Consider the following 115343-nt stretch of genomic DNA (forward strand, 5'->3'; position numbering starts at 1 on the left):
ATTGACCGGATGCGGCGCTTGATGCGCCGATGGTCCTGTTCGCTCCGGTTATTCAGGTATTTACTCTTTTGGATTCGAACCGGGTTCAGCCGACGCCGGGAACGATCCTGCAAGCGATTTGTGATGTCACAGTGCAAATTCCGAGGGATGTCGCCCCCCGGATTCCGAAATGATCTCGCCCCCTCGTTCCGAGGATCGTGTCCCAGGGAGTGGTGTAGCTGACGGCTTGGTCGCCGCGCTCTCCGGCATGGGGCCGGGCTGATCAGCGTGCCACGGCTGGCAGGCTGATCAGAGGATCATCGCTCATTTGGCTGATGGTTTCCAGCGTCATGTATCTGGCGCGCTGCACGGCCCATTCGTCGTTCTGTTCGAGCAGGATCGCGCCAACCAGGCGGACGATGGCGTCATCATTTGGGAAGATGCCGACGACCTCGGTGCGCCGCTTGATCTCGCCGTTGAGGCGCTCGATCGGGTTGGTCGAGTGCAGCGTGGCGCGGTGCTCCTTGGGGAAAGTCATGTAGGCAAGCACGTCGGGCTCGGCGTCGTCCATGATTGTCGCCAGCTTCGGCACCTTCGGCCGGATCTGGTCGGCGACGGCGCGCCATTGCGTGCTTGCGGCCCCGGGCGTTTCCTGGGCGAAGGCGGTGGCGATGAAAGCGGAGACGACGCGGCGCCCGCTCTTGCCGGCATGGGCCAGCACGTTCCTCATGAAGTGGACGCGGCACCTCTGCCATGTCGCGCACAGCACCTTGGTGACGGCCGCTTTGATGCCTTCATGGGCATCGGAGACGACAAGCTTGACGCCGCGCAGGCCACGGCGGGTCAGCTTGCGCAGGAACTCCGTCCAGATCGGCTCGGCCTCAGACGTGCCGACCTCCATGCCCAGCACCTCGCGTCGGCCGTCCGCATTGACGCCGACAGCGATGATGACGGCGACCGAGACGATGCGGCCGCCGCGGCGCACCTTCAGGTAGGTGGCGTCGATCCACAGATATGGCCAGTCGCCCTCGATGGGTCTTTCAAGGAACGCTTTGACCTTGCCGTCGATCTCTTCGCACAGCCGGCTGACCTGGCTTTTGGAGATGCCGCTCATGCCCATGGCCTTGACTAGGTCGTCGACCGAGCGGGTCGAGATACCCTGGACGTAGGCCTCCTGGATGACAGCGGTCAGCGCCTTCTCGGCCATGCGGCGCGGTTCGAGAAAACCGGGGAAGTAGGAGCCCTTCCTGAGCTTGGGGATGCGCAGCTCGACGGTGCCGGCCCGCGTCTCCCAGTCGCGCTCGCGATAGCCGTTGCGCTGGGCCGTGCGCAATGGGTTCTTCTCGCCATAGGCGGCGCCGGTGGCGGCCCCAACCTCCAGCTCCATCAGCCGCTCGGCGGCAAAGCCGATCATCTCGCGCAAGAGATCGGAATCCGGAGTCTTCTCCACGAGCGCGCGCAGGTTCATCATGTCGTCGGTCATCGATGGTTCCTTCGAATCAGGTTGGTGTCAGCAACCCGACCTTACCGGCGAACCGTCGATGACCACCGCAAAGCCACTCGCTCGCTACAGCGCTATCGAGAGCGCGCTCGCGAGCGGCTTCGCTACCGCCGAGCTACACCACCTGTGGGGACGCGACCCGATGGGGACCCGATGGGCGGCATATCGCTGCTCCGTTGAGGCGCGGTGACAAGATCAGAACTCAGCTTCGCGCCACTTTGGATCAACCATGAACGTTGAGCGGATCGTTCATGGAATACTATGCTTGGTAGGGTCGCAGGCGACCGCATTCCGGTCGTCCAATCCCGGGAGATGCAGTTTTCGGTTTCATAGGCATCGGTAGCCTATCACAGCACGCCGGCATGCGCGTTGCTTGGTCTCGATGTCGAACGAGGGCTGGAAATGTGATGGACTTTTCTGGGCCATCGGAGAACGCAGCTGACCTCAAATCAAACACGCCCCATTCAGAATGACTCGTGCAAGCAAATTTCAGCTCAATTACGTGTTGCCGGAGAGAACATGCTGGAAAAGTTCGAACGCTATCCGCTCACCTTTGGACCAACGCCCATCGAGAAGCTCGACCGGCTCAGCAAGCATCTCGGGGGAAAGGTGGAAATCTACGCCAAGCGCGAGGACTGCAACTCCGGTCTCGCGTTTGACGGAAACAAGCTCCGCACAGCTCGAATACATCATCCCCGACGCGATCGCGTCAAATGCCGATACGCTTGTCTCCATCGGTGGCGTGCAGTCCAACCACACGCGGATGGTCGCCGCGGTGGCCGCCAAGATCGGCATGAAATGCCTCCTGGTTCAGGAGAGCTGGGTTCCACATGAGGATGCCGTCTACGACCGGGTCGGCAATATTCTCTTGAGCCGCATCATGGGAGCAGAGGTGCGCCTCATCGACGAGGGCTTCGACATCGGCATCCGCCGCAGTTGGGAAAAAGCGCTCTATGAGCTCAAGGCAAGGGGCGGCAGACCTTAGGCCATACCAGCCGGCGCGTCCGTTCACCCGAATGGAGGCCTCGGCTATGTGGGGTTCGCGGAGGAGGTGCGTGCCCAGGAGAAACAGCTTGGGTTTGCCTTCGACTACATCATTGTTTGCATGGTCACAGGCTCGACGCATGCCGGCATGCTCGTTGGATTTGCCAAGAACGGTCGACAGCGCAACGTCATCGGTATCGATGCCTCCGCCACCCCCCGTCCAAACCAAGGTGCAGGTGCTAAACATTGCCCAACATACAGCGGAGTTCGTCGATCTCGGAATGGAACTCGACGACGATGATATGGTGTTGCCCGAGGAGTACGCGTACCCGTGTTATGGCATTCCGTCCGAGGAAACCAAGGATGCCATCCGTCAGTGCACGCGCCTCGAGAGTATAATTACCGATCCCGTCTATGAGCGCAAATCGATGCAAGCGATGATCAACCTTGTCCAGAAAGGCTTCTTTCAAGAGGGATCGAAGGTCCTCTATGCGCATCTCGGCGGTGCGCCGGCGATCAACGGCTACCGCTACACCTTTCGCAACGGCTGACGCTCGACAGATTTCGCAGTCCCGCCGTGCCGGTGATGCGCTCCAAGTTCGGTCGAGGGCCAGCTCAGCAAATCGAGGCAGTCGGCTGTTGATTGCCGTTCGGCCATCCCAGCCGGGACAACGCGCTCGAATCTCCCAAGTGCCCAGGCTACGCGCAGGTATCGAATCTGGTCCGCCTGAGAAGCGAACGGATGGGGTTGTTTGATCTTATTGCATCGTGTCAGCCCTCGTGCTCAGTCCAGCACATAGGCGTCTCGTAAACTTTAACTGACCTAAGTTGAGGGGAAGAACCGGATTAGGCCATACACCCATAAAGTGGATTGAAGGATTGAACGAAGCCGCTGGCGCGGCATTTGGTGCACCGGTTTGCGGATGACGCTTCTGTTTTGAAGGATTGCTGCTGTTGAAGCGCAACCTTGAGAACAGGAGCAATGAGATGGCCGAGTTGAGCCCGCTTCGCCGGCGCATGATCGAGGACATGACGATCCGCAAACTGTCGCCGGCCACGCAACGATCCTCCGTGCAAGCGGTAGCGAAGTTCTCCCGCTACTGTGGCCGATCCCCGGACCGGCTTGACCTGGAGGACTTCGCGCCTTCCAGGTGCATCTGGTCTCTACCGGAATCTCGTGGCCAGCGCTGAACCAGACGGTGTGCGCGCTGCGGTTCTTTTACGGCGTGACGTTGGGTCATGCCGAGATCCCTGAACGGATCGCCTATGCCCGCGCGCCACGCATGCTGCCGGTGGTTCTCAGCGCTGACGAGGTTGTCCGCTTTCTCGAGGCGGTGCCGAGCCTGAAGACGCGCACCGCCCTGACGACGGCCTATGCCGCGGGCCTTCGCGCTTCGGAGACTGTCGGACTGAAGGTCGGCGACATCGACAGCGGACGCGGCATCATCCGGGTCGAGCGCGGCAAGGGTGGCAAGGATCGCACCGTATGCTGTCGGCGCAGCCTCTGCGCATCCTGCGGGCCCATTGGCGGCTGGCGAAGCCGCAGGGCTGGTTTGTCTCCGGCCGGGATGCAGATCGACCCGGATTAGATGTTCAAGGGCCGCCAGTTCGACCAGTCAGATCCTGCGTGCGCTGGTACCTGGCCTACAATCTCAGCCTGCGTGATCTTGAGGAGACGATGGCCGAACGGGGGATCGCCGTCGACCACACGACCATTCACAGCTGGACCGTTCGTTTCGCACCGCTACTGCTGGAGCATTTCAACCGGCGCAAGCGTAGCGTGACCGGGAAGTGGCATGTCGACGAGACGTACAGGTCCGCGGCCAGTGGATGCATCTTTACCGCGCCATCGACAGTGTCGGCGACAAAGTCGAATTCTGGTTCAGCGAGCAGCGTGACCTGTCCTCGGCCAAGCGGTTCTTCAGAAAAGCGCTGGCACGTCATGGCCGGCCCGACCACGTCGTCATCGATGGTCGCCAGACCAACCAGGAGGCCATCGTTTCCTGTGACATCACAAATCGCTTGCAGGATCGTTCCCGGCGTCGGCTGAACCCGGTTCGGATCCAAAAGAGTAAATACCTGAATAACCGGAGCGAACAGGACCATCGGCGCATCAAGCGCCGCATCCGGTCAATNATCCAAAAGAGTAAATACCTGAATAACCGGAGCGAACAGGACCATCGGCGCATCAAGCGCCGCATCCGGTCAATGCTCGGCTTCAAATCACCAGCATCAGCCGCGATCATCCTAAACGGCATCGAAATGGTTCGCATGATGCGTAAGCAACAGGCCAGGTTCGCCTTCAATCCGAATCCATCCTGGCCGAGCAGTTCCAAATTCTTGCGCGTGATTGACCTCGCGTCAGACCTCTTTGCGCTCCCATTCAGCCGTTGTAACAAAACCNGTTCCAAATTCTTGCGCGTGATTGACCTCGCGTCAGACCTCTTTGCGCTCCCATTCAGCCGTTGTAACAAAACCCTCAGCGGATCCTTCTTCAACGTTTCCTGCAGGCGTAGAGCAAGGCTGGGAAAGCCGCAGCGCATGTCGGTGTGACCCGTCGCCAGCCACACTCGCACCGCCGTCGGAATTGGGATCATCCCAGCGTTCCCAGCCGCGCATGACCCGAAGCGGCGCTTCCAGGTCCACCTCGGGCTCGACGATGATCCTGCGGCCATTCACGCTCACCGCTTCCATGCGCCCGCAAGCCGGTTCTGGACTCTTCTTTGGCTGCTCCGGTATTATCATCGCTGGCACGAAACCGCAGACGCCACTTTCGCCCTTCGCCAAGTCGACCCTCGCGATGCGCCTTGCGCCAGGCAAACAGCAGTGGGGTGGAAATCCCGTGACGCCGCGCTGTCGCGGATGCCTGCCGCGGAGCCGAATAGTGCGCCTTGACGATCCGCACCTTCTCCCCCTCCGACCAGCGGCGCCGGCGGCCAGTGTCAATAATCTCGAGACGAGTGACTTGGCGACAGCCAGTAGCGATATCCATACCGACACTCAGCTACACCCTCCGTTTGCCCGCAAGGCGGCCCTCCTCGGACGCGTACGCTTCAGATGGTACGGGCTGATCTTGTCATGCATCTCCCCAGCATAACGAGTAGCAGATTGTCATAACCAACAGCGGTGGCGCTGTTCCAGAATTCGGTCTCCCTGTCGGGTGTCAGCAACGTCTTACCGTCGGGTATCAGCAACACAGGGTCTAGTTTTATGCCAATAGCGCCATTCGGCACGCGCAAAATCATAATTACGTGCGCCGTAACGGGCGGGTCAAAATACAATCGCGCTCACCCGAATTTTCCGATTACCCCCAAGGAAATCGCTGACCCGGCCATTGAAGCCGCGCGCGCTGGCGCAGCGGTCGTCCATGTTCATGTAAGCGATCCCGCGCCCGGCGCCGCCGCGTACGATGTTGATCTATTCAAGGAAGCTTCTGACAGGTCCCGCCAGTCTCGGTCGCTGCTCTTAAAGCTACGGTCGATGACGCCTAGCAGCACCTCGTCTTGTCGGCACCGGTCGCTGGGCTGTTGGCGGGCTGGCTTGCCGGTAAGGCTCCGAGAGTTCCGACTGTCTCTATGATGGATGTGTCATATGAAAATCGAGAGTGTTAAATGAATTCGGCATCCTATCGAATCGGCGTCGATGTCGGCGGCACCTTTACAGACGTCGTTTTGGTCGGTGATGACTGCTCGGTCAAAGTCTCAAAATCCCTGTCGAACCCGCTCGACCCGTCGGATGGGGTGATTTCCGCGCTGAAGCGTACGGCGGCTGAAATGGGGATGACCCTGGTTGAGTTGCTCAGCCGGTGTGGTCTTTTCGTGCATGGTTCCACCATTGCGACTAACGCACTCCTTGAGCGCAAGGGCTGCAAGGTTGGCCTGCTGACAACGGAAGGGTTTCGCGACTCGCTCGAAATCCGTCGCGGAATCCGTGTCGATGTCTGGGATCACCGCGCGCCGCCGCCAACCCCTCTTGTCCCACGTTCGTTGCGCCAGCCGATATTGGAGCGAACCAGTGCCGATGGCGCTGTTCTAAGAGCCGTCGATGAGGTGACGGTCCATAACGCGGCCGACGTCTTTGAAAACGCGGGCGTCGAAGCCGTCGCAATCTGCCTGATCAATGGCTTTGCCAACGGCGAGAATGAGCGCGCTGTCCACGACATTCTTCACGAGCGCAGCCCCTATCTTCAAATATCATGCTCGTCCGATGTTGCGGCGGTCATGGGTGAGTATGAAAGAACCAGCACCACGGTCGTAAATTCCTACATCTCCAGGAAAGTGTTGCCCTACCTTTCGGCCCTCAGGTCTGCGCTCGGCAGTAGCGGCCTTAAAGGTAGCTTCCTTATGGCCAAAAGCAACGGCGGCGTCGCTACGCTTGAAGAATTGGCATCCACGCCGGTGCATCTGATCCTTTCGGGTCCAGCCGCCGGAAGCAGTGCGCTGCGGTCCTTTGCCCATAAGGTTCAGGCCAGCAATCTTGTCTCGATCGAAGTAGGTGGAACGAGTTGCGATGTGATGGTCGTGTCGGGGGGAGAACTCAGCATGACTGAGCGCCTCGAGGTCGACCAGCATGTCCTGATGATACCTTCCGTGGAGGTCCACACGGTAGGCGCTGGCGGCGGCACCATTGCCCGGGTCAACGCCGACAGGCGTTTCACGGTCGGTCCACATGGTGCGGGTTCGCGTCCGGGGCCGGCCTGCTACGAACGGGGTGGCACCGAAGCAACCGTCACTGACGCTCACCTTGTGCTCGGGCGCCTTAAAGCAGGCGCCTCGCTGGAAAGTAAGTTGAGTTTGAATATGGAAAAGGCTGTCAGTGCGATTGCCGGGGGTGTGGCGGAGCCGCTGGGTGTCAATCTGCAGACAGCGGCAGCCGGTATCATTCGGCTGGTCGAGCAGGAGATGTGGCACGCGGTCGAGCAGGTCATTCTTGGTCGCGGTCACGATCCCAGAAGCTTTGCGCTGGTCGCGGCTGGTGGCGCGGGGCCGTTGCATGGGGTGAATGTCGCACGACTGCTCGGCTGCCAAAAAGTCTATATTCCGGCAATGGCCGGTGTGTTCTGCGCTCTTGGGATGTGCAGCACCAACGTACGCCATGACAAGCGCAAGTCTTTCGTATCGAAAATCGGCGAGGCCGGCGCAATGGGCCGCCTGGAAGAACAACTGGCTGAGATGAAGTCCGCAGCCCAGGCCGTGCTCTTGCGCGAAGGGTTCGATATCAAGGATCACGAGCATCTCACCAGCATTGAATGCCGCTATGTCGGACAGCAATGGTGCATCGATGTCGGGTTTGAAGCCATCGACGCCATCGATATCCGCAAACGGTTCGAAGCAGCGCATCGCTACCTCTACGGCTATGCGCAAGAGAACGGCACGATCGAGACGCTTAGCCTGCAACTGGCATCGATCGGCAAACTGCCAATTCTAGCAGAGCCACCGCTTCCAAAGGCAACCACCAAGGCCGAACCGCAAGAGTGGCGCGTTGCCTGGATCGATTCTGAGCGCGGGGCGCTCAACGTACCGGTCTACAACGCTCGCGTCCTCGAGTACGGTCACCGTATCAAGGGCCCCGCCCTGATCGACGCTGCCACGACAACCGTACTTTTGGGCTACCAGGACGAACTCCACGTTCTGTCGGACGGTAGCTACTGTATTGACGTCTTTGTGTCATGAGGTCCTCGATGAGTGAGACAAATGCCCCCGCGCGTCCCGATCCGGTGGGGCTTGCCATAATCCAGAAGCAACTTGACTATGTCTCGACACGGATGGGCTGGGCAATGACGCGTACGGCGCGCAGTCCCATCTTTAGCCAGAGTCACGACTTTTCCTGCTTTCTGACCGATTCACAAGGTCAGGTTATCGCACAGGCAGATGGCTTACCGATTCATTCGGGCGGTGGCGGTTTTGCTGTGCGCGCTGTTCTGGCGAAAGCTGAAACGATCTCTGATGGAGACGTGTTCCTTTTGAGCGACCCTTATGTCGCGGGAGGCAATCATCTCCCTGACTGGACATTGGTGCGACCGGTCTTCGTCGAGGAGACGCTGTGCGGGTTCGCCTGCAACAGAGCTCACCAGTCCGATATCAGCGGTGGCGTGGCTGGCACCTACAATGCCGGAGCCACCGAGATATTCCATGAGGGTATCCGGCTTCCTGTTCTCAAGTTGGTGGAGAAGGGCAAAGTTCGTCGCGATCTTTGGGATCTCCTTTTGCTCAACACTCGCTGTCCCGAACTGATGGACGGCGACCTGCTTGCCATGCTGGGCTCGACGTTGGTCGGCGGGGAGCGGCTGGCCGAAATCGCCCGCCGGCTGGGCGTCGATGTAGTTCGAAGTTACTTCGAAGCCGTTCTGGACGCCGGTTGCGCTGCGTTGAGGCGGGCGATCAAGACGCTACCCGCCGGTGAATATTCTGGCGAGGATTCCAGCGATAACAATTGCTTCGAAGAACTTGACGTTCCTGTCAAAGTCAAGCTGACCGTCAAGGATGGTGAACTGCATTTCGATTTCACCGGTTCTGCGCCGCAGTCCAAAGGTTTCAAGAACAGTTCAGTCGCCAATACACATTCCGCGGTGTATCTGGCTGTGGCGGCCTATTTCGATCCCTCGATCGCTCGAAATGAGGGAACCTATCGGGCCGTCAGCATCACGGCTCCCAACGGCACGGTGGTCAATGCAAATGCGCCCGCTCCGATGACCATGAATACGGTTTTTCCGGCAACCGAGATCATCTTCGCATGCTGGAAAGCACTCGCCGCGGCCGATCCCGTGCGTGGCTGCGCAGGTTGGTCCAAGGTCGCCTATGGGGTGAGTTCGGGGCAGCGCCGGGGTGAAACCTACGTCATGTATCATTGGCATGGCTCTCCCGCCGGCGGCGCAGTCAATGGACGCGATGGCTTTCACATTTCAGGTCACGTCACGACGTTGGGCGGGCTCACACTTCCCAATGCCGAGGAGTACGAACATACTTACCCGGTCCGCATCATTCATCAGGAATTTCGGCAGGACTCGGCTGGCCCCGGCAAATATCGCGGCGGTGCGGGCATCGACTATGAGGTCGAGATGCTGGAACCCTCTACCTTGACCACGAGAAGCGAAGGTGTCGGCGCACTTGTGTCTTATGGGCTTGAAGGGGGAGGCTCCGGCGCAGGCGGCGACGTGTACATCCGCAAGAACGGGGAGTGCGCCGACACACGACTGCCTCGCTACGGCACTTTCCAGATGCCTTCGATGCGCTTGACCATCTTGGCAGGCGGCGGCGGTGGTTATGGAGACCCGCTTGCACGGCACCCGGATGCCGTGGTCGCCGATGTCAATGACGGGATCATAAGCAAAAAGGCGGCACGAGAGATCTACGGCTGCATCTTAACAGAGAATACCAAAAGTATCGATCTCCCTGCGACCTTGGCCTTGCGGGACACTTTGACGTCGCCCGCTGGGTAGGCGGGCCTCAGTGGAGGAGCAAGATCGTGGTTATGGCTCAATCGCCAAATTGCGCTTCGCGGGACGATCCGGACCCGCTTGGGAAGACGCGCATCTTTGCAGCTCAGTTCTGTGAAACAGCAGTTTTCGCGTGATTGATTTGATCGCAAATTGATCGCCAAACAACAAAAGGGAGGAAGCACGAAATGCGCCTATTACAGCTTTTCATGACGGCCGTCTCAGCGGCATCGTTACTTGGGGGAACTCAGGCCTATGCCAAGACGCCGGCGGACACATTGGTTGTCGCAAAGCAGATCGATGACCTCATAAGCTTGGACCCAGCCGAGGCATACGAGCCGACGAGCTTTGAAGTTGTTGGGAATTTGTACGACCGTCTAATGAAATTCGAGGCGGATGATCCGAGCAAGCTTGTCGGCGGCGTTGCCGAAAGCTGGACAGTCAACCCAGACTCGAAGACATACGCCTTCAAGATGCGCTCCGGCCTGAAATTCGAGCGTGGCAATCCCTTGACCGCTCATGATGTTGCCTTTTCTTTGCGTCGGGTGATCACCCTTAACAAAGGGCCAGCCTTTCTTATCGGCCAACTCGGCTGGACGCCTAACAATGTCGCCGGGCTCGTCACCGCGCCAGACGCAAGCACGCTTCAGGTCACCATCACCGCTGACCTGGCCCAGAGTCTTGTGCTCAAACTTCTATCGTCGGTCGTCGCCTCAGTCGTGGACGGCAAGAGAGTTCTTTCCCACGAGGTTAACTCTGATCTAGGCAACGCATGGCTATCCAAGAACTCGGCTGGCTCCGGCCCTTTCCATCTCGTGGCATGGAAGCTGAAGAAATCGGTAAGTATGGCTTCCAACCCCGATTTCCGCTTGGGGGCCCCAGCCATGAAACAGGTCGTGATACGCAATATTCCCGAACCATCGGTCCAGATGCTTCTGCTCAAAAAGGGCGACATCGATATGGCCCGGGACTTCACTACTGATCAACTCACCACGCTGGCGGCGAAACCGGAGATCAAGATACTCGAAGCGGGCGGTCCCGACACCGTCTATCGCGCGTTCGACCAGAGCGATGAGAAGCTCAAGAAACCAGAGGTTCTCGAGGCCATGCGGTATCTTGTCGACTACGAAGGGATGGCGGATACCTTCCTAAAGCGGCGCTATACGATCCAGCAATCGATCGTGCCGGTCGGTTTTTTTTGGGGCACTGAAGATCACCGACTACAAGCTCGACGTTGAAAAGGCCAAGAAATTGCTGGCGGATGCCGTTTATTCCAATGGCTTCAAGCTAAAAATCGATACATACAACACATCGCCGATGCCACAGATCGCACAATCAATTCAGCAGACCATGGCGAAGGCGGGGATCAAGGTCCAGATTGCGCAAGCCGATCAGAAGCAGGTCCTCACGCTCTACCGGGCGCGCAAGCATCAAGCTGTTCTGATCCCTTGGGGACCCGATTATCTGGATCCTCATGGCAATGCCGGCAGCTTCGTTTACAATCCAGACAACTCGGATGCGCCTGCGGAAAAGCCGGTTGCATGGCGCAATCATTGGGAAGTGCCGGCGGAATTGTCTGACTTGATGGTTGCGGCCTCGCGCGAAGTCGACGGTGCCAAGCGCGCCAAGCTCTATGAGGAACTGCAGCGTAAGGTGGCCGACACCGGCCCCTATATCTGCATGTTCCAATCGGCTCGCCAGATCGCAATGCGGAATGATGTAAATGGCTTCGTGATAGGAATGTCCAACGACCTGGTCTTCTATCAGAACGTAACGAAGTAAAGTGACGAGGATGGTCGGCACGGTTAAATATGTTGACGTATTGCCGAACCGTTTCACCTTGGCGGCATCCTTTCTAAGTCAAACAGCCGGGTTTGCGACCACGTTAGTTCTTCTGACCGTCGTCACTTTCATTGTGGGAAACGTCATCCCGATCGACGCTGCGCTAACGATGGTCGGCGATCGTGCGAGCAACGAAGCATACGATTTGGCTCGCGAGCAACTCGGGCTGAACCTGCCGCTCTATCAACGCTACTTCCATTATCTGGGCAATTTGGTCACCGGCGACCTTGGCACGTCGCTGGTGACAGGAAACCCGGTGCTGAGCGATCTGCTTCAGGTTTTTCCCGCAACTGTCGAGCTGTCGATGATCGCAATGACGATCGGAACAGTCGGCGGTGTCCTCTCGGGTGTCTGGGCTGCACACCATCGTGACAAATGGCAGGATAAGATGCTGCGCCTGTTTTCCGTGGTGGGTTACTCCACGCCCATCTTCTGGCTCGGGCTTGTGACTTTGCTGGTTTTTTACTATCAGCTCGGATGGGTTGAAGGACCCGGACGCATCGATATCGGCTTCGATTTCGCACCGGTCATTACTGGCTTCGTGCTGATCGACGGTCTCCTGCTTGGCGATCTTCGGATGTTCGGCAACGCTGTCTCTCACATTGCCTTGCCAGCCACGGTCCTGGGGTTTGCAACAATGGCCTACATTGCCCGGATGACGCGTGGCTTCATGGTGGTGCAGCTCGATCAGGAATATGCGGTCGCGGCGCGGGCGAAGGGACTTTCCGCCCGAACCATTCTATGGCGCCACGCCTTTCGCAACATCCGGCCGCAGCTGATCACAGTGTTGGCCCTGTCGCTGGGTGGACTGCTCGAAGGCGTAATCCTGACCGAGACGGTGTTCTCCTGGCCTGGTCTCGGTCTCTACATGAAACTTTCATTGTTCAACGGTGACCTCAATGCAGTTCTGGGGGCGACCCTTCTGGTCGGCATTATCTATGTGGGCTTGAGTTTCCTGGCTGATGCCCTGACAGCGGCGATCGATCCGACGGTGAGGGCTGGTGCGGGTGATTCTGCGCAACGGCCAGGTCATATTGGCGTGTCCATCGTGGCTGCCTTCCTTGTCCAGGCAGTCATTGGCCCGATGGTCACAGGCAGTGCGACCGTGCAAGATCTCGCCCAGAGGCTATCACCGCCCAGTCCCGCCCATCTTTTCGGCACCGATGACCTCGGGCGCGACATTCTCGCGCGCATTACGCTGGCTTGCCGATCCGCATTGTTGATGATTGCCATCGTATGCGCGCTGATCGCGCCAATAGGGTTGGTGGTCGGCATGGTGGCTGGCTATTTCGGCGGATTGCTTGATGTCGTATTGATGCGGCTCACCGACGTTTTCCTGGCTTTCCCTAGGCTGGTGTTGGCACTTGCCCTGGCTGCGGCACTCGGACCGGGTTTTGGCAACACGGTATTCGCGATGGTCATCACATCGTGGCCCGCCTATGCGCGGCTGTCCCGTACCGAAACGTTGCTGATTCGAGACTCGGAGTTTATCGAGTCGGCCACGCTACAAGGCGCATCGCCGCTCTATATTCTGACCCACCATATCGCGCCGCTTTGTACGCCGACGATATTATTGCGCCTCACATTAGATGTCGCCGCCATCATTCTGACGGCCGCGGGGCTCGGATTTCTCGGACTCGGTGCCCAGCCGCCCGCACCAGAGCTCGGAACCATGGTTGCCGAGGGCCGGGACTTTCTCTACCAGCAATGGTGGGTGGCGACTGTTCCCGGAGCGGCCATCCTGCTTCTCAGTCTTGGCTCCAATTTGATCGGGGAGGGAGTGCGCGATGCGGTCTCCCGTTGATGGCGGCTCCAACCCCACAGTAGCCATTCGGGATCTTGCGGTAAAATTCGGAAACGGCCGCGAGGCCGTTCAAGCGCTGCTTGGCATATCTTTCACCGCTCACGATCTCGTCGAGCACATATCCGTCCTGATCAACCGCTCTCCACAACCAGCATTTTTGACCGTTGATGCGCACCACGACTTCATCGAGGTGCCGACATCGTCTTTCGTCGGCGCATTGCGGCGACGTCCAGACGCGCCGCACACCAAGGCCGCCAGGCGCGTATGCGGCGCGCATAGTCAGGACCGTGCTTTCGGCACCATCGGCCGGATGGTATCGTAGGAAACGACAATCCCGCGATCGAGCAGCATTTCCTCGACATCGCGCAGGCTCAGATTGAAGCGGAAGTAGAGCCAGACNAACGACAATCCCGCGATCGAGCAGCATTTCCTCGACATCGCGCAGGCTCAGATTGAAGCGGAAGTAGAGCCAGACAGCACGGGCCAGGATTTCGATCGGATAGGTGGTTCTTGTAGGTCGGTGCACTCACGGTCATGGGCGCGCTGCTACCTCAAATTCCTCACCGCTCAATCAATGTGACAGCACCGCTTTATCTGGTGCCGGCGCCTGGATGATTATTGCAGGTCCGGCAGCTGTACTTGGGTCGAATGGTCTCCATCACCTGCCAAGCTTGGGCGACCAGATCGAGTGCAGATCGCCGCCGCAGCCCGGGCAGCATGCGCAAGAGGGCTCGCGAACGATCCGCTTGCGCGGCAGGTTGGGGTTGAGCTTACGCGCCGGCAACACCCGGACCTGTCGGTATTAGCGACGATGGGCAACTCGGTATCGGGCACGCTTGCGGCGAAATCGGTCTCGATATCTTCAAGTTCGAGCCGCATCTGGCCAGCTTCTCGGACGAGCGGCCGAAGGCTTTGCGGTTCAAGCGATCGATCTGCAGCTGCAGGCGCCCGATGTGAAGTGCGGGGCCTCGGCGCGCTCTTCGCATCTGCTCATCCCGTTCGGCGATGGTGATTCACGGGCGGAAACGGCCGCCTCCAGAAAGGCGATCCGGGCGAAGAAATCAGCGATGAGGGAGCGGGTGGCCGTTGACGATCCTCGTGAGTACATCGGCGAGATAGCCGAGCGGCTCAACGCCATTGACCTTGCAGGTTTATGCCGACCGTCGAATTATGCCGAGCGGGCGGCAACGGCGCAACCGAGAGCCGACGTCAAATCCGCACCCAAAATCCATTTGGTTCGGGGCTGCGTCTCACCGGCTCACAAGGCCCATAAATAGAACTAAAAACTATAACTCTTTGCTGCTGTCTTGTGAACGCGATTAACCGTATTCTGCAAGTAGTCGATTTCTTGCCACACCGCCTCTTGCCCCGGAGACAACATTGACACCTCCTTCAACAAAGCAGCCCGTTTCCGATAATTGGCCGCTGAATTCCAAGCGCCCCACTTCATCGGCTGCGCTCTTCGAGCATGCTCAGAAGCATTTGGTCGACGGCTATTGCAGGCCAGTGGTTCGAGAGCCGAATCCATTCTACCTGGACTTTGGTCACGGGTGTTGGACGACCGACGTCGACGGCAACAGGCGTATCGATTTCACGAACAATTTCGGAGCCCTAATTCACGGCTATTCTCATCCGAAAATTGTCGAGGCCATCTCCACCCAAGCGGCCCGCGCCACCTGTTCCACCATGCCCACCGCACTCGAGGCGGAACTGGCTGAGATTCTATCGGACAGGCTTCCAAGCGTGAACAAGGTCCGGTTCAGCAACACGGGCACCGAGGCTGTGATGCTGGCGCTCAAGATGGCGCGCGCCCTGACGGGAAAGGCTAAGATCGCCAAGATCGAAGGCAACTACCATGGTCAGTATGAATTAATCGATTCAAGCTTCGAGTCGACCCCCGAAGCGTGGGGAAGTCCAACGGAGCCTGCTACGGTTGCCCGCAACGCTGGCACGCCGAGCTATATGCTCGACCAGCTGATCGTATTGCCGTGCAATGATCTTGAGGCGAGCCGAAAGATCCTTGCGGCCAACAAGGATGATCTCGCCGCGATCATAGTCGATCCTATGCAGATTCAGCTCGGATATGGGAAGCCGGATCCAGAATACCTTCGCATGCTCCGCAACGAAGCCAGTCGGCTTGGCGCAATTCTCATTTTCGACGAGGTGGTTGCTTTTCGAAATGGCTTGCACGGCACGCAGGGGAAGGTCGGCGTGTCGCCAGACATCACGGTGGTGGGCAAGTTCATCGGCGGCGGACTGCCCATCGGCGCCGTCGGCGGACCCGACAACATCATGTCGGTCTTCAAATTATCGGGAGGGGGTCCTCGCATTTTGCATAGCGGCACCTTTTCGGCAAATCCACTTACCCTGGCGGCCGGCGTGGCGGCGATGCGCTTGCTCACTAGCGGGGTCTTCGAGAGATTTCAAGTGTTGTCAGACCGTCTATGCCAGGGGATGTCGTCGGTACTGGCGACATATGGTGTAAATGGTCGTCTGGAGCAGTATTGCACCGGATCCGCTAAATTGGTCTTCGGATCAGAGCCGATTCGGAATTATCGAGACATTTACGTCTATTACGAGAAACATCAGCGCAGCAAAGTCGCGCCCTTGCAGGAGGAGCTGCTGAAGCGAAATGTGATTGCGACTAGGTTGAGTTTTCTTATGTCCTCGCCGATGAACGAGGCCGACATTGACTTCACAATCGGCGCGTTCGCCGGCGCTGTTAAGGAATTGGCACCGCAATTGCGCGGAGAAGCGACGGAGTCAATTGGCTCCGGTCAGGAAACACGCAAGAACGTGATGAGGTAAAAGGGTGTGGTATAGCGATGTCGCCGGTTTTGAACATCCAAACAAATTGTTGGGCATTCGATGAAGCCTCGGCGAAACATCCGCATCGTTCTTCCCGACGATTTGTCCCGCGAGGCAGCAAGAATTGTGGCGCATTCCCACCCTCTCGGATTGGTAGAAGCGTGAAGATGTTCGCCCGGACTGGTCAGGAATTCTGCGCGCTAGTGGTTTACGCCTGACATAAGAGTCCGTTGGGGATTCCCTTTTGTGAGTGCGCATGCGAGTCTGGCGCAGGCGCACAGGAATATTGCTCACCGTTTCTTCGATTGATCGTCAGCGTCTGGGCGCGCTGATCAGAGATCGCAATGCGCCGCAGAAGCACGTTTGGCGCGCCGAGATCATTCTGTTGAGCAGCGACGGCGTGGGCACCGTCGAGATCATGCGGCAAACTGGTAAGTCCAAGACCTGCGTTTGGCGCTGGCAGGAGCGCTTCGCCGCGGAGGGCTTCGAGGGACTGTTGCGCGACAAGACGCGCCCCTCGCGCATTGCCCCACTCGGGCCTGAAGTCGCCGAGCGCGTGGTGGCACTGACGTTGCAGGACCCGCCTGGCGAGACGACGCACTGGACCGCCGACATGATGGCGGCCGCGGCCGGCATCAGCGCCAGCGCGGTGCGCCGCATCTGGAAGGCGCACGGGCTGCAGCCCAACCGCTGGCGCCAGTTCAAGCTCCCCAACGNCAGCGCGGTGCGCCGCATCTGGAAGGCGCACGGGCTGCAGCCCAACCGCTGGCGCCAGTTCAAGCTCCCCAACGATCCGCAGTTCGTCGACAAACTGCGCAACGTCGTCAGCCTCTATGTTGATCCGCCGGCTCACGCCATCGTGCTGTCGGTCGACGAGAAGAGCCAGATCCAGGCGCTCGACCGCACCCAGCCCGGCCTGCCCATGAAGAAGGGTAGGCTCGGCACCATGACCCACGACTACAAGCGCAACGGCACGACCACCCTGTTTGCCGCCCTCAACGTGCTCGACGGCACCGTCATCGGCAGGAACATGCAGCGCCATCGTCATCAGGAATTCATCCNCGCCATCGTGCTGTCGGTCGACGAGAAGAGCCAGATCCAGGCGCTCGACCGCACCCAGCCCGGCCTGCCCATGAAGAAGGGTAGGCTCGGCACCATGACCCACGACTACAAGCGCAACGGCACGACCACCCTGTTGCCGCCCTCAACGTGCTCGACGGCACCGTCATCGGCAGGAACATGCAGCGCCATCGTCATCAGGAATTCATCCGCTTCCTCACTGGATGCCGGCTCGCACGATTTCGGCGATNTTGCCGCCCTCAACGTGCTCGACGGCACCGTCATCGGCAGGAACATGCAGCGCCATCGTCATCAGGAATTCATCCGCTTCCTCAACGCTATCGATGCCGAGGTGCCGGCCAGCAAGGCCATCCACGTCGTCCTCGACAACTACGCCGCTCACAAGCACCCCAAGGTGCGTGCCTGGCTCGGCCGCCATCAGCGCTTCACCTTCCACTTCACACCGACCTCATGCTCGTGGCTCAACGCGGTTGAGGGCTTCTTCGCAAAACTGTCGAAGCGTCGTCTCAGGCGCGGCGTCTTCCACTCCGTCGTCGACCGCCAGGCGGCGATCAACCGCTTCGTTGCAGAGCACAACCAGCAACCCAAACCCTTCACTTGGACCGCCGATCCAGACAAGATCATCGCTGCGTCAAACGCGGGCACCAAATGTTAGATTCCATCCACTAGCGAGATCGCCTTGCCCATCGTTCCCAGGGGAACGATCCGGATCACCCTTCTGGGCGAATTCATTGTGAAAAAAAGTAAAACAGAAGTAAATTACCTTAAAGTTATTAAAATATATTCTTAATATGAAGTGGCTTGCTGATGGCGAAAGTCCGGTGATATTCCTATCGACCATGAAGATATAAATCTCTCCGATTGACTTGTAGAAGGAAGTCGCATGTGTACTGTCGAGGCTGGAGGCAGCGCGGGCGCGCCACTTGTTTCCCCAATGAAACGGATTCATTGGTAACGGTAGCGTTGTGCCGACCGGCAGCCAAGCTCTTGGACGCCGGATATCAGGTAAACAAGACATCAATCCCGCGGCCGCGAACGACTTGCTTGAAAAGGAAACCCGGCGACAAGACGCATCGCGATGCGACCCACGATTACGGGATCTGTCGTCATCTACCCGCCGCTGCCACTCAACGTTTTCGACAAGTTAGTAGGCGAATAGGGCGCCTTGGCCGGAATGGGCCGGACTGCGCTCAAGTCGACACATCCCACTGAAGACGGTTGAGATCGCCCGTCCGGCGGCAGCAGTCGGGGTGCATTTCGATGAAAGCGCCCGCGTCAGCTAGGCTCTGCAACGGAACGAACAGCTCATGGGTTAAGCCGCGGCCAATGCGCTCCAATGACAAACTGTACCGCATCACTCATACACGGAGGAACTATCATGGCCACCATCGATCAGCAGACAGCACTGGAGCAAGCCGCACGAAAGCGCATCAAGGATTCCCACGCCCTCGACGGCGACGCCGGTCGCTTGGCCCACTTCTATCGCGGATGGGCCAGTGCCTACGATCTGGATGTCGGCCGCGACGGATACTGCGGGCCGATGATCGTGGCCGAACTGGCGGGCGCCGTGCAGACAGCCTATTTGGCCAAGGAGCGAGCAGTCGTTACAATCCTGGACGCTGGCTGCGGAACGGGCCTGCTCGGAGTCCAGCTGGAACGCCTCGGGTTCCGGTTGATCGAAGGCCTCGATCTCTCCGAGGAGATGGCCGAAAAGGCCCGGCAGACCCGCGTCTACCGCCATGTCCGGGGCGGTGTCGACCTCAACGGGCCGCTCTCCCACTACTCCAGCGCGAGCTATGATATCACGGTCTGCTGCGGCGTCTTGACGCTCGGGCATGTCCGACCGGAAGCACTGCGCGAACTGGCTCGCGTCACGCGCCCGAACGGTTTCGTTATCGCAAGCACCCGCAAGAGCTATGCCGAGACGGCATGCTTCGAAGAGGAGGTGCGGCGTCTGGAGCATGAGGGCATACTTGCGCCGACACAGCGTCTTAAGGACGGCAGATACGTTGCGGAGGAGGGCGCACACTATTGGGTTTTCCAGGTGCCCGAGCAGGCCAGTGCACCAACGGAGGACCGGTCATGACAACGTTACCGCAAAACTCGCTGACGGAAAGCTGGCTGCCGATGCAACACGACACGACAAGCAAGCCCCCTGCCTATGCCCTGCCAGGAGTTCGGGCTCTTCTACTTTGTTGAGCACGGCACCCCCAAAAGAATGCACCGCACAAGGCTATCCAACGCTTCCTGACGGTTCTTCACGCAACCAGTCCAACAACAAAATGCGCCAATCGTCGCGCCGGCTCCCGTTGCCAAACAAAGGTGTACCCATGTCCAAGGATATCGTTGCCAAACTGGACGACAAGCTGCGCGCGAAACGCGAAAGCTTCGACAAGATCCCGGTGATTGACATCGCGCCGCTTCTCAATGGCAGCAATAAGCAGGGGGTGGCCAAGGAGATACGTTGGGCATTGTCCAACACTGGGTTCATGTATGTGAAGAACCACGGGATTCCGCTGGATTTTGTGGATTCGGTGTTCGATGTGAGCCGTCGGTTCTTTGATCTGCCCATGTCGCAGAAGATGTCATTGCATGTTAGCAAATCCGATGTCGCCCTCCGCGGATACATTGAGCCGTTCGGGGAGAACACAGATCCGGGCAAGACGAGAGACCTCAAGGAGTGCTTTGACATCGGTCCTGAACGCTCCACGTTGGAAGGTCCGTTCTTTGGCCCCAACCAGTGGCCCTCAAATCTGACCGAGTTTCGGGAACTGACATACGGGTACCATCAAAAAATGGTGGAGCTCGCGAAAAAACTCTTGCAGGGCATTGCGCTCAGTCTGGACCTGTCCGAACGCTATTTCGAAAGCCGCATGCGGCAACCGATCAGCATTCAGCGCCTGCTTCATTACCCCCCGCAGAGTGGCTATATCGGAGAAGAGATTATCGGCATTGGCGCCCACACGGATTACGGCAATCTGACCATCCTGGCGCAGGACGACGTGGGTGGTCTTCAGGTCATGAACCGAGATTGCGATTGGATCGAGGGCATTCCGATCCCCGGGACATTCGTAATCAACATTGGCGATCTGATTCAGCGGCTCACCAATGATGTCTACCTGGCGAACATGCACCGCGTGGTGAATACCTCTGGACGCGAGCGATACTCAATGCCCTTCTTTATCGACGCTGATTTCAATGCGATCATCAAACCATTGCCCTCATGTGTCACAGACAGCAACCCGCTTCGCTACAAGCGGGTGACGTGCGGCGAGCACAAATTCGCGCGTTTCGCAGCAAGTTACGCTCACTTGGCCAAAGCGTGATGAGAGCGGACAGGCAGTTATTCACGTGACACTGGCAGCCGCACTTAAGGGCCAGACGGGCGGAGCTTGGCGAGGACATCACCGAGAAATGATCCCGCGCCAGTGAAAAGTGATCCAGGCCGACCGCGACAAGTTCACCTGTAGAATGCGAGGCGATCACGCAGGCCGCCTGCACCCTCCCGCGTGGCGTCGCGCGGCTTTGTCGGGCCGAACCTGTCGGCTATCCTGTTTAAGAAGTCCCAGCATTAGCCCTTGAACCGGCGGAGCGCGCTGTCACTGCAGCGGCATCGATTGAGCCTCTCCAGGCCTGGCGCAGCACGTCGACGCCTGTGCCGCGTTGCTGAAGCCGGTGCGCGCGCTGATCGAGGCGCATGTGCTTGCTGCAAAGCGTCTACATGATGACGGCACCCCGTGACGATCCTGGCGAGCGGCAAGGCCAATACCGGCCGCAGCTAGGCTTATATCCGACCTTCTCGCTACGGGGAACCGTGTCGTGGCTGCCCGCCACGCTGACCACCTCGGCAGGGAAACGACGGCGGATGTAACCTGAGCGCGGGGCTTCTTCATGCTCCTGATACAGTGGCCGGATCCCACATCGTCAATGTGACAGTCCCGCGCATGTCTCTCCACAACCCTTGGGTCTGGAGCTGGACAAGAATGTCGGAAACCCGACGAAAAGGTCGCCAGGGGCGGGCCGTCGGTCTGGGGCGTGCAGCTAAAACGGTGCGCCAATTCGGCACGCAACTTGCTTAGATCACGGCGGCGGTCGCAATCCATTAAGGACTGTGATTGTTCAAAATGGCGGCGGTCTTTTACGGGCCAGAGGACGAGCGGATACCCTGTTGTTTGGTTCGCGACTCGCGATCTGATTGGATTCTTCAATGGTCCCTCAGTATTACGATCTCCCGTCGCTGACTGCTCTCACGGCATTCGAGGCCTCAGCACGCCATCTCTCATTCAAGCTTGCGGCTTCCGAGCTGGGCGTGACATCGGGAGAAATCAGTCGGCAGATCAAAGCCATTGAGGACGACCTTGGTGTTCCGCTGTTTGTGAAGCGAGGAACCGACGTGATGCTTACCAGCGCTGGCAAAGACATCTACAGCGTGCTGGCATGCAGCCTTTCCCAAGCGTCCGATGTCGTCAGGACCATTAAACGCGATCGTTCCCGGAACGTCACGATGCCTCCAGCGATGCGTTCGCGTCGGCGTGGTTGATGCCGCGCATGCCGCGCTTTTGGCACTGCACGCCGATGTCAGAGTTGACCATGTGATGTCCAACAGTTCGCGCGACTATTGGCGCGCTGAAGTCGAATGCGCATCCTCTCGGGCTGCGGCTCATGGCCTGACTGTAAGACCGTATGACCCCCTCTGACGGTGAGGTGGCTCGCCGTGGCAAATTATAGGGAAGCATTAGTCGGAATTGATGTCGCGAAGCTAAGGAATGCCATCGAGGTTGCGGACGCCGGCCGGGAGGGGAGAGGTTCGCGTTTTCGGCGAGCTCGATTCGTCGGACATATGGCACGGCTCAAGGCGGAATCATTTCACCGTTGCTCTCCAATATCGTGCTTAGTGCGATCGAGGAGCGTTACGAGAGGTGGACAAAAGCGCCATAGCTGCTCCTTCCGGGCCGGAACCCATAGGAAACACAATACCGACCCCTGGGCGTATGCGCCGCGTTATCCAGCGTATCGCCGCCAAGTTTGATCATGTGCATTTCTGCATGGCCGGCCCGACCGGCTATGGCCTCTATCGGCTGATACGTTCGCTCGGCACGAAAGCACAGTGATTGCGCCGTCGCTGATCCCAAGAAAGCCTGGCGAGCGGGTGAAGACGAACCGCCGGGATGCTCTTTCTCTGGCCCGGCTGCTGCGCGCCGGCGAATTGACGGCGGTCTGGGTTCCCGATGAAGGTCACGAAGCCATGCGGGATCTTGTTGCGCCCGGGCAGCTGCGGTCGAGACACTCCGCGTGCGCCGGCAGCATGTGAGCGCCTTCATGCTCAAACACGGTCGACTTTAGGCGGAAGGACGATGTTCGGAGCCTTTGAGGGCTTCGACATATGAAGATTTCGGAACGCGTGGCGCAGTCGGCTGCGGTCAAGTCATGGTGGCGACAAAGCCAGTCGACTTCCGGAAAGGAGCGGAGGGGGCCTCGATGGCCAATGCGTACGGCTTGCGCCCGGTGCGTTGGGCAGCGAAGAGCACCGACATACGCATGGCGTCGCGGTAGCTGGCGATGATTGAGGGGCTTGCGTTCCTTTGCTTGGTCAGCCGATTGCGGAAGAACGAGTCCAGCAGCGGAGCGAGCGAGAGATGTACGCTGATGAGGGCGTAGCCTCCCATTGGCCAAGAGATAGCAACAACTATTAGCCTGTCCGATGAGCGAATAGTCGATGTTAGGGGTCCGGCGGTACGCCGATTCTGGTGGACATGCTCGATCATAGCCTAACCCGCAAAAAAGTTGCCTGCCGGGTGATTTTATTTCGGCTGCTCCCGCTCCTCAGCTTGCATATAACACTGACCTGTAGCCCGAATTGGAGCCAGGCAGATGTCGTTCAAAGGCGTTATTCCGCCCGTCACAACGCCCTTTCATGCGGACGGATCGATCGACCGTGACGGCTTCTGCGTCATGGTCGAGCACCTGGTCTCGACTGGCGTCCACGGTATCATTGTCGGCGGCACGACAGGCGAGTACTACGCCCAGTCACGCGACGAGCGTGTCAGCCTGCTTAAGCTTGCCAGGAACGTGGTGAAAGGGAAGATGCCCCTGATCGCCGGCGTCGGCGCCATTCGTACCGACGACTGCATCGAATACGCGCTAATTGCAAAGGACCTCAAGTACGACGGGATCCTAATCGGCTCGCCGTACTACGCTGTTCCCACGCAGCTCGAACTTGCCAATCATGCACTTGCGATCGACAAGGCCGCCAATCTCCCGGTGATGCTCTACAACTACCCCGGTCGCACCGGAACGATGATGGACCTAGAGTTCCTGGATCGCGTCGGCCGCAGCTCCAATTTCTGTGCCATCAAGGAATCCAGCGGCAGCATGAACCAGCTGCACGCTTTGGCTCGTGACTATCCTCACATTGATCTGTTTTGCGGCATGGATGATCAGGCGATCGAATTCTTCGCCTGGGGCGCAAAAGGGTGGGTCTGCGGCGCCGGCAACTGCCTGCCGGCAGAGCACCTCGCGCTGTACGAAGCGTGCGTGATCGAGAAGGACTTCACCAAGGGCCGGCAGATCATGTCGGCGCTTCTGCCCCTGATGAGGCTTCTCGAGCAGGGCGGCAAGTTCGTCCAGAGCATCAAGTTCGGGTGCGAATTGGCTGGATTGCCGGCTGGGCCCGTGCGTCGGCCGATGCGGGCACTCGACGACGAACAGAAGCGGGAACTCGAGTCGACGATCCGCACCCTTAAGGCAGTCATCGCGTCAATCACTGCAAAATCCCAGAAGAGGGCTTCCGAGAATGTCATCGCTATTAACGCGTGATGAGTACCAGAACCTGGCCGACAGCCTGCCACTGCCGACCAGCGCAGTGATTGACGGCAAGGCGCGGGCGGCACAATCTGGGGATACTTTCGAGACCATCAATCCCGCGACAGGGCAGGTCATCGCCAGGATCGCTTCCTGCGGCCAGGCCGACGTCGATCTCGCTGTCGAGAAGGCACGACTGGCATTTGAATCGGGGGTCTGGTCGCGTGCGCATCCGAGCGAGCGCAAGCGCGTTCTGCGGCGGCTCGTGAAACTGATGAAGCGAAACGCCCATGAGCTTGCAGTGCTTGAGACGCTCGAAAGCGGCAAGCCGATCTACGATGTCGAAACCATTGACATCCCCGAGGCGTTGCATTGTCTGGAATGGCACGCTGAAGCCACCGACAAGCTCTACGGTCAGACGTCGCCGTCCGGCGACGATGTGGTGTCGATGATCGTGCGCCAGCCGCTCGGCGTGGTCGCTTGCCTTCTGCCCTGGAATTTCCCGATCCTGATGTTGGCCTGGAAGATCGGGCCGGCACTTGCGACGGGCAATGCCGTCATTGTCAAGCCGGCCGAGCAGACCAATATGTCGACGTTGCGCATTGCCGAGCTGGCGCATGAGGCTGGGATACCCGCAGGCGTCCTGCAAATCCTCACCGGTCCGGGCGAAGTGACCGGCAAGGCACTCGGCGTGCATCCCGATATCGACATGGTCGCCTTCACCGGGTCAACTGACGTAGGCCGGAAATTCCTGGAATATTCCGCCAAGTCTAACCTCAAGCGTATCGTGCTCGAATGCGGCGGGAAGAACCCTTGCATCGTCCTGGACGACGCGGAGAACCTTGATGTTGTGGCGCAGCATGTCACCCAGGCCGTCTTCTGGAACATGGGCGAGAACTGCTCGTCCAATTCCCGCCTGATCGTGCACGAGAAGATCAAGGACCGCTTGGTGGAAACGGTCCTCCACAAGCTCAAGGAATGGCCTATGGGCGAGCCGTTGGATCCGGGCAATCGGCTGGGCGCCATTGTGTCGAAGGAGCAGTTCGACCGCATCATGGGCTACATCAAGAAGGGGCGGGCGGAAGGCGCCAGGATCGTCACGGGCGGCAACGCCCACAAGCATGGCAAAGGCTATTTCATCGAGCCGACCGTATTCGACGATGTCACGCCCGAAATGACGATTGCGCGAGAGGAGATTTTCGGTCCAGTGCTGTCGGTAATCAAAGTGGCCAACGCTGACGAGGCGCTCCGGGTCGCTAACGATACGCAATACGGCCTTGCAGCTTCAATCTTTACCGCCAATCTCGGCAAGGCGCATCGCATCGCTAGGGACATCCGCGCCGGGACGGTGACCATCAACTGCTACGGCGAAGGGGATGTCTCGACTCCCTTCGGCGGCTTCAAGCTTTCGGGCTTCGGGGGAAGAGACAAGTCATTGCATGCCCATGACCAATATACTGAACTGAAGACCATCTGGGCGGACATCTCCGATCCTAAAGTCTCTCGTTCGCTAGACTAGCCTGGTCGCACCGATGAGCGATTATGAGGCTGTCCGCACGCCTTCGGATACATCCATGCCCGGTTGGTACGGTATTCTGCCGCCTCCCAAGGCACCTGAGGTGCTGCGCGGCCGTCATAAGGCGGACTGGCTCATTGTAGGAGCTGGGTTTGCTGGCTTGGCGGCCGCGCGGCGCCTCTCACAACTGGTGCCGAACGAGCGCATAGTGGTGGTAGACGCTCAGCGCGTCGGCTGGGGTGCTGCCGGGCGCAACTCCGGCTTCATGATCGACCTTCCGCACGAGCTCGGTGGGGAGCATTACGGCGGAAGGCAGGACCAAGACCGCAAGCGCATCCGCATGAACCGGGCCGCGATCGAATTCTCTGCTTCGGCTGCGGACGAATACGGGTTGCAGAAATACTTCGTTCGAGCCGGCAAGTACCATGGAGCTGCAACTGGTCACGGTGTTGCGGTCCTGCGCGAATTCGAAAAGCACCTGACGGGGCTAGGCGAGCCATTCGAGCGGCTCGACGGGCCGCAGTTGAAGGAAATCACTGGAACCGATTTCTTCGTCGGCGGCACCTTCACGCCAGGAACAGTAATGGCACAGCCGGCCGGCTTTATCCGAGGGCTCGCCGAAGGCTTGTCGAGGCGTGTGCAGCTATTCGAGAATTCATCGGTGACTTCTCTGCAAACAGGCAAACTGCACACTGCCAAGACGGCTGAGGGTGAGATCACCGCGCCACGGTTGATCCTCACCGTTAACGGTCATCTCGAAAGCTTTGGCTTGTTCAAGAAACACCTGCTGCATGTGTTCACCTACGCCAGCATGACAAGGCCGCTTTCCAAGAGCGAACAGACAGCGCTGGGCGGTGACCCGTATTGGGGCTTGATCCCGGCCGATCCGATGGGATCAACCATCCGGAGGATCGGCGATCGGATCGTCGTCCGCAACACCTTCACCTATAATCCAGACATGTCCACCAGCGAGAAGCAGATCCGTCGGATCGGCGCCGTGCACGATCGATCTTTCCAGGCGCGCTTCCCGATGCTGGGTCAAGCACCGATGGAATTTCGCTGGGGAGGCCACTTGTGTCTCTCTCTCAATTCCGCGCCTGCATTCGGCGAAATTGAAGACAGAGTCTTCGTTGCCGGATGCTGCAATGGCCTGGGAACGGTGCAGGGCACCCTCTACGGGATGCTGGCTGCCGATCTTGCCGTTGGCAGCAACGAGCCAATGGTTGCAGACGCCCTGAAAGAGCCAGCCCCGATTCAGCTTTATCCAGAACCGCTGATGTTGATCGGCGCGCCGATGAAGTTGTGGGCGATGCAGAAGCGCGCCGGCAAAGAGCTCTAGCTTTCTCGTTCTTGCGCCGCCACTTCGCGGATCCAGCTACGCAGGCTCTGGGCGGCAGGGGAAAGCGTACGATTTTGATACCAGGTGAGATAGTAGCCGCCAGGGGCTGGGAGCTCGAGATCCGTCAGTCTGACGAGTTTCCCCTCGTCAATCTGCGCCTTGACAAGGCGATGCCACCCAACAGCCACCCCTTGATCGGCCTGAGCTGCCTGAAGCGCCACGAAGAACTTGCCGAAACGCCGACCGCGGGTCGGACCATGCGAGACCCCCGCGCGCCGAAGGACCTCGTCCCAGCCAGCCCAATCGGGATCCACCCAATCTACATGCAGCAGGGGAAGGTCGGCCAGCGATTCCGCCGTTGCATCGCGGTGCTTGCTTGCAAACCCAGGCCCGCATACCGGGTAGATTGTTTCATTGAAAAGGAGCTCAGCATCTTCATTCGACCACGATCCGAACCCGTAGCGGATGCGCAATTCGACCTCGGCGCGGCGGTAATCGCGGGGATTGTCCGAGATAAGGTGGTCAACCGCGATATCGGGGTACCTCGTCCAAAAATCTGGCATCCGCGGGATCAGCCACGTCGACGCGAAGGCGTCCGTGCACGCCAGCGTGACGTTCTTGGAACGGTCACCGTGTTTCACATTTCGGACGATATCTGCGGCCCGCGAAAAACCGGTAGCCAACACGCCGTAAAGGTCTTCGCCGGCGCTTGTCAGCGCCACACCGGTTCCTAATCGGGTAAACAGCGCAACCCCGAGTTCGTCCTCGATTGCCTTGATCTGCCGGCTCACGGCGCCGGGAGTGACGTTCAGTTCCGCAGCAGCCAATTTGAATGACAAATGCCGGGCAGACGCCTCGAACACAGCCAAAGCAGTCAGGGACGGAAGGTCGTAGTAGCGGCGAACCATCTCAAGCTCCAAACACTTCGATATTCGCCCGGCGCGACAGATTGGGCAAGCGAACCCCAAGATATCGCCCAAATCATTCAAAAGACGACGCGATGGCCCGCGTTGCGACGGACTATGGCCGCGATCCTCAAGCCACCTCCACAACATAGGAAACTGTAGCACCATGCTGCGCGATCTGCGACGCTGCGCAATCCCATGTCCGACGCAGCTACACCTTAGCATGTCCGGGGCGATATCTGGGCTCAGCTACTCAACAAGGGGGTGAGACTTTTGCAGGGCTGCCCCACTGGTCTTCGCCCGCCGTTGAGAGATTATGAGCCGAACTTCCCTCTCAGAGATGGCTTGAGCTATGACTGGCATTGAAAAGAAAACTGCGGTGATAACAGGCGCGGCGGGAGGTATCGGGCAAGCGATCTCCAAGCAGTTCGTCGCGAACGGCTTTCATGTGATTGCCGGCGACGCCGACCAGGCTGGCCTGGACCGGCTCGAGGCCGAACTCAACCGAATCGGACAGAATGTCTGGAGCAAGGCCGGCGACCTCAGGAACAAGGCTTATTGCGAAGATTTGATCGACTATTCCATCCAGATCACAGGCAGGCTGGACGTGCTCGTCAACAATGCCGGGATCATCACGAGGGGCAATATCCTCGAGACGACCGATGAGGATTGGAAGCGGACGTTCGATATCAACCTGACGTCGATATTCTACACTTGCCGGAGGGCTATCGGTCATATGAAGGGCCACGGCGGCGGCGCGATCGTGAACATCGCATCCTGCTGGGGACTCTATCCCGGACCCGGGCATGCCGCCTACTGCACCAGCAAGGCGGCCGTGGCGGCGTTATCGAAGTGCCTTGGCCGCGACCATGCCCGTGACGGGATACGAGTCAACGCGGTGTGTCCGAATGAGGTCAACACGCCGATGCTGCGCACCGGCTTCGCCAAGCGCGGTTTCAATCCCGACACTGCCATAGCGGAGCTCAACAAGACGGTTCCGCTCGGGCGCATTGCCGAGCCGGAAGACATCGCCGATGCGGTGTATTTCTTGAGTTCCGATGCCGCCCGCTACATCGCCGGCACAACGGTTGAAGTGAACGGCGCGAAGCCGGTCTATTGAGGACACCCTATGGCTGACAGACTTGCAGGAAGAATCGCTATCATCACTGGCGGCGGCCGTGGCATTGGCGCCGGCATCACGCGACGTTTCGTGGAGGAGGGAGCCAAGGTTGCCATTGTGCAGAGGAACCCGCCACCCGACGAGATCCTCAACGATCGCACCATTTACATGAAGGCGGACCTTGCGAACTCCGAGCACATCGCTTCGGTCGTTGAGGCCGTCGTCGAGCGACTTGGCGGTCTTGACATCCTCGTCAACAACGCCGGGATCATGTTCGAGAAGACCGTCGAAGAAATGACCGAGATGGACTGGGATCAGATGATGAAGATCAACCTGAAAGCCCCATTTCTGTTGACGAAGGCGGCAATGCCGCATCTTCGCAAGCGAGGCACTGCAAGCATCGTCAACATGGGCTCGATCGAAGGCCTGGCGTCCAATCCTGGTCACCCTGCATATTCCGCTTCGAAAGCGGGCATTCACGGCTTTACAGCAGCCGTCGCCGTGGACCATGGGCACGAGGGTATCCGATGCAATGCCATTGCGCCGGGCTGGATCAATTCTGATCTTAGTGAGATCTACATCGACAGCATGGCTGACAGTTCGCGCGTCCGCAGGGAACTGCTCGCCATGCATCCGGTTGGGCGGCTTGGTGAGCCGACTGATGTCGGAAACCTTGCCGTTTGGCTTGCCTCCGAAGAGAGCTCCTTCGTGACCGGGCAGGTCTACGTCATCGATGGCGGACGCACCAAGAAACTGCCGCTGCCGACTGCGTGAAGAGGAGAGGCCCGGTCATTGACCGGGCTTATGTTTGTCAGGCGGTCGGATCAACTTTCTCGCTAATTCGCCTGGTGATGCGATCGATCAGGATTGCCAAAACAACGACCGCAAGTCCAGCTTCGACGCCCCTCCCAACCTGGAGACGAGAGATCGACCGAATGATTTCGTCGCCCAGGCCGCCAGCGCCGATCATGGACGCGATGATGACCATCGACAATGACATCATCACGCATTGATTGACACCAGCCATAATAGAGCGGAACGCCAGCGGCAGTTTGATCAGGAACAGCACGGCCAGGCGACTTGCGCCAAAGGCCTCCCCCGCCTCGACCATTTCCGGCTCGACCATCTTGAGACCATGGGCCGTGAGCCTAATCGGCAGCGGCATGGCGAAGAAGATCGTAGCAACGATGCCCGGAACCGTTCCAACGCCGAAGAAGAACACGGCTGGAACGAGCAGCACGAACGGAGGCATCGTCTGCATGAAGTCGAGTATTGGCTCGGCCACCGCGTTCAGGCGCTTCGATTCAGCAATGAGAATACCGATTGGTATCCCGATGGCCAGGGCGACGACGGCTGCCGTAAGCACCAGGGACAGTGTCACCATCGCCGGCGCCCAGAGATTCATGACGAAGATGAAGGCCAGCCCACATCCACTGAGGATAGCCAGCGAGAGCCGCCCAAGTAGGACACCACCGACCATAACGGTCGTGATGATCAGCAAGGCCGGCGCGCTCGTCATAAGCGTGGCCAAGGGCTGTTGGATGCCCAGGATCACCGTCGAGATGGAATCGAAGACAAGTCCGAAATGCGCCGAGAGGTAGGTCGTGAAGTCGTCGATTGACGTGGCAACCGTGCCTGCAAACTCCGAAAAATCCATCGTCATGAATCCTCAGCTAGAGCCGTGTGAGGTTGAGGTTCGTTATTGTGTCGCCCGTTCTGCCGCGGCGTTTGCCCTCGTCGTGTCGGCAGCTTTCGGTTTCTCCATCTTAGGCGTCGAGCCCGATAATGAGGAATGGGCCGCGAGGGCTCTGAGAACGGACTTGGGTGTGACCGTCCCGACGGGCGTTCCGTCGTTTTGAACCACGATTAAAGCGCGCTGCTCTTTCGCCAACTCATCGAGATAGGGGGCGATCAGATCGTCGGGCGCGAGTTTTACGAAGTCTTTCGACAGATGTTTCGTCCATTCCGAGATCGGCTTGTTCGCCAGTTCCATCGGCGGACAGACGGCGTCCATAACTTGGCCGGCCGACAGCACCTTGAAGACATCGATGCCCCGCACGAAGTCCCTGACGTAGTCGCTGGCAGGGGAGAGCACAATGTCGATCGGCTGGCCTTCCTGGACGACCTCTCCCTTGAGGAGAATAGCGATGCGGTCACCGATCATTGCCGCTTCGTTCGGGTCGTGTGTCACAAAGACAATCGTCTTGTTCAGAGTGCTCTGAAGCCGAAGCAACTCCTGTTGCATCTCCTCGCGAATGAGCGGGTCGAGCGCGCTGAACGGCTCATCCATCAGCAGCACCGGCGTGTCCATCACCAGGGCACGCGCCAGGCCAACGCGCTGGCGCATGCCGCCGCTAAGGTTGGACGGCTTGCGGTTGTCCCATCCGCTGAGCCCTACGAGCTCGAGTGCCTTGCCTGCGCGCTCGCGTCGCTCCTTGCGTCCGACCCCGGCGACACGGAGCCCAAATGCAACATTGTCGATGACCGACATGTGCGGCAGGAGCGCAAAATGTTGGAACACCATTCCGATCATGCTGGAGCGGATCTGGCGGAGTTCCTTTTTGCCGGCTATCGTGACGTCCTGCCCATTGACCACGATCTGGCCGGCGGTGGGGTCGATAAGGCGGTTGATGCAGCGAAGAAGGGTCGATTTCCCGCTGCCTGAGAGACCCATTACGACGAAGATTTTTCCGGTCTCAATGGTCATGTTGATGTTGTTGAGCGCGACGAAACCGCTGCCCTTGTCCGGGCCGCAGGCGCCCGAACGCAGTCTGTCGAGTTTCACTTTGGGGTTGCCGCCATAAATCTTGTAGAGGGCCTTAATCTCGATGGCCGGCTTTCGCGTGCTCATGCAAGGCTCCCGCGCATAAACATGTGGTAACGCAGGGATCGGCGCGGACCCCCGCACTCATTGGGAGGATGCGTGCTGCGGGATCAGGCGAGCCACGGCTCGATAATGCCCTTGCCTTTCACTTCGCCGATCCACTTTGAGGCGGCGTCTTCAGGCTTCATCCCGCCGTCGATCCAGCCCATGATCTTGGCTTCTTCGTCATTCGGGATGTGGAACCTTGTCAAAAATGCCTGGGCCTTCGGGAAGTTGGATTCAAAGTCCTTCGACGTGACGTGGAAACAGTAGTAGGGCTCCGACATCATCGTCTTCTTGGGATCTTCGAGATACCTCATCCTGAATTTACTCCACATCGGGAGCGGTTCCCAAGTGGTGACCACGATTGGTTCGTTCTTAGAGTAAGCCCGCTGGAAGGCTGCTTCCATGGCAGCTTCGCTGCCCGGGACCAGGTTGAGCTTGAGACCGTAAGCCTTCACCGTTGCATCCGCGGCCTGCATGAGGCCGGAGCCGGCGTCGATGCCGATGATGCCGCTTGGGAACTTGTCGGCGTGGTCGTTGAGCTCGGCAATGCTCTCGATGTCAACATAGTCCGGAACGGCGAGGCCCTGCGTCATTGGGCCTTCCGAAACGCCGACGACTTTGATGGAACCAGCGACTTTCTTTACATAGTCCGCCTGGCCGCCGTGATAGTCGCCTTTCAGCGGGCCCATCCCCTGCATATACGAGTTCGAATAGAGGTCGGCCTTCCCGGTTTTAAGTGAGGCATAGATCACGCCCGGCTCCGCCTGCAGCGGCTGGACCTTGTAGCCGACATTGTCCTCGATGAGCTTCGCGCCGACATAGGTGATGGCCAGCGCGTCGGACCATGCCGCGAAGGCATAGACCAGCGGCCGGGAGGCGTCGGCCCTGGCGCCCGTCGTCAGGCCGCTCATGACAAGCGCGGCGGCGCCGCCGGCCTTCAGCAAGGTTCTGCGCGACGTGCTCGCGCTGAGTACATTATTGACGAGATTTGGCCTTGGCATTCAAATCCTCCTGTCGCTACCCATCTGATGCCTATGTGAGTCCGAGATTGTCGTTTTTGTTCACCTCGCCTGATCCGGGAATGGGCTGTTCTGTTCTTGCCCCGCACCAAGCAAGAAACGTGCTACCACGGAACCGCGGGAGCCAGTCGACGCAAAAAAGTCGCCTCCCGATTGACTTTATTTCGCTCGCTTGCGGCAATGCATCATCGTCTCTGCCTGTAGGGCTTGGCCGATTACGTCCAAGTTTCCGCGACATGCGTAAGGCTGAGCTGCGACGTGGAAAGCTCCGCCGCTGCTCGACTCGACCATCTCTCGAGTCCGGGTGGGCGAGCCGGCGGCGCAGCCTGCCCTTTAGTCAACACTCGCGTGAGACTTTTGCAGTAGGTCAAGGCTCAAAGCTGCGGCAATAGTTGAGTGCGGTCCAGTTTCGGTCGCGACATATTCGTCTGGAGGCCGGCATGACTGCTCAACTACAGCTCTCTCGTAGAGGCGGGCGGGAAGCGAGGCGGACGATCCGCACCGCGCCAAAGGTCGATATGTTGCCGACGCTCAAGCGCGGCCTGCCGGTGGTAGAGCCGATGGATGCCGAGCAGGTCGAACGCATTCACGAGGCTTCTCTCTCAATCCTGGAAGAAGTAGGCGTGGTGTTTCGCGATCCGATTGCGATTGAGGACTGGAAGAGAGTCGGAGCGGACGTGCGCGCCGATGACCGCGTTCATCTCGACCGCGGCCTGGTCATGGAGCTCATCAAGACCATTCCCGCCAACGTCGAATATTTCGCGCGCGATCCGGCGAAGAATGTCGAACTCGGAGGCGACAAATCAATCTTCGTGCCGATGACAGGCGCGCCGTACATGCGCGATCTCGATGATGTGAGGCGTGGCCCGACGATCGCGGACCTTGGGACCTTCCACAAGCTTGCCCACATGATGCCGGCACTACATTCGTCGGCTCACCATATCGTCGAGCCGATGGACATTGTTGTCGCGCATCGGCACCTGCACATCACCTATTCGTCAATAAAGCATTCCGACAAGATTTTCATGGGCATGACCACCTCGCCCAAGAATGCCGAGGACGTGCTCGACATGTGCGAGATTCTTTTCGGTGAAGGCTTCCTCGAGAATCATGCAGTCACCACCGGAAACTGCAATGGCAATTCGCCGCTGGTGTGGGACCAGGTCATGCTGGGCGGCATGCGTGCTTTCTGCCGGCGCAACCAGCCCGTCTTGTGCTCGCCCTTCGTTCTCGGCGGCGCGAACACGCCAGCCTCCACCGCGGCGGCAGTGGCGCAGCTCAATGCGGAAGCGCTTTCCGCACTTGCCTACACGCAGGTGGTGCGCGAGGGCTGCCCTGCTATTTATGGGCATTACCTATCGACCGTGTCGATGCAATCGGGAGCGCCGATGGCGGGAACGCCAGAGATTTCGCTCATGAATTTCATGATCGGCCAGATGGCTCGCCGTTATAACGTGCCCTGGCGCACTTCGAACTTGCTTGGCGGCGCCAAGATCTTCGATGCGCAAGCAGGCTATGAAAGTGCGATGACGATGATGGCCGTGCTGCTGTCAGGCGCAAACTACATTTGGCATTCGGCTGGCTGGAATGAAGCCGGCATGCACTGCTCGATCGCAAAATTCGTCGTCGACGCCGAAGTCTGCGCCATGGGCTATCGCATGACGCAAGGCATCCAGTGGGACGATTTCGATGAAGCCCTGGCTGCCATCCGCGATGTCGGGCCGGGCGGCCATTACTTTGGACATCCCCATACACAGGCCAACTTCGAGAAGGCCTTCTTTATTCCGAAACTCTTCGACAATAACTCAGTCGAGCAGTGGTACGCTGATGGCTCCAAGGACATCAAGCAGCGTGCCCTGGAGCATGCGCGCCGCCTTCTGGCCGAATATGAAGAACCAAAGCTCGACATCGCGAAGGACGAGGAATTGCGCGCGTATATCGATCGGCGCTCGCGGGAAATCCCCGCTGTCGACGCGCTCAACGAGGAATACTGAGCATCCTCATGCGCATTGACCAGATCAACGTCTATAACGTCCAGCTACCCGTTAAAGGTGGCACCTACCGAATGGCCAGCGACGACGTAGACGCGCTTGACAGCACTATTGTCGAGATTGGGACAGATGACGGACTGACTGGCTGGGGCGAAACCTGCCCGGTCGGGCCGGTTTATCAGCCGCATCATGCACTCGGCGCGCGCGCGGCGATTGCCGAAATCGCCCCAGGTCTTATGGGTGCCGAGATTGCCTCGATCAGGCTTCTCGCCAAACGCATGGACGAGCGCTTGAACGGGCATGGCTATGCCAAGGCAGCGTTTGACATAGCCTTCCTTGACCTTCTCGGCCAGCGGCTTGGAGTGCCGGTCTCGACGCTGCTGGGCGGTGCGCTTACCGACCGTGTTCCGGCCTACTATTCGCTCATTGTTGGCCCGCCTGACGAAACGGCCAGGATAGCCGCCGACAAGGTGAAGTCAGGTTATCCACGCCTGCAGGTCAAAATCTCGGGGCGAAATCTCGAAGAGGATGTGGCCGTCGTTCACAAGGTCTGGGAGGCGGTCGGCTACAAAGCTCGTATCGCAGTGGATGGCAACAGGGGCCTCACTGTCGCTGCCGCCATTCATCTTGACCGGCTTTGCCAGGCGATCCCATTCGTTTTCGAACAACCCTGCAACACTATGGATGAGATCGCCACCCTGAAGGGCAGGGTGACGCATCCGGTATATTTGGACGAGAACACCGAAGATCAGAACGCGGTACTCAGGGCGATCTCCCTCGGCATCGCGGATGGCTTCGGCTTCAAGGTCACGCGTCTCGGCGGCCTCACCAAAATGGCGACAATCCGCGACGTTTGCGCCATCCGCTCGCTACCTCACAGCTGTGATGACGCATGGGGTGGCGACATAATCGCGGCGGCTTGCGTACACTTAGCTTCCACTGTGGAGCCGCGCCGTTTTGAGGGCGCCTGGATCGCGCAGGAATATATCGAAGGACATTTCGACGCGAAGAATCCGATTGTCATCGAAAATGGTCACATCGCGGTGCCGCAGCTGCCTGGCCTCGGCGTCAAACCGGAACCCGGCATGTTCGGTCAGCCAGTAGCCTCGTACGCATCCTAGTGAACGCACCCGCCAACATCAGCGCAATTACGTCGTTGGCCACGCCGAAAATTTTGGCGGCGGCCGATCGACCGTTTGACCTGGTGGTTCTTTTGTTACCCGGGTTCTCGCACCTGGCGCTTCACGCATATATCGAACCCTTTCGCATCGCCAACACGGTATCGAGGCTGCCGCTGTTCCGGTGGCGAATCGCGGGGCTTGACGCTCGGCCAATCGAGGGCGCCAACGGCCTTTCGGTTGCTGTCGATGTCGGGATAGACGAGTTGGCTTTCGGCTCGGACGATCGCAGACCGAACCAGCTCGCAATCGTGACGGGCGAACCGGTAGAACAGCAACTGACGCCTGAGCTCAACGGATTTCTGCGAACGATGGCGCGTCGCGCGGTGCCGATATCTGCGGTTGGGACAGCGACATGGCTGCTCGCTCGGACGGGCCTTCTGGCAGGTACACGCTGCACGATACACTGGTCGCGGCTCGCTGCTTTTGCCGAAGTGTTCAACCAACCCCGCATAAGCGATTCTTTGTTTGTCAAGGACGGCCAGTATTCAACCTGCGCAGGAGAACTGGCAGCCTTCGACCTGGCGGTGGATCTGATCGGCAGCCATGCCGGCGGGTATATTGCACAGGAGGTCTGCCGCCACGCGACTGTCCAAGGTCAGCGCTCAGGATCAAACCGCCAGACTGGGCCGTCAGGTCTGGCCTTTGCCGGTGTGAGCGATAAGCTCTTGATGGCAATGCGGATCATGGAAGAAAATGTGGAGTTCCCGCTGACAATGGAAGAGGTTGCGCAACGGGCCGGAGTATCGCGGCGCCAGCTGGAACGCTTGTTCGCTTCCCATGTCCGACTTCCGCCGGTGCGCCACTATCTCCGGATCCGCACAGACCATGCGAAGCGCCTGATCGAAGGCACGCGGATGCCCATCATCGACATTGCCATGGCCTGCGGGTTTACGTCTGCTTCGCATTTCGCGAAGTGCTTCAGAGCCTTCAATGGAATGTCGCCGCAGCAGTGTCGAGCGATAGTGCCGGCCTGGGTTGGGTCCGGCTTAAGATGACGCTTGGTATTGAATTTAGCGGAGAATAGCGGCGCCCCTATCCATGCCAATGTTTGGAGTCGATCTGCCCACCAAGAATCGGAAAGCGGCGCAACGGTACGTCCGGATCATAGCGCTCAAAGCGGCGAGATGGGCTTATCCGTTGTTCTCTTCCGTGTCGACAGCGCCAACCATTGGATTGATGACGGCTTTGATGCCGCCCCGACCGTGGTGGCGCAGGATGACTTCTCACGACTGCATGATGCGGGGGCGGCGATGATTTCATTTCACAAGAAGATCTCTCCGATTGCGTTATTGCGTTCGGAAGATGCTGTAGCTTCTCCGTGATGGCCGTTCGAACAGTCCAGCGCAGCTGCGATTGGTGACGACTATGCGAAGATCACGCAGCGCCTTGTGGCATTCTAAAGCGGCCAGCTCTGCTTGCTAAGACCGGCCGCAGTTATGCGGCCCCGGCTTATGGCGGAGTCTCCAGGTCAGAACGGCGCGCAGCAGACGGACAAAGCGATCGAGCTAGGACAATGACGAAGAACATGCCGCCTCTCTTCGAGACATTTCTGGAAAACATGTCGGAGAGTGTCGATGAAACAGATTTCCGGGATGCCATGGCTGGGGCGGCCGCAGCACTTGACCTACTCACCTTTGCCTATCTGTCTTTGCCATTGCAGTCTTGTGGCGAGCCCAAGCTGATCTCAAATTATCCACCTCCCTGGACCGCGCACTATCTGCAAAACCAGTATCAGAAAGTCGATCCCGTCATTATGCGTGCGCGGTGTGGCGGCTCCCCGTTTCAATGGCCGGGGTCGGATTTGGGTTGCGTTGAGATGTCGCCGGCTCAAAAGAAGCTATTCGATGAGGCGGCCCAGTTCAGCATCCGGTGCGGTTTGACGATCCCGATTATCGATCGCAGAGGCTGTGTTGCAGCTATGACCTTTGCCGCTGATAAGCCCAATTCCGCCTCCCTGCGCGTTGCTGGGCGATACGAACAGGCGCTCCAACTCATGGCGACATGTTTTCACATTTATGCTCGTCGAAAGCTATCCGGCAATCGAACAGTGGACGGCGTTTCGTTGACACCTCGTGAATATGAATGCCTTCAATGGGCCGCGCGCGGCAAGTCCTCTTGGGCTGTCGGCTGCATCTTGGGCATCAAGCCGCGTACCGTCGATTTCCACCTCGACAATGCGAAGAAGAAGCTCGGCGTGCACACCAAGGATCAGGCCGTAGCCCTGCTGGCCTCCTCCCGATCTTCAATTCTCTGAGAAGCTGAATTCGTCTTTGGTTCTGTTGAGCATGAGCACAGGCTGTTTTCGGCTGGCCATTCGGCTCCAATGCAAGGTCATTCCTTCCTCTAGACGCATCATGATGCAACTTATTACAGCTGGTTGGTACGGTGACTTGGCAACGAATTACATGCACCCTCTACGATACCGCGTTTTAAAGGGGAGGCCCTACGGATGTGCGGACGAATGTCAGGCGGGCCGACCATGTTTCGCGATACTGTTTGTGCTGTTGACGGAAAGACGGCGCCCAAGGAACCGAGCGTCTGGGAAAGCACCGCCGTGCGCTCGATGTTACGTCATCCACCCCCGAAGCGGGCGGGTGGCGTTCTGTTGGTGTTACGAGCTCTTCACAGATATGATCGAGTTCGGCCCGTCGCGCTGTGCCGGCCGAATTGTCACCGTCACCCATGTGCATGGAGCGCATGCTTCGCCGCGCCGGCCGCGCCGATCGGAGAACCCACACAAAAACCCGCGGCGTGGCCGCATATCAACGGCTCCAACGAGACGGTGAATGCCGTTCGGCTAAATGGCGGGGTTCATGAGCCGGCGCTGTGATGACGGGCCGTCGTGATCCTAGCGTGCCTGGGCCATGGACTGGGCAGAAGGCAGCGCCGCCGGCCGGCCGGACCGGTGGAAGACTATCACATCATCGTCGCGTCGCGCGTCGACCTGGCGCGTTGAGGCGATTCTGTCTCGGACTCTCTCAGGCGCGTGGGCCGTATTCTGGTGTCCAGGCCCTGACCGACATCTCCAATCCCCGGGTTCGAGGAGTGGTACTCAATCCGTACGTCGCCATATGGACACTATCGATCTGCCCGCCTGGCAGTTGAGACACCGGCTGTGTGCCTTTAGGTGTATATCATCTGTTTAGCTACGCCCGGATGACTGCGAGATCCTTGTGTCCACCGCAAGCGCGTGGCCGTCGCCTCTGCCTCGTCCTCCAGGCGCTCGGCGGTTCGCCTGCCGGGGGTGGAACGGGAAATGCCGAAACCCTGATCGGCGAGCCACGGGTTCAGGCGGGCCGGTGAGAATCCTGCCGATCATCTGCGTGGAGGCGTTCGCCGCGCCATCCAGGACAACACGCGCTCATNACGCGCTCATAGAGACGAGTACAGGGATTTCCTGCTGAGGCGAAATGGAGCGCACGGTGTAATTGTTCAGCCGGCGAACAATTTCTTGTAGCCAGTAGTGACCATCCAGTTCGCACGGTCGAGATGACTACGAAGAGTCTTCCTGGCGCGCTCCGGTTCGCGTGCTGGATCGATGCCGAGGATGACGTGGGCCATCTCTTCTTCGCTCGCATCATCGGCGGAGGCGTCTAGGAGCCGCATATAAGTCGTGAAATGCGCTTTATCGTAGGCCGTGAGGCTGTCCGACCAGTGCACTTCGTCAGCAATTGGCGTGTTCGACTTAGGCTGTAACATCGCTGGTTATACCTCCGGAAAACGGCCTCCGCGAAGCCCTCCGCCAGCGGATTTAGAAGCTCGATGTGGATTACATATTATAGTTGATAAACTCAAGCTGCGTAATCCGCTGGCTGTCGTGCATGGATATGCGCAGGTTGGTCGGACGTAATGTGCAGAGGATCAGGCTAAGGAAGCGTCTGACGCAGGAGCAGCTTGCCGAGATTTCCGGGTTCAGCCAGCAGTACATCAGCGGCTTGGAGAAAGGCCGAAGAAATCCGACGATCATAACGATCTATGAACTGGCATTGGCCCTCGGCGTCAGCCACACGGATCTGGTTAGGCCCGACAAACAGGCCTGACGCACCCGACTTCCAAGTAATTGCTACGGCACCGCGCGCCTGACGGCGCGCGGGGATGTTCGTCAACCGCGCCCCGCCTTCTTCGAGAGGCTTAAGTGATCTCACCCCGTTCGGCATCGCGCCCCTGGCGCGGGGCAGCCTGTCGGCTGCTACTGGCAAGTACCTGTCGGGTGCAGCCGGAACGCCCACTCAACAACGGCTTCTTCAAGTAACCCAACAATCGGCTGCTATGCGTTGGATGGCCATTGCATAAAGTTCATCAGAACGTTCCTCCGATTCGGACACGTCCCCCAAAGTTACAAGGCCCACCCCCTAATGATCCGGTCACTGGCCCGTGCAGCGCCGGCGTGGAAAAGGGCGCCCGAGGCGCCCTTCATTTTAGATAGGCTGTCAGCAGCCCGCCTTCGCGTTGCGCATCAGAAGCGGTAGGTGACACCTGCGCCTATCAACCAGGGATCGAGCTTCGCCTTTCCAGTCAGCTTCGCGCCGTCGACCGTTACGTCGAAGCCTGGCTTGAGGAACAGCTTCTTCACGTCGAAGTTAACACCCCAGTGCTGATCCACCATGTAGTCGAATCCGACCTGCAGCGCCGTGCCGAACGTATTCTTAACCTTGAGAGCATCGGCGCTGCCGGCACCCTGGTTATAGAAGATCGTGTAGTTCACGCCGGCGCCTACATAGGGCTTGAACGCGCCGAAATCGGTAAAATGATACTGCAATGTGAGCGTGGGCGGCAGCAGCCAAACCTTGCCGATATTGCCCAGCGCGCCGATCGCTCCTTGGCCCTCGATGTTGGCGTAGGTGGTGCCGAGGATAAGCTCGGCGGCGATGTTGCCCGTGAAGAAATAGGAGATATCGAGTTCCGGCGTCACAGTGTCCGAATAGGAGAGACCGGAGCCGGGCACTGCATTGACGTATCCCGAATCCTCAGTGACGACCCCCAACGCACGCAGGCGGATCTGCCAAGGGCTTGGCCGTTCCGGGACCGAGGCTCCTGCCTGCGGGACGCTCGGGGCTTGCACAAGGTCGGCCGCAACGGCTTGCTGTCCCACCACCATGAGGACGACGGCCGCTGTTGCTCCCCGCGCCACGCCCGTTTGCTTTCTCGCCATGATATCTCTCCTTGCTCTTCAGAAATGGTCGATTGCAGTATGAAAACCCTGTTGGAATTGCTTGATATTAACGGAGCAACTGCGTGACTGTGCACACATATTTGCACCGTGCTCGTGATCAGCAATCTGTACTCACTATTGAAATGTTGCTCGTGTTGGCACCGGTCACCTATCGACCGATATCGGTTTGCCAGCCGATCGAACTGCGAAGGAATTGTACCCAGGGCAATGAACGCGGTCCGCTCCCGGTTGTCCTTGCCGTAGCCATGCCCGCCCGCGCGGCCGGATAGCCGAGAGCTTCGCGGCCATCTTACGCGCGTGGCCCGGATGGACGCGGTCGTCCCGCTTCGTGGTGGCGAGCAGGATAGGCGGATAGGGCTGTCCCGGCGCCGCGGCGTGATAGGCGGAGATTTCTTTCAGGAAAGTCCAATCGTCCGGCTTGTCAGGATCGCCATATTTCCAGCTCACACCCGCCAAAAGCTTGGTGTAGCGATGCATGTCGGTAAGTGGGATTGTGCCAAACAGTGCGCCGAAACGATCAGGATAGCGTGTCAGCATATTGGCGATTAGGAGGCCGCCATTTGAGGCGCCCTCGGCGGCAATCCGCCTCGGCCGCGTAATGCCCCTTCGCACCAGGTCGGTGGCAACAGCGGCGAAATCGTCATGGGCGAGGCGTTTGCCCTGTCTGCGCCCGGCGTCGTGCCAACGGCTGCCGAACTCGCCACCGCCCCGGATGTTGGCGACCACGCACGTGCCGCCGCGTTCTAACCACAGCTTGCCGATCGAGGAGTTGTAGTAGGGCAGGACCGATACGCCGAACCCACCGTAGGCGGTGAGATCAACCGGGGCATCTCCGTTCCCGCTCGCCGGGCCGACCTGCGTATAGGGGATCATCTCCCCATCGGTCGAGACTGCCTCGTGGCGCGTGACCACCAGTCCGGATGCGTCGAAATGCTCCGGGCTGCGCCTCAGGATCACTGGGGCGCTGAGAGGTGGCGCGGTATTGAGGTCGATCAGAAAAGGCTGCGGCGGCGTGATCGGGTCTTGAGCCGAAACGAGGACCTCTCCATTGGTCTGGTGACGTTCCGCATCGAATGACCAGAGGTGAACAGTCCCTTCGGCGGGCACGGTGTCCAGGGCTCGGCGCGTCCATTCCTGGCGGCTGGGGGTGAACATCTCGAAATGCGGAACGAGGTTGACGAGGTAGGAGATGATGAGCTTCCCGTCATTCCAGAAGAATGACTGCAAGGAGCGCCTGTCGCCTGATTCAAAGAGGGCTGCAAGACTGTGCTCGCCGGCGATGAACGAGGAAAGCGAGATGCCGATCAGCGCGTCGGCGGCATGGGTCGCCCCTCCCACCGTCCACGGCTTGCGCGGCCTTACCCCCAGCCAGTCGCCGAATCCATTCCAGCGGGCGTCCCGTGGAAGGTCGATCTGTATCTTCGGCCCGCTCCTGTCGCCGATATGACCTATCATTTCGAAGAAGGCCGGCGTCTCGATGAACCAAAGGCGCTCGCTCCCGGCAGTACGGTCCAAATGACCAGATACGCCGAGGGATTCGGAATCGGCCTCGAAGATTACCGCTGAGGTGAGCGGATCCGCGCCACGCTTCCACAGCCGCACGGTGCGCGCGTAGCCGGAGCGGGTGGCCTTGCCATCACCAAACGCGCTAGAAAGCAGAAGCGTGTCAGGGTCGAGCCAATTAACCCCGCCCTTGGCATCCGCGAGGTTGAAACCGTCGGCGACGAAGCTAAGAGACTTCAGATCGAATTCGCGATGCACGACCGCATCGCTTCCGCCGCGCGACAGGCGCAGAACGGCTCTTTCCCATCTCTCCGGCTCGATCGACGCGCCGCCCCAGATCCAGTCCTCTCCGTCGCTAACGGCGACGGCGTCCAGATCGAGCAGTGCCTCCCATTGGGGATCCGCCTTCATGTAGGCGGCAAGGGTGCTCCGGCGCCACAGTCCGCGCCGGTTGCGGGCATCTTGCCAGAAATTGTAGAGGTAATGACCGTGGCGCTTGATCTGGGGAGTTTTGTCCGGACGGTCGAACATCGCTGTGAGAGCCGCGCGGTCGCGCTCGAATTGCGTTCCATCGAAGTGCCCCAGTGTCCTGGCCGACTGGCTGGCGGTCCAGTCAAGTGCCCGTTCGCCTTCTATATCTTCAAGCCAAAGATAGGGATCATCGTCGGGAGCATTCAGAGTTGGACGGAAATCGAACGCGGTCATGTCCGTACAACCTGAAGAATGACAGCGCAAAGGCCTCCTTCCGCTCGGGAAAGCTGAGTGTTCGCGGCGGCGACCGCATGCTCGGCGAGCGTGATCATGGGATGAGGTCTTCTCAGTTGGTGCGGCGCGGCAGTGCGTTTGCGCATAGGACTTGCATGTGTCGTGCCAACCAGGAAAATCTTTTCAGAACAATACGATCACTTTGATAGCGCTGTGTCTTATGTCCGACATCGTCGTAGCTCCGACAATGACTGCGACGGTAGGCGCCTGATCGATCTAGTGTAAGCGCGGAGCCAATCCCATCTGGCGCGGCATCAGATGATGGGTGAGAGATGATGACACTGAAGGAGCGAGGAGCTTGCGGTGTCAATTTCTATGTCTGCGCCTATGTCTGATGATAAAAGTTTCCATCTTCTTGAAGCGGTTCCGAACCGGAGGCAAGCCCGCAGCGTCTGCGGCGCTGGTCGGCGCAAGCGAAGGCACGGCTCTGATCGAGGCGACGCTGAAGCCGGGCGCGAATGTGTCGGCGATCGCGCGAGAGGCTGGAGTGGCGACCTCGCAGCTGTTCGGCTGGCGGCGCAAGGCGATCAAGAGCGGTGCGGTGACGCCGCAGCGGGATGCGGATCGAATGGCTTTGTCGAGGTCACCCAAGCGGCGTCTTCAACGGTGGAGATCTGTTTGGGTGATGTGGTCATTCGGGCTGGCGCCGATGTCGGCCAGGATCATTTGGCCAGGATTATTCGCGCGGTCCGCCAGGCATGATCCCGTCCGGCGTGAAGGTGTTGGTCGCCAGCCATCCGGTCGATTTTAGAAAAGGCCCCGACGGCCTTCTGGCACTGGTGCGCGATGCCAGCTCGGACCCGTTCAACGGCGCGCTTTACGTCTACCGCGCCAAAAGAGCTGACAGGGTAAAGATCGTTTGGTGGGACGGGTCTGGGGTTTGCCTTTACCTCGTCATTGAGGGCAACGACATGATCCCGGCGACCGTGCGTTCGGCACTGTTGCCTTTGGTGCGCCAACTGAGCGGACTTGATGCCGAGATCAGGCAGAGCGATCAGGCTATTCTGGCCCTCGCCAAGACTGATGAAATGGCACGCCGTCTGATGACCGTTCCCGGCATCGGCCCCATTACTGCTTCCGCGCTTGCGGCGAGCATCCAGGATATCTCCACCTTCTCGGGCCCGCGCGAATTCGCCGCCTTCTTAGGGCTCACGCCACGGCAAAACTCCTCCGGCGGAAAGGAACGGCTGGGACGCGTCTCCAAGATGGGTAACCGATATTTGCGCAAGCTGCTCGTAGTCGGCGCTCATGCCGTTCTGTTCCATCGCAAGCGTTCCGGCGGTGCGTTGAGAAACTGGGCGGATCGCCTGATGGAGACCAAGCCCTCCATGCTTGTCGCCGTGGCGACCGCCAACAAGCTCGCCCGTATCGTCTTCGCACTTATGCGCGACGCAACACACTATGCCGGCACACCGGCGTACCAATAGCATCGGCAAAGGCCGCGAACCGGAATCGAGGGTGACAATGACGTGATGGGAACAGACGAGGACAGATCCTGAAAGCCTGCAGCATAGTCGGAGCTTCGAGCTCGCTCTCTTGATCAGGCCAGGGATCAGCGGATACCATCAGGGCCAGCAGTCACAAGACCGCAGCAACAGGCCGGAGACATGACCGCACCCGCGACCATCCCATCGCTGAAAACAAACCCCTGATCAGCGGGCCGTCCAGACATGACTATTTTGTATTGCTCGACGGACTGCCTCTGTCGTCGTGGCGCTGCCGTGTAGAACCTGGCCCATAGTGCCTCCTTCCATTCGGAAGAAAATAATGCACCATCAAAGCTCGGAACCAAACACCTAGAATGCCATTCAGCTTTTTTTATTTCATTGTAGACACTCCAGCTGAAATGACGCCCTTGACCCTGCCGCTCTGAGCGCAGCACCCGTGGCAGGCGGCGCTTCCATCGTTCACTTCGCGGCAAAGGCCGATGGCGCCCCAGGAAGTGATGAGGGCAGCGCAACCAAAAACGTTTGCCTCGCGGCTTCGGTCCTGCCCTTGACTAGTTGGCGGCGATGTACAGGGATTTCCCGAGAGCCTACGTCGACCGTGCAAAGGCCTGCAACTGCTGAGTGAGAGGAGGGACGCTTGGACGAACACGATCCGAAGGAAGAGCTGATCGAGACGATTTTTCGCAACGGCACAATCACCGTCGTCGGCATTCTGCTTGCCTTTTCGCTCGGCTTCGTCACGCATTGGGCGGCGAACCCCATGCCATGGCGGCTCTACGACCTGTTCGCCGTTGTGCCGATCCTGGTCGGCATCACGTTGCAGTTGCGGGCGCTGTCCCTGCTACTCGACATGAGTTCGTTGCGCCGACCCATCTACGAACGCGCCAACCGCATCTTCATGGCCGGCCTTATCCTGACCGCGTGCGGCGTCGGGCTGGCCATCCTGCTCGATGTCTTCGCAATGTCGATGAAGGGCACGCTGCCCGGCGCTTGACGGCCTGTCCCTGCGCTTTTGAGCTGCCGCAATCGGCCGACGCGACGCGTCAGATCCGAGGGTTCCTAGTGCTTTCCCCCAAGCAGCGTCAGCCTTCTTCCCGAAGAACGCTTTCTCTAGATTGCATTAGCGGATGTTTAGAGCGTGGGCTTGCCGGAAATTACGTCTCGGTGGCATAACCCGCGTAGCTTTTAGGGTGTTGCCAGGAAGACCGATTCGCGGGCGTGGATGGATAAATGCATTGCGTCAGGAAGAGGCTCGGCAGGTTGCGTGCGCGCATTGCCGAACTGGAGCGCGATCTCGTGGCGATTACACCTCAGGGGCGCCATCGGCGTTTCGAAGCCGGACATGAACTTCGCAATGCGAAGTGCCGCCTGAAGCGTCTTGAGGAATGCACCGCTGAAATACCGGAGAAATGTGGCCGTTAGCGCAAGCTTCGCCGCTCTCAATCTTTGCCACGCGGTCGGCTGGTCGGCGGGCAACAGTTGCCGATCGTGCGGGTACTCTGTCCGGCAGAGACGCAAGGTCCTGCACTGTCCGTTCAGGAAGACTTCGTGCTGGTCTCCACAAGAGAAGTATTCTGGTGCAGAAGGTGCCCGATTAGCTATCGGAAAAAGGCGACATCGACGTGCAAATCGGGCGCCGCAGTGAGGTGTCCCCCCCAATGTCGGATTTTCGACAGGATCGTAAATCCGCCAACCCATTGTTTAATAAAATTTCCTTCTCTGGCACGGCCCATGCATGGGACTCTGCGAACGCATCAGCGAGACCTCGTCCATGATCATGCGCACCGAAAATGCCGTCGCCGCAGTGAAAACCGCGCACTCGCCTGCCATCAAGCCGCCGAAAGGCCGGCGCGTCATGGTCGAGGCGGGCGATTGCGCCGGCTTCAAACACCTTAGTGGGCCTGGAAAGCTCCTCGCGTGACGGCGAGGGGGCATCCAGACGGGCGGAAAGGACAAACGTCGTTGCCCCACGTCGCCGGGCATCACCCGTCGATTGTCACCGCGCTGGAATGCTCGGGTCTACATGCGAAGACCCGAACGCGCAGGACAAATTCTCGCAAGCCCGGTCGGGACTGGGGCTCGAAGTCCGTGAGGGGAGGATAATGGCTATGGCCGATATTCGCCGCGAACAAGCCGCCTAGTGGGAAGACGCTATAGGAGGAACCAGGTGGAGTTATCTTGCGTTGGGATCGGTGCTGGCCCGTCCAATTTGAGCCTTGCGTGTCAGATACACGAGCAAGTTGGGAAAGGGGCAGTGTTCCTGGATCGGCAGGTCGACTTCCGCTGGCATCCAGGCATCGCATTCGATTCCTCGGAGCTCCAGGTCAGCCACTTCAAGGACCTGGTCACTCTGGTGAATCCGCGATCAGCCTACACTTTCGTAAACTTCCTGCACGAGAACGGGCGTCTGTATCACTTCCTGAACGCACAGTTCGAAGCCGTGCTCAGAGTGGAGTTCGAACAATACCTGAACTGGGTCTTCCACAGGAACCCACTTGTGCGTGGCGGCGAGACAGTGCGCGAAATCCGCTTTGACGGCGAGTTTCAGGTGCGGACGGATAAGGCGGTTCTCGGCGCCAGAAACGTTGTGGTCGGCATTGGCAAGCAGGCGCAAATTCCGCCTCAATTTCAGGGCTGGATTGGACGCAACCTGTTCCACTCATCTGTTTTACTGCACATCCACCCTGAGGTGCGGAGAAAGCATGTCTGCGTGGTCGGCGGAGGCCAGTCGGGAGCCGAGGTGATGTTGCACCTTGTCGGCCTGCCGAACGAACGGCGGCCTGCCTCGATCACTTGGGTCTCGCAGCGCGAAAACTATCTGCCTCTGGACAACAGCCCGTTCACAAACGAGTTGTTCATGCCCTGCTTTTCGGATCGCTTCGCGGCGATGAGCGAGTCGCAGCGTAAGCTGCTCCTGCGGCGTTTCGTGCTTGCTTCGGACGGCATTTCGGAAAGCACGTTGCGCGCGATCTATCAGGCGCTGTACCGCCATGCATTTTTCGAGCCATACCGATGCGACATCACACTGCGGCCGGGCTGCACCGTCTCGCACTGCATCAACGCCGGACCGGGTCACAGGCTGACCCTGCAGCATGGCATGGACGAGGTCGAAGAAGTCACGGCTGACATCGTCATCCTGGCCACCGGTTACGAGAACGCGGTCCCAAGCTTGTTGGAACCGATCATGGGCCGCTTGGAGCAGATCGACAATGAATTAGCTATTCGCGAGGATTTTTCGGTGAGCTGGGACGGACCGTGTGACAGACGCATCTTCGTACAAAATGCGAGCCTCGGGCAGCGCGGCCTGGCCGATCCGAACCTAAGCTTGCTGGCCTGGCGCGCGCGTCGCATCCTCGATAGCCTACTTGGGCGCGCGCCATGCGCGAACCCCGAGCATCCTGGCTTCATCACTCATACCTCGATCGAGAGCTGGCCCGACCACGCAGCCGAAGAAATGGGCAGTGGAATATGACTCGTATGCTTTTGATCATCGGCGGTGGCATCCTAGGAATGATGCCCGCCTGCGCTGCGGCGAACCCCGGAGGCTTCTCCGATATCATCGTGACCGACCAAGCCCTTGGACCAAGCGGCGCATCGCATCACTCTGGGGGCGTGCATTTCCCCTACGGTTGCCAAGGCCGTACCAAGTCGCTCACTCGAAAGACCGCCGTGGTCTTGGCGGCCATGGCTGGGTCGGCAGGTAGCGGATGGTGCCGGCCTTTGGCGATGCGTGTCGTGGTTGAACCGGGTGAAGCGATTGATCCGGCCCAGTTTGCGGAACCCCTAGACCCGGCTGAGCCTGACATAGGCAGTCTCGCGCCGAGCTTCTGCGGACAATATCCGCCGGAGCGGAACGCACTTAGCATCGCCTCCCTCATCACGTGACTCCGTCTCTGTGGACCCGCAACTTGATCAGCGCCCGACCGCCCTAATTGGCATGTCCAACCAAACCAGTGTTTCCAACAGGAGGCTTTTCGCATGTTGACTGATGCACAAAGAGAAAAGTGGCAGAAGGACGGATACGTCAGGCTCGAAAGGTTTTTCGATCCAGCGGCTCAGGAAGATATCTCTACCTTTGTCGAAGATATGTCACGCTGGGCCGTCAGCGATGATAAATGGCTCATGTGGTTCGAGAAGACGACGGACAATCGAAAGATCACCTCCAAGATGGAGAATTTTCTCGACTTCCATGATCCATCGCATCGTTTGCTCTTAGAAGATCAGCGCATAAAGTCAGCGGTCGAGGAGTTGCTTGGCGAAGATTCGCGCAGGCTCAAGGAGTTGCTGATTTTCCACTACCCCGACAGCGGCGGCTATCTCCCGCATCAGGACATTTATCACATTCCACACAAACTCCCGGATCGGATGGTCCATGCGGTGGTTGCCATAGGCATCGACGACTCCGACGAGGAAAACGGCGGGCTTTTCTTCAGCCCCGGCAACCACGAAAAGGGGGTGTTTCCTATGGATGCCGGTGGGGTGATCTATCCTCAAGTTGCCGAAAAGTTCTCCTGGGAACCCATAGTATGGAAGGCTGGCGACATCTTCATCTTCGACGATTACGCACCGCACTACTCACGACCGAACAAAAGCAATCGTTCTCGGCGGACGCTCTACTTCGTGTTCCAGCGTGCTTCAACCGGCGGGTCGACCCGCGCTGAATATAACGTGCTTAAGCGCGCCCTTAACCCGCCCGAGGGCAAAGTGGCCGATCTCGACAATCTCAAGCCCCCAAATGGCATCTTCTATCGCGATTGAGCTCACGCAGGCCAGGCGGAGGCGTGCACACGACTGATCGACCGCTCAAAAATGCGCGGACGGTATGGCCGTCTGATTTGCGGGCTCGCGGAGAATCGACCGCAGCCCGTTAAGGCGCTTCGGCACGTGTATTAGAGGTGCCGCAGGGCGATCCTCTGTGGCGCTGCAACCCGACTGGTGCCCACCTGGTCGCCTCGCCTGGCGGCCCAGAGCTGCACTATCCCGGACGGGGCTGCCAACGGGCCGGGCTTGTTTCTGTCCACGAAATGCACGGGCGGCTGTTGCATTGGCAGCCGAAGGTGCCACTGTTACAGCTAGGGTTCCTTATCATGCGCAAATACAAGTTTTCTCGAACGGAGCTGTCGCGGGCGTTCGGTATCGACATGGCCACGCTTGGAACGGGAAGCGCTCGCACGGGGTTTTCATTCGGAAAGGTTGGACCCGGCGTCACATCCGAGCCCCATCGGCACGACGAAATCGAGGCGTTCGTGATCCTGTCAGGATCGGGCAATGTCACCACCGACCGGGGGGAAATCTCGGTCGAGGCGGGCGATGTCGTTCTGTTCCATCCTTTTGAAGCGCATGTGCTGCGCAATGACGGAAACAAAGACCTAGATTTCGTCGCTGTCTACTGGCGAGACGGCGAGGCCGCCCTTGATGCCGCTGCAAAGACCACGACCCCACGCGGCCCAATCTTCGTCTTCTCCACGCCGCCAACGCCAAATGGCGATCTGCATCTGGGGCATCTTTCTGGCCCCTATTTCGGCGCTGACGTCTATACTCGTTTCCTGCGCATGAAAGGAGTCGAGGCCTATCACCTGACCGGAAGTGACGATTACCAGAGCTACGTCGCGACACGCGCCGATGCCGATCAATCGACTCCTGCAAACGTGGCGCGCTACTACGCCGACGAGATACGCGCCACGCTTGCACTTCTCGATTGTGAGCTCCACAGCTTCCAAGCCACAATGGGCGATGACGGCTACGGCGAGTTCCAAACCGCGTGTTTCCGGAGTCTTCTGAGCAGCGCGGCGGTAGATTTGCGCCAGAGCCCTGCGCTTTTTGATGCCGTGACAGGCCATTATCTTTACGAGCCGGATGTTGGCGGCCTCTGCCCCGATTGCGGCGGCTCCGCCGCTGGCAACATCTGCGAGGAATGCGGTGCCCCAAACCTTTGCCACGACTTAGGTGCGCCGCGGTCACGGAAGTCTGCCGAGGCGCCGGTGGTCGGCTCCCTCCGCCGTCCGGAACTTGCCATGGACCAATGCTACGACAATATCGACCGGCATCTAAGGGCGTCGGGCGTCCCGCTACGGATCTTGGATCTCTTCGCGCGTCTGCGCCAACGCGGCGACTTCTCAGTGCCCATTACCCACCCCTCGGACTGGGGCCTGCCGGCCGAGGGGTTCCCGGGGCAAGTGATCTGGGTGTGGCCGGAGATGGCATTCGGTTTTCTGTACAAAATCCAGGCGCTCGGCCGCTCGATGGGTCGCGACTGGAAGGCGAAGATGCCCGGCAACGACTGGCAGATTGTCCATTTCTTCGGCTTCGACAATTCGTTCTACCACGCGCTACTCTACCCCGCTCTTTACGCCGAGGTCTTCTCCCACTGGACGCCACGCATCCGCTATCACGTCAACGAGTTCTACCTGCTCGACGGCAAGAAATTCTCAACCAGTTGCCGCCATGCGGTCTGGGGCAAGGAGGTTCTGAGCCCAAAGACCGTCGACGTCGTGCGCCTTCATTTGGGCCTGACACGCCCGGAAGGTGAGCGGACGGATTTCACGCTGGACGCGCTGCGCCGCACCGAGAACGAGGTGTTCCAAAGCATCTGGCTGAACTGGCTTGAGGCGTTGAACCAGGAAATCAAGCAGGATTTTGCCGGCCGTGTACCCGATGCAGGCGACTGGAGCCCGGTCGACCGCGCCTTCTTTGCTCGCATAGAGATCTATCGCGCTGCGATGGAGCGCGCCTATTCGGACGAAGGCTTCTCGGTTCGGCGCGCGGCCACTCAGGTCTGCGAATTCGTGCGCGATTGCGTGATCTACCGCGGGGCGCGAGACTTTGCGGCGGCGCGACGTTTCTATCCCGCCCGCAATCTGACTTCGCTAGCCCTTCAGACGACGGCCGCTGCGATCCTGGCACCGACACTCGCTCCGCTGATGCCCCGCTTCGCCAGAACGCTGGCGCGAGGCATCGATGGCGCCTCAACCGAAACATGGCCCCGGTCCGTCCAGCGCCTTGCGCCCGGGACGCGCTTTGATCTCGGACCCGTGTTGGTGTTCTACGCCAAATCCGGCAATCCTCATCTCGATGACGAGGAAACACTATGAGCCCAAAGGTGCACCAGTGAGCTGTCCCCATCTCGACCAGATCTGCGCGGCAATCAAAGCCGACGATGCCAAATATCTTGACTCGCTGTCACTGGCGAGGGAAGCCGCTCTGAATGGCAGAGACTAGATTAGCTGACCTGAACCAACGCGTCGTCAAACAACCCTGGCCCGCCCCTTCAAGGACCGCTCGGCCGATCGCTTCCCAGCCCTTGCTGTTCGTGCCGAACCAACCTCTTCGGCATCGGGATTTCCGTCCTCCAGCCGGTCCAGGCTGTCATTCGGTTCGACCCGCTTGGTCAACCTGGCGCGCCCTGGACCATGCGCCGATCACCAATGTGGATGCGAATGTGATGGTTCCTTCGATTCTGTCCGAGCGTGTACCGGCGCGGCAGTCAGCCGAAGAACAGCTGAGCTACTGATATCGGAATGTAGCAGGTCCAAATTCTGCCCCTGAAGCCGGATATTGCTCAATCAGCGTTGACGATGGCTTGGGTGCACAAGCTTCCAACCAGACCGCGCAACGACAGCCCGTCGCCTGAGGATAGTCGGCGAGGGCCGCCAAATCGCAAGCGTATCCTCCGTCGCATGCGCGCCGTCTTCGCCGACAATGCAGACGCTTGTCTCGTCGAGAGATACATCCAGCTATTTTAGGGGGCTCATCAGGGTTGCGTGTTTGCTCGGGTGCGGACCGCCCCTCAGTTCCAATCGAGGAGCGATTCTACAATTCACATGTTTGGAGATCGCTCGCTAGGTAACCCGTCTGTGAACCCTGCAAGCCGATGCTTCAGATGCCGCCCATGCAGAGGTATTTCATTTCGAGGTAGTCCTCGAGGCCATGGCGGGATCCCTCACGACCGATGCCGGACTGTTTTATCCCACCGAACGGGGCCGCTTCCGAAGACATCCGGCCGGTATTTACCCCGACCATTCCATATTCCAAGGCCTCGGCGACACGCCAGACACGCTTCAGGTTCGAGGCATAAAAATAGGCCGCGAGGCCGTAGATCGTTTCATTGGCATCACGCACGACCTGATCCGCATCTTTGAAGCGAATAATCGGTGCGAGCGGCCCGAATGTCTCTTCTCGCGCGACGGTCATCTCGCTGGTGACACCGGTCAGGACCGTTGGTTGGAAAAACGTTCCATTCGTGCCGAGGCGTTTGCCCCCGCATCGAATTGCGCCGCCTTTAGTTACGGCATCGGCAATATGGGATTCAATCTTGGCCAAAGCCTGCTTGTCGATGAGGGGTCCGATGTCCACTCCGGGCGCGAAACCGTCACCAACTTGAAGTTGGCGAGCCCGTTCCACGAATTTCTCGACGAACTCGTCGTGAACGCCCGACTGGACGTAAAGGCGGTTCGCTGAAACGCAGGTCTGGCCGGCATTGCGGTACTTCGCCTGGATCGCACCGTCAACTGCGGCATCGACATCCGCATCATCAAACACGATGAAAGGTGCATTGCCGCCGAGCTCTAGGCTGACTTTTTTGATCTGGTCCGAGCACTGGCGCATGAGTAGGCGCCCGATCTCCGTAGACCCGGTGAAGCTGATCTTGCGGACCTTGGGATTTGTGCAAAGTTCGCGGCCGACCGCGTCACCTTCGGACGCATAGATCAGGTTGACGACGCCTTCGGGGAAGCCTGCCTGATGGGCGAGGGCGAACATTGCTCCAGCCACGAGCGGCGTCTGTTCAGCGGGCTTGAGGACGATCGTGCAGCCCGCTGCCAAGGCTGGCGAGATTTTGCGCGCCACCATCGAGGCTGGGAAATTCCATGGCGTTATCGTGCCGACGACCCCGATGGGCTGCTTGATCACCAACATTCGGCGGTCCATCGATGGTGCGGAGATCGTCTCGCCATAGACGCGATTTGCCTCCTCGGCGTACCATTGCAGATACGCCGCAGCATGCGATAGCTCCGATTTGGCCTCTGCAAGCGGCTTGCCCATCTCCGCGGTGAGAATTGCAGCGAGATCGTCGGCGTGGTCGATGATCAACTGATACCATCGCCATAGAACGTCGCTGCGCTCACGGGCGGTAAACCCTGCCCATCCAGGCTGCGCGACATAGGCCTTGTCGATCGCAACGCATGTCTCTTCGACACCCATGTCGGGTAGTTCTGCCAGCACTTCGCCGGTCGACGGGTTGAGAACCTCGAATGTCCGCTCGCTAATCCGCGTGCCAAGTGTCGGCAGGCGATCAATGGATCGAAACAGGTCAGGGGATCTCAGGTGACGGGTCATCGGCAGGCACAGGGGCAATACCGGATTCCTCCTCAAACGCAGCAGGGGTATATGGCAAGTGCGGTGTCTATTCCGGATGCCAAGTTCCTTATAGGGCCTCGGCCAGACAGCTAGCAGACCACGGTACCCAAGTGGAAAGGAGAATACCCTGAAATCGCTAGAAGATGCTCGCGGTTCTACTAGTCGGGCTCGGCCGGTCAGGTGCGCGGGGGCAGGACCGGCCCGCGCGCAACCTTGCCATAGGTCTTCGCGGGCCAGCGCCTTCACCGTCTCAGGCTCTGCGTCGCCGGCCACCACCAGCACGGCGTTGTTCGGGTCGGCAGCATTTGTTGTAGATCGTGAATGCGTCGCTGCCGTTCAGCTTGTCCATCTCCTGCATCCAGCCGTTGACCGGAATGCGGTAGGGCTGATCGGCCGCAACGTCGCGTTGACCTCCTCGTCCAGCAGACCTGCGGGTTCGTCTCTCTGCGCCAACGGCGCTCCTCCAGAATCACGTTTCGCTCGGTCTTGATATCGTCGTTGAGGATGAGGTTGAACATGCGATCGGCCTCGAAGCCAATCATGTCGCCCAAAGCTAGTCATAGCGTTGGGGGCGTTATTGTAGCCGCCGCTGACTGAGACGGCTCGGTCGAACTCGCTGCCGGCGCGGTTGGTGGTCGCCTTGAAGATCAGACGCTCAAGGAAATGGGCAAGTCCGGATTTGCCGGGTGGCTCGTCGGCGCTGCTGACCTTGTACCATGTGAGTGACGACTGGCGCGCGGTGATCGCGTATGTCGATCCTTCCATGCCATAGTCGAGCAGGAAATCCGCGATCTTGCCGCCGTCGGTGGCGGCCAGAGCCGGAGCGGTCGTCACCAGGGCCAGGGCGGTGGCAGTGAACGCCGTGCGCAGCCAGGGGGAGCGATCGATGGCTCCGGTTGGAAAGGCAAGGTTCGAGGCAAAGTGATTTGTTCCTCATTTTGATGAACGCGTTGCGTCTTCGCCTCCCCGTGGGGAGGATCGGCGGGCAGCGCCGAGCCAGACCAACATGCGGCCAGGCCTCACTCGAGCCTCATCTTCGGATGGACCCAGGAGACCTGCGGCGGTGTTCTTGGCGAGGTGGTCATTGGACGGATTTTCCTTGGTCCGCGACGTCTGCGGACGACCAGGCATGCACCGTGCCAGATCAGAAAACCATTCGAGGCATGAAGACAAGTCGGGTCTGACATGTTGCGCATCCGACATTATGGGCCATCGAACAGGGCTGAAGGCGACGCGAGCATGGCTGAGAGTATCGTCTTCCTTCGGAAGACGATGAGGCGCGCTGCCGGGGAGGGGTACACGATGCGCTTCGAAGGCCGCTGCACTGACGGACAGAATTGAGATGTTGTCGCTCCAGCGCTCGCCGTGGGGGCATGCAGGCAACATTTGTCGCTGCAGGACAGCAGCACCGAAGCTGTGCGCGCTTGCCGTTGTCCCTGGGCACCAAACAGGAGAATTAGCAGTCGCGATTGATTTCATGTGCGTAAAATACCGCCTGGTGCGCTCGGCTGCAAATGCATGCCTGGCGGAGTGGTCGCTTAGGTCAAGAGCATCGCGTGAGTAACAGCCTGACCTTGCTCAATCTGATGCGCGCTAACCGCCTCGCCGGATTGTGGAACTGCTCGCGGGTGGCTTCTACCACAAACAGCAAGGTCATGAAATCAAGCAGGAAGTCGTCAATCGCCTGGGAGATTGTTTCTGACTTGCCGTTGAATTGGTCCAGCAAAACGCGCGCGCTATCGATCGCTTCCACGCTGGTGGCATCAATCAACCGCTCGACCCTCTTGAAACAATCCAAATCGAAACTCCTTTATGCGCTTGCCAAGCCGTTATGCTCGAAGGCAGTTCCGTGAACTACCCGGCCTTTGACCTGCGGCACGAGCAGCGGTCGGCCTTACGTCCCGTGCCTCCAAACACGAGCCATCGACGTGGCGCTGAGGAGCGTTGGAAGAAATTGGGCGCTTCCGGCCACGCTCGAGCGGTAGTGTAGGACAGTGCTTGCTGGCGACTACGCCCACAATGGAGTGCGCCAGCTGATCGGGGCTTAACAATTTTTCGCTTTTTGCTGCGCCCAACTCTCGGCTATGACTCGGACAGGCCTAATGGCCTGCCCACGTTGCGTTGTAAAAGAAGGAACAAGTATATGCCGACTGGAACGGTAAAGTGGTTCAACAGCACCAAGGGGTTTGGATTTATCCAGCCCGACAATGGCGGTCCGGATGTTTTCGTCCACATTTCCGCTGTCGAACGCGCGGGCCTCTCGACCCTCGCTGACGGCCAGAAGATCAACTATGAGATCGAGCAGGATCGCCGCACTGGCAAGTCCTCCGCTGGCAGCCTCAGCAAAGCTGGTTGAAATTTTCTCCTGCGTCCTTGCAAGAGTAGGCACGTAGGTCCGGAGGTCCTCACGGCCGCTCGATAGGAGCGAGGTAAAACTGAGGGCAGCAGATTGCTGTAGGCGTCGCGAATTCCTCATGAAACAAAGTTGTTTGAAAGGAAGGCGGGGTTGGCCCCGCCTTTTTATATGACGCACAGATTAAGCCGATGGCTGCAACGCTCCAGAACGAATCTCGAGTGCCGAAATCAAGCCGCGACCTTCTTGCGGGTTCGCTTCGTCGGTGCAGGCTCCGGCGCTTCGGGCGCCTTCGGTTTGCGGCCGAGCCCCATCGTCTTGGCCAATGACGAGCGCGCCGCGGCGTAGTTCGGCGCGACCATGGGATAATCCGCGGGCAGGCCCCATTTGGCCCGATATCCATCCGGCGTCAGCCCATAGTGGGTCGACAGATGGCGCTTTAGCGATTTGAATTTCCTCCCGTCCTCAAGGGAGATGATGTAGTCCGGTGTCACCGATTTCCTGATCGGGACTGCAGGCGTAAGGGCAACCGGCTCTTGCGCAGAGACACCTCCGGCCGTCGCTCTCAGAGCCGCATGCACTTGGCCGATGAGGGCAGGGAGATCCCCCACCGGGATCGGATTGTTGGAGACGTAGGCCGACACGACATCGGCGGCAAGCTCAATGAGGGTGTCGACGTTTTTTCCGGCTTCTTCTGTCATGAAACTCTCCAGGCGGTGAAACATAGTCAGCGAAGCGTCGCTTCATAGGGCCGGTTGCCGCTGAAAGCAACAATGTCTCGACAGCGTTATTGCCAATGCTCGTCCAGAAGCGACGTCGATGCGCCATATTTCCCGTCGTGACGCTGAGCCACTCGTTGTTGGCGACCCTGCCGAGGTGCGTGGCGCGTCCCGGCTGTAACTTTGCGTCGGAATTGCTAGTAGTCTTGAGCCTAAGCGCGGTTTTTTGGCTCGGTATTACTTCTTTTGACTGTGAAATCGAGGGATCGTGATCGCTTGCTGGTGGCATCAGGGACGATGGACGTTCATTGGCCATGGCCAAATGTAAGTTCATCGCCCGGTGAGCCGCTCTTCCAAAGGGCTGGGAACCGCCGCTGGTAACCAAGGACATCAATGTATTTCGAGGCGTTTCTTAGCCGGTCCTCGAGAGACGGCAATCGCTGCGGACGACACCTGTTCCACGATATCGAACAGCGCGGCGACACAGGCAGCTTCTCGAATCTGGAGCGGCTTCTCGCAAGTTGGCGCCGCGCTGAGAGGCCGGGCAAGGACAGTGCGTCGCCTGCTTCAATCATACGCGTCAACCAGCCAGCGACGCTGTCCCATACGAATCCCGCGACCGGCCGTGTGATCTCGTCGGTAGTCGCCCCGGCCCTCTGCACGAAGCCTCGGGATGTGCTGATGATCAACCAGGCCACAAAGGTCGACGTCCTGAAGCAGGGATCACATGAGTTTGCCACTATGCGCAGGCTTGCCATGCGCTGCCGCGGCATTTTGCGGGGCCTGTGAATTGGGCAAGCTCGACACTTCGATCGACGTGGCGTCAACTCCGGGTCCGTCGCCATCACGCGTTTCGGTCGGGTCCTACGCCAGCTGACGCCGTTCGCGATGCCATTGAACTACCGTGGAGCAACGGCCAGGCGGAAGGGCTGATCAACCGCCTGAAGACGATTAAACGTACCATTGGGCAGAGCGGGCTGCGAACTCATTAGGGCACACATGCTGCCACTCAGCCGGCCTGATCACCACACAAAGCGAGGAAGAACCTAGTCAAGTGCAAAGCGACAATTGCCTCGACAGCGGGTCCCGGAAGGTTTATGCTGCCCAATGTTACCGCAATCCGGAATGGCGATTGAGTACCTTCACGAGTGAAGGGAGTGAAACTTCTTTGTCGGCCAAATTGTTGACGGAACGCCCGGCGCCCATTGTTGCTACATGTCTAGATTCTTGGGGCGTTTTGGATGATGCAATCCACCATCTCACTCCAAAGGGCAGTGGAATCTGGAACAATGTCGCTTTTGTTCGCACGACATCCTTCGTGCCCGATTGGCACATCGTCTTTAACTCTGCTTCTCTTTTCGGGCTCCCTGTTGATATCGAGGCGAGCCCAAACAGGACAATTTTTGCAATCGGCGAACCGCCGACGAAAGCTCATCGCGCGTTTCATGAAGGGCAGGGGAAAAATACTATCGTCCTGACGTGTGACGCAGAGCTGGCTGCTCGGCAGAATGCAGCGCGCCGATTCGTTTTGTCTCCACCTATCACTCGGTCTTGGTCTGTAAACAAGACATATGACCAACTTCTGGTCAGCGAAGTCGTGGATAAGCCGCTTCGGCTCTCATGGATTACCAGTGACATCGCCCTGCTTAAAGGACATCGATATCGGCTGGCGTTTCTGGAACGGCTGAGAAAGGAGCTCGATTTTGACCTGTTCGGCCGAGGTTTTCGGCTGATTGGAGATAAATGGAACGCACTCGCACCTTACCGTTACAGTATAGCGTTCGAGAATACTCGTGCTGATTACTATTTTACAGAGAAGCTTATGGACTGCTTCGTTGCTGAAACAATGCCGATCTATTACGGCAGCCCGGCAATCACGAGGTTCTTCCCTTCGGACTCTATGGTTCTGATTGACCCAGAGGACAAGAACGTAATCCCAAAAATTCAAGAAATCATCGACTCGGACCTCTGGAAGGAACGTCGCGGCGCAATAAGAGAGGCGAAGCGGTTGGTCCTCGAGAAATACAATACGTTTGCTTATCTCGCGGGCTTCATCGAAAGCGTTCAGGATAAACCCTTACCGCCGGAAATTATACACATCGATTCGCCTGAGGTCGATTTTGGAATAGACGAATGAAGTACTCCAACGCTCGCTTCGCGTGCCCGGCGGTCGGTGGTCTGGCGAGATCGGTACGGAACGCTCGGCGGAGAATGCCTGCTGCGCAGACGGGCCGGCACGGGCGCACGAGGTCATGCGCCCCCGGCTGCCGCTGATCAGACGAACTGGGGAAGGCCAGGAACGGAATTGAGGACCTCGTCCACGAGTTCGTCGCCGGCATGTTCCTTGGCGCAGGCGATCGTCTCGTTGGCGAGGCCGGCGATCTTTGCCATGCTGAGACCCTCACTCATCAATTGCTGGCCAAGCCCCATAAGGCCGCCACCCTCTGGGTCGTCGCCATGATACTTCGCTACTAATTCCGAAGCTCCCGGAATGGCCTCGATCATGCGCGCAACGGGACCGTCGGCCGCGTGGCTTTGCAGGAAACCCAGCATTAACCCAACGCCCTTCTCTGCGAGAGCCGGGCCGATGCCGGCACCAGTGGCGATGCGCGGTAAGAATTCTTCCATGCAGGGTCTCTCTCTCTTTGATGAGGTTTACACGGGGCCGGTCCGGCGCCCAGCTCCCTTGGCCGAACCACAATTGAACTCCACAAAAATAGGCCGGCGGAAGTGCTATTGCGCGTAAAACCGCCTCTGTCAACGCAAGCTGCGTCGGACGTGCGTGTTTCGCAAACCGGAGATTCATTCCAATTCACTTCATTACGCATTGGCAACCGCACAGTTTGCGGTGGCTCGCTTATGGGCCACTGCCCCGCGTCCGTCAAATGACGACGACAACGTGGTCATCGCCTAGGATCTGTGGATCGAGGTGTGAGGCAGTTACAGCCGGTGGACCTGCTCAAGCGCCGCGCCGGCACAAGGGCTAGATTGGCGATACTGCGCGTATTGGCCATGTCTTTCCTCGCGTGATGGGATGTTCGTAGAAGCGGAACTATATGCCGGTGTGACGATCGACAAGGCGGACCGGCTATTCCGATAGGACATCCATACTGTCGCATAGACCGTCGCTGCTTAGGTATTGAAACCGCCATCGCTGGTGACATCACAATGTGCAGTCGGCGGGTGTCGATAAGGTCGATTCACGCAATCAGCAGGTCCGGAGGAACGAATGAACCCTGAGGTTTCAAAAGCTCACTTTTCGCAAGGCGTGCAGCGCACATCGTGCAAGAGATTGCCAGTCTTGCGGGTGCTCTCGACTTTCTCAACGATGGCGGGAAGATCGCAGTGACCGAATCTACGAAGCCGCCGCCAGGGCGTGCTTTGATGCATACAAACGGTTGTCGAGCAGGGATACTCCTCCTCCCTGAAGTCCAATCGAGAAGAGCGATCACTTCCAAGAGGGTCCCAGCTCAGCCGCGAAAACAGGTGCCAGACCCCGATCCTCTCCCTCAACTGATCTAGCTCAGGGCGTTCATGAGCCGCAGATCGCATAGTGGCTGCGTGCACGACGCAGGAAGACCATTTATGAAAATCCTATTCAGAACGATGGCTGTCACCTTGCTGGCACCCACCGCCTTTGCTGCGGATTCGATCCCCACCGACCTCAGAGATACGGCATTGGCCACCTTCAGGGCTTTGCCATCCACCACGCCGACAGTAGCCAACAACCCGAACACCCCGGAAAAGATCGCTCTCGGCAAGGCACTGTTCTTCGATCCACGCGTCTCGGCGTCAGGCGTTTTGTCGTGCAACTCGTGCCACAACCTGGCCACGGGCGGCGACGACAATCACGAAACCTCGATCGGCCATGGTTGGCAGAAGGGACAGCGCAACGCGCCGACTGTACTGAACGCTGTCTTCAACATCGCTCAGTTCTGGGATGGTCGTGCCGCAGACCTGAAGGCTCAGGCGAAGGGACCGGTCCAAGCTGGCATCGAAATGGCCAATACACCGGACCAAGTCATCGCCACGCTCAAGTCCATGCCGCAATATGTCGAGTGGTTCGATGCAGCTTTTCCGGCTGAAGCCGATCGGGTCACCTTCGACAACTTCGCCAAGGCGATCGAAGCCTTCGAGGCGACATTGGTCACACCGGCCCCGTTCGACAGCTTCCTGAATGGTGATGAGCTTGCCATGACTTCCGAACAGAAACAGGGCCTGGCGCTTTTCATGGACAAAGGCTGCTCGTCCTGCCATGCCGGCATCAACGTTGGTGGGCAAGCCTATTTCCCCTTTGGCCTCGTGGAACAGCCCAGCGCCGAGGTCCTGCCGGACAAAGACAAGGGCCGATTCGCGGTCACCAATGCAGCCGATGACTACTATGTTTTCCGCGTGGCGCCGCTGCGCAACGTTGCACTCACCGCGCCATACTTTCATTCGGGCAAGGTTTGGGATCTGAAACAGGCCGTCGCTATTATGGGGACCACCCAGCTTGGCGTAGTACTGGCGGACGAAGAAGTTGATCTGCTTGTTGCCTTCCTCAACTCGCTGACCGGAGAGGCACCCGAGGTCACCTATCCCATCTTACCCTCCGAAACGGCGACAACGCCCCGGCCTGTAACGCAGATCTTAGGAAAATAAGGGCCAACTGGCTGCGGACGTCGCAATCGAAAATGATTGCGGCTTTTACTTGGGCCACACGAATTGCCACGTCCATCTCCGAATTGGCGGGACACGCTAGCAATACCCGAAACCTGCAACCTCGCCCGTAGTCTGCGCAAATCAACTGGGGAAGCGGACAGACGCGCAGCATCATATGCAGCATCATATATTGTCGCCGCCTGAGCGAACATGCCAAGCAGTCTACGTTGAGAAACGACGTGTGTACGATTTGTTCGAGGCGCGGGGCCTGTATGTTCCCAAGGACCAATAACTATAGCGTGGTGTCACATTTATATTTCTGCGGGATGAGGACACGTGCCGAAGTAAAATTGCACATTTTCGCCGTGTGGCTTATTTTCAAGAGTGTGATCGGTTTGGCATATTCCCGGCCGACATCTGCCAGCCGGCAACTCCCCACACGGTGAGGAAGAGAAGCCTTACGCCTGCACTTTCTGCCGGAGCGCGCGTGCTGCAGCGACCATGTTCATGAGGGCAGGGCGGACCTCCTCCCATTTGCGTGTTTTGAGGCCACAGTCCGGGTTTATCCACAGTTGGCCGTCGGACAGTCGCTCGCGGGCAAGCATGACTAAGTCCGAAATCTCGCCGACTTCCGGGACGCGTGGTGAGTGAATATCATAGACGCCGGGACCGATTTCGTTCGGATATTTGGAGCTCGTGAAGGCGTCCAACAGCTCCATCTTCGAGCGCGACGTCTCAATCGAAATGACATCCGCATCCATTTCAGCGATCGCGTGAATGATCTCGTTGAACTCCGAATAGCACATGTGGGTATGAATTTGAGTCGCGTCCTTTACACCCGTTGAAGCGATCCGGAAGCATTCGACAGCCCAGTCGAGATAGACTTTCCAGTCAGATTGGCGCAGTGGCAATCCTTCGCGAAACGCGGCCTCATCGATCTGGACCATCCTTGCGCCGGACCTTTCGAGATCCGTCACTTCGTCGCGGATGGCGAGCGCGATCTGGCGGCAGGCTTCGGAGCGGGGTACGTCGTCGCGAACAAAAGACCAGTTGAGAATGGTGACTGGGCCTGTGAGCATTCCCTTCACGGGCTTTTCCGTAAGCGACTGGGCGAATTGCCACCAGCGCACTGTCATCGGATTGCGCCTCGATACGTCGCCGAAAATGATGGGGGGACGCACGTAGCGCGACCCATAGCTTTGTACCCAGGCATGCTGGGTGAGCGCGAAGCCGGACAACTGCTCGCCGAAATGCTGTACCATGTCGTTTCGCTCGAACTCACCGTGCACCAGCACGTCCAGCCCGATCTCTTCCTGCCAGCGAATTGCAGCCTCGATCTCCTTCTTCAGGAACGTCTCATAGTCGACATAGCTCATCTGGCCCTTCGCATGAGCGGCCCGCGCCTTGCGTACCTGCGGCGTCTGCGGGAAGGACCCGATGGTCGTCGTCGGGAACGGCGGCAGCCCGAGTGAGCCGGCTTGGACTCTGGAGCGCTCGCCAAAAGCGCTCTCTCGTCGCTTCGCGCTGTCCTCAATGCTAGCGATCCGCCCCTGAACAAGCGGGTCATGGATCCTCGTGGATGTCACGCGCGTGGCGGCAGCCTCGGCAGACGCTTTCAACGCGCCTGCCACCGCATCCCTGCCTTGGGACAGGGCCCGGGCCAGCAAGACCAGCTCGTCGGTCTTCTGGGCCGCGAAGGCGAGCCACGACCTGATGTCGGCGTCGAGTTCCGTCTCCATGCGCAGATCAATCGGCACATGCAGCATCGAGCAAGAAGGCGCGATCTCGACGCGGTCCAAGGGCCAGCCGGCGACGATCGGTTTGATGCGGTCGAGAATGGCGGGCAGGTTCGCACGCCAGACGTTGCGGCCATCGATCAAGCCAAGCGAGAGCACCAGATCCTTCGGAGCGAGCCGACCCACCGTTTCCAGCTGCTCGGGAGCGCGCACGAGATCAATATGCAGCCCGGCCAGGGGCAGAGAAACCGCGGTTTCGAGATTGTCTCCCAGCGACCCGAAATACGTAGCCAGCATGATCTTCAGCTCGGGCGCGGCTTTCGACAGCTGGCCATAGGCGAATTCGAACGCAGCTCGTTCGTTCGGGTTCAGATCGAGGACAAGCGCTGGCTCATCGATCTGCACCCAGTCGGCTCCCGACAGCTTCAGCTTCTGCAGGACTTGCTCGTAAACGGGCAGCAGCCGCGGTAGGAGCGCGATGGGACCGAACCCCTCGGCAGGCGATTTCGCCAGCTTGAGGAAGGTGATGGGTCCAAGGATGACTGGGCGTGTGTGAATGCCGAGAGCTTTAGCCTCGAGGAAGTAATCGACCGGCTTCGATGACGAGAGGGCGAAGGTCTGATCATCATCGAGTTCCGGCACAATGTAGTGGTAGTTGGTGTCAAACCACTTGGTCATTTCCATCGCGGTTACACCAGGTCCATGAGCCTCCTCCTGGTGACCAGCGTGTCCACAATCCTCCGTCTGACCCTGGTTGCCGCGCGCCATTGCGAAGTAGATGTCAAGTGGGACCTCGCCGCTATTCCAGCCGTAACGGGATGGAACGGCCCCAACCATGGCTGCGGTGTCGAGCACATGGTCGTAAAGCGAGAAGTCGTTCGACGGGATTTTCGACACGCCGCGATCGCGCTGCTCTTCCCAGCTAGCGGCACGGAGCGCCTTCGACGTCGTGAGAAGGTCGCCAGCGGACGATGTTCCGGACCAGTAGCTTTCAAGCGCGAATTTCAGTTCTCGCCGACGACCGAAGCGCGGCACGCCGAGCGTTGCTACAGGAATTTCCTGAGAGTCAGTCATGTCATACCCCGATGGTTGGGGCGCCGATGACAAGGAAGGCGCTAGCAGGCCGGCACGAACGCCGGCTTGCAGCGGCCACCGAGACACCCCGCCCGTGGACGTAATTCGCCGTGGCAGGTCTCCTGGCTCGCGGGGTCATAGCCTCTACCCGTCTTCCTGAGGGTATTCGCCTCAGTGACATGAGTGGGGTTGGCTCGCCGCTAACAGTTGCGGGGGCAGCGCCGGCATTGCACCGGCTTCCCTCTTAGCTCCGCTGCGGCAGCGCCGCACGCGAGAACCACGACACGCAGACAATCACAGCAGTCCGCTCTTTTGTCAATGACGCATAACGAAATGTTTATGTCGTTATGTGATTTCGCTTTTACGCTTGTCTAACATTGTGAAATATTCAGTCGCCCATTGGCGGCGCTGCTCCGCTGCCACCATTGTCCAACTAATGGATCCCTGTCGGGCTGCGACATCCCTCGCAGGTCGCCGATGAAGGATTTCGGACAAGACTTCAAGCGCGTGACAACGTCATTAGAATGCAGAAGATCGCATTGGTGGCGATGTTTAACGATGCGGCCGCAAGCCGTGCGTGCGTGGTAGAAGCGGTTTTCTCGGAGTGAGCGCCAAACCGTGGTCCGAGGGGAATTGGCACGCCAGTCGTCATCACGGGTGACTAGGCAATCGTGATGACTCCGCTCGGCGGCAAGAGACCACACTGACGGAGCCTGGCTCAAGGGTCTGATGCAAAGCCCGACTGTGGTCCCGATAAGCCGCTTAAGCCGCATTCAGGCGGTCAGGATAAGTATCTCTCTCTCCAAGCGCTCGGCATTGAGGGATGCGCAAATGCAGGCAAAGCTCGCGTGCTTCATATTCTGCATCATACGATCGGCAGGACCCAGTTTTTATCCAGTGCACGCGTCAGCGCGGTGTGCAATTCTGGCTCGGTCCGATACGAAGGCATTTGGGCCTCGCTGATCCAGCCCAAGCCAACATAGTGGAAGTGATCCGCAGGGACCGTAACCCGGCTGCTGTCCAGTTGCCGAACGAAGTCCGCTGACCAATGGTGGATCGTATACGCTTCAAGTTTGTCCATCATCCTCCGCCAGCGTTGGATGCGTTCTTCGCGCGGCATGCTGGCCGCTCTTGAGATCGCGGTAGCTATCTCGTCGGAGAGCCTCGGATTTACCAGCAGGGCGTCCTCGCCGAAGTCTTCGGCCGCGCCGGCAAACTTCGATAACACCAGAACGCCAGGGTCGCTCGGATCTTGTGCAGCAATGTATTCTTTCGCCACAAGATTCATGCCATCGCGCAACGGCGTCACAACACAAACACGCGCGGCTCTGTAAAGACCCGATATCTCAGCTTGGGTGAACGACCTGTTCTCATAGATAATCGGCATCCACTCGTCCGTGCCATGCCGGTTGTTGACTTGATTGACGAGTCTTTCGACGTCGCGCCGATATTCGCTGTACGCTTGGATGTCGCCACGTGAGGGAGTTGCGATTTGCAAGAGCGAGACACGTTGCGGCTCGACTGCCAGCAGATCGAAAGCTTTAATCCGATTGTCGATGCCCTTGGTGTAGTCGAGCCGATCGACGCCGATAACTAGCTTTGCTCCGCCGAGTTTCAACTGCGAAATGTAGGCTTTCTGCGCCTCAAGCGAATCTGCGGCACACTGTTCGAATTGCTTCGGATCGATACCTATAGGAAAATTTTGGCATTGCGTCTGGCCATGGTCCGAGAAAACGACCCCGTTCTTGCTCTCCAGCCCCAAATGAGATTGGACACAGGCGAGGAAATTGCTCACATCACGGTCGGTCTGGAATCCGAGCAGATCATACTCGAGCATACATTTCATTAGCTCGCGAGAATTGGGCACGCGCTCCATCATGTCAGACTCGGGCCATGGCGTATGCAGGAAATGGCCGATCGGCCGGTCAATGCCGAGTCTGTGCAAATCAGCGCCGAGCGGCAGGAAATGGTAGTCATGAACCCAGTAGACTGCGTTATCTCCCAATTCGGACACCGCGCGCGCCATGAAGGCATTGACGTCGCGATAACTTTCATAATCCTCTTCCGAGCCTGAGATCCGGTCCGGCAGCGAGTGGAGCGCCGGCCACAATATTGAATTTGCAAAACCTTGATAGTACCGAGAATAGTCCGCTGCCGGCCCATCGAGCCACCCGATTTGACCTTTGCCACGCTGCACGAGGGGCACCTGTTGCTTATCCCCGTCGCCCAGATGCTCGGAAAAACCTACCCAGACCGCGCCGGAACGCTCCACGACGCACTCCAGGGCCGCCGAAAGCCCGCCTGTCTTGGGCTGATCAGAATTGACAGTCGCACCGCGGTTGGAAATTGCGATAAGACTCCTATGTGGCTGCTGGGCCGCCGTGTTGAAGCGCTGGTCTGCGGCTGAGACAACAGGACGGGACGGGCCAACTTCGGCTTGTTGTTCTCGCTCCTGTGGCAAGTCTCTCAGGGGTTGTTCAAAAGCGATTAGTTCGTGAACAGCCCCAGTTTGCCATGTGAGGTTCCGGCGCGGCGAGTTGGCGTTGTTCAATGCGTCCATTTCATGCCTCCGTTGAATATTCCCCATGATGGAGCAACTGGCATTCCCAGATTGGCACACCCCCTGCTGACGAGAATCTGACGAGCGTCAGAGCAAATGGCGACCGATTGTCGCGTTTCGGCTTCGGCGCCCTCAAGAACCGGCTTATCGCGAAAATAGCTGGCGACCCGATCGAGCGGACCGTGCTTGCGGTAATTGTTGGATTGTTCGGATAAGAGATACACCCAGTAGATGCCAGCACCTGTTGAAATGAACTGAAACTATGTCGCTGCCGCCAAGGCCGCCGGGCACCGTGATGCGATCCTGCGTCTGCCGAAGAGTTTTGACACGGAGATCGGAGAGAGCGGGATAGTCCCTTTCCGCCCGTCAGGGCCCGTTTTTGAATCCCTTCCTCGTTGCCCTCGACGATCCCAAAATCGTGGAAGCCAGACCGCGATGTGAATACCAGCCAGGCGAGCACTTCCTGAATCCGCGAATGCCGGGCTCCACATCCGGCGCCTCGTCGAGATTGACGAAGATGAAGCCCTGCTGCCAATTCCGCTGGTCCCATACCAATGGCGAACCAGTCTGCCCGCATTCGGCATCGTGGGACGTGATCGCAAGTCAAGTGCTCCGACGGACGCCGCGAGTTCTCCGTTACCTCAGGAACCTTACTGGCCTTCCCCAAGCTGAGCTTCTGGAAAATGCCGGTGGCGATCTCGATGACGGTGAATGCCGTCAAGGCAAGCCCGCCTTGCACCGCTCTTCCAGCGAGCTTCACGGCAGCAGAATCGGTCAGTTCTCCGAAGCGAATGGCTGTCGCTATCAGCGAGCTTTGACACAGTTCCGCCACTGCGATGATCGCGTCAGTAGGGCGGCTGGTTAGTTGCCCGCGCATCTACAGCAACCCAGCCCGTTCCGCCTCGCGGCGCAAATTCTGCCTTGGCCTTGGGCCGATCTGCTGGATCACCAGGCCGGCCGCCAGCGAGCCAAGGTCGCCGCAGGTCTTGAGGTCGCGGCCCTGCGTGTAGCCATGCAGGAAACCGGCGGCGTAGAGATCGCCGGCGCCCGTCGTGTCGACCAGCTCCTTGATGGCGGTCGCATGGATGACCACGGTCTCGTCGCCGCGCACGATAACCGAGCCTTTTTCCGAGCGTGTGACGGCGGCGATCTTGCAGTCCTTGCGGATCTGCGCCACCGCTTCGTCGAAGGACGAAGTCTGGTAGAGCGACTTGATCTCGTCGCTGTTGGCAAAGACGATGTCGACGGTGCCCGAGCGCATCAGATCGAGGAACTCGTCGCGGTAGCGGTCAACGCAAAACGAATCCGACAGTGTCATCGAGACTTCGCGCCCGGCCTCGTGCGCGAGCTTCGCCGTCTGCCGGATCGCCTCCTTGGCGCGCGGCGGGTCCCACAGATAGCCCTCGAAATAGGTGACCTTGGCGCCAGACGCCTTGTCGGCCTCGACATCCTCCGGCCCAAGCTCGACGCAGGCGCCGAGATAGGTGTTCATCGAGCGCTCGCCGTCCGGGGTGACGAAGATCATCGAGCGCGCCGTCGGCGGCTCGCCCTCGAGCGGCCTGGTGTCGAAGGCAACGCCCTGCGCATGGATGTCGTGCGCATAGATTTCGCCCAGCGCATCGTTGGACACCTTGCCGAAGAAGGCGGCGCGGCCGCCGAAGCTGGCGACGCCGGCCGCCGTGTTGCCGGCGCTGCCACCGGAGGCCTCGATCGCCGGCCCCATGTGGCTGTAGAGCAGCTCGGCGCGCTTGGTATCGATGAGGTTCATGGCACCCTTGATGATGCCGTTGGTCACCAGAAAAGCGTCGTCGCACTGGGCGATGATGTCGACAATGGCATTGCCGATGCAAAGCACGTCATAATCCGGCATCAATGTCTCCGCTTGGGCTTTCCGCTTGCCAATTCGCTCGCCGGCGGCTTCACGGGGCGGCTAGTCCTGCCTCGCGACGCAATTCGTCCGCCCTGTCTGTCTTCTCCCAGGTGAAATCAGGCTCTTCACGGCCGAAATGGCCATAGGTGGCTGTATTGCGGTATATAGGGCGCAAGAGATCAAGCATCTTGATAATGCCTTTCGGTCTGAGATCGAACAACTCAAGAATGAGGCGCTCGATCCTGCTTTCCTCAACCCTGGCTGTCCCGAACGTGTTGACCATGACGGAAACCGGACTGGCCACGCCGATTGCGTAAGCAAGCTGCACCTCGCACACGTCCGCAAGTCCGCTAGCGACGATGTTCTTTGCGACATAGCGGGCTGCATAGGCAGCCGAGCGGTCAACCTTGGACGGGTCCTTGCCCGAGAAGGCGCCGCCGCCATGACGACCCATCCCGCCATAGGAATCGACGATGATCTTGCGTCCAGTGAGACCGCAGTCGCCGCGCGGCCCGCCGACTACGAACCGCCCCGTCGGGTTGACCAGAATTCTGATGCCTTCCGTCTCCAGGTGGGTCGGCAGGACAGGCTTTATGATTTCCTCAATGACGCCCTCGCGGACAGTCTCTTGCGAGACCTGCTCGTCATGTTGCGTCGACACGACGATGGTATCCAGGGCGACCGGGCGCAACCCCTCATAGCGCACTGAGACTTGGGATTTCATGTCAGGACGCAACCAGCCAAGCTGTGCCTTCCGGACATACGCCTGCCGTTTCGTCAAGCGATGAGCGAGCTGGATCGGCAAAGGCATCAGGGTATCGGTTTCGCGGCATGCGTAGCCGAACATGAGGCCCTGATCTCCCGCTCCCTGCTGGAGGTCTTGCCCTCTTCCCTCGTCAACGCCTTGGCTGATGTCGGGCGACTGCTCGGTGAGGGCATGGACGACGGAGCAACGCCGGCCGTCGAAGCCGACGGCCTCGTCGTCGTACCCAATGTCGAGAATCGTATCGCGCGCAACTTGGCTGTAATCCACCTGGGCATCGCTGGTAATCTCGCCAGCCAGAACGACTATCCCTGATTTTACCAACGCTTCACAGGCGACGCGCGCCTTGGGATCTGTGCGGAGGATGGCGTCGAGGATGGCATCCGAGATGTTGTCGGCCAACTTATCCGGGTGCCCCGCGCCAACCGATTCGGAAGAGAACACGAACTGCCTAGCCATGAATACCTCGCTTCGGGTGTTGGATGTGGTATGGGCATTTTGCTTGGCCCACCTTACTTGTCGGAGATGCCCGGGACCTCGAACGCAGCGCACAAGTCGGCAACGTCTCTTCGCACGCAGGCATGGAGATCTTCGTCGTCTGGCCGCTGGAGGACGGAGTCAATGAAGCCAGCAATTTGCTCCATTTCCACATCGCGCATGCCCATTGACGTCACTGCTGGTGCCCCCAGGCGAATTCCGCTTGTGACCGCCGGATCCCGCGGGTCGCCAGGCACCATATTAAAGTTTGTGATGATTCCTGCCTTTGCTAGTCGCTCGGCATAGGCCTTGCCCGATAGTGGCCGATTGCGAAGATCAAGGATCAGCATGTGATTGTCCGTCCCCCCGGTCACCAGGTCATGGCCTCGCTCAAGCAGTGCATGTGCCAGAGCCTTGGCGTTCTTGACCGTCTGTTGGCCGTAGCTTCGGAAGAACGGGTTCGCGGCTTCGTGCAAGGCAACCGCTAGCGCAGCGATGGCATTCATGTGAGGCCCGCCTTGCAGGTGAGGGAAGACCGCCCGGTCTATTCGTCTGGCGAGATTGTATTTGCTCTTTGTATGATACAGGGCCTGATAGCGATCTTCGTTCCTTGACAAAATGAAGCCACCGCGGGGACCGCGGATCGACTTGTGGGACGTGCTGCTGACCACGTCGCAATGGCCCACGGGATTCGGGTGCGCTCCCGCGGCAATCAGGCCGCTGATGTGCGCAATGTCGGCTACGAGATAGGAGTTCGCTTCCAGGGCAATTTCTGCCATTGCCGCGTAGTCAAAGACACGCGGGTAAGCAGTTCCGCCGACCCAAATGAGCCGCGGCCGTTCCCGCTTGGCTGTCTCGCGCAAGCGGTCATAGTCAATCTGCTGTGTCGTTTCATCCAACCCATAGGGCACGCGTTGATAGTCAGTACCGGAAAAGTTGATGGCCCAACCATGAGTCAGATGGCCCCCTTCCGGAAGGGGCAAGCCCATGACTTTGTCACCGGGACTCAAAAGCGCACGATAGACAGCCTGGTTGGCCGGCGAGCCGGAATAAGGCTGGACGTTGGCATGCTCGCTGCCAAATAGTGATTTCAGGCGCTCAATGGCTAGATTCTCAAGCTCATCAACGATCTCGTTTCCAGCGTAGTAGCGCGCACCGGGGTACCCCTCGGCGTACTTGTTCGTGAAAATCGAGCCGTTCGCTTCCAGCACGGCCGAGGACGCAAAGTTCTCTGAGGCGATGAGCTTGAGGGTCGTCCGCTCCTGCCGCTCCTGTCTCAGAAGCAGCTCGTGAACGCGGCAATCAACCGCGGCCAAGGAAGACCGCCCGTGGGTGTCGGGCTGTGCGATCGCACCGTCTGCGGAGTTGTCCATGGTAGCTTCGCGCTCCAATTGGATTGACCTATTTCACGAGCACGCGGTCCCCTTCGGCCGCGTGTCTCGTACCGCTTCGAGCCGCTGCAGGTCCTGTTTATGATAGCCGTCGCGATGGGGCAGGAGATCGACCAATAATTGAACCAGCCCGCCGTCGTTGGATCCTACGTTGAGATGGTACGAGCGCCACGGAGGCTGTTCGTTGCAGCAAAGAAAGTCGGCTCTGGCGAGCAGCCGGACGTGTCGCGCAACCCGCTCTCGACACACGCCCAGAATCTCCGCTAGCTCGCAGACAGTTAGGTCCGCATGCGCACAAAGGCCCAGGATTCGAAGGCGGTCTGGATGCGCTGCCATGCGTAGGCGACTAACCAGTGTCATCATGGCTCAGGACCAAGTCCTACCGAATTTCTCATTTCGCGTCTCCACAGAAGCTGCAGATTTCGAAGGTTGTCCAACGACCGGACAAATCTCGGTGGCCGTGACGACCGTCGATATCCTGTGTCCAACAAACAAATGGGCGCTCTTCCTGCCTTTAGCCGAACCTGCAGGCAGTTGGGCCAGTCGAAGATAAGCGGGGCGACGGTTTGGAACCACTGACCTCAGACGTTGCAATAAGCCTACCATTCACAGCAAGCCGGAGTTGCTAAGAGTCTATGAATTTCCTTGAAGGATCTGTTGCAACGTTTGCCCAGCCTGGCCTGCTCCCGGTTTGCAGCGGTCATCGTCAGGCGATCCATCGCCTCTGCGAGCACGATCAGGAATTTGCCCTCCATCGCATCGCTGATCAGCTCCTGAAGGCCGGGACGCAACAGCGACGCGCCCCAGATCGCGGGGTGGGTATTGCTGTCTACGACTGTCCAGCCTTGCTTTTCAGCACGCAAGCAGCAGAGCCGCAACTGATCCTCGATCGAGGCGTCTCGGTGTTTGCCAGTTGACTAGCGAGCGCCAAGCGCGACCTTCATGAGGCGGCCCCTTACTCCGGGACGCGGTCTCGCGTTTGGCTATCCGTTTCGGCTTGAACGAAATCCCGTGCGGCCTGTCGCGCCAGCAAGGACCAGATTGACGAAGCGTCGATCGGGCTTCGGCAACGCAGGCACAGCCGATTCGCGGGCCGCGCCGGCGACCACACGAAGCTTTTCGGCTGTTGCACGTTTCGGTCGCGCTTTGATCGCGTTCCTGTCCTGACGCGAAATACTCCGTTTCGCGACAATGATGCCAATCACAGTGCTTCGACAAGATGGAAATTGTTTTTGATCAATAACGCGCCTCGCGCAGGAGCCAGTGCTGGCCGATGACGGGGCACCTTGTGCTCCGAAGAAGCCAAGGCTATATATCCGGATAGAGAACCGGAGGCACGCGATGGGCAACACTGCACAGAAGAGAGCCATCGAGAACTATCGCTCTCGCCTGGCTGAGCGCGGCATCGCGCGGTTCGAGATCCAGGCGTTCGACGCAGACCGCGATCTACTGCGAACTCTTGCCCGAAAATTAACGGAGAGCGGGCCGGATGCCCGACAGCTTCGTCGGACCATACAGCAAGCCGTGGCGGGTGAGCCACCGAAAGCGGGCAGCATTCTCGCCGCGTTGCGTCGCTCGCCTCTGGTTGGCTCCAATCTCGACCTCAGCCGGCCGCGCGAAGAGGGGCGCAAGATCGACCTGTGACGCGCTACCTTCTTCATACCAATATCATCAGCAACGTCATAAAGCCGGAGCCTTCGGGCTCGTTGCTGGCCTGGATGGGCGCGCAGAAGGACGAAGACCTCTTCATTGCTTCGCTTACTGTCGCCGAAATTCGCCGAGTCATCCTAGAGAAGCCGAAGGGGAAAACGCGCAGCAGCCTTGAAACTTGGTTCGAGGGCTCCGAAGGCCCGCAAGCGCTGTTCGCTGGCCGCGTGCTATCGTTCGACGAGAAAGCCGGCCTCGTGTGGGCGCGGCTGATGGCCAACGGCAAAGCCAGAGGCCGTTCGCGGAGCGCCCTAGACACAATCATTGCCGCTGTAGCCGAAGCCAACGAGTGTGTCGTAGTGAGCGACAATGGAAAGGACTTCGAGGACGTTCAGATAATCAACCCGCTCCGTAGCTCTGGAAGCCAAGCCGGTGATGATAGCTCCAACGGTCCGGCCGATTCAATTTGAGGATTTCAGCGGCACGGAGTCCGAACGTCTCGTGTTCGCCTACCTTTAGCGATGGCTGGATTGATCTTGCTTAGTTCGGCCATGGCGTCTCTTCCAGTTCCGCTTTAATGCCATCCCGGTTCATCTAGTCAGCTCGATCTACCAACAGTTCGCACGCACGAGCGCCGCGGACAAGGCGCGATCGCAGGGACTGCGCGATATGCGTGTCGAGCTCGTCCATCTTACACTCGATCTCGTCTTCGAAGCCCTCTCGCCACACGCCACTGTAGGCGATGCCGCGCGCGGCTCGGGGCCTTCTCATCGAGGCTTTCTCGCGACTGGTCTGGCGCGCTACCAATGGCAAGTTCGCCCGCCGGGAACTCGTCGGTCTGTACTCCCAGCTCTGGGAGTCCACATCAACTGCGGAGCTCTTGGCATCGCCGTGTTCTGCCTTTAGCTGGCAGCTCTCGAGCTCGACGAGCAGCCGATCAGCGATGACCCGCGACCTCAAGTTCGACCCGGTTGACTCGATAACACCCTATTGGCAGATTCAGTCGGGGAGGATCTGCTCACTCCGATCACAAGCCGATCTTTCAACCCCGTGGTCGGGAATTCTCCATGGACTTCGTGAAGAAGGAATGCAGCGCCGAAAGCCGAAGCGCTTCCGATACATCGACGCCCCTTCCGAGACGGAGCCCCGATTAGGCATTCCTGCCACTCTATCTAGCCGACCCCCGTGGCCGCGTTGCCGATCGGTGCGCACTGGTCGCCTACATCGCCCCGGCACGTGAAGATCGTCTCTGCTGACGCTCGTTGACAATTCAGGCCGCCTCCGGCTGGCGTTTGATCAGCGTCAGCGTCAACCAGCGCGCGGTCAGCGCCGGCTTTTTCGAGCCCTCGATCTCAATCGTCACGCCCAGCGCCGTCTGCACCCAGCCCGACGGCCTGACCTTGACGTCGGCCAGTACGAAACGGGTGCGGATGCGCGATCCGGTTTTCACCGGCGCCAGGAAGCGCAGCGATTCGAAGCCATAGTTGACACCCATCTTGCAGTTTTCGAGCGGCCGCATGGTCTCGAAAGTCATCGCCGACAAAAGCGAAAGCGACAGGAAGCCATGTGCGATGGTGCCGCCGAACGGCGTCTCGCGCTTGGCGCGCTCCGGATCGCAGTGGATGAACTGGTGGTCATCGGTGGACTCGGCGAACTGGTCGATCATCCGCTGCGAGACCACCCGCCACGGCGACACGCCGACTTCCTTGCCGACGCTGGCCAGAAGCTCGTCGAGACTGATCGGTTCCAAGCTAATGTCCTCCATTTCAACCGTCCGAAGCGCGAGCGGCTTCATTCCGTGAACAGTGTCAGCCATGCTGCACCGACTGCCGGCCATCCATCGGCAGGATGGCCCCGGTGAGATGACTGCCGTCACAGCTGCACGAATAGAGCGTTCCGCCGGCAATCTCATTCGGCGCACCGATGCGGCCGATCCGAACATGGCTGCAGACGAGCCGGCTTGTACTCGGTCGCGGTGCGCGTCCTGCAGGCCGCCGAAAGCAGCTCGTCTTGCTACGGATGATCATTCCGCCGGCGTCGCTATGCGGTATTGTCGCAGATTGATAAAATCAATTGTCTGGATAGGAACCATCCGTGTCTCGAATGGTGGAGGAGTAGTCCAGCAGACGGGGTGGCTTGTGGTCCTTCTTGAAGCGCGCCGACCTCATTGGCCGCTAGCTCTGAGCCGGCAAGAAGCGCCAGTTCAATGACATTGGGTGTCGACACGGCAAAGCGGCATCAGATGCTACTTCATGATGCGGGATGGCGCTTGCTTCAAGAAGCGCTCGGCCTGACGTGGAAGCCAGCACCGGATCTGGATTGTCGGTATGCCCCCGATATTCGCGCAGCACAGCGGCAACCGCAGCGACGATGATCTCAGCCGTTGCGAGCATGCCAACCTTGGTGCCGGCCACTCTGTTAGCTTGAAGCGCAGCGCGCATTTGATCCGTCACCAGACCGGGTTGCGTAACTTGGATTTCCAAGGCGTCTTCCTGGGTTTGAACCGTCAGCGCGCTGACAGCAAAGGCAGGTGCGCACGTCAAGGCAAGCGATCGTCTCGATCTCGCGGGCAAATTCCAGCCCCACCGCGGGAATCTGACCCGATAACAACGAGCAGATGCGGTTCTCGCCCCAGCGCCATTGTTCTGTCTTTCGATGCATTCTCGCGTGCGCGCTTCTGGGGCGTCGTTCAGCGCAAAGTCGGTGACTATGGCTGCGCTTTCCGCGCCAGCCTCGAAAAACGCGTTCGAGCCGGTCAGGTTGAGGCCGCCGATGGAGACCAATGGGATCGGCGCGACCTGGTGCTTCCACTCGCTGATCCGCTCGAGCCCTTGCGACGCCCATTCATCTTCTTGAGGCTAGTTGGATAGACTGGACCGAGCGCCACATACTCCGGCTCGGCCACTGGCGCCGTTTCCAGTTCGGTGTGATCGTGGATCGAAAGGCCGAGCTTCAATCCGGCATATTTAATCGTCAGCATCGGCGGCAGCCAAATCCTTTTGACCAAGATGGACGAAGTCGCAGCCTTCCTCGATTGCCGTGCGCCAATTGTCGTTGACGCTCACTTGGCAACCATGGACCGCGCAGGCGTCGTTCGCGCGGCGGATTTCCGTCTGCAGTCCTTTCTCGTCCATATCCTTTATCCGGAGCTGCAGCAGACGCACGCCGAGCGGCGCCAGCCGGTCAACCCAGCCGGCACGTCGAAATTCAGATAGAAGGGATCGAGCTTCATGAGAAGACAGCCCTGCCGACCTTCGGTGAGTAGCGCGGTTCGAGCATTCCAGTGCTAGCTTCACGAATGGCATCGACCCCCTTGCCGAACGCACGCGCCATCCCGACCGGATCGGCCGCCCTCGGGACCGCCGTGTTCAGGAGCACGGCGTCAAACCCGAGCTCCATGACGTCGCCGCGTACGACGGCCGTCCGAGCCGTGCATCCACAATCAAACGGAATGTAGGGGAAATGTCCGCGCATCAACTGCACCTCGGAGCTCAACGCTTCATCGCATTAGAATGAGCGTTCGAAACGCAGGATACCGCCGACACTGCTCTTCTTGTTGGCATTGGCCCAGTTCACTTCGGAAGCTTTCACCTTTCCGACGGCGGAGCCTCCGTAGCGGTCGTAGTCGAGTTCAGCCGTAACTGTGAAATCTGGAAGAAGCGCATAGGCGACGTTCGCAGCGACACCATAGTTCTTGAGCTGATCACCCGAGAGCTGAAGGTTGAACGAAGTTGTCTCGTTGACCTCGTAAGCGGCGCCAGCCCAGAAAGCCCAGTTCCCGCCCCAAATCTTATAGAAGCCGCGACCATGAGCGTCGATCGCGTTCATGGAGTCGTCGTTGAGCTTGCCATTGGAACGGTAGCCGAACATTCCGAACAGCAACAGTTCGTTGGTGACATTGATGTCGACACGGACCTTGGCGGCCACCGATTCGTAGTTGCTATCATAACCAGCAACGCCGGTGATCGCTCCCCAGCCATGTGTGTATTTCAAGCCGCCGACTATGTGCGGAGCGTAGTTGTCGATTGTGCCCACCACGCCTGAGCCTTCTTCGAGCGAAACCACGGCGGAAAAGCCGTTCGCGGCGTCGAAGTAGTACTGGACCACATTGGTATCCAAAGCGCCGTACGGAACCGGCGTCTGGTTGAGTACGTCACCCGCGCCGCCAATAAACATGTCGAAGGCCGACCAGTCCTTACCAACTCGGAGGCCACCAAGCTGAATCCAGGCGAAAGTCAAGATGCTGTCTCCGTTGAAGGCATAGGACCGAGAACTGTCCGAAACCGAAGTGTGGCGGTTACCGAAATTCACGCGGGTTTCGGTGTAGGTCTTCAACGTGCCGAGTTCGGTCTCCTGGCCGGTCCAAGCTTTCAGTGTGAAGCGCGTGTTGTTTTGCCATGTACCCTGATCCTCACCGGTCCTCACATCTGAGGTTCTTGCGTGGTAAAACAATCCGACATCGCCCAAGCCCACGTAGTAGCTGAGATAGCCGCCGATGCGCAGGCAGGTCTCGGTGCCTGAAATAAAGACGTAGCTGGAGCCGTAGACGTCGCAGATCTTGAGGTACTCAGTGGGATCAGGCTCGGGGACGATGATCACGGCGCGAGCGTCGGAAGCGGCGATCAGTGCCGCAGTTGAGCCGAGGAGGAGGCTCCCAATGGTCATTGTTGATCTCCGTCTAAATAGTAAAAGGAATCGAGACCGATAAATGATTTTTGCTAAGCGAACGATTGATAGCGAATCAAGCTTAATTCTAGGAGTGTTGCTGCACCTGCCGTGCTAATGCTTAGGAGAATTTAGAATGTGGTTGAGACTTGCTGTCACATTTGTTAAGTAGTTATCACTCCAGACGATCATACGACATTTTTGTACAATTACCCTTTTCACCTCCGCGGCGGGCCTCACAAAGGGTACTACTGCAAATGACGTGCCACCCTGACGACCCAGCTGCGGCTTGAAGCTCAAATGTGCGGGCGGACCTTGGTTCGCGCTTCCGTTCTTTTTGCCTTGCGGATCCACCCAAGCACGAACGGCAAACGTTTCGGCTACGGTTCGTCTGTTCGCTTCGCGACAGTTTGGCTTAATGGCGACGGCATTGTTTCCTGTGAGCCCCGCCGTTGAGGCATCATGCGGCGGCCACCGCTCGGTACGACGCCGTCACTTTGGCGAGCTGATGGTCGATAACCACGCGCCGCAGCCTTGCACCACTTAGTCCTAGGCGCCAGCCTTGGCATTGCGGCGGACCTGACGGTCGCGTCGAGCAGGTTTTCGTGCTGAAAGCGGCGCGGCACAGCTAATGCTTCTTGCCAGCAATTCACACAACGAGCTCATCGAGACGGCAGAGATCATTATGGGCGGCGCTAGCTGGCGTGCAAAGTCTGGACCCAACACCGTATTGTCTCATCGGATGCGGCATCTGCGCTCAGAAGAATCTCCCACGCGCAGATGAAGGGAAGGGACGGTGGAACAAAACGATGCGCGTGAGGGTTTCGGCGGGAACACCATCGTCAGTCGCTGACCGAGTGCGCTCAGACCATCGCTGTCCAGCCAAGACTGAACGGCGCCCATTTGCTAAAAAATTTCGAGCCCAAAGCGGAACGGACTGACATAGCGCAAAGACGCAGGCGAGCGCAGCGGTAAGGTTGGATGTTATCAGCATGGGACGGTGACCGTTGCAGACCACGAAATTTCGAGAGGCCCGGCTACCTTGGTACACTATCTATCCGGCTGTGTCGGAGTTCTCTGGGGCGGTCGGCGCCGAGGCTTATGAGGAATGGCTCAGGAACCTGCCGGCTGATGATCCGGTGTCACTCTATCTGCACGTTCCGTTCTGCCGATCAGCCTGCTGGTATTGCGGCTTCCCAACCACCATCACCCGCCGTGATGCGCCCATCCTCAACTATCTGGCGGCGCTGCGTGACGAGATCCGTCTGGTTTCGGAGCGAGTGCCGAAGACGTTGCCCGTGAGCGACATACATTTCGGCGGCGGAACGCCGTCTCTCATCGGACCAGCCGAGTTCCTCGCTCTGATGGAGTTCCTGCGATGCCGCTTCGCCATCTCGAAAACAGCTACGGTCGCCATCGAGATCGATCCACGCACGCTCACGCCCGAGATGGCGGAAGGCTTGGGAGCGGCCGGCGTGAACCGCGCGAGCCTGGGCGTACAGAGCTTCGATCCCATTGTTCAAAAAGCGATCAACCGAATCCAGAGCGAGGCCCAGACGTCGGCTGCCGTGGAAGTGCTGCGCCGGCATAGAGTGAGCCGCATCAACTTCGACCTCATCTACGGCCTGCCGCGTCAAACGGTGGAGTCGTGCGTCGAAACAGTGAGGGCGGCGGTCGCCATGCGCCCCGACCGGCTTGCCTTGTTCGGCTACTCGCACATCCCATCTCAAGTAAAGAATCAGCGCCTCATCGAGGCGGAATTTCTTCCCGACAGCGCTGCCCGCGCTGAACAGTATGCGGCTGTCGCCGTGACGCTGATTGCCGCCGGCTACCGACAGATCGGGCTCGACCATTTCGCCTTGCCGGACGACGAGCTCGCGCTGGCACAGGAAACAGGTCGCCTGCGACGTAACTCGTTGGGCTACTCGGCCGATACCTGCAGAACCCTGATCGGTTTCGGCGCGTCGGCTATCGGCCGCATCGGCCAGGGATACGTTCAAAACGAAGTTACACGGGATTCCTACATCCAGCACATCGCAGCTGGCCGACTGGCTACATCGAAGGGCCATCGCCTCACAGACGACGACCGCGTGCGAGCCGCAATTATCGAGCGATTAATGTGCGATTTCGAGGCTGACGTGCCGGCAATCTGTGTCGCCCACGGATCTGATCCGATCCGTCTTCGCGATTCGGCTGAGCGCTTGGCCATGCTGGCCAAGGACGGGATAGTGGACATCGAAAACGGCTTTGTCCGCGTACGGCGGGAGCATCGCTTTGGGATTCGCGCTGTCGCTGCCGCATTCGATGTTTTTAGGGATGGCGTTATGTATATCCCGCAGCAGCTTAATGCGATGCAAAGCACGACATAGTCCGGCATCAATGTCTCCGCTTGGAACCGCCGGCCTACTTGCCACGCCGGCCGGGCGCTGGTCTGGCAAGTGGGCTTTCCGTTTGCCAATTGTTCGTTCCCGGCCCTCACGGGGCGGCGAGTCCCTGCCGTGAGCGCCTCACCCGCGAGGCTACATGGCGGCCGTGGAGATTACCTCAGCAGCGGCGCCCGATCGGAAACCTTATCACCTCAGCGCTTTGGCGTGGCTGCTTGAACTCTTCGACGGCAACCGCCTCAATTAGCAGGTCCAAGGCTTCGCGGCCCCTTTGACTCATCGGGTCATCCCCACAAAGGTAGTCATACGCTCGATCTAAATGCACTCGGGCGGCGGAAAAATCGCTTGTCATATCATAGAACCCTCTCTACCCGCCCGCATTGCCGTCTACGAGGTGAAGGTAGTGCAATCGTCAATATATACAGACAAATTTGAATTAAATCGGAGATGATCATGGATGCCGAGTTCCCTGGCCTGATGCCGCCATCGAGCCCGCCGACGAGCACTCGCTGGCGCTCGGTCGGTTCATAAATGCCGAGCACCCCGTCCCGAGACCACCTCTGACCTCCCTCCTTCGATGCTAGACGCGTGGAAGACATGGCTGCGCCGCCGCTGCGAGAAAGGCGTGTCCCATCGCGCGGCGGCTGCATAGTGGGCAGCCAGCGCCGGGAGCCAATCGGCAAAGCCGCGTGTGGCGATTTTGGATAGCGGGCGCAGGCGAATCGCCACGCCCGTCCAGCATGTCCGATGCCGCGTAGGCCGCCAGGATCCCTGAGCGGAGTGCATGCACGATCCCGCGTGATGATAGTGGATCGGCACAGAACAGGCAGTCGCCCGCCGCGACCCAGCGGTCACCGGCGGCGGGATCGATCGTTGCGGTTCCCGCCGCCTTGATCATGCTGGCGGTCTCGATTGCGTTGGGCGGCACGAGCGGCGCGATGGACTGCGTTGCGGCTAAAGCGCGGTACCAATGTCCGGCTTTGCGCAGTTCGCTGCCCAGATCCGGATCGGTGAGGCACGCGCAAGTCGGCGCTGTACCACCAGCCTTCGGGACGCGCCTCGACGACCATGCTGCAATCGCCCGGTGCGCGGTCGAAAAAGCGTGTGTAGGCGGCAAGATGTCCGTGCATGGTGAGCTTGGCGCCGAAACATCGCGCCAGCCTCCAACTGCGACCGGTCGCCCAAACCACGGCGCGGGCAACGATAGCTTCATCGGCCAGCTTGAGCAGCCAGCCTTGATCGTCGCGCACTGCCGAACCCACGGCCGAGCCAAACCGCGTGTCCACACCTGCCGCCTTGGCCGCCTGCACCATAAGCCGGTCGAATCGCGTCCGGTCGAGCTGCCAGCCGGCACCTTGAGCGGAAAACATGCCGTGCCGCTCGCTGGGAACTTCATTGGCCCACACCGAAACAAGCGCACGATTTTCAACGAAGCCGGCCTGGGCGAACGGCGTCCAGACACCAAGCTGACGCAGCAGCCCATTCGCTACTGCCGGCAGCACCTCTCCCGGCTTTGGCCGATCATGCCTTCCTGCTTCCAGCAACAGCACGCTCCGCGCGGGTGCATCGTTGCCAACGCCAGTCCGGATGTGGTCGCCGCCGAACGTGATCGTCTCAGCGAGCTGGCGGGACAAAATGCCAACCTCAAGATAGCGTTGGCCCGGATCAGCGAGGCGGACTGAGGAAGACTTTAATTTCAAAAGGTGACACGCGGCAATAGTCGCGTGCCGCTGTAGCCCCAGGCTCCGCTTCACCGTGGGGACCGATCGGTCGCACTCTCAGCCTGGGGTTCTTCTCTGCCACCCATCATCGAATTTTGGTGGATTGTCCGTCTCCCGCACCGGTTTGAGCGCGATAGACAAGAATCGCGTTTTCTGTGCCGGCCGGGCTTCAATGACGGGGATGGCGAAAAGCTGAGTGCTCGGGCTTGCGGGCCGAGCTTGTCGGTCGCTCGATGGAAAGTGTCATCTGAGGCGCTTCCTCTCCCGCGTGCAACTGGAAGACACGCTCGTCCAGTTCCTTGTCCACTTCCGTCAGACGATGATTGAGGCGAAGGTAGTCCGTCCAGGTTGGCGTGCGGAACGTTTCCGTCCAATGCATAGGCTTCTGCAAGTTCCGCTGGAGCGTCCAATTCCGAGCACCGACCCGGCTGTGTACATGACGCCGCTGCCGCATGAGGTCGAGGAAAGCCTCGAGATTTCTCTCGGCTATCAGATATTCGACCTTGACCACGATCGGGCCGCTTCTCGGCTTCAGATTGAGAGCGACAGCGGGGGCATCGAATTCCTCCAGAGGATCGGGCTCTGAGTCGCGGCGCTCGCGAAGAGGAAACAGAACGCCGGCTGCAGCGACGAACATCAGGGAGGCAGCGGAACCCTCCAGCGCCAGGGCCAGCGAATGGTTTTCGGCCACCGTGCCCCACACCCAGCTGCCGAGCGCGATGCCACCATCTATCAAAGCATAGTAGATCGAGATGGTGCGCCCCACGACCCAGCGCGGGCTTGCCAGCTGCACGCTCACACCGACCCCTGACCAGGCGGTGACCCAACCCGCGCCGCCCAAAGCGAGTGCAATTGCCGCCACCCCGATCGAAGTTGTCAGTGCCAGGGAAAGTGAGCACGCCGCGCAGGCGACGCAGGAGAGCCTCATCAGCCGCTCCTGCGACAAGCTCCGTCTGAACAGGCTGTTGGAGAGGCCAGCGAAGACGGCTCCGGTCCCGAAGCCGGCCATGAGCGCGCCATAGGCGAGCGGGCCTCCTCCCAGCTGATCGCGGACAACCACCGGCAGCAGCGCGAGTATGGCGATGCTCGCCAAGCCAAAGAGGGTTCCGCGCGCGATCGCGGCCTTGATTTCCGATGACATCGCCGTGAAGCGCAGCCCGTCATAGATCGCCGTCCTCATCGACTCGCGTGGAAGAGGGGAAGAACGAACCTTCCACTTGCAGCGCCAAATAGTGGCCAAGGGTACGAAATAGGTGAGCGTGGTCACCGCGAATGCCGCCATAAGGCCAAACGAGGCAACTACAATGCCGCCGAGCGCCGGGCCCACAGTCCGGACGGTATTGAATCCAACAGAAAGCAGGGTGACGGCAGCGGGAACATCTCGTCGATCCACAATATCGCCAACCGACGCTTGCCAGGCCGGATCATTGAGAGCACCGCCGCTTGCGATCAAGAAGCTGAAGCCGAGGATCATCCACGGACTGACAAAGCCCAGCGCCACGGACGCGGTCAGCATCGCGGAGGCAATCACCATAAGGCACCGACCGGCGAACATGACCCGGCGCCGGCTGAAATTGTCGGCGAGAGCTCCGGCAAAAACGGACAGGACGAAAGCGGGCAGGTTCGATGAAGCCTGCACCAACGCAACCATCAGATCGGAAGCCGAGATCGTTGCCATCAGCCAGCTGATGGCAACAGTCTGCATCAACCAGCCGAGGCTTGAAACCTGCGTGGCGAGCCAGATCGAGCGAAAGGTGGGCTGCAGAAGTGGCCCAAAGGTCGTTGGTGCAGCCAAATCTTCGTTTGATCCAGCCACCCTACTCATTTTGCGATCCTTTGCTTTCCGTTATTGTCGCTTCCCATGTAATCTAGGCTGAACCGTGGCGGCTGGAAGAATAGATGACCCATTTGTCTCCGACGATGTGGCCACAGTTCCTCCTGACCAGTGGTCTGGCGGCCGAGACGCAGAAATGGGCCGGCTCACTCGCCTTCGACCACATCTTGGTGAGCCGGGATTCACATGTCATTTGAGGCATCATGCTCGTTCGAGCGCTGCCGAGCGATTTTTCGGGAAACGCGACGTTGTTCTTTTGTTGGAAACTCACTCATCAGCGGCGTTCGATGCTGAGTGTGGCTTTTGAAAAGTGAGGACGCTTGCAGATTTTTGACAGGATCAGTTCCCTGATTGACGCAGACGATTGCCAGGCCGCGATCGAAGACGCCCGCGCCCTGCTACTTCAATTCGAACAAAAGTCTGATGCGCTCACACGTGCGATTGACGAGTTTCTGCTCGACCTGATGACATTGGCTTTCATTGTCGAATGTTACGGACGCGGCTTTGAACTTCTGGCGCGAACGCTTGCCCATAGAAGGCTGGCAAAGGTCAGACTTTTGTCGGGAGGGGTCAGCCGGGCAGAAATGGTTCCAAAGCCTAATGGCTGAACCGGCGATCGCGCCTCGTTGCAATTAACGACATGGCGACCGCCAAAAAAAAGGGCCATCGGAAAACCGAGGCCCTTTAGGTGTAAAGTCAAAACCTTCAGAGGGGAACAGCTGATACGATGGAATGGGAGAAAACCATCGCGTGCATCAGCTGTAAGCTTAATCGCTAAAAGTTGTGCAATGCCCAAACACATATTGTGCAATGCAGCTATGCAGTAACGCAAAGCCTCAAGTTGCAAGATCGAGTTTGGAAATGTTTGCTGCTCGTACGGTGATGGGCGAGATCCTTAAGCGTATGTACGGCGGCATGATGGGACGCTTGCAAGCATCCAGACAAGATTATCGCGAAGCTAAAATAAGAGGTTCGATCCAATCGGCGATGCTCAATAGCCGCGCCATTCTGGTTCAGCCGGGCGTTACATCGCCTCGCCAAGTTGAGGATGTATTGGTCGCGAGCAGCCGCGCGCCAATTTGGAACCCACGACCATATGCAACGATTGGGCACTGTCCGAAGAAGGCCGAGAACGGTTGAAAGTGCGCTAGATGGAGATATTCTGAATTGGAACGGGGGCCTGGTTCATCGCCAAAGCGAGACATGGATGAAAAGCAGATCGCGCCCAACGCCTGATCCAACCATTGCAACGGAAGTCCCCTGGTCGGAAAGCCTAACCGCATATGATGACAAGCATTTCGAGCTCTATTTGAAGCTCATGGACGCTTGCGCCGACAGTGCCAGCGAAGAGGAGATGGCGCTGGATGTACTGGGTATCGATCCGGTCAAAGAGCCAATCCGCGCCCGTAAGGCCCTTCGCAGTCATCTCAAACGGGTGCTCTGGTTTATGCATGAGGGCCATAAGGAACTGCTTCCAAGCCGACCGCCTCAATAACTGCGGCGCCGAACAAGGTTGCCCGAGAGATCAGGTGGCGCCCTCGGGGGATGCGAGGACACTTGAAAGCCGCAATCGGGTTATCATTTCCATACTGCGTGTGTTCGGCTCCGCACGGCAAGTGCCCTTGAGTCGAGGAGGAATGCACATGAAGAAGAAAGTTCATCTGGAAGCCTGCTGACCGATCCCTTGGGGCCCATAATCGGGTCCCAAGTTGTTCCCGACGAGCGTTGCGAGGGGCGGATGCAGGACCAGCCGGAAATCGAGCCCGGGCGTGAAACGAAGTCAACAGGTGCGAGGTTCGGCCTGCTGGGTGTGGCTGTGTTGGCCGTAGGCGCCTTCATCTGGACCGGCTTCGGCGAAGGCATCCAGCAGGGCACGTCCAACGTCGTTCGGACTGTCATCGACAAGAGCATGCAGCGCCTTGGGCTCGGGCAAGCCCCCAACGCTCTTACAGAGGGCGAGTGGTATCTCTCGGTGTACTACGGTCCCGACTTTACGGATGTCACCCCCGTCGGCCTGGGGCAATGGCACAACACTTCCTCCTTTCCGCCGAAAGCCGCACCCTCTCCCTCAAAGAGATTTACAAAGGTGGCGAGGAAAAGGCTTACGACACGTTCAAGCGCCTTCGCTGGGCTTCGACGCAAGCCGAGCCGGTTTGCCCGAAATGCGGGTGCTTGGATCACTACGACATTCCGACCCGTCGCAAGTTCAAGTGCGCCGCTTGCGGTGCGCAGTTCTCCGTCACGTCGCGCACGATCTTCGCCTCGCGCAAGCTGTCGTTTGTCGATCTGCTCGCCGCCATATGCCTGTTCGTGAACGGCGCGAAGGGCATGTCGGCGGTCCAGTTCTCCCGCGATCTGGACGTTCAATACAAGACCGCCTTCGTGCTGGCTCACAAGCTGCGAGAAGCCCTGTCGGCTGAAACCAAGAACGAAACCCTTGAAGGCGAGGTCGAGATTGACGGCGCCTATTTCGGCGGCGTGGTGCGCCCTGAGAACCGCGTAGAGGACCGCAAGGACCGTCGCATGAAGGAGAACCAGTCAGACCGCCGTCGCGTTGTGATCGCCCTGCGCGAACGCGCTGGCCGCACCTTGACGTTCGTCCGTCATCGTGAGGCCGAAGGCGTCGAAATCGCCCGCTCTCGCATGCTGGCCGGTTCCAAGCTGTTCGCGGATGAAGCGAACCATTGGGACGCGCTGGAGGCTGATTACGCTTCGACCCGTATCAATCACTCGGAAAGCTACAGCGACGGCCACGGCAAGCATACCAACATGGTGGAAAGCTATTTCAGCCGCCTTCGCCGCATGGTCGCTGGTCAGCACCACCACGTTTCGCACCGCTATCTCTACCAGTATGCCAATCATGCCGCATGGCTGGAAGATCACCGTCGCCGGTCAAATGGCGGCAACGCATACGCCCTGCTTGGCGGCGCGCTCAATCATTCTGTGAGTCGGGTTTGGGCCGGCTATTGGCAGCGCGTTAATTCCTGACCTTGGCCTTCAATTCAGGGCTCTGCTGAAGATTCAGAACGGCCTTCCCCATAAGATCTTCAGGGATTATATTAGCATCTCGCAATACCGTCGTAACAATCTCTATAACTTCATCCTTCAGTTTTCGACCTTGGGCGCCATTTACAGCCTCTCTAGCGGTTACGGTATCCCACGCATCGACAACATCCGCCGGGGTATTTTTCTTTACAGATTCCACCTTTTTGTCGTTCAATGTAACGACATTCTCCTTAACAATATTTTCGATCAGCTCATTCCATTCGTTTTCTGGGAGCGCCCTTGGGACCCAATCATCTGTTCCAACCCGTGAGTAAATGTTACCAACGAGCCAGCCAAGCTTCGCTTGAAATTCAGGCTTCAGGCTCAATATGCGGGCCTTCTTTACTATGGCGTAGTGTTCGGTCTTCAGGGAAATCGACAGGCGAAGAAAGGCGCACATTCGATCACCAATCCCCTTGTTTACCTGTTCGTGTACATAAAAATACTCATGGTTGTTATTGTTAAGCAGGCTCTTCAAGAACATTCTAACCCTGCTCTGGCCCTGTTCAGTTATCGCGTTTGCCTTCTTCAAGACATTATTTGTTTGATATTTTTTCGCCTCTCTGTTTATTACCTCTTGAAGGGGCCGGATGGCACACAAAGAAATGTACGGGGTCGCTATCGCTCCGTCGCGCGAAACAAGGTCGCACGTCTGCGTGAGAACCATGAAATACCGATAGTCAGCGTTCAGATAGAATGGATGAACGGTCTCTAGAAGCCGCTCCAATGCAGGCGTGCGGCGAATAATGTCGCCCTGTTGCAAGTCTCCGCGCGGCGGCGCTGCATAGGTGAAGTGCATGGTTTCATCGACAACAGTTAGTAAGTGCCGGTCGACTTCTTTGCCAATGTTCGCGAGGCGTTAGCGCGCACGTTGGACTTACGGTTGTCCATCACTTCGGTATCGTAGACGAATTTGATTTTCTTCTCTTTATTCACCCTTATGGTCATTAGACCGGCTGTCGAGATGGCCCAACCATCTGCAGTGGACACTGCACGGCCTTCCCTAAACTGATCCAGATGTCTGCCGGGTCCGTGATCGCGGTCACTCGTTCCTCGAACTTTGACTGTAGTATTAGTCATTCTCTTGCTCCCCCGTTATCCCATATATATCACCTAGCAGGCGCTCCGTATACTCGCGCAGCATGGTAACCTTATCGTCTAGCGCCGCCCTAGCGTCATTAGAATTTTCAACATTTGCATTGTAGTTGAATTTGAATTGTACCGATCCAGCATCGGACAGATGCGTAGTCATCGTACAAAGGTATTTGTCGTATGAAAATTGCCGTGCAATCGTCGAGTCGATTATTTGGATCGTTTGATCGATGAATTTAGACGCGTCGCTGAACTTGAATATGTCAAAAAGCCTTTGCGGCGGATCGGCTTCGTCGTATCCAAAATTGACACCGACAGCTGCTATTGGAGTGACAGGCAATAATTGGAGCAGCTTGCTCATTGCTTTCTCGCAAACAGCGAGGGACGAATCGGTGGGGCGCCGCGAGCCGATTATCATCCTATCGGCACTCGGAATGACTATCGCGTCATCATGGACAAATCGAAGGCGGGGCGCAAAATTTTCGAGGATCAGTTCGACATTGAGTTGGTTGGTGTCGAACACATTCTTTGCGAACCAATCTGGATTAAGGATCGCCAAATTCCAGCTACCAACAGCGACAACCGTCCATTCGGTGACTATTGGTTTCATCGCGAAGCAGGCCAATTTTGGAAGTTGTCCTAGCTTCTAGATTAATTTTCTCGCTGTTGGCAAGGAGGAATGGTGCCTTTCAACCGGGCAATGCGCTGCTTTGGCCCACAGACCCGGATTTGCGTTAAGGCAACATCCTGCTAATTTTAGCCAAAACTAAAAGAAGCGGGGAGGATGAACCGGTGACTCTCTTCGGTGTTGTCATGTGCATCTATTTCGGGCACCCCCCAACAACCCGCCGAATGCACCATGGTTGGCAACTGGCGGGGATTTCTTGCTCAAGACGAATGTGAGGCAGATTTAGAACGGCTAAAGAAATTAGCCGCGCATGGATTGTTGCCGATTGACCTGCCACTGAACTGTCATCCAGTGGCGATTAGAGCCGCGACCATTTCTGTTACGCCGTTTGGCGCGGGTAAAGCAACCGGCGGAGGCGCGGAGCCTTCGATCGGCGCAGCGTCGGAGCCGGTTGCGGTGATGACCTCGGCATAGGCTGCCGGGGTCTGGTAGCCGAGCGAGGAATGTGGCCTGGCGGTGTTGAAGTCCTCCCGCCACTCGGCGATGGCGCTGCGAGCGTGGTCGAGGCCGAAGAACAGGCTCTCGTTCAACAGCTCGTCGCGCATCCGGCCGTTGAAACTCTCGACGTAACCGTTCTGCATCGGCTTGCCTGGCGCGATGTAGTGCCATTCGATCCTGTAATCCTTCGACCAGGCGAGGATGGCGTTCGAGGTGAACTCGGTGCCGTGGTCGGAGACGATCATGCCTGGCTTGCCGCGCTGGGCGATCAGTTCCGTCAGTTCACGGGCAACCCGACGGCCGGAGATCGAGGTGTCCGGGATCGCCGCCAGGCATTCGCGCGTCACGTCGTCGACGATGTTGAGCACGCGGAACCTCCGGCCGCAGGCGAACTGGTCGTGCACGAAATCCAGCGACCAGCGCGCGTTCGGCTTTGCCTCGACGAGGATCGGCGCCCGCGTGCCGACCGCTCGCCGCCTTGCCCGGCGCTTGCGCACCGTCAGGCCCTCCTCGCGGTAGAGCCGATAGATGCGGTTGACCCCGGATGCCTCGCCCTCGCGCCTGAGCAGGATGAACAGCCGCCGGTAGCCGAAGCGTCNGATAGATGCGGTTGACCCCGGATGCCTCGCCCTCGCGCCTGAGCAGGATGAACAGCCGCCGGTAGCCGAAGCGTCGGCGCTCGTTGGCGAGGTCACGCAACCTGCCGCGCAACTCCGTCTCGGGCGGACGCCGGGACTGGTAGCGGATCATCTTGCGATCAGCGCCCACAAAGGAACAGGCCCGACGCTCCGACAGGCCCATGACGGCCTGCAGATGCGCGACGGCTTCGCGCTTAACGGCGGGCCCTACCATTTTTTTGACAGAAGCTCACGCAGCGCCGAGGCTTCGAGCATCTGGTCGGCGAGCAGCTTCTTCAGCTTGGCGTTCTCGTCTTCCAGAGCCTTCAGCCGCTTGGCGTCAGAGACGTCCATCCCGCCATACTTGGCCTTCCAGTTATACAGCGTCGCCTCCGAGACCCCGTGCTTGCGGGCCAGATCGCCCGCCTTCGCACCCGCCTCATGCTCGCGCAGAACCGCAATGATTTGCTCTTCCGTGAAACGCTTTCTCTTCATCAGTCCGTCCTTCAATCAAGGGCCGGACTCTAATCTCAGATGGAGGAAAAACTCAGTGGCAGGTCANTCTCTTCATCAGTCCGTCCTTCAATCAAGGGCCGGACTCTAATCTCAGATGGAGGAAAAACTCAGTGGCAGGTCAGAGGCTGGCGCGACGGCGCCGCGCCGTCCGCGTACGCCGCCCGCCAGTCGCACGGCTCTTGGAGTTTCCCCACTCAAAATCCGCCTTGGTCGCTTCAGCCTTTTGCCCGCTACCTGGATAGGCGCCGTGGCGGGAGCGAGGCCTAATGCAGCGCTTGGCCGTGCTCGACCATCCTGCGTATCACTGACGGCGCCAGCATCAGACCTCTTATGCAGGCCCAACGATGTGGCCGCTTTGCGCCCAAAATCGGCCGATAGGGCGTTCCGCGGATGTGGCCTTCGAGGGACTCGCGAACAGAGATGTCATCGTCGATGACATAGACCGTTCGAGCGGTGTCAGGCCGGGGTACTCCTATGGCGAAGAGCGGGTGAGAGGTCATCGTCGCGTTGAATGGCTTTGCTGCAGAACCCTCATCCCCTTCCTAGCGCAGCTTCCACGGCCTTGACGATCGCCTCCTCCGTAAAAGGTTTGAGCAGAAAAGCCACCGCGCCGCGCTCGAGCACTTGCGCTTCCAACATTGCATCGGCGTGGGCCGTTATGAAAACAATGCCTACGTCGATCTGTCGGTTCAGAAGCTGAATCTGCAGTTCGGGGCCTGTCATCCCCGGCATCGAGACGTCAAGAACCAGACACCCAGCCGACGTCAGTTCGTCGGAAGCGAGAAAAGCTTCCGCCGACTCGAAGGGGCACGTGACGAACCCGTAGGAGTTCAGGAGGCCAGGAAGGGACTCACGAACGGATTCGTCGTCGTCCACCACGCAGACCAAATTACTGTGCATCATTACGCTTGCCTTGAATTGAGACCTGCAACCTCTACGGCATTGCACGGCAGAGAGAATGTGAACGTCGCTCCGGGCTCGTTCCCATTGGGTACCGCCGTGAGGCTGCCACCGTGGGCCTGGATGATCGAGCGACTGATGGACAGCCCTATACCCATGCCGTCGGGTTTGGTCGTCCTGAACGCCTCGAACAGCTTTTCGGTCTCCTGTGGGTTGATACCGTGCCCGGAATCGCGGACTTCGAGCGAAATATGGCCATCGGGTTCGCACCGGGTCGCGATCCGAAGCATTCGGACACGGTCCGTGACCTCGCTCATGGCCTCAGCGGCATTCAGGACGAGGTTCAGAATAACCTGTTGGATCTGGACTCGGTCCGCGGCCGCGGGGGGCAGGTCTCCTGCAAAGGCCGTTCGCACGATCACACGGCGACGCTGTAGTTCGCTTGCGAGGAGGGCAAAGACTTCGCGAGCGATCTCCTGCAGGTCGATGGGTTCAAGGGTCGGGGCGCGACGAGCGTAGAGCGAGCGCAGGCGCTTGATCACTTCCGATGCGCGGTTGCCGTCACGGAGAGTGCGCTGGGTGGTCGCAAAGGCTCCCGCCACGTCAGGCGGCTCGGCCGCGAGCAGGCGCAGGCAGGTGCTTGAATTGGTGATTATACCAGCCAGTGGTTGGCTGACCTCGTGGGCTATGGATGCCGTGAGCGTGCTAAGCGCCGTCACGCGCGCGACATGAGCCAAGTCCTCACGCGCCCGATTGAGGTCGTCTTCGGCGAGCTTCCTGGCGGTGATATCCTGCAGCGCGCCCATGAACACCGGGCGATCGGGAATCTGGTCGATCCGATGGCCGACCACTTGAGCGTGGCGGATACCCCCATCGGTGTTGATAACACGGAATTCGAGCTCGAAGTTTTCGCCTATCTGCGCGCCGCCGATCAGGGCCTCGACCTGACCCAGGTCGTCCGGATGAATCGCCGTCATCATCATGTCCATCGTGACCTTGCAACCGGGCTCTAACCCGAACACTTTGTAAATGACCTCAGACCAATTGTGCTCATCAGCATGGACGTCCCAGGTAAAGCTCCCGGTCTGGCTCAAGCGTTGGGCCGCGGTGAGGTAAGTGTTGGTCCGTGCCAGTTCGTCTTCCGCCACTTTGCTGATGGTGACGTCTTGCGTGCTGCCCAAGTAGAGGATGCGGTCGGTAATTTCCGGGATGCGCGTACTGACAGTATGAACATACTTGGTCTCGCCGGCTGGCGTGACGATCCGATAGAAGACGTCGAAGTCGGCCCCGAAACGCTTACCGTCGGCGATAACCTGCGCAACCCGGGGCAGGTCTTCGGGATGAATGCCGTTTAAAATCGTGTCTATCGTGGGAGGCTGCTCCGGATCAACGCCCCAGATCCGATAGTTTTCGTCTGACCAGTCTATGTCATCGGACTCCAGATCCCACGTGAAGCTACCGATCTGGCTAAGCGACTGAGCGGTCTTCAGGTAGCGGTTGGCCCTCGCAAGCTTGGCCTCACTCGCCTTAAGGGCGGCTTCAGCGAGCCGGTCTTTCGTTACGTCCTGGTTGCTGCCGATATAAACGAGACGATCGGTGATCTCCGGAATCCGGGTGCTAACGGTGTGGATGTGCTTGACGCCTGCCGGCGTGACGATGCGGTAGGTGACATCGAAGTTCTCGCCAGACCCGCGCGCCCCATCGATGGTCTTCACGACCAAATCTAGATCATCCGGATGGATCGCGTTCAGGATGATGTCTACCGTCGGCGTGGCGGCCCGGTCGACTTCCCAGATCCGATAGTTCTCGTCTGACCAGTCAAGCTCGTTGGAATCGACATCCCAGGTGTAACTGCCCACCTGACTGAGGGTCTGCGCCGCCTTGAGGTAGCGGTTGGCTCGCCGCAGACCGGCCTCACTCGCCTTCAGCGCCTCTTCGGAAACTTTGGCTTCGGTGATGTCCTGAAGTGCACCGAAATAGGCCGGCCCATCCGTGGTTTCCGGCATGCGTGTGGCGACTGAGCGAATATGCTTGACCACACCCGCAGGGGTTACAATGCGGTGCACCATCTCGAAGTTTGCGCCTGCCTGCACCGCCTCGCTCATGCCCGCCGTGACCCGTTCCCGATCATCGGGGTGGATCCCGTTCAAAACCATCGACATTGCCGGAGGGAGCGACGGGTCGATGCCCCAGATCCGGTAGGACTCGGCTGACCAATCGAGGTGGCCCGTTTCAACACCCCAGGTAAAGCTGCCCGTCTTGCTGAGCCTTTGCGCCGCGGTCAAGTACATGTTGACCCGCATTAGATCCGCTTCGCCCGTTTTCAGAGCTGCCTCGGCCAGCTTGCTCTCGGTGATATCCTGCGAGCTGCCGAGATAAACCACCCGGTCGGATATCTCGGAAATGATCTCCATCACAGTATGCAGGTGCTTCACGCCCCCTACGGGCGTGACGATGCGATAGAAGACATCTAACCCTTCCTTGGCCTGCGTAGCAGCGGCGAAGACCTTCAGCATCTGCTGGCGATCCTCTGGGTGGATGGCGGCGGCCACCATCTCCATGGTCGGGGGCACGGCAGGGTCGAACTCCCAGATGCGATAATTCTCCTCCGACCACACCTGCTCGTGAGAATCCGTATCCAGCGAAAAACTGCCGGTCTTGCTGAGCCGCTGCCCCCCCACCAGGAAGTGATTGGCCCGGCGGAGGTTGGCCTCGCTGGCCTTCAGGGCGAGGTCGGATCTGGTGCGTTCGATGGCGATGCCGGCGATGCGCGCGAAGCGGTCCACCAGTTCTTCATCCTGGCAGGTGGGGCCTTGCGGCACATGCTTGTAGATCGCGAAAATCCCGAGCACGTTTCTATGACTGTCGAAGATCGGGGCAGACCAGCACGATGCCAAGCCGAAACCCGTGACGAGTTGCGGCCAGGGCGACGCTGCCCAACGAGGATCTCTTGGCGGGTCGGCGGCGATAATGGTCGCGCGAGATACGACCGCCAGCGAGCAGGGGCCGTACTCCGGGTCGATCTTCAAGCCTTCGAGCGCGGCGTTGTAGTCTGCCGGAAGGTTTGGGCCCGCCGCAACCCGGAATCGCTGCCCGTCGTGGTCGACGTAGAGGATACTACACACGGAGCCAGACGAGAGATCCTCAACGAGAAGACAAAGCTCGTTAAGCACGCTAGGAAGCGGCAGACCACGTGCGACGAGCTCAAGCAGACGCTTTTCCGCCGCCAACTGAGCCTCGGCCCGCGTGCGGTCCTCGATATCGGTGTTCACGCCGCACCAACCGATCAGGTTTCCCGCCATGTCTCTGAGTGGACGGGTCTGCAGGTTGAAGCGCCTATAGACGCCATCGTGTCGGCGGAGCCGAGCCGCCACGTTGATTTCTTCAGGCGCCGTGACGCTAAGGGTTTCTTTCCACGCCGCCTCAACGACCGCCAAGTCATCCGGATGGAAGAGCGAGATCCAGCCGGAAGCGTTCGCCAGCTCAACCGTAGTTCCCGTGTACTCGCGCCAAAGTCGGTTGACGAAGTCACAAGATCCGTCTGGCGTGGCAGTCCATACCATCCCTGGCAGTGCGTCCAGCAGGCGAGTCTGATCCGTCTCCATCATTGACTTTCATGCCGTCCCCGGTTGACGAGAATGCAGAGCCGACCCGCACGCGTCCATAGGACCATGGTGTCGGTCGTCGCGATTCCTGTAGCCGCTCTCGTTGCGCCTGTCAGAGACGCCGCCTGAAGACCGCCACGCCGTAGGTGGCCGGGTGGCCGACGAAGCGCGACACGACGTTTGCATCCAGATCGACGCCCGGCGTTCGCCAGGTGATCATCAACTGTAGCTGAGGTATTCTCTCCGAAGCGATACCCTTCCAAGCACAATCTGTCGTGCCTCATTATAAGGCGTAAGACGCTGTTTCGTAGACCAACACAAAAGTATTGCCGACACTATCGTGCAATGGATTTGCGGGGGGCCGTCAGTCGATCAATAGCGCATTCAACACAGGAGATGTGTCATGCGCGATCAACGGCTGAGCAATTCTCGCGTCGCAGCAATCGTCAAAACGAAGAACGAAATCAGCGTCAACCAAGCGCGGTGGATCCTGGTTCCGCTGTTCGGATTATGGATCTTGGTTTCCGCCGCAGGCATGATCCTCGGATGAAGAAACGCCCCGGCCGTGACCGCAGCCGCCAAACATTAGCCCTGTGCTTTCGCCCGATTTCCTCTCAGCTCCTTGACCTTCGCCGATCTGCATCGGATGATCGCGAAGGTTGCCGTCAACCGCTACTCGTGGCCTTTATGGATGGGCATTTGCATCTATGCATGCGGCCTGCTTGGCGGCTATCGCGCCGACGCGGCGGTGTTATGGATTTACTGCCGCGTTCAACGCCATCTTTCCCGATCGACCCGGCCAAGCCAAGATAGTCTCAAGGTGCTGTTGCCGCTTGTGGTCCTGGCGTCCGCAAACGGCGCGTTCCATTTCGAAGCGCACTAGCCAAGGCTCATCAGACATAAGAAGTCAGCAGAAGGCTCGGCATGACTACGAGACAAGTTGCTGACCGCCGTCGATGTCGTATGTCGCGCCCGTCAGCGCCTTGTTACTCATGATATGAACGGCGAGCGCTGCGACGTCGGCCGGCTCCACGACACGCCGGATAGGCAAAATTTGCCTCAGCTCTTCACGCCGCTTTTCAAGATTGTCGCCCAACAACGACGCCGAGAGTTGCGTATCGACGAAGCCGGCCGCGATTAGGTTCACGCGGGCGGGGGCCAGCTCGAGGGCCAGATTGGCAATGAGCGCAGGCAATGCAACCGTGACCGTCGAAACGATTGCAAGGCCCTGACGAGGACGACGTGCGCCAGTGCCGCCCATGAATGTCAGCGATCCACCTGGCATTAGCTTGCCCACGGCGCATCGGGCCACATTAATCGCGAGCAGCAGATGCTCCGTGAGATCTTTGCGCCCCTCCTCAGGCGACACTTCAAGCGGTGGGCGATAGTGGGGCGCGCCGGCTGTGACCATGACGTGATCCACTAACATTGGAAGATTCCGGAAAAACGCCTCCAGCGCGTCGGCATCGTTGGCGTCGAAAGTAGCAATGTGTTTCGCGCCGGTCTCTTGCGCTGCCAGTTCGAGACGATTCTTGTCGCGGGCTGCCAAGATGAGGCTGGCGCCCTCCGAGCGGGCACGCCGGGCTGTCTCTAGCCCGATCCCGGCGCTGCCTCCAATGACAACAACAGTCTGGCCAAGCAGGTGGGGTTTGCACCTGCCGAAAAGGGGCGCGGTAGCCATTGATACTCCTTACGCGACTGGTCGGGATCACCGTCTTATGTCCCAAATCAAATTGCCTCGGCTTCAGAAGGCCGCCCGGCACCTTATCCACCCGCTCAGAAGGCTAAAGAGGCAGCGTTTTGCCCTTATATTCGGCAACGATGTATTCGGCGTACCAATCCGGCCAGTTCTCATCATGCCGGCCACCGTCCCGCTCTTCGTGTTTTCCATGTGCAGCAGCCGCGCGGCGCAGTGCGCCTGCGAGATCCGCCAAGGAGACAAAGCTTGTCGCATCGGCATCGACCCTACCGGGAAAACGATTGGTGATCTCTTGCATCAGCCATGTGTTGCGGTCAGGATCGTTGAATGTCGCGAATGAGACGTAGCTACGTCCTTCGGGATCGCGCCCCTGGATAGGCGGTTGGCCTGGCCCGGCCCGGTGGAACACCTCACTGACCTCAACCCCCTTTGCCAAGAGCTCGGCGCGTGCGGTTTCGATGTCAGATACGACGAGATAGGTTGTACTTGCGGCGTCGGGTTTGGCAGATGTGAGCCCTATCCCGAAGTGCACCGACGCGGGGGAACCCGGGGGCGTGAATTGCACAACGCGGAACGACTCGTCTACCGCGAAATCGGCGTCGAGCCGCCACCCGATTCGGCCGTAAAAGGCCTTGGCGCGATCTACATCCGACACCGGGATCACAACAACTTCGAGCTTCATATCGCTCGTCACGGTCGGTGCGGCATTGCCGCTAACAACTTCGGCAAGGGTCATAGTATTCTCCTTTCGTCGATTCGAAGGCGCAGAAGGATCCCGGTTGCGCTGCTATGCGTCGACAGCAACCCTATAACGGGAGGCCGGCACTTTTCGGGACAGGTTCGGGATGAGCTTTTGGCGCGCCGCCTCGTAGCTATCCCAATCCGAACGGTCCGGGAGCGACGGAATCGTGACAAGCTCTCCCTGGTCAAAGCCGGCCAGTGCGGCGTCGACCAGGTCTTCTGCCTGCATCACCCGCTCGTCCGGGTAGTTGGAAAGATCACCGCCGGCCACATCCCAGAAGTTGGTCTGCACCGCGCCTGGGAGCACCGCCTGGACGGCGATATTCTTGTCCGCAAGCTCCTTGTGCAGTGAAAGGGTGAAGGCCGTGACATAAGCCTTCGTTGCGCCGTAGACACCGTTGAGCAGCTCCGGCCAGAGGCCCATAGCCGAACTGATGTTGATGATGGACCCGCCTCCCCGTGCCACAAAAGCCGGCGCCGCCGCATAGGTCAGGCGGGTCACCGCTGTGACATTCAGTTCTATCATGTCATCCATGGCGTCGACATCGGTCTCGAGTATGGAGCTGACGGCTCCGAGACCTGCATTGTTGACAAGCATCGAGATCCCGTTTCCACCGCGAAGGAGCGCCTCAATCCTGCCGCGGTCAGCCTTGTCGTTAAGGTCGGCCGCAACCGTTCTTACGGCGCGGCCTGTTACGCCCGATATGTGGCGCGCCACGCCGTCAAGCTTTTTCTGGTTCCGCGCCACTAGAATGAGATCGTAGCCGCGGCGTGCGAGCCGGTCGGCATAGATGGCCCCGATGCCCGAGGACGCGCCCGTTATCAATGCAGTTCCTTTTGCCGACGTATTCATGGTGTTCTCCACTTGAAGGTGCAGCTTGACATTGGCGCGGCCGGGCCGGGGAACCCAGCCGCGCCCTTGCGAGGAGGCGTGGGAGGCGCCTGTGCTCGCGTTAGATAGATTCGCGTAGCGTCTTGAACGAAGCCCGAAGCTCGGCGCTAAAGGTCGCCGGCTGTTCCCAGGCGGCGAAATGACCGCCTTTAGGAAGCCGGTTATAGTGGATGAGCTTCGGATAAGCCTTCTCGGCCCAGCTCTGCGGAGCCTGGTAAATCTCGTCGGGAAACGCGCTGACGGCCACTGGGATCTGTATGCCCCGAGGATCGAAAAATCCTCCTGCAGGGAAGTGTGCGTTATCCCAGTAGAGACGGGCCGACGAAATCGCGGTGTTGGTCAGCCAATAAAGTGTGACGTTGTCCAGGATGTCATCACGTGTCAGACCCTCGGTTTGTCCGTCGAAGACACGCGCTATCATTTCATAGCTGCGAATGTCGTGATCAAGCATCCAAGCCGCGAGGCCGACCGGCGAGTCAGCAATGCCGTAGAGCGTCTGCGGACGATTGTTCATCTCAATCGCGTAGCCAAGCCCGTTTTTGTAGAAGTCGTCGAGCTGGTTCCAGGCACGCCTTTCGTCCGGAGTCAGACTTGCCGGCGGCGGCGTCCCAGCGGCAAGCGCCTTCGAAATTTCGGCTGGAACCGTGGCTGCCATGTTGGTGTGGATACCCAGCAGTCCGGGAGGCTGCTGCAGGGCCATCGTTTCAGTAACCGCATTGCCCCAATCGCCGCCCTGCGCCACGTATTTCGTGTACCCAAGCCCTTGCATAAGCTCCGCCCAGGCCCTCGCGATGCGCGTCGGCGTCCAGCCCGGCGCCGTTGGTTTGCCGGAGAAGCCATAGCCAGGTAGCGACGGTATGACCAGGTGGAAGGCGTCCGAAGCGCTGCCTCCGTGAGCTGTTGGATCCGTCAGTGGCTCGATGATCTTCAACTGCTCGATGATCGAACCCGGCCAGCCATGCGTGACAATCAGCGGCAGGGCATCTTTGTGCTTGGACCGGACATGGATGAAGTGAATGTCCAACCCATCTATGCCCGTAATGAAGTGAGGCAGTGAGTCGAGCCGCGCCTGCATTGGGCTCCAGTCGTAGTCTGACGCCCAGTAAGCTGCCAGTTTCTGGATTGTGGCCAATTGAACGCCCTGCGTGTCGCCAGCGACAGTTTCCTTGTCAGGCCAACGCGTCGCTCTGACCCTGTTGCGCAGATCGTGAAGCTGGTGTTGCGGGAAATTGGGGGAAAATTTGCGGATTGAGGTGTCTGCCGCGGCCGTCTTCAAAGCGCTCGGAAGGACGGAAACCGCTCCCAAGGCAACTGTGGTGGCAATGACTTCGCGTCGGTTGGGCATTATCGATTTTGCTGGCATCGCGGTCTCCTCTGTTTCCCATTCAAGTCGATGGGTGAACATTTCGCTCGTCGTGAGCCGGAATGCGATTGCACCAACGTATTGGCGATACCTTTGTATTGCCTGCGTCTGGCGGCCCGAGTCCCGTGGCAAAACCAACACCAAGGCATAATGGACGTCAGAGCCCGCCTAGCGCAGAATCGGACCGCGCGACTTTCGCGAAGGAACGGCAATGAAGATGGACCTAGGCCGCGTTCTGTATGCACTGCCCGGACTGGTCTGGACTGCATTGCGAGACGGCCGTATCGATTTCGTCAACCGACAATGGGCCGAATACACTGGTCTCGGCCTCGATGAGGCTCACGGCAGCGAATGGAAGTCGATCGTTCACCCCGACGATCTGCCCACGCTTATCGAATGGTGGCAATCGATGTCTGAGACGGCAGACCTGACCGAACTGGAGGTTCGCCTGCGCCGCTTCGACGGTGTCCACCGCAGGTTCCTCGTTAGGTGCAGTCGGCTATTTGATGATCAGGGGCAAGTCGAACGATGGTGCGGCCTTGGTACGGAGTTGGAGACACTGCAGCCTCTAGCAGAAGGCCCCTTGGAGCAGGCGACTACTTTTCAGCACATCGTGGACAGCATCCCGATCCCAGTCGCTGTAACGTCGCCGACAGGCGCTGTCGAATGGCTGAACCAGCCAACCCTCGACTATTTCGGGAAGACTTTGGAAGATTTAAAGGGCTGGAAAGCGTCCGGCGTGGTGCATCCAGACGATCTAGAGAGAACGATCGCCGCGCAGACCGATGCTCACCTCCAGGGAAATAGCTACGATGTTGAGAGCCGCCACCTACGCGCCGACGGTGTCTATCGGTGGCACAACGTCCTAGGATTGCCGTTACGAAATGCTCGCGGGGATATCCTGCGCTGGTTTCATCTGCTCATCGACATCGACGACCGAAAGCGGGCCGAGGAGTCACTGAGGAAAAGCGAAAACAACCTGCAGACTATTATCGATACGATACCCGCCCTTGTATGGTCTGCGAAGACTGACGGGACGGCCGAATTTTTCAACCGACACTACCTGGAGTACGTCGGTCTCGGCCTTGAGAAGGTCCGAGACAGTGGATGGATAGCAGCTGTCCATCCGAATGACGTGGAGGCTTTGAGATCTGCCTGGGCCGCGACTATGGCTGCCGCTCGACGCGGTGAATGCGAAGCGCGGCTACAGCGCTTCGACGGGTCCTACAGATGGTTTCTGTGCCGCATGGAGCCGTTGTTCGACGAATCGGGAAACATTGTTAAATGGTACGGGGTCAACACTGACATCGAGGCCCAAAAGCGTGCGGAGGCGGCATCGCGAGCGAATGAAGTCGATGTTCGCAACATAATAGATTCGATCCCAGCCCTTGCATGGTCAGCCCAACCAGACGGTTGGGTGGATTTTGTGAATCAACATTCCCTGAACTTCACGGGCCTGCCCCTGGAAGAGCTTCTCGGCTGGCGCTGGGTGGCCGCCGTCCATCCAGACGACATCGAAGGACTGGCCAAGGTATGGCGAGAAGGCATCGATGCAGGGCTTCCTCAGGAAGCGGAGGGCCGCCTACGCCGCCATGACGGAACGTATCGATGGTTTCTGTTTCGGTCCAGTTCTGTTCGCGACAAGAATTGGAACGTGGTCAAATTCTACGGTTTCATAACCGATATCGAGGACCGGAAGGGCATTGAGCAGGCTCTTGCCGCAAGCGAGGTGGAAGCGCGCCTCGCCGTGGATAGCATCGACGGTATGATCTGCCTCTTTACACCGGAGGGCGTACTAAACGGCGGCAACAGGAGACTTCTAGAGTACTTCAAACTGCCCCTCGAAGAAGTAATGAAATGGGCGACAAACGGGATCACCCATCCCGACGACCTACAGCATTGTAGCGAGAGTTTCATGGCATCTGTCGCTTCGGGAGAACCGTACGACTTCGAAACCCGCTTTCGTCGTTTCGACGGCGTCTTTCGCTGGTTTCAGATACGCGGACTCCCGCTCTTCAATTCCCAGGGAGAGATCATTCGCTGGTACGGCCTCCTCACCGACATCGACGATCGGAAACATGCGGAGGAGAAGTTAAAGCACAGCCAAATGCTATTAGCCGAAGGCCAGCGAATGAGCCTCTCAGGTACTTTTTCATGGCTGCTCGAGTCGGACGAATTGACATTCTCCGAAGAACTTCACCGTATCTTCGGATTTGATGCGGGCGCGCGGGTTACATTCGAGGCTATTCAAAGCCGTGTTCATCGAGAAGATCTCCCGCTACTTGCCGGAAAAATGGCGGAGGTGCGCTCCGGCGGCGACAATCCGGAGTACGAAATCAGACTATGTATGCCTGACGGCACCATCAAATATCTCAAGGTGATTGGTCGCTTGATTAAGAACGGTCGATCGGAATGTATCGGAGCTGTACAAGACGTTACACCTAAGCGGCTGGCTGAACAGGCCCGCGACGAGCTGCGGTCAGAACTTGCCCATGTCACCAGGGTTACAAGCCTTGGCGCAATGGCGGCTTCCATCGCGCATGAGGTCAACCAGCCGCTTTCAGGCATCGTCACGAACGCCAGCACGTCGCTCAGGATGCTGGCAGCAAATCCCCCCAACCTCGAGGGTGCCCGGGAAACCGCGCGTCGCACCATCCGCGACGGTAATCGTGCGGCAGATGTGATCACGCGTTTGCGCGCCTTATTCGACAGGCGTGTGCCCCAAGTCGAGCAGGTCGACCTCAACGAAGCGGCGCGTGAGGTTGTCGCCCTTTGTTGGAACGATCTGCAGCGAGTCCGGGCAAGTCTGAGGACCGAATTGGCGGAAGGGCTTCCGCTCGTTTCAGGCGACCGTGTCCAACTCCAACAAGTGGTCATGAACCTGCTGCGCAATTCGGCTGACGCATTAGCAGGTATCGACAACGCGCCACGATACATCGTCCTGACGACCACAGTTGGAGAAGAGGGCGCTGTTCGCCTTTCGGTATCCGACTCTGGCATCGGATTGCGCGACGTCGATCCGGATAGAGTATTCGATGCGTTCTACTCTACTAAGGGCGACGGCATGGGCATCGGACTGTCAGTGAGCCGGGCGATAATCGAGAGCCACGGCGGGAAGCTCTGGGCTGAAGCAACCGGAGGACCGGGCGCGATCTTCACACTTTCCATCCCGACGATGATCGGCGATCTATCGATCCCGTTCGATGCCGCACGGCCAACAAGCAAGGCATTACGGTGAGGTCTTGATGAACATAAATAGTCCCCTCGTGTCGATCGTCGACGACGACGACTCCGTACGCGAGTCCTTGCCTGACCTTCTGAGGGAGTTGGGCTATGGTGTCGAGGCGTTCTCGTCGGCCGAAAGCTTTCTAGCGTCAGGTAGCGAGATCCGGACGAATTGCTTGATACTGGATGTTGCAATGCCGGGCATGACTGGACCCGAGTTGCTGCGCAATTTGTACAACAAGGGTGAAAAGATACCAGCTATTTTCATCACCGCACATCGCGATGAAAACGTCAGGCGGCGACTAATGACCGATGGCGCCGTAGCCTGCCTTTACAAGCCGTTCAGCGACGCTGCGTTGCAAATGGCCCTAGCAAAGGCAATTCCATCCGTCTGAGCAATTCGATCGAGTATGAGATTTGTTGACTGGAGCTGCGCAATGCTTAGGGATTTAGGTTACACACCGAACCATATCGGATCACCAGCCATGCCGAATGAGACGCCTGTGGTGTTCGTCGTCGACGACGACATTTCAATCCGCGAATCCCTCGAACTGCTCATTGGATCCGCCGGCTGGCAGCCGGGGATATTCGAATCTGCCACGGAGTTTCTTGCTCAACCCCGGATGGCAGTGCCAAATTGTCTTATCCTTGACGTCAATCTTCCCGAGTTGAATGGGCTTGATCTGCAGCAACTCATCGCTGCCGAGCGTACCGAGACCCCCATAATCTTTGTAACCGGCTACGGCGACATACCCACCAGCGTCAAGGCGATAAAGGCTGGTGCCGCCGAATTCCTGACAAAGCCGTTCCGTGAGGATGTAATGCTGTCGGCCATTGAGCACGCCCTCAACCGCAGTAGGGCCGCGCTCTCATCGCAATCTGATCTGGAGGTGCTCAGGCAAAGATACGCTTCGCTCAGTCGGCGTGAACAGCAGGTTCTGTCGTTTGTCGTATCCGGTCTGATGAACAAACAGATCGCTTTTGAACTCGGCATCAGCGAGATTACAGTCAAGGCGCATCGGGGGCAGATGACGCGTAAGATGCACGCCAAGTCGCTGCCGGATCTCGTCACCATGGCCGCTACACTTGGTATCAACCATTGACCATGCATGCCGGGACCGATCCAATTGTATTGATGACACCTTGGGACAATAGGTCAAGAGTTCGCCTCTGCGCTACCCTGATCGCGGCATCGCAGCAGTAGTGGGTTAGGAAGTCCGCGCCCCTGATTTCCATGCGACTTCAGCATTCCCATCCGACCACATCGAGTGAGGTTTTCCATGTCCATAGCATCTAATGTCCCGCCAGGGTCGCCTCGTCCCTATCAGCCTGGCCAAGAGCACTTCTTGGCCATCCGACCAGAGGAAATCGTTTGGGAATCATTCCCCGGATACCCGAACGCCGCCCGCGTAGCGACCCTGGTGGGAGACCCTACCCGGTCAGGGCCCTACGCCGTCCGAGTCAGGTTGTCTGCGGGGACTCGGATGGCGCCGCACCGCCATCCTGAAGACCGTCTCTACACCGTGATTTCCGGCGTCTTCTATATAGGCCGCGGGGAAGTCTTCGATGAGGATAAGCTGGAGGCTTTTGCGCCGGGAACCTTGATCTTCCTTCCGGGTGGCCAACCACATTTCCATTGGGCCAAATCGGGAGACTATGTGACACAGGTAATTGCGATCGGCCCATTGGGGCTGGATTATGTGGATCTGAAAGACGACCCTCGCACGGAACAATGAACCGAGCCCCGCGCCCCTTGTGATCAACTAGTCAAAAGACTGCGAAGGCCTGGTCGAACGCGCCCAGGCTCCAACGACCCCATGCGCAAGATCAAGGTCGACCGTGACAGAAGATTTTGTGCCTACGTCGTCCAAGGATGGATATCGAAATAAGGCCGAGGCTGACAAAAGGATGTTCAAGTTTCCGAGGACATCCGCGGCCCGAGACTTCTCGCACGCGTTGCCGAGGGGCTCTCGGCGAAGCGTCGGCGGTAGGGCTGAGCAAATCGCCCGAGTTCGAAAAAACCCAGACCTGTCGCAATCGACGTGACGGTTGCCTCGTGCGTGGCAACGAGCAGCTGTTGCCGAGCTTCATCAAGGCGTCGATTGATAATGAATTCCTGCGGCGGACATCCATGGACACGATTGAAGCTCAACTGCAGGGAACGAACCCCCACGCCTGTAGCCGATGAGACTTCGTCCACTCCGATTACTTCGCTCAAATTCGCGTTGATCCAATCTTCGGCACGTCGGACCTGTGCGAGACTGAGGTCCTGCACTAGCTCCGATTCAGACGGGGAAGCCTCAGATAGGCACTCGACGATCAAGCTCAAGAGAAGACGTTGCGCAAATAGGCGGGGTTTGCCTGGCGTAGCCACCGGTGAACCCACGCGATCCGCCTCGGAGGCAATCCATCTTGCCGTAGATTGCAGCGTCGCTAGTCGTGGGCTTTCCGGCAATAAGCCTACCCATTCTCGGAAAGGCGCCAGCTTTCGGAACCGTTGGCGCATCGCCTTCCTGATGCCGGCCCCGTCAACTGTCATAAGGAGGAGTCCGAACGGGTTGATGCCGAGACGCAAGTCAGTGTCTGGCGCATGCATCACGCGGGTTGCGTGAATGGGATTCAAATGCCTTGCCGTCAACGGTGTAATTGATCGATCCATACTCGTGGAAGAATAGGCGAAAATGGTCGGATAACGGTCCCTGGGCCGTAAGATCCACGGCGCAATCATGCTCGACGTCAGAGAACCCGATTTTTTCCATGTCAAACTGGTTCCACCGGATGCCATATCGGCGACGATCGGTCTTTATACTTCGATTGCGCTCCCAAACCTGGCCAGCAAAGCTCGCGCCCTCCTCGAGATCACCGCTTGAGAACACATGATGGGAGGACAAGAATTCCATGAGCAAGCTCCAGAGCAAACCGCAGGTCAAACCTATGCCTGCATGCTATGTTGAATACGTGATTTCATCAACGTGAGATGACGTGAGATCATCCACTCCGCGCCTGCACGCGGATAAACGCCGACTGCCTGGGAGTCGGCTATGCAGAAACGAAACCCCTTGAGTTTCGCAAAGTGCATAGCGACAACGCCTGTTACTTGCTCTCTTCCGTATGGCTTCACGTGGAGAGAGAGCATGTCTTCGTTTCCGGCTATCGGACCTGTTCACACATCTATTGCCTCCCGCTCACCGGGGACGAGGCTGGACCATCGGGAGCTAACGATCAAAGTTTCACGGCGATGGTCAACGCGCCTATCCAGGCAATTGATATTCCTAACCTGGTGCTTTTCCCTTCCCGAAGACGAGTATCGCGCATGCTCGCCCGACCACATCGCCGCCGTGCTTCACGACAGCTTTAGATGGCCGGCGAATGTCAATTCATGTCGCAGCTGCCGGGAAAACCCTTCTTGTCCACCACTATGTTGAGACAGTTCACCGCAGCGATCGTCTCATATTGAAGTCCGTCTCCGAAATGTTCACGCCTTCGGGCCGTACTACGATCGACACCGAGTGGGACCTCAGCGTCAATGCAGTCGACAACCGCCGATGCGCGTTTACAAACCGCCTGCGTTCCCGCGCAACAGACGACTTCCTCTCTTATCTCGGGCGCGAAGGTATTTCGTTCGATCAGATACGGTCACAACAGCAACTTTGGTGTACGACTCATAATACTGCACGAACACCTTCACTCGCGGCAAGCATCGAGCGCGTCGCTCTGATCAATGGCATTCTAAACAGATGACTCCAATGCCGGTGAATATGGCCTTCTGCCGCTCACTGCGGCGCGGGATGGGAATGAGAGACGTCTGGGCCATAAGCGCAGGTTTGAGCTTAGGCAACCATGCATCTCACTTCGCGCAACGCGGCGGGTACCTGGTCGATTCGCTGCCCGGCCGAACACTGCCTCGTGCACGACATAGGCCACGGGGCATTCCCGAAAGCAACGTCGCGGATGCCAGTTCAGCCTGGAGTTAGATGTCGCGAAGCTTGGAACGATCCGGAAATACTAGCTCGACGCTGCAATGCGTTACCTCGGCCAAGCCGCGCCATGACTCGGGAGGCCGTGACGAATGGAGGCGGGTGTAGGTCGCGGCGAGGAGAGCACCGTCCTCCGCCTGTCGGAAGATTCTCGCTTCGCGGGTCAAATGCACGGTAACGAATTGCATGATCTGGTTCTCGCGACATACGTCGGATTGGACCGGCACTCGCGATAGATCGCAGAACCGGACATGAATTTCCGGGATGCCAGTTGCTCGCTTAAGCTAACGATCACGGCAATAAACCATGTTTCTTGTTCCGATGGGCTACGAGGGCGTCGATACTCCCAACAGCTATCGTCGTCGAAAAAATGGCGGGCGGTTATTTCCCGCCCGCGAAGACCTCGTCAAGCGGCCTTGGATGGACCTTGAGACTTTCGGGACCTCGCATCCACGGCTTTTGCGAGCAATGCACCAAGGTGTCCGCTATGCCTTTGAAGAGAATTGGGCGTATTTCGTCGAGACGAACGGCTTGGGCTGCCGTACGTTTGCACAAGCAGAGGGACTGCCCTGATGGATCGTATCGACGCAATGAAGGTCTTCGTCACGGCCGTCGAGGAAGGAAGCCTCGCGGCAGCGGCCCGCAGACTGAAGCGATCCCCAACTGCAATCAGTCGCGCACTGGGACTGCTGGAGCGACATGTCGGCGTGGAACTTCTTCATCGTACGACGCGTAGCCTGAAACTAAGCGAGGCTGGTCAGCGCTACGTCGAAGCATGCCGGAGGGTGCTGGTCGACCTTGAGGAGGCGGACCTGGTAGCGGGTTCGGAACGATCCTCTCCTCGGGGAACGTTGACCATCTCCGCACCTCCCATATTGGGGGAGGAAGTGCTGCGGCCCATTCTTGACAGCTTTCTGCGCGAGAATCCGAGCGTCTCGGTTCGGCTTCTGATGCTTGATCGGCTCGTAAATTTGGTCGACGAAGGCGTGGACGCGGCGCTTCGGATCGGCAACCTCACAGACTCAACACACATCGCCACGCGCATCGGAGGCGATGTCCGGCGCGTGGTTGTAGCCGCCCCGAAATACCTCGAAAGCCACCCCGACATCAACGAGCTTCCCGATCTGGCCAAACACGACCTCATCGCCTTCTCGAATTTCGGTCTCGAATCCTGGAGCTTCGCACCGCCCCAGGATTCGTCCATCCCGAGAACCGTGCACTTCGCTCCTCGGTATCTCGTCAACAGCGTTAGGGCGGCCGCCGCGTCGGCTGCGGAGGGAATGGGTGTGACACGGCTTTATTCCTATCACGTCGCTGAGTACGTCCGCGACGGCCGCCTCAAGATCATTCTTCCGCACGCCGAGCCGCCGGCTCTGCCCGTTCATATATTGACCCCTCAAGGCCGTGCAGCCGTTCCGAAAGTCCGAACGTTCATTGACTTCGCTGTTCCGCGTCTTCGATCAGAAATTGGACGCATCGCGGCGGAATCCGGTAGCCTTGGGTGATTTGAGTTGCGGCGGGCGTCTTTAGGCAAGTGACAATTCTGAAGAACAGCGGACGCGTGTAACTCCCTAACCAACATGGCGAGCTTGATGTCAGCTTAGCGCCTGACGTGAATGGCGGACACAAGCGCTGTCGCAGGTAGCCAGCGGGGAACACGCGGTCCGATCGGATCGACCCTTTCACGCGCCGCACAGGCGGGGAGGGCGCCTGCGGCGCAGCCCTTCGGAGACGCCGAAACCGTCCTTTCCGGAGACGTCGGCATCGAGGCCGCCAGCGCAAGCCCGTGTAGAAGGAATTGGCGCGATCGACGTCGGACAATGCGAATGACGGCGTTGAACTTCATGTCGATGTGGTCGGCGTGCACGGACGTCGGTGAGCTTGGTTCTGGGACCATTCCGTCGCACGGGGCAGTTACACCAGATCCGAGAACGATCTGCGATTGCCAAGGTCAGCGTCCATTGTTCGAAGGTGTCGACCCGCCGCTCACCCCGACAACCGGTGCTTAGGTATCGGCGATACCTAGGCACAATATCTTCGGCAGCCCTGCTGCCAGACGATCCTTGGACCACATCACAACCACTTCGATCCAGATGGAGGACGTCATGTCAGCAGAAGTCGAGACCAAGACCGTACTGTCGCCGACGAGGCGCGAAGTACTCGCCGCGACAGCCGCAACCGCCGCCCTCAGCGCTCTCCCGAGACCTGCCCGCGCGGCAGCGGGAGGCGACGCAGTGCGTCAGTTCAAGTGCGAGATTCCGCAGCAGGACGTCGACGAGCTCCGTCGCCGCGTTCGCGCCACCCGCTGGCCCGGCAAGGAGACGGTCTCCGATCGCACGCAAGGCGCTCAGCTTCAAAGGTTGAAGCCGCTCATCGAATACTGGGGGACAGATTACGACTGGCGCCAGTGCGAAAAGAAGCTGAACACGCATGCGCAGTTCATGACCAGGATCGACGGCCTGGACATCCACTTCATTCACGTCAAGTCCAGGCATGAGAAAGCGCTGCCGCTGATCATGACGCATGGCTGGCCGGGATCTGTCCTTGAACTTGTCAAGACGATCGGACCGCTCACCGATCCGACCGCGTACGGCGGTGCCGCCGAGGACGCCTTCGATGTGGTCATACCTTCTATGCCAGGATACGGCTTCTCCGAGGTTCCGACCGAGACTGGGTGGGGACCGGACCGCATCGCACGTGCCTGGCACGCGCTCATGAAGCGGTTGGGCTATGACCGCTATGTCTCGCAGGGCGGCGACTGGGGCGCAGTCGTTTCCGACAAGATGGCCGCCCAAGCGCCGGAAGGCCTGCTCGGCATCCACACTAACATGCCGGCCACGGTCCCTCCGGAGATCGCGAAGGCTCTTGCCGATGGCGAGCCCGCTCCCGACGGTCTCTCCGCAGACGAAAAAGTCGCATACGAGCAGATGAGCGCTCTTTACACGAAGGGAGCGGGTTACGCCCTGATGATGGTCACCCGGCCGCAAACCTTGGGCTATGCGTTGACGGATTCACCGGTCGGTCTTGCCGCCTGGTACTACGACAAGTTCGCAGACTGGACGTACAGCGGAGGTGATCCGGAGAAGTCGCTGACTAAAGACGAGATGCTGGACGACATCTCGCTCTATTGGTTCACCGGGACGGCAACCTCGGGCGCGCGTCTGTACTGGGAAAACAACGCCAACAACTTCAACGCTGTCGACATCAATATCCCCGCGGCAATCACCGTGTTTCCCGGCGAGATCTACCAAGCGCCCAAGAGTTGGGCCGACAAGGCCTACCACGACCTCATCTACTACAACAAAGTCGATAAGGGCGGCCATTTCGCCGCGTGGGAACAGCCTGAACTCTTCACATATGAACTACGTGCGGCGTTCAAAACCCTGCGTTGAAGCGTCGAACGCTGCTCTCACGAACCTTGATTACGAACTGCGAGGCGAGCAATGCCCGATAGCGATCTAGTGAACCGGTTTCCGCGCGTACGTCTCATGAATGGACCAACGCCGATCCAGCAGCTCAGTCATCTGGAGAAGGTTCTTGGCGAAAGACGCAAAGGCGTCTCGATCTGGGTGAAGCGTGACGATCTGATGGAACTCGGCGGGGGCGGTAATAAGCTCCGCAAGCTCGAGTTTCTCCTCGGGGAGGCGATGGCGGAAGGCTGCGATACCGTGGTCGTGACCGGCGGAATTCAGTCCAACTTCGCCCGATTAGCCGCCGCCGCCTGCGCCAGAACCGGTCTGGCATGCGAAGTCGTTCTGGCTCAAATGGTGCCCCGCGAGACCGAGATCTATCAGGCCAACGGCAACGTCGTATTGGACCGACTGTTCGGTGCGCACGTCCATATTCTGGAACTGGGAGACGATGCGGGCGGGTTCGCTTTGCGCCGGGCGGCGGAGATAGCGGCGTCTGGGGGGAAGGCTTTCGTGGGCACGCTCGGCGGTTCGACTCCGGTCGGGGCTCTGGGCTACGTCGGCTGCGCATTCGAAATCGAATCGCAGTCGACTGAAATCGGCACTCCGTTCGACCAGGTCGTCATCCCGAACGGCAGCGGCGGCATGCACGCAGGCCTTGTGGCGGGAGCAGCTATCTCGGGAAGAGATCCTTTCCAAATAAGGGCACATACCGTCCTGTCGCCAGCGGACGCATGCGTCGCCGCGACGGCCGGCAAAGTCAACGCTGTCTTTGAGCTTTTCGGGAGCAAAGCCCGTATTCAAGCGGAAGATCTGAACATAAACGGCACGCAGCTCGGTGGTGGCTACGGCATACCGACCTCCGAAATGGTTGGAGCGGTCAAGCTCGTCGGCCGCTCGGAAGGCTTGCTCCTTGATCCCGTTTACGGAGGCAAGGCCTTTGCGGGTCTGCTCTCCGATATTGAAACCGAAGTCATCGCCCCTGGATCGAACGTCCTGTTCATCATGACGGGAGGTTCCCCCGGGCTTTTTGCTTACGCAGACGCCCTGAACAGCAACTGATCCTCTTCAAGAGGTAATCATTTTCAACTCAAAAAATTAGGAATACTATGGCTATGAAACCAAAAATCGCCATCATCATCGGCTCCACGCGGCCTACTCGTTTCGCCGACAAGCCGGCGCAGTGGATCCTGGAGCAGGCGCGGGGCCGCAACGACATCGACGTTGAAGTGGTTGATCTGCGCGACCATCCCTTGCCGTTTTTCGACGAGGTGGCATCCAATGCCTATGCTCCCAGCCAGAACGCGGAAGCGGTCCGATGGCAGCAGACTGTGGGTCGCTACGACGGCTACATATTCGTCGTCGCGGAATACAACCGCTCCATCACCGGCGTACTGAAAAATGCCCTCGACCAGTCCTACACGGAATGGGCTCGCAAGCCGTTTACCGCGATCGCATACGGCACTGCAGGCGGTTCACGCGCGCTCGAACATCTGCGTGGGATCGGGGTCGAGCTGCAGATGGTCTCTACCCATGCGGCTGTTCATATCGGCGGCAGCGATTTCTTCACAGTCTCCTCAATGGGCGCCAACAAGCCGATCGAGGAGATCGAAGCCAACCTCCTGCCGTCGGCGAAGACTGCGCTCGACGAACTTGTCTGGTGGGCGGGGGCAACGATGGCCGCCAAGACTGCAGGCGCCTGACGTGGGATTCGGATGTCGCGGGGGCATGAGCCGCCCCCGCCATTGATATCGTCTTTCTTGGCGCGGGGACGGCCCGCCTAGCTGTGGAACCTCAACAGGTTGTCCAGGGTTAGATCGAGGCGACTGATGGGTAGTTTGGAATTTAGGCTGCCGTGTGGGCGATGCCAATTGTATCTGTGCAGCCAGAAAGGCAGTTCGGCGACGAGGGTCTGGCCAACCTCGAATCCGGCACCGACAAAAGCGCAAAAGTCCCCGATTGGAGCCGCAACCCCGCGACCGGCGCGGGCGGCGGCTTTGCCGACCAGCGCGGAGGTTTCGTGAAGGGCGGTGCAAGTCTTGAAGATGATCGGACAGCCGGCGGCGAGGGCAGACGCGGTTTTACCGCCGACGACCGAAGACGCCAGTGGAAACTTCGACGCTCGAACACCGCGATTTCCTGCAAACTGCCGTCGCGGACCCCTTTCGCGAAGAGGCGAAGCCGTCCCACGGACTAGCGCGCTCACTTTGATGCGTCCACGTGCAGCGCTTACAGAACGAGAACATCGCCCAGTGCAATAAGCCGACCTTCGACGGAACCGCACTTCGCCGGCGCGATTGCGGTAAATCGCAGCCACGCCGCGCAGGCCTCGACGCATGGCTTCCGAACCCAAGTAAGCATCGAAAAGGCATCCCAACACTCGACCCGCATAATACTTGTTCCGGGCAAAAAAAATCCGGCGTGCGCGTAGACGCCTGCCGGATTGTGGAGACGGCGCTACCGCGAGACTACGCCGCCTGCGTGAGGGCGATCGCCGCGATGGTTTCCTTAGTGTCGACAATCGCGCTGGCATAGCTTGGGAGATTGACCTCCAGTGCCGCATGCATCATCTCTGGCGAGTAGTCGGCAACCGCGTCCTTTACGACCGTAACGTCGTAGCCGAGCTCCGCGGCGTATCGTACCGTGGCCTCTATGCAGGTGTGAGCGACGAGCCCGATCACGATGACCCTCTGGATTCCATGCCGCTTCAGTTCCAGATCGAGGTCGGTGTTGGCAAAGCCACTCGAGCACCAGTGCTCGGAGGCGACGACCTCGCCAGCCATCGGCACGAATTCGGCGCGGAATTCACCGCCCCACGTTCCGAATTCGAAACTCTTGCGGTGCCAGGCCGCCCGCTGGATGGGCGCCACAAACTTCCAGTTCTCATAGTCGCCGGCACGATAGCGATGATGCATCGCGAAGAAGACCCGGAACTTGGCCTTGCGTGCGGCCGTCAACACCTCAAGCATGTGCGGAATGCAGTTATTCGCCTCCGCGACCTCCTGGATCCGAGGCCAGATCTTGCCGCCCTCGGAGATGAAATCGTTGTATGGGTCCACCACCACCAAGCCAGTGTTGCTCCGGTCGAACGACAGTTCTGTCATGGGATACCTCCTTCGGCGCTCAGGCTGCCTTCGTGGACGTGTTCTGAAGTGCAGCCCGCTCGATGCTTGCCGCAAACAGAGGTGTCTCCCCCTTATTGTGCGCGATCGACATCGGCTGCCGCTGAGAGCGGAAGATATCGAACGGAATCCCCTGGCTCCCGAGGTAGGCAATCATTTCGTCGGTCGCGTAGGATCTAACGCGATTCGTAAACTCGCAGCGGACGGCATCGACCTTCTTCACGCTCAGTTCCCAGGTGACGTGGATGGTCACTCGGCCGTTCGACGTGAAGACGTCGGAATCGGAGTCGAGGATCAGACGATTCTTTTCACCCAAGGTCTCGTGATAATGCTGGACCATCAGGCTCCCGCCGATAGTTTCGACGTTGATCGACATCCGGGTGCCGTCCGCCGCAGTCGTGAAACCTGCTGCGATGTGCGCGGGGGAGCATCCCTGGTATTCTTTTTCCGGAAGATTGAAGCACCACTTCGGAATGTCGATCTTCTCGATCGGAGCGTTGATAATCGCCGAGAAGCTTGAATCGACGATCTGGTTTTCGATGCTGTGCATGTGTCTCTCCATGGTTTAACGGGGTTTTTACGGGTTGCGATTATCGCGTTATCGCAAGGCGAAGTGCGACTTCGCGACTGGGTTTGGCAGTTCAAATTGGTGCCCGCGCGACCTGCCGTCACTGGCGGGCTCCGCCATAGCTATTTGTCGGCAAGAGACTGCGTGTAATGTCCCAGTCTTGCTTCGACGTCCGGGTCTTTCTGCAGGCCCATATCGATGAGACGGCCGATGTTCTTCTGCGCGACCGGGCGCTGGATCGATGTTATGAAGGCGTCCCATCCTGCCGCGATCTCGGGATCGCTCGGAAGGCTCGCGAAATCGACGAGGCGTTTGGTGTCAGCGATCGCTTGGCGGTCGAACCCGGAGATCCGGGTTGCCAGCCCGTCGACGAACGGATCGAGCTTGTCGTCATCGAAGGACCGATTGACGTAGCCGTACTCCTCGGCGAGATCGCCGTTGATGTCGTCGGATCCAAGAAGGACTTCGAGGGCGCGGCCACGCCCCATCAGTCTGGGAAGCCGTGCCATCGGGCCGCCACCAGGGACGAGGCCCGCGCCGACTTCCCATTGCGACAGAATCGCCTTCTGGCGGCTGGCGAACCGCATGTCGCTAGCCAGCGCAAGCTCGCTCCCGACCCCCGTCGCGCGGCCGCGGATCAGGGCGATGGAAACCACGGGCGCCTTGCTGATGCGGACCAGCATGTCGGGGAGTGGGTGCAGTCCGGTCGGTCCAGAGGGGAGGCCGGTGGATTCAGCAAGGGGTGGCGTAAAGTTATAATGGGTCAGAAAGAAGCCGGGCACCGCGCTATCGAACACGATGACGCGGAGATCGGGATCCTTCTCTATCTGAGAAACGACCTTTTCCATCTGCGGGATTGTTTCCGGCCCGAAAATGTTGAACGGCGGATTGTCGAAGGTGACGCGCCAATAGGCAGCCGTCCGCTTCTCAAGCTTGATCAGCGCCTTCTCCTGACCGGCCACGGCTCTGACGTCCAGAGATCGATAGATCTTCTCGGGCGCCTTCATCTCCCCCGCGAGGGCAAGCGCCGGAATCAGCAGCACGGCAGTAGCAGTGAGCAATTTTGACGACATGGCGATGGAGCTTGTCGTAGTAGGGGGTCTGATCTTCATGACTGCCTCCGTTTCGGGTTAGAGCAAGTTGCCTCGCTAAGATTCGATCTCGAAGACGAGTTCGATCTCCACGGGCATTCC

General features: G+C 58.9%; 87 protein-coding genes, 19 pseudogenes and 1 riboswitch (1 of these 107 running past the window's edge). Of the genes and pseudogenes, 57 read left to right on the forward strand and 49 right to left on the reverse strand.

Annotated elements, in window-relative coordinates:
• Together X735_RS1000000169335 and X735_RS144335 are read right to left on the reverse strand one after the other, a co-directional pair.
• Positions 1-137 (reverse strand): annotated as a pseudogene (locus X735_RS1000000169335) (IS6 family transposase); the annotation flags it as partial.
• A gap of 125 nt (positions 138-262) precedes the next feature.
• On the reverse strand, positions 263-1462 hold the full coding sequence (locus X735_RS144335) for an IS256 family transposase (protein WP_023812631.1): 1200 nt from the start codon (positions 1460-1462) through the stop codon (positions 263-265).
• 537 nt (positions 1463-1999) lie between these two features.
• Between X735_RS144335 and X735_RS01000000166080 the strand changes: the two are divergent.
• The 3 pseudogenes from X735_RS01000000166080 to X735_RS01000000166090 all read left to right on the forward strand — a co-directional run bounded on the left by X735_RS01000000166080 (position 2000) and on the right by X735_RS01000000166090 (position 4818).
• Positions 2000-3015 (forward strand): annotated as a pseudogene (locus tag X735_RS01000000166080) (1-aminocyclopropane-1-carboxylate deaminase).
• A gap of 436 nt (positions 3016-3451) precedes the next feature.
• A pseudogene (locus tag X735_RS01000000166085) lies at positions 3452-4061 on the forward strand (tyrosine-type recombinase/integrase); the annotation flags it as partial.
• Positions 4054-4818, forward strand: a pseudogene (locus X735_RS01000000166090) (IS6 family transposase). The pseudogenes X735_RS01000000166085 and X735_RS01000000166090, both read left to right, overlap by 8 nt.
• Before the next feature lie 239 nt (positions 4819-5057).
• Here the strand turns inward: X735_RS01000000166090 and X735_RS1000000167830 are convergent.
• Positions 5058-5456, reverse strand: a complete 399-nt coding sequence (locus X735_RS1000000167830) for a transposase (protein ID WP_245273260.1) — start codon at positions 5454-5456, stop codon at positions 5058-5060.
• Between the two features lie 619 nt (positions 5457-6075).
• On the opposite strand from X735_RS1000000167830, the gene X735_RS144325 reads away from it, so the two are divergent.
• The 5 genes from X735_RS144325 (at position 6076) to X735_RS1000000167840 (ending at position 13545) form a co-directional block, all read left to right on the forward strand.
• Positions 6076-8136, forward strand: coding sequence for a hydantoinase/oxoprolinase family protein (locus X735_RS144325; RefSeq protein ID WP_023812637.1), 2061 nt, complete (start codon positions 6076-6078; stop codon positions 8134-8136).
• Positions 8137-8144: 8 nt separating this feature from the next.
• Positions 8145-9902, forward strand: coding sequence for a hydantoinase B/oxoprolinase family protein (locus X735_RS144320; RefSeq protein WP_023812638.1), 1758 nt, complete (start codon positions 8145-8147; stop codon positions 9900-9902).
• A gap of 185 nt (positions 9903-10087) precedes the next feature.
• Positions 10088-11137, forward strand: coding sequence for an ABC transporter substrate-binding protein (locus X735_RS1000000170285; RefSeq protein WP_050592715.1), 1050 nt, complete (start codon positions 10088-10090; stop codon positions 11135-11137).
• A gap of 13 nt (positions 11138-11150) precedes the next feature.
• Complete coding sequence (locus X735_RS1000000170290) at positions 11151-11681, forward strand: ABC transporter substrate-binding protein (RefSeq protein WP_050592716.1); 531 nt, start codon at positions 11151-11153, stop codon at positions 11679-11681.
• A 10-nt stretch (positions 11682-11691) separates the two neighbouring features.
• Positions 11692-13545: an ABC transporter permease subunit gene (locus X735_RS1000000167840; protein WP_081734923.1), complete on the forward strand. Its 1854-nt coding sequence runs from the start codon at positions 11692-11694 to the stop codon at positions 13543-13545.
• 100 nt (positions 13546-13645) lie between these two features.
• Here the strand turns inward: X735_RS1000000167840 and X735_RS1000000169905 are convergent.
• The 3 genes and pseudogenes from X735_RS1000000169905 to X735_RS1000000168850 form a co-directional block, all read right to left on the reverse strand.
• A pseudogene (locus X735_RS1000000169905) lies at positions 13646-13983 on the reverse strand (DDE-type integrase/transposase/recombinase); the annotation flags it as partial.
• Positions 13946-14071 (reverse strand): annotated as a pseudogene (locus X735_RS1000000168845) (IS6 family transposase); the annotation flags it as partial. The pseudogenes X735_RS1000000169905 and X735_RS1000000168845, both read right to left, overlap by 38 nt.
• 64 nt (positions 14072-14135) lie before the next feature.
• Positions 14136-14264 (reverse strand): IS66 family transposase zinc-finger binding domain-containing protein, encoded by a 129-nt coding sequence (locus tag X735_RS1000000168850; protein ID WP_245273267.1) that lies wholly within the window; start codon positions 14262-14264, stop codon positions 14136-14138.
• Positions 14265-14925: 661 nt separating this feature from the next.
• On the opposite strand from X735_RS1000000168850, the gene X735_RS144315 reads away from it, so the two are divergent.
• The 11 genes and pseudogenes from X735_RS144315 (at position 14926) to X735_RS144285 (ending at position 27089) form a co-directional block, all read left to right on the forward strand.
• Entirely contained in the window at positions 14926-16353 is a 1428-nt protein-coding gene (locus tag X735_RS144315; RefSeq protein ID WP_023812641.1) for an aminotransferase class III-fold pyridoxal phosphate-dependent enzyme, read from the forward strand.
• Positions 16354-16609: 256 nt separating this feature from the next.
• Positions 16610-17413, forward strand: a pseudogene (locus X735_RS0134630) (helix-turn-helix domain-containing protein); the annotation flags it as partial.
• 3 nt (positions 17414-17416) lie between these two features.
• A pseudogene (locus X735_RS1000000168855) lies at positions 17417-17631 on the forward strand (IS630 family transposase); the annotation flags it as partial.
• Between the two features lie 34 nt (positions 17632-17665).
• Positions 17666-18102 (forward strand): annotated as a pseudogene (locus tag X735_RS1000000167855) (IS630 family transposase); the annotation flags it as partial.
• Positions 18103-18811: 709 nt separating this feature from the next.
• Positions 18812-19519: a class I SAM-dependent methyltransferase gene (locus X735_RS144310; RefSeq protein WP_023812644.1), complete on the forward strand. Its 708-nt coding sequence runs from the start codon at positions 18812-18814 to the stop codon at positions 19517-19519.
• A 244-nt stretch (positions 19520-19763) separates the two neighbouring features.
• Positions 19764-20759, forward strand: coding sequence for a 2-oxoglutarate and iron-dependent oxygenase domain-containing protein (locus X735_RS144305; protein WP_023812645.1), 996 nt, complete (start codon positions 19764-19766; stop codon positions 20757-20759).
• 881 nt (positions 20760-21640) lie between these two features.
• Positions 21641-21973 carry a LysR family transcriptional regulator gene (locus X735_RS1000000170295; RefSeq protein ID WP_050592718.1) on the forward strand — a complete coding sequence of 111 codons (333 nt, stop codon included), beginning with the start codon at positions 21641-21643 and terminating at the stop codon, positions 21971-21973.
• Positions 21974-22412: 439 nt separating this feature from the next.
• Positions 22413-22773: pseudogene (locus tag X735_RS01000000166115) on the forward strand (transposase); the annotation flags it as partial.
• Positions 22774-23304: 531 nt separating this feature from the next.
• Positions 23305-24249 (forward strand): dihydrodipicolinate synthase family protein, encoded by a 945-nt coding sequence (locus X735_RS144295; RefSeq protein ID WP_023812650.1) that lies wholly within the window; start codon positions 23305-23307, stop codon positions 24247-24249.
• Positions 24227-25753, forward strand: coding sequence for an aldehyde dehydrogenase (locus X735_RS144290; protein WP_023812651.1), 1527 nt, complete (start codon positions 24227-24229; stop codon positions 25751-25753). The genes X735_RS144295 and X735_RS144290 overlap by 23 nt, the downstream gene beginning before the upstream one ends.
• Before the next feature lie 13 nt (positions 25754-25766).
• Positions 25767-27089 (forward strand): FAD-binding oxidoreductase, encoded by a 1323-nt coding sequence (locus X735_RS144285; RefSeq protein WP_023812652.1) that lies wholly within the window; start codon positions 25767-25769, stop codon positions 27087-27089.
• Here X735_RS144285 and X735_RS144280 read toward each other — a convergent pair.
• Positions 27086-27997: a LysR substrate-binding domain-containing protein gene (locus tag X735_RS144280; RefSeq protein ID WP_023812653.1), complete on the reverse strand. Its 912-nt coding sequence runs from the start codon at positions 27995-27997 to the stop codon at positions 27086-27088. The genes X735_RS144285 and X735_RS144280 overlap by 4 nt on opposite strands.
• A gap of 349 nt (positions 27998-28346) precedes the next feature.
• Here X735_RS144280 and X735_RS144275 point away from each other — a divergent pair, with 349 nt between their 5' ends.
• A complete protein-coding gene (locus tag X735_RS144275) occupies positions 28347-29114 on the forward strand; it encodes an SDR family NAD(P)-dependent oxidoreductase (protein ID WP_023812654.1) in 768 nt (255 codons plus the stop codon).
• Between the two features lie 9 nt (positions 29115-29123).
• Positions 29124-29888, forward strand: coding sequence for a glucose 1-dehydrogenase (locus X735_RS144270; RefSeq protein ID WP_023812655.1), 765 nt, complete (start codon positions 29124-29126; stop codon positions 29886-29888).
• 37 nt (positions 29889-29925) lie between these two features.
• On the opposite strand, the gene X735_RS144265 is transcribed toward X735_RS144270, so the two are convergent.
• The 3 genes from X735_RS144265 to X735_RS1000000166800 all read right to left on the reverse strand — a co-directional run bounded on the left by X735_RS144265 (position 29926) and on the right by X735_RS1000000166800 (position 32927).
• A complete protein-coding gene (locus X735_RS144265) occupies positions 29926-30771 on the reverse strand; it encodes an ABC transporter permease subunit (RefSeq protein ID WP_023812656.1) in 846 nt (281 codons plus the stop codon).
• 42 nt (positions 30772-30813) lie between these two features.
• The gene (locus X735_RS144260; protein WP_050592720.1) at positions 30814-31965 is read right to left on the reverse strand and encodes a betaine/proline/choline family ABC transporter ATP-binding protein; all 1152 of its coding nucleotides are present in this window, start codon (positions 31963-31965) and stop codon (positions 30814-30816) included.
• Between the two features lie 83 nt (positions 31966-32048).
• Positions 32049-32927, reverse strand: coding sequence for a glycine betaine ABC transporter substrate-binding protein (locus X735_RS1000000166800; RefSeq protein WP_023812658.1), 879 nt, complete (start codon positions 32925-32927; stop codon positions 32049-32051).
• Positions 32928-33442: 515 nt separating this feature from the next.
• Here X735_RS1000000166800 and X735_RS144255 point away from each other — a divergent pair.
• The 5 genes from X735_RS144255 (at position 33443) to X735_RS144240 (ending at position 38428) form a co-directional block, all read left to right on the forward strand.
• The gene (locus X735_RS144255; protein ID WP_023812659.1) at positions 33443-34996 is read left to right on the forward strand and encodes a trimethylamine methyltransferase family protein; all 1554 of its coding nucleotides are present in this window, start codon (positions 33443-33445) and stop codon (positions 34994-34996) included.
• A gap of 8 nt (positions 34997-35004) precedes the next feature.
• Entirely contained in the window at positions 35005-36114 is a 1110-nt protein-coding gene (locus X735_RS144250; RefSeq protein ID WP_023812660.1) for a mandelate racemase/muconate lactonizing enzyme family protein, read from the forward strand.
• Complete coding sequence (locus X735_RS144245) at positions 36114-37169, forward strand: GlxA family transcriptional regulator (RefSeq protein ID WP_023812661.1); 1056 nt, start codon at positions 36114-36116, stop codon at positions 37167-37169. Before X735_RS144250 ends, X735_RS144245 begins: the two co-directional genes overlap by 1 nt.
• 3 nt (positions 37170-37172) lie before the next feature.
• Positions 37173-37496, forward strand: coding sequence for a hypothetical protein (locus tag X735_RS1000000168860; RefSeq protein ID WP_155930590.1), 324 nt, complete (start codon positions 37173-37175; stop codon positions 37494-37496).
• 191 nt (positions 37497-37687) lie between these two features.
• Positions 37688-38428 carry a LuxR family transcriptional regulator gene (locus tag X735_RS144240; protein ID WP_032909398.1) on the forward strand — a complete coding sequence of 247 codons (741 nt, stop codon included), beginning with the start codon at positions 37688-37690 and terminating at the stop codon, positions 38426-38428.
• A gap of 1178 nt (positions 38429-39606) precedes the next feature.
• On the opposite strand, the gene X735_RS144235 is transcribed toward X735_RS144240, so the two are convergent.
• The gene (locus X735_RS144235) at positions 39607-39873 is read right to left on the reverse strand and encodes a DUF2285 domain-containing protein (RefSeq protein ID WP_023812664.1); all 267 of its coding nucleotides are present in this window, start codon (positions 39871-39873) and stop codon (positions 39607-39609) included.
• Positions 39874-39995: 122 nt separating this feature from the next.
• Between X735_RS144235 and X735_RS144230 the strand changes: the two genes are divergently transcribed.
• Positions 39996-40214, forward strand: a complete 219-nt coding sequence (locus X735_RS144230) for a helix-turn-helix transcriptional regulator (RefSeq protein WP_023730016.1) — start codon at positions 39996-39998, stop codon at positions 40212-40214.
• A 416-nt stretch (positions 40215-40630) separates the two neighbouring features.
• Here the strand turns inward: X735_RS144230 and X735_RS144225 are convergent, their stop codons facing one another.
• Together X735_RS144225 and X735_RS01000000166120 are read right to left on the reverse strand one after the other, a co-directional pair.
• On the reverse strand, positions 40631-41326 hold the full coding sequence (locus tag X735_RS144225) for an OmpW family protein (RefSeq protein ID WP_023812665.1): 696 nt from the start codon (positions 41324-41326) through the stop codon (positions 40631-40633).
• Between the two features lie 169 nt (positions 41327-41495).
• A pseudogene (locus tag X735_RS01000000166120) lies at positions 41496-43555 on the reverse strand (prolyl oligopeptidase family serine peptidase).
• 758 nt (positions 43556-44313) lie between these two features.
• Between X735_RS01000000166120 and X735_RS0134660 the strand changes: the two are divergent.
• Together X735_RS0134660 and X735_RS144215 are read left to right on the forward strand one after the other, a co-directional pair.
• The gene (locus X735_RS0134660; protein ID WP_023812667.1) at positions 44314-45042 is read left to right on the forward strand and encodes an IS110 family transposase; all 729 of its coding nucleotides are present in this window, start codon (positions 44314-44316) and stop codon (positions 45040-45042) included.
• Positions 45043-45700: 658 nt separating this feature from the next.
• Positions 45701-46057, forward strand: coding sequence for a hypothetical protein (locus X735_RS144215; protein WP_023736366.1), 357 nt, complete (start codon positions 45701-45703; stop codon positions 46055-46057).
• 191 nt (positions 46058-46248) lie between these two features.
• Here the strand turns inward: X735_RS144215 and X735_RS1000000168865 are convergent, their stop codons facing one another.
• Entirely contained in the window at positions 46249-46539 is a 291-nt protein-coding gene (locus X735_RS1000000168865; RefSeq protein WP_031213553.1) for a hypothetical protein, read from the reverse strand.
• Positions 46540-46798: 259 nt separating this feature from the next.
• Here X735_RS1000000168865 and X735_RS1000000168870 point away from each other — a divergent pair, with 259 nt between their 5' ends.
• The 4 genes from X735_RS1000000168870 to X735_RS144195 all read left to right on the forward strand — a co-directional run bounded on the left by X735_RS1000000168870 (position 46799) and on the right by X735_RS144195 (position 52154).
• Positions 46799-46984, forward strand: a complete 186-nt coding sequence (locus tag X735_RS1000000168870) for a hypothetical protein (RefSeq protein WP_050592721.1) — start codon at positions 46799-46801, stop codon at positions 46982-46984.
• 246 nt (positions 46985-47230) lie between these two features.
• Entirely contained in the window at positions 47231-48535 is a 1305-nt protein-coding gene (locus X735_RS144205) for a lysine N(6)-hydroxylase/L-ornithine N(5)-oxygenase family protein (RefSeq protein ID WP_023812669.1), read from the forward strand.
• A 506-nt stretch (positions 48536-49041) separates the two neighbouring features.
• Positions 49042-49821, forward strand: coding sequence for a phytanoyl-CoA dioxygenase family protein (locus tag X735_RS144200; RefSeq protein ID WP_023812671.1), 780 nt, complete (start codon positions 49042-49044; stop codon positions 49819-49821).
• A 329-nt stretch (positions 49822-50150) separates the two neighbouring features.
• A complete protein-coding gene (locus X735_RS144195) occupies positions 50151-52154 on the forward strand; it encodes a class I tRNA ligase family protein (RefSeq protein WP_023812672.1) in 2004 nt (667 codons plus the stop codon).
• A gap of 784 nt (positions 52155-52938) precedes the next feature.
• Here X735_RS144195 and X735_RS144190 read toward each other — a convergent pair.
• From X735_RS144190 to X735_RS144185, 3 genes and pseudogenes are all read right to left on the reverse strand, one after another.
• The gene (locus tag X735_RS144190) at positions 52939-54396 is read right to left on the reverse strand and encodes an NAD-dependent succinate-semialdehyde dehydrogenase (protein WP_196815344.1); all 1458 of its coding nucleotides are present in this window, start codon (positions 54394-54396) and stop codon (positions 52939-52941) included.
• Positions 54397-54596: 200 nt separating this feature from the next.
• Positions 54597-55260 (reverse strand): annotated as a pseudogene (locus X735_RS1000000167875) (pitrilysin family protein); the annotation flags it as partial.
• A 700-nt stretch (positions 55261-55960) separates the two neighbouring features.
• Complete coding sequence (locus X735_RS144185) at positions 55961-56215, reverse strand: hypothetical protein (RefSeq protein WP_023762863.1); 255 nt, start codon at positions 56213-56215, stop codon at positions 55961-55963.
• Between the two features lie 345 nt (positions 56216-56560).
• Between X735_RS144185 and X735_RS144180 the strand changes: the two genes are divergently transcribed.
• A complete protein-coding gene (locus tag X735_RS144180; RefSeq protein ID WP_023679670.1) occupies positions 56561-56773 on the forward strand; it encodes a cold-shock protein in 213 nt (70 codons plus the stop codon).
• Between the two features lie 227 nt (positions 56774-57000).
• Here X735_RS144180 and X735_RS144175 read toward each other — a convergent pair whose 3' ends face one another.
• A complete protein-coding gene (locus X735_RS144175) occupies positions 57001-57471 on the reverse strand; it encodes a MucR family transcriptional regulator (RefSeq protein ID WP_023812675.1) in 471 nt (156 codons plus the stop codon).
• 414 nt (positions 57472-57885) lie between these two features.
• On the opposite strand from X735_RS144175, the pseudogene X735_RS1000000169915 reads away from it, so the two are divergent.
• A pseudogene (locus tag X735_RS1000000169915) lies at positions 57886-58539 on the forward strand (ISL3 family transposase); the annotation flags it as partial.
• 82 nt (positions 58540-58621) lie between these two features.
• Positions 58622-59626: a glycosyltransferase family 10 gene (locus X735_RS1000000166815; protein WP_196815339.1), complete on the forward strand. Its 1005-nt coding sequence runs from the start codon at positions 58622-58624 to the stop codon at positions 59624-59626.
• A gap of 137 nt (positions 59627-59763) precedes the next feature.
• Here the strand turns inward: X735_RS1000000166815 and X735_RS144170 are convergent, their stop codons facing one another.
• Positions 59764-60117: a hypothetical protein gene (locus X735_RS144170; RefSeq protein WP_023737108.1), complete on the reverse strand. Its 354-nt coding sequence runs from the start codon at positions 60115-60117 to the stop codon at positions 59764-59766.
• 957 nt (positions 60118-61074) lie between these two features.
• Here X735_RS144170 and X735_RS144165 point away from each other — a divergent pair.
• Positions 61075-62130 (forward strand): cytochrome-c peroxidase, encoded by a 1056-nt coding sequence (locus tag X735_RS144165; RefSeq protein WP_023812678.1) that lies wholly within the window; start codon positions 61075-61077, stop codon positions 62128-62130.
• Between the two features lie 458 nt (positions 62131-62588).
• Here X735_RS144165 and metE read toward each other — a convergent pair whose 3' ends face one another.
• The 7 genes and pseudogenes from metE to X735_RS144140 form a co-directional block, all read right to left on the reverse strand.
• Positions 62589-64940 (reverse strand): 5-methyltetrahydropteroyltriglutamate--homocysteine S-methyltransferase, encoded by a 2352-nt coding sequence (metE, locus tag X735_RS144160; protein ID WP_031213554.1) that lies wholly within the window; start codon positions 64938-64940, stop codon positions 62589-62591.
• 94 nt (positions 64941-65034) lie between these two features.
• Positions 65035-65237, reverse strand: a riboswitch (cobalamin riboswitch).
• Positions 65238-65805: 568 nt separating this feature from the next.
• Positions 65806-67500 carry a trehalose-6-phosphate synthase gene (locus X735_RS01000000166140; protein WP_050592723.1) on the reverse strand — a complete coding sequence of 565 codons (1695 nt, stop codon included), beginning with the start codon at positions 67498-67500 and terminating at the stop codon, positions 65806-65808.
• Between the two features lie 877 nt (positions 67501-68377).
• A complete protein-coding gene (locus X735_RS144155) occupies positions 68378-69370 on the reverse strand; it encodes an adenosine kinase (RefSeq protein ID WP_023812682.1) in 993 nt (330 codons plus the stop codon).
• A 49-nt stretch (positions 69371-69419) separates the two neighbouring features.
• Positions 69420-70592, reverse strand: a complete 1173-nt coding sequence (metK, locus tag X735_RS144150) for a methionine adenosyltransferase (RefSeq protein WP_023812683.1) — start codon at positions 70590-70592, stop codon at positions 69420-69422.
• A gap of 53 nt (positions 70593-70645) precedes the next feature.
• The gene (glyA, locus tag X735_RS144145) at positions 70646-71983 is read right to left on the reverse strand and encodes a serine hydroxymethyltransferase (RefSeq protein ID WP_023812684.1); all 1338 of its coding nucleotides are present in this window, start codon (positions 71981-71983) and stop codon (positions 70646-70648) included.
• A 33-nt stretch (positions 71984-72016) separates the two neighbouring features.
• Positions 72017-72364, reverse strand: a complete 348-nt coding sequence (locus X735_RS1000000167885; protein ID WP_023812685.1) for an ArsR family transcriptional regulator — start codon at positions 72362-72364, stop codon at positions 72017-72019.
• Between the two features lie 236 nt (positions 72365-72600).
• Positions 72601-72906: pseudogene (locus X735_RS144140) on the reverse strand (recombinase family protein); the annotation flags it as partial.
• Between the two features lie 436 nt (positions 72907-73342).
• Here X735_RS144140 and X735_RS144135 point away from each other — a divergent pair.
• Together X735_RS144135 and X735_RS144130 are read left to right on the forward strand one after the other, a co-directional pair.
• Positions 73343-73645: a hypothetical protein gene (locus X735_RS144135; protein ID WP_023671839.1), complete on the forward strand. Its 303-nt coding sequence runs from the start codon at positions 73343-73345 to the stop codon at positions 73643-73645.
• Entirely contained in the window at positions 73642-74118 is a 477-nt protein-coding gene (locus X735_RS144130) for a PIN domain-containing protein (RefSeq protein WP_023812687.1), read from the forward strand. The genes X735_RS144135 and X735_RS144130 overlap by 4 nt, the downstream gene beginning before the upstream one ends.
• An 800-nt stretch (positions 74119-74918) precedes the next feature.
• Here the strand turns inward: X735_RS144130 and X735_RS144120 are convergent.
• The 5 genes and pseudogenes from X735_RS144120 to X735_RS144110 all read right to left on the reverse strand — a co-directional run bounded on the left by X735_RS144120 (position 74919) and on the right by X735_RS144110 (position 78313).
• On the reverse strand, positions 74919-75413 hold the full coding sequence (locus tag X735_RS144120; RefSeq protein ID WP_031194149.1) for a MaoC family dehydratase: 495 nt from the start codon (positions 75411-75413) through the stop codon (positions 74919-74921).
• A gap of 409 nt (positions 75414-75822) precedes the next feature.
• Positions 75823-76221 (reverse strand): bifunctional hydroxymethylpyrimidine kinase/phosphomethylpyrimidine kinase, encoded by a 399-nt coding sequence (locus tag X735_RS1000000169920; RefSeq protein ID WP_348625601.1) that lies wholly within the window; start codon positions 76219-76221, stop codon positions 75823-75825.
• Between the two features lie 78 nt (positions 76222-76299).
• Positions 76300-76880, reverse strand: a pseudogene (locus tag X735_RS1000000169925) (thiamine phosphate synthase); the annotation flags it as partial.
• Positions 76877-77137: pseudogene (locus tag X735_RS144115) on the reverse strand (thiazole synthase); the annotation flags it as partial. The pseudogenes X735_RS144115 and X735_RS1000000169925, both read right to left, overlap by 4 nt.
• Positions 77138-77155: 18 nt before the next feature.
• Positions 77156-78313: a porin gene (locus tag X735_RS144110; protein ID WP_023812691.1), complete on the reverse strand. Its 1158-nt coding sequence runs from the start codon at positions 78311-78313 to the stop codon at positions 77156-77158.
• A 1007-nt stretch (positions 78314-79320) separates the two neighbouring features.
• Here X735_RS144110 and hemN point away from each other — a divergent pair.
• Complete coding sequence (gene hemN / locus X735_RS144105; RefSeq protein ID WP_023812692.1) at positions 79321-80682, forward strand: oxygen-independent coproporphyrinogen III oxidase; 1362 nt, start codon at positions 79321-79323, stop codon at positions 80680-80682.
• Between the two features lie 175 nt (positions 80683-80857).
• On the opposite strand, the gene X735_RS1000000169930 is transcribed toward hemN, so the two are convergent.
• The 3 genes from X735_RS1000000169930 to X735_RS144090 form a co-directional block, all read right to left on the reverse strand.
• Complete coding sequence (locus X735_RS1000000169930) at positions 80858-81049, reverse strand: hypothetical protein (protein ID WP_023812693.1); 192 nt, start codon at positions 81047-81049, stop codon at positions 80858-80860.
• Between the two features lie 499 nt (positions 81050-81548).
• Positions 81549-82331 (reverse strand): hypothetical protein, encoded by a 783-nt coding sequence (locus X735_RS144095; protein ID WP_023812694.1) that lies wholly within the window; start codon positions 82329-82331, stop codon positions 81549-81551.
• Between the two features lie 256 nt (positions 82332-82587).
• Positions 82588-84243, reverse strand: a complete 1656-nt coding sequence (locus tag X735_RS144090) for an MFS transporter (RefSeq protein ID WP_031213558.1) — start codon at positions 84241-84243, stop codon at positions 82588-82590.
• A gap of 74 nt (positions 84244-84317) precedes the next feature.
• Between X735_RS144090 and X735_RS1000000170300 the strand changes: the two genes are divergently transcribed.
• From X735_RS1000000170300 to X735_RS144075, 5 genes are all read left to right on the forward strand, one after another.
• Complete coding sequence (locus X735_RS1000000170300) at positions 84318-84449, forward strand: hypothetical protein (protein ID WP_023812696.1); 132 nt, start codon at positions 84318-84320, stop codon at positions 84447-84449.
• A 123-nt stretch (positions 84450-84572) separates the two neighbouring features.
• Entirely contained in the window at positions 84573-84860 is a 288-nt protein-coding gene (locus X735_RS01000000166155; RefSeq protein ID WP_050592724.1) for a hypothetical protein, read from the forward strand.
• 253 nt (positions 84861-85113) lie between these two features.
• A complete protein-coding gene (locus X735_RS1000000168875; protein WP_155930592.1) occupies positions 85114-85392 on the forward strand; it encodes a hypothetical protein in 279 nt (92 codons plus the stop codon).
• A 67-nt stretch (positions 85393-85459) separates the two neighbouring features.
• Positions 85460-85747, forward strand: coding sequence for a hypothetical protein (locus X735_RS1000000167895; RefSeq protein ID WP_081726247.1), 288 nt, complete (start codon positions 85460-85462; stop codon positions 85745-85747).
• A 527-nt stretch (positions 85748-86274) separates the two neighbouring features.
• The gene (locus X735_RS144075) at positions 86275-87240 is read left to right on the forward strand and encodes an IS1595 family transposase (RefSeq protein WP_023812698.1); all 966 of its coding nucleotides are present in this window, start codon (positions 86275-86277) and stop codon (positions 87238-87240) included.
• Here the strand turns inward: X735_RS144075 and X735_RS144070 are convergent.
• The 5 genes and pseudogenes from X735_RS144070 to X735_RS144050 form a co-directional block, all read right to left on the reverse strand.
• Positions 87230-88096: a hypothetical protein gene (locus X735_RS144070; protein WP_031213559.1), complete on the reverse strand. Its 867-nt coding sequence runs from the start codon at positions 88094-88096 to the stop codon at positions 87230-87232. The genes X735_RS144075 and X735_RS144070 overlap by 11 nt on opposite strands.
• Positions 88097-88369: 273 nt before the next feature.
• On the reverse strand, positions 88370-88999 hold the full coding sequence (locus X735_RS144065; RefSeq protein WP_023812701.1) for a hypothetical protein: 630 nt from the start codon (positions 88997-88999) through the stop codon (positions 88370-88372).
• Between the two features lie 362 nt (positions 89000-89361).
• Positions 89362-90627 (reverse strand): annotated as a pseudogene (locus tag X735_RS01000000166160) (IS3 family transposase).
• A 552-nt stretch (positions 90628-91179) separates the two neighbouring features.
• Positions 91180-91551, reverse strand: a complete 372-nt coding sequence (locus X735_RS144055; protein WP_023812702.1) for a response regulator — start codon at positions 91549-91551, stop codon at positions 91180-91182.
• Positions 91551-95156 (reverse strand): PAS domain-containing protein, encoded by a 3606-nt coding sequence (locus X735_RS144050; protein ID WP_023812703.1) that lies wholly within the window; start codon positions 95154-95156, stop codon positions 91551-91553. Before X735_RS144050 ends, X735_RS144055 begins: the two co-directional genes overlap by 1 nt.
• A 400-nt stretch (positions 95157-95556) precedes the next feature.
• On the opposite strand from X735_RS144050, the gene X735_RS1000000169345 reads away from it, so the two are divergent.
• Positions 95557-95703, forward strand: coding sequence for a hypothetical protein (locus tag X735_RS1000000169345; protein WP_023812705.1), 147 nt, complete (start codon positions 95557-95559; stop codon positions 95701-95703).
• Positions 95704-95775: 72 nt separating this feature from the next.
• Positions 95776-96036: a hypothetical protein gene (locus tag X735_RS144045; RefSeq protein ID WP_023812706.1), complete on the forward strand. Its 261-nt coding sequence runs from the start codon at positions 95776-95778 to the stop codon at positions 96034-96036.
• A 45-nt stretch (positions 96037-96081) separates the two neighbouring features.
• Here the strand turns inward: X735_RS144045 and X735_RS144040 are convergent, their stop codons facing one another.
• From X735_RS144040 to X735_RS144025, 4 genes are all read right to left on the reverse strand, one after another.
• Positions 96082-96834 carry an SDR family oxidoreductase gene (locus X735_RS144040; protein WP_023812707.1) on the reverse strand — a complete coding sequence of 251 codons (753 nt, stop codon included), beginning with the start codon at positions 96832-96834 and terminating at the stop codon, positions 96082-96084.
• A gap of 103 nt (positions 96835-96937) precedes the next feature.
• Positions 96938-97588: a VOC family protein gene (locus X735_RS144035; protein ID WP_023812708.1), complete on the reverse strand. Its 651-nt coding sequence runs from the start codon at positions 97586-97588 to the stop codon at positions 96938-96940.
• 51 nt (positions 97589-97639) lie between these two features.
• Positions 97640-98446, reverse strand: a complete 807-nt coding sequence (locus X735_RS144030; protein WP_023812709.1) for an SDR family oxidoreductase — start codon at positions 98444-98446, stop codon at positions 97640-97642.
• Positions 98447-98546: 100 nt separating this feature from the next.
• Positions 98547-99848, reverse strand: coding sequence for an epoxide hydrolase family protein (locus X735_RS144025; RefSeq protein WP_023812710.1), 1302 nt, complete (start codon positions 99846-99848; stop codon positions 98547-98549).
• A gap of 211 nt (positions 99849-100059) precedes the next feature.
• Here X735_RS144025 and X735_RS144020 point away from each other — a divergent pair, with 211 nt between their 5' ends.
• From X735_RS144020 to X735_RS0134710, 4 genes are all read left to right on the forward strand, one after another.
• Positions 100060-103086, forward strand: a complete 3027-nt coding sequence (locus X735_RS144020) for a PAS domain-containing protein (protein WP_023812711.1) — start codon at positions 100060-100062, stop codon at positions 103084-103086.
• A 7-nt stretch (positions 103087-103093) separates the two neighbouring features.
• Entirely contained in the window at positions 103094-103468 is a 375-nt protein-coding gene (locus tag X735_RS144015) for a response regulator (protein ID WP_023812712.1), read from the forward strand.
• Between the two features lie 90 nt (positions 103469-103558).
• Positions 103559-104176, forward strand: coding sequence for a response regulator (locus tag X735_RS144010; RefSeq protein ID WP_023812713.1), 618 nt, complete (start codon positions 103559-103561; stop codon positions 104174-104176).
• A gap of 381 nt (positions 104177-104557) precedes the next feature.
• Positions 104558-104809, forward strand: a complete 252-nt coding sequence (locus tag X735_RS0134710; protein ID WP_245273262.1) for a cupin domain-containing protein — start codon at positions 104558-104560, stop codon at positions 104807-104809.
• A gap of 840 nt (positions 104810-105649) precedes the next feature.
• On the opposite strand, the gene X735_RS1000000169355 is transcribed toward X735_RS0134710, so the two are convergent.
• A complete protein-coding gene (locus tag X735_RS1000000169355; protein ID WP_196815341.1) occupies positions 105650-105973 on the reverse strand; it encodes a hypothetical protein in 324 nt (107 codons plus the stop codon).
• 338 nt (positions 105974-106311) lie between these two features.
• Between X735_RS1000000169355 and X735_RS1000000169935 the strand changes: the two are divergent.
• The 6 genes and pseudogenes from X735_RS1000000169935 to X735_RS143985 all read left to right on the forward strand — a co-directional run bounded on the left by X735_RS1000000169935 (position 106312) and on the right by X735_RS143985 (position 112163).
• Positions 106312-106814, forward strand: a pseudogene (locus X735_RS1000000169935) (hypothetical protein).
• Positions 106815-107356: 542 nt separating this feature from the next.
• On the forward strand, positions 107357-107623 hold the full coding sequence (locus tag X735_RS1000000168880; protein WP_155930593.1) for a hypothetical protein: 267 nt from the start codon (positions 107357-107359) through the stop codon (positions 107621-107623).
• Complete coding sequence (locus X735_RS144000; RefSeq protein ID WP_023812718.1) at positions 107623-108555, forward strand: LysR family transcriptional regulator; 933 nt, start codon at positions 107623-107625, stop codon at positions 108553-108555. The genes X735_RS1000000168880 and X735_RS144000 overlap by 1 nt, the downstream gene beginning before the upstream one ends.
• A 600-nt stretch (positions 108556-109155) precedes the next feature.
• On the forward strand, positions 109156-110442 hold the full coding sequence (locus X735_RS143995) for an epoxide hydrolase family protein (protein WP_023812719.1): 1287 nt from the start codon (positions 109156-109158) through the stop codon (positions 110440-110442).
• A gap of 51 nt (positions 110443-110493) precedes the next feature.
• The gene (locus X735_RS143990) at positions 110494-111522 is read left to right on the forward strand and encodes a D-cysteine desulfhydrase family protein (protein WP_023812720.1); all 1029 of its coding nucleotides are present in this window, start codon (positions 110494-110496) and stop codon (positions 111520-111522) included.
• Positions 111523-111569: 47 nt separating this feature from the next.
• Positions 111570-112163 carry an NAD(P)H-dependent oxidoreductase gene (locus tag X735_RS143985; RefSeq protein WP_023812721.1) on the forward strand — a complete coding sequence of 198 codons (594 nt, stop codon included), beginning with the start codon at positions 111570-111572 and terminating at the stop codon, positions 112161-112163.
• 77 nt (positions 112164-112240) lie between these two features.
• Here the strand turns inward: X735_RS143985 and X735_RS1000000168885 are convergent.
• The 5 genes and pseudogenes from X735_RS1000000168885 to X735_RS143960 form a co-directional block, all read right to left on the reverse strand.
• A pseudogene (locus X735_RS1000000168885) lies at positions 112241-112363 on the reverse strand (IS481 family transposase); the annotation flags it as partial.
• 565 nt (positions 112364-112928) lie between these two features.
• Positions 112929-113564: an isochorismatase family cysteine hydrolase gene (locus tag X735_RS143975; RefSeq protein ID WP_023812723.1), complete on the reverse strand. Its 636-nt coding sequence runs from the start codon at positions 113562-113564 to the stop codon at positions 112929-112931.
• Between the two features lie 19 nt (positions 113565-113583).
• Positions 113584-114132 (reverse strand): hypothetical protein, encoded by a 549-nt coding sequence (locus tag X735_RS143970; protein WP_023812724.1) that lies wholly within the window; start codon positions 114130-114132, stop codon positions 113584-113586.
• Positions 114133-114272: 140 nt separating this feature from the next.
• Positions 114273-115262, reverse strand: coding sequence for an enoyl-CoA hydratase/isomerase family protein (locus X735_RS143965; protein WP_023812725.1), 990 nt, complete (start codon positions 115260-115262; stop codon positions 114273-114275).
• 36 nt (positions 115263-115298) lie between these two features.
• A protein-coding gene (locus X735_RS143960; RefSeq protein WP_023812726.1) for a RidA family protein crosses the window boundary here: on the reverse strand, positions 115299-115343 show its final stretch. The gene runs 426 nt beyond the window's last position; only the last 45 of its 471 coding nucleotides appear in the window; its start codon lies off the right edge, out of view — the gene reads right to left on this strand; it ends in the stop codon at positions 115299-115301.

This window comes from Mesorhizobium sp. L2C084A000 (genome assembly GCF_000502875.1).
In the GTDB taxonomy this organism is placed as follows: Bacteria; Pseudomonadota; Alphaproteobacteria; order Rhizobiales; family Rhizobiaceae; genus Mesorhizobium.

Bases quoted from the DNA above. Each gene is read 5' to 3' on its own strand.
- X735_RS144335 (WP_023812631.1), bottom strand. From the start codon at position 1,462: ATGACCGACGACATGATGAACCTGCGCGCGCTCGTGGAGAAGACTCCG.
- X735_RS1000000167830 (WP_245273260.1), bottom strand. From the start codon at position 5,456: ATGGATATCGCTACTGGCTGTCGCCAAGTCACTCGTCTCGAGATTATT.
- X735_RS144325 (WP_023812637.1), top strand. From the start codon at position 6,076: ATGAATTCGGCATCCTATCGAATCGGCGTCGATGTCGGCGGCACCTTT.
- X735_RS144320 (WP_023812638.1), top strand. From the start codon at position 8,145: ATGAGTGAGACAAATGCCCCCGCGCGTCCCGATCCGGTGGGGCTTGCC.
- X735_RS1000000170285 (WP_050592715.1), top strand. From the start codon at position 10,088: ATGCGCCTATTACAGCTTTTCATGACGGCCGTCTCAGCGGCATCGTTA.
- X735_RS1000000167840 (WP_081734923.1), top strand. From the start codon at position 11,692: ATGGTCGGCACGGTTAAATATGTTGACGTATTGCCGAACCGTTTCACC.
- X735_RS1000000168850 (WP_245273267.1), bottom strand. From the start codon at position 14,264: ATGCTGCCCGGGCTGCGGCGGCGATCTGCACTCGATCTGGTCGCCCAA.
- X735_RS144310 (WP_023812644.1), top strand. From the start codon at position 18,812: ATGGCCACCATCGATCAGCAGACAGCACTGGAGCAAGCCGCACGAAAG.
- X735_RS144305 (WP_023812645.1), top strand. From the start codon at position 19,764: ATGTCCAAGGATATCGTTGCCAAACTGGACGACAAGCTGCGCGCGAAA.
- X735_RS1000000170295 (WP_050592718.1), top strand. From the start codon at position 21,641: ATGGTCCCTCAGTATTACGATCTCCCGTCGCTGACTGCTCTCACGGCA.
- X735_RS144295 (WP_023812650.1), top strand. From the start codon at position 23,305: ATGTCGTTCAAAGGCGTTATTCCGCCCGTCACAACGCCCTTTCATGCG.
- X735_RS144290 (WP_023812651.1), top strand. From the start codon at position 24,227: ATGTCATCGCTATTAACGCGTGATGAGTACCAGAACCTGGCCGACAGC.
- X735_RS144285 (WP_023812652.1), top strand. From the start codon at position 25,767: ATGAGCGATTATGAGGCTGTCCGCACGCCTTCGGATACATCCATGCCC.
- X735_RS144280 (WP_023812653.1), bottom strand. From the start codon at position 27,997: ATGGTTCGCCGCTACTACGACCTTCCGTCCCTGACTGCTTTGGCTGTG.
- X735_RS144275 (WP_023812654.1), top strand. From the start codon at position 28,347: ATGACTGGCATTGAAAAGAAAACTGCGGTGATAACAGGCGCGGCGGGA.
- X735_RS144270 (WP_023812655.1), top strand. From the start codon at position 29,124: ATGGCTGACAGACTTGCAGGAAGAATCGCTATCATCACTGGCGGCGGC.
- X735_RS144265 (WP_023812656.1), bottom strand. From the start codon at position 30,771: ATGGATTTTTCGGAGTTTGCAGGCACGGTTGCCACGTCAATCGACGAC.
- X735_RS144260 (WP_050592720.1), bottom strand. From the start codon at position 31,965: ATGAGCACGCGAAAGCCGGCCATCGAGATTAAGGCCCTCTACAAGATT.
- X735_RS144255 (WP_023812659.1), top strand. From the start codon at position 33,443: ATGACTGCTCAACTACAGCTCTCTCGTAGAGGCGGGCGGGAAGCGAGG.
- X735_RS144250 (WP_023812660.1), top strand. From the start codon at position 35,005: ATGCGCATTGACCAGATCAACGTCTATAACGTCCAGCTACCCGTTAAA.
- X735_RS144240 (WP_032909398.1), top strand. From the start codon at position 37,688: ATGACGAAGAACATGCCGCCTCTCTTCGAGACATTTCTGGAAAACATG.
- X735_RS144235 (WP_023812664.1), bottom strand. From the start codon at position 39,873: ATGTTACAGCCTAAGTCGAACACGCCAATTGCTGACGAAGTGCACTGG.
- X735_RS144230 (WP_023730016.1), top strand. From the start codon at position 39,996: ATGGATATGCGCAGGTTGGTCGGACGTAATGTGCAGAGGATCAGGCTA.
- X735_RS144225 (WP_023812665.1), bottom strand. From the start codon at position 41,326: ATGGCGAGAAAGCAAACGGGCGTGGCGCGGGGAGCAACAGCGGCCGTC.
- X735_RS0134660 (WP_023812667.1), top strand. From the start codon at position 44,314: ATGATCCCGTCCGGCGTGAAGGTGTTGGTCGCCAGCCATCCGGTCGAT.
- X735_RS1000000168870 (WP_050592721.1), top strand. From the start codon at position 46,799: ATGGGACTCTGCGAACGCATCAGCGAGACCTCGTCCATGATCATGCGC.
- X735_RS144200 (WP_023812671.1), top strand. From the start codon at position 49,042: ATGTTGACTGATGCACAAAGAGAAAAGTGGCAGAAGGACGGATACGTC.
- X735_RS144195 (WP_023812672.1), top strand. From the start codon at position 50,151: ATGCGCAAATACAAGTTTTCTCGAACGGAGCTGTCGCGGGCGTTCGGT.
- X735_RS144190 (WP_196815344.1), bottom strand. From the start codon at position 54,396: ATGACCCGTCACCTGAGATCCCCTGACCTGTTTCGATCCATTGATCGC.
- X735_RS144180 (WP_023679670.1), top strand. From the start codon at position 56,561: ATGCCGACTGGAACGGTAAAGTGGTTCAACAGCACCAAGGGGTTTGGA.
- X735_RS144175 (WP_023812675.1), bottom strand. From the start codon at position 57,471: ATGACAGAAGAAGCCGGAAAAAACGTCGACACCCTCATTGAGCTTGCC.
- X735_RS144170 (WP_023737108.1), bottom strand. From the start codon at position 60,117: ATGGAAGAATTCTTACCGCGCATCGCCACTGGTGCCGGCATCGGCCCG.
- X735_RS144165 (WP_023812678.1), top strand. From the start codon at position 61,075: ATGAAAATCCTATTCAGAACGATGGCTGTCACCTTGCTGGCACCCACC.
- metE (WP_031213554.1), bottom strand. From the start codon at position 64,940: ATGACTGACTCTCAGGAAATTCCTGTAGCAACGCTCGGCGTGCCGCGC.
- X735_RS01000000166140 (WP_050592723.1), bottom strand. From the start codon at position 67,500: ATGGACGCATTGAACAACGCCAACTCGCCGCGCCGGAACCTCACATGG.
- X735_RS144155 (WP_023812682.1), bottom strand. From the start codon at position 69,370: ATGCCGGATTATGACGTGCTTTGCATCGGCAATGCCATTGTCGACATC.
- metK (WP_023812683.1), bottom strand. From the start codon at position 70,592: ATGGCTAGGCAGTTCGTGTTCTCTTCCGAATCGGTTGGCGCGGGGCAC.
- glyA (WP_023812684.1), bottom strand. From the start codon at position 71,983: ATGGACAACTCCGCAGACGGTGCGATCGCACAGCCCGACACCCACGGG.
- X735_RS1000000167885 (WP_023812685.1), bottom strand. From the start codon at position 72,364: ATGATGACACTGGTTAGTCGCCTACGCATGGCAGCGCATCCAGACCGC.
- X735_RS144135 (WP_023671839.1), top strand. From the start codon at position 73,343: ATGGGCAACACTGCACAGAAGAGAGCCATCGAGAACTATCGCTCTCGC.
- X735_RS144120 (WP_031194149.1), bottom strand. From the start codon at position 75,413: ATGGAGGACATTAGCTTGGAACCGATCAGTCTCGACGAGCTTCTGGCC.
- X735_RS144110 (WP_023812691.1), bottom strand. From the start codon at position 78,313: ATGACCATTGGGAGCCTCCTCCTCGGCTCAACTGCGGCACTGATCGCC.
- X735_RS1000000169930 (WP_023812693.1), bottom strand. From the start codon at position 81,049: ATGACAAGCGATTTTTCCGCCGCCCGAGTGCATTTAGATCGAGCGTAT.
- X735_RS144090 (WP_031213558.1), bottom strand. From the start codon at position 84,243: ATGAGTAGGGTGGCTGGATCAAACGAAGATTTGGCTGCACCAACGACC.
- X735_RS1000000170300 (WP_023812696.1), top strand. From the start codon at position 84,318: ATGACCCATTTGTCTCCGACGATGTGGCCACAGTTCCTCCTGACCAGT.
- X735_RS1000000168875 (WP_155930592.1), top strand. From the start codon at position 85,114: ATGTTTGCTGCTCGTACGGTGATGGGCGAGATCCTTAAGCGTATGTAC.
- X735_RS1000000167895 (WP_081726247.1), top strand. From the start codon at position 85,460: ATGAAAAGCAGATCGCGCCCAACGCCTGATCCAACCATTGCAACGGAA.
- X735_RS144075 (WP_023812698.1), top strand. From the start codon at position 86,275: ATGGCACAACACTTCCTCCTTTCCGCCGAAAGCCGCACCCTCTCCCTC.
- X735_RS144070 (WP_031213559.1), bottom strand. From the start codon at position 88,096: ATGCACTTCACCTATGCAGCGCCGCCGCGCGGAGACTTGCAACAGGGC.
- X735_RS144065 (WP_023812701.1), bottom strand. From the start codon at position 88,999: ATGAAACCAATAGTCACCGAATGGACGGTTGTCGCTGTTGGTAGCTGG.
- X735_RS144055 (WP_023812702.1), bottom strand. From the start codon at position 91,551: ATGATGCACAGTAATTTGGTCTGCGTGGTGGACGACGACGAATCCGTT.
- X735_RS144050 (WP_023812703.1), bottom strand. From the start codon at position 95,156: ATGATGGAGACGGATCAGACTCGCCTGCTGGACGCACTGCCAGGGATG.
- X735_RS1000000169345 (WP_023812705.1), top strand. From the start codon at position 95,557: ATGCGCGATCAACGGCTGAGCAATTCTCGCGTCGCAGCAATCGTCAAA.
- X735_RS144040 (WP_023812707.1), bottom strand. From the start codon at position 96,834: ATGGCTACCGCGCCCCTTTTCGGCAGGTGCAAACCCCACCTGCTTGGC.
- X735_RS144035 (WP_023812708.1), bottom strand. From the start codon at position 97,588: ATGACCCTTGCCGAAGTTGTTAGCGGCAATGCCGCACCGACCGTGACG.
- X735_RS144030 (WP_023812709.1), bottom strand. From the start codon at position 98,446: ATGAATACGTCGGCAAAAGGAACTGCATTGATAACGGGCGCGTCCTCG.
- X735_RS144025 (WP_023812710.1), bottom strand. From the start codon at position 99,848: ATGCCAGCAAAATCGATAATGCCCAACCGACGCGAAGTCATTGCCACC.
- X735_RS144020 (WP_023812711.1), top strand. From the start codon at position 100,060: ATGAAGATGGACCTAGGCCGCGTTCTGTATGCACTGCCCGGACTGGTC.
- X735_RS144015 (WP_023812712.1), top strand. From the start codon at position 103,094: ATGAACATAAATAGTCCCCTCGTGTCGATCGTCGACGACGACGACTCC.
- X735_RS144010 (WP_023812713.1), top strand. From the start codon at position 103,559: ATGCCGAATGAGACGCCTGTGGTGTTCGTCGTCGACGACGACATTTCA.
- X735_RS0134710 (WP_245273262.1), top strand. From the start codon at position 104,558: ATGGCGCCGCACCGCCATCCTGAAGACCGTCTCTACACCGTGATTTCC.
- X735_RS1000000169355 (WP_196815341.1), bottom strand. From the start codon at position 105,973: ATGGAATTCTTGTCCTCCCATCATGTGTTCTCAAGCGGTGATCTCGAG.
- X735_RS1000000168880 (WP_155930593.1), top strand. From the start codon at position 107,357: ATGTTTCTTGTTCCGATGGGCTACGAGGGCGTCGATACTCCCAACAGC.
- X735_RS144000 (WP_023812718.1), top strand. From the start codon at position 107,623: ATGGATCGTATCGACGCAATGAAGGTCTTCGTCACGGCCGTCGAGGAA.
- X735_RS143995 (WP_023812719.1), top strand. From the start codon at position 109,156: ATGTCAGCAGAAGTCGAGACCAAGACCGTACTGTCGCCGACGAGGCGC.
- X735_RS143990 (WP_023812720.1), top strand. From the start codon at position 110,494: ATGCCCGATAGCGATCTAGTGAACCGGTTTCCGCGCGTACGTCTCATG.
- X735_RS143985 (WP_023812721.1), top strand. From the start codon at position 111,570: ATGGCTATGAAACCAAAAATCGCCATCATCATCGGCTCCACGCGGCCT.
- X735_RS143975 (WP_023812723.1), bottom strand. From the start codon at position 113,564: ATGACAGAACTGTCGTTCGACCGGAGCAACACTGGCTTGGTGGTGGTG.
- X735_RS143970 (WP_023812724.1), bottom strand. From the start codon at position 114,132: ATGCACAGCATCGAAAACCAGATCGTCGATTCAAGCTTCTCGGCGATT.
- X735_RS143965 (WP_023812725.1), bottom strand. From the start codon at position 115,262: ATGAAGATCAGACCCCCTACTACGACAAGCTCCATCGCCATGTCGTCA.